Source organism: Parabacteroides leei (assembly GCF_023369805.1).
Taxonomy (GTDB): domain Bacteria; phylum Bacteroidota; class Bacteroidia; order Bacteroidales; family Tannerellaceae; genus Parabacteroides; species Parabacteroides leei.
Genome location: NZ_JAMBQG010000003.1, coordinates 173,015 through 288,357, shown reverse-complemented (window position 1 = coordinate 288,357; position 115,343 = coordinate 173,015). Strand labels below are relative to the sequence as shown.

Below are 115,343 nucleotides of genomic sequence, written 5' to 3'. Positions count from 1 at the left end.
ATCGAAGTTGTTTCCTAAATCGCGTATATTCTCAAGATATAGTTTGGCTTATCTGGACAAGGAGAAACAACATAAGGTAGACGTGCTGGCCGGTGCGTTTATGCTGCTTCGACACGATGCGTTAGACAAGGTCGGATTGTTAGACGAAGCCTTCTTTATGTATGGTGAAGATATCGATCTGTCGTACCGGATGGTATTAGGTGGTTATAAGAATTATTATATTCCGGAACGTATCCTTCATTACAAAGGAGAAAGTACGAAGCATGGCGATATGAAATATGTGAAGGCCTTTTATGGTGCCATGTTGATCTTTTTTCGGAAATATTATCCTCATTCCGGTTGGCTGATGGGTTTTTTTATAAAACTGGCCATTTTATTGCGTGCTTCATTGGCTGCTTGCTCACGTCTGTTGGGAGTCAAGCAAAAGTCCAGGAGTAAGCATAAACGTTTACTGGTACTTTGTCGTGAGGACAATTTTGAGGCTATCAAGGCTGCTTGTGTGAAACGTATGCCCGAACTGGAACATATAAATCTTTGGGATCTGGATGAAGAACGTGTCATGGATGCCATTTGCCGTCGTAATCAGATGAAGGAATTTACTGATTATGCCATTTGCTATCCGGATGCCCGTTTTGAACAGATGCTTTTGTTAATGGATTCGATGGTCAGTAAGAAAGTTACTTATCATATTTATTGTAAGGAAAGCGGACAATTAATATCACCGGGGAAATAATATGGCACAACTGGAAAACGAAATAATCCGTCTCCGTGCTTTGGAGCCAGAAGATCTGGAACCTCTGTATCGTTGGGAAAATAATCCGGACTTATGGAGCCTGGGGAACACTATGTCTCCTTATTCCCGTTATATATTGAAGGAGTATATCCGGGAATCGCACCGGGATATATTCGACTTGAAGCAATTGCGTCTGATGATCGAACTTCGTTCAACAGGTGCGACCGTCGGTACTGTCGACGTGTATGATTTCGAACCGCATCATCGCCGTGCCGGTATCGGTATTTTACTGGATCCTCTTTATCAAGGAAATGGATTGGCAACTGAAGCAATGAATATTCTGATGGAATATGCATTTTCTTTTTTGAAATTGCATCAGTTATATGTGCATATTCCTGTAGGCAACGAAGCCAGCAAAGCACTCTTTACTCGTTGCGGGTTCATTGTTACGGGTGTTATGACAGATTGGATTCAGACAGAAAATGGATATTCTGATGTTCTGATGATGCAAAAAGTGAATGTCTCTACTGTGTAATAAATCAGTTCAAATAAGGATCTTTCGGATATTTGGTCCATGCTTCATAGTTACTGCCCAACTGTTCGAGAGAGTTTTTCCAGAAGCTTTCTCCATCGGCAAGTAAGATATTTTCTTTGGTAGCATGACTGACTACCCATGAGTTTTTATTGATCTCGCTGCCTAACTGTCCTTTCGTCCATCCTGAATAGCCCAGGAAGAATTTAACTTTCCCTTCAATAGAATGGCCTTTCAACATGTAACGTTTCAAGGCTTCAAAGTCACCATCGAAATAAAGATGGTCTTTTATCTTCACCGAATCAGGCACGATTAAATCTCCTAAAGAATGAATAAAGAACAGTCGGTTGGCACTTACAGGGCCACCCAGGTAGATTGGTATTTCCGGATACTCTTCAAGTTCCGGAAAAAAGGTATTTACTATTAAATCGGTTTTCTTATTTAATACAAATCCCATGGAACCTTCTGTGTTGTGTTCTACAAGTAAAACGACAGAGCGTTGAAAGTAGGCATCTTGCAAGAAAGGTTCGGACATGAGGATACTTCCTTGTGCAGGAAGGACATTATTATGTGTTATTTTAAATATATTATTATATGATGCCATAGTGAAGATTGCTTACTGTGTTAGACAGGGACAATATATGGCTTTTGATGTTAAGAAGCAAACGAAAACCCCGGCATTTGAGTTAATAAGTGTAAAATAAATGCCGGGGTTGTGTTAATTATAGGGTATGATTTTCTTTGAATAGCTTTAAACGCTCTTCCAGAAGGTCATATTGGTGTGGTTTGATGAATGAAGTGCAGGCGCGCAGACCTTCCTGGTTGCTGCCGGTCGTGCTTAAAGAGATGGCACTTACTCCGTAATAGATCAGTTCTTCCATCAACTTTCCGCCGGTCATTCCGGGATAAGCGATCGTAAAATAGAAGCCGTCGGCAATTGGTTCGTCCAGGTCATGATCGTAAACGATCGTGAAGCCGTAGTCGGTAAAGATCTTCTTCAGTCTTTCAGCACGGCGTCCGTATTCTTTTACTTCCGAGATAAAATCGAACTGGCCGTCGGAGGCTGCTTTGAACATGGCTGCCAATGCGACCTGTGCCGAATGGCTCGTTCCTGATGACAGGGCGTACAGTACACGGTGGATGTAAACAGTACCGAAAGTGCCGCTGCCATAACGCTTCGTCAGTCCCGGATAAGCACGGTGGTAAAGTTTGTTGGAGATAGCAGTTACACCGATACGTTGTCCGGCATAGCTGAATGCTTTCGAACCGGATATCTGTAAGATGTAATTATCCGTATAATGCGCAACGCTTGCCTGATAAGGAGCTTCGAAAGGTTTGCCAAGTTCTTTGCGGAAATCCATAGCGAAGTAGGCGAGGTCTTCGATCACGATCGTATCATATTTGTTTGCCATCTCTCCGATGATCTTCAGTTCTTCGTCTGTCAGGCAGAACCAGGCAGGGTTGTTCGGGTTCGAATAGATCATGGCTGCGATATTGCCTTTTGAAAGGTGTTCTTCCAAGATGGCACGCAGTTTCTCTCCGCGATATTCATAGACGTCGAATGATTCGTATTTATATCCTATCACGACGATCTGTTGTTTCTGAACCGGAAATCCGGGATCGATGAAGAGGATGGTGTCTTTTCCTTCCGTGCATTGTCCGCTGGTAAGGAAAGAGGCGAATGTCCCTTGCATGGAACCGGTAACCGGAACACAGCATTCGGGTGCTATATCTATATTAATAAATGCCTTGATGAATCTGGATGCTTCTGCTTTTACTTCCGGCGTACCGTTGATATTCGGATAGATGGAGGCGATGCCGCTCTTTAGTGCGTTTATTTCCGCATCGACACCGACTTGCGCCGCTTTCAGTCCGGGAACGCCCATTTCCATATGTATGAACTCGGTTTTTGTTTCCTGTTCCAATTGTGTGGATATGGCAACAACTTCACGGATTGTAGCTTTCCCGAAATCCGGTAATCCGTAGCCATCTATTATTCGTCTGGCAGTCTGATAATCTACTGGAGTATTCTTCATGTCTGTTATAGTTTATATGGGGGACAAAAGTAAAAAAATAATCGATCCAATGTGAAATATTTGTATGAAACTGTTGTGTAATTAAAAATATTATCTACCTTTGCACCGCAATCGAGAGAGATGCAGTATAAAAACATTGGTTCGGTAGTTCAGCTGGTTAGAATACATGCCTGTCACGCATGGGGTCGCGGGTTCGAGTCCCGTCCGTACCGCGGAAAGCCTAAGTCAATAGGCGCCAAAAAAGAGACAAGTCCTTCATATTCAGTGAATATGAGGGACTTTTTTTATTTATGTTGTCTTAGGAAAAAGCCAAAATAAAGCCAAAAAAAGACATTTAGTGTGTCCCATTTCATACCCCAAACCAAAAAGGGACACAGGGGGTACGAGAAATCAAAGAAAAAGGGGTACGAATTGTCCAAAATTGGCAGTGTGTTGTCGGGAATTGGCAGTCTGCATAAAACTCATTAACAGATAGTTTACTTTAATTTTGTAACATTAAAAAATGAGTTTATGAAAAGTACATTTAAAGTTCTTTTCTTTTTGAAAAGAGACAAGCAAAAATCCGATGGCAGTGTTCCTATCATGTGCCGGATTACAATCGACGGACAAATAAGCCGTTTCAGTACCAAATTAAATGTGCATCCTAAATCATGGGATGTAAAGTCGTCAATGGCTCTGGGCAGAACAAAAGAAGCTGTCGAGATAAATACCTTTCTGGAAACAATTAAAACAGGCTTATACAACGTTTACCATGATTTACTCACCAAAGAGAACAATGTTAATCCTGATCGGGTTAAAAATATCTTTCTTGGTCTTGAAATTAAAAACCAAACCGTACTCGAATTATTCCAACGGCATGTTGATGATATCGCTAAATTGGTTGGTATAAGCAGGGCAAAAGGTACACTTCAAAAATATGACGTAGCCCGTAGGCACATGGCTAATTTTATTAAAGAGTATTATAATGTTGCTGATATTTCTTTGAAAGAGGTAAATCACTCCTTTTTGAGAAATTTTGAAGTGTACCTAATGACAAGCTGCAAATGTAAGGAAAATACTACTGCTAAATTCTTACAGCGATTCCGCACTATTATTCTTTTCGCCAAAAATAACGGTTGGATTCACATTGATCCTTTTGCCAACTATAAAATAAAGTTTAAGAAAGTCGATAGAGGCTATTTAATGCAAGAACAAATAGACGAAATCATGAAGAAACAATTCTCTTCTGAACGTTTGGAGCGAGTAAGAGATATCTTTATTTTTAGCTGTTATACCGGACTTTCCTATATAGACGTAAAAGGATTGGATGAAAGTAATATCCGCATTTCATTTGATAATAATTTGTGGATAATGGGGAAACGTGAAAAGACAGGTACAAGCTACAATATTCCATTACTCGACATTCCAAAGCAAATTATTGAGAAGTATAAAGGGACGATGCCCAATAAGAAAGTTCTCCCTGTTCCAAGCAATCAAAAAGTGAATGAATATCTCAAAGAAATCGGAGCTGTTTGCGGTATTGACAAAGATTTAACATTTCATCTTGCAAGACACACTTTCGCCACTCTTACGCTTACAAAAGGAGTTTCCATTGAAAGTGTATCAAAAATGTTAGGTCATACAAACATAAAAACTACCCAAATTTATGCAAGAATTACCGATGTTAAGGTAAGCAACGATATGGCTTCTTTTGCTGAAAAACTTGAAGAAAGGCGAATCAAATCTAAATCTAATTTAGATAAACTTTTTGAATGCCTTTCATTGCATGAAAAAATGGCTTTATTTAATCTTCCCGGCACTCTGTCTGATGATCCCGAAAGATTAAAGCGTATATCTGTCATGTGGCATAGCCTTTCAGAAGAAGAAAAATTATCTCTCTGGTCTAATACTTTTGAAAATGAAGGCAATCTCACTTTTAAATCGGAAAAAGCCAATACTCAATTAGCTGTTTAACCCACTAATTTTTAATAGTAATGAAAAAAAATGAATATTCAACAGTAATAGCTCTGTTCGACGAGTATAATAAGAATGTATATAAGGTTAAAGCCTTATCTACCTACCTGAAATATGAAGCGGTGAGAAACTATATCGCTGATTACATTAAACAACGATATGGGAAAGTTGATTACTTGCTGTCCGAAATCGACGTCAATTTCATAATAGGTTTTGAAAATTACCTGATGAAGTTTCGCAAATATAACGTAAACACAGCCGCCAAGAAAATAGAATTATTCCGTCGTATTGTAAATATAGCCTGTGAAAAACAGGCTATATCCAACAACCCTTTTAGCCATTACCGGATTAAAAGGCAAGAGGTAGTTCGTGCCTTCCTTTCGGAAAAGGAGTTACAGTCTATTTTGAGCAAAAAGTTTTCGACTAAAAGACTTGAACAAGTAAGGGATGTATTTATCTTTTCCTGTTTTACAGGTCTGAATTATTCAGACTTATCAATGCTAACAACCGAAAATTTTGAAACAGATAAAGACGGTAATCCTATTATCAAAATTATGCGGAGCATGACATATACACCTGTTATAATCCCTTTGCTTTCAGTTCCGCAGAAAATTTTGAATAAGTACAGTCAAAATTTACCGATAGCAAGTAATCAAAAGATGAATGATTATTTGAAAGAAATCGGTGATATTTGCGGTATTGGTAAAAATCTCACTTTCAGGGTTGCAAGAAACACATTTGCGACTACTATTACCTATATGAATGGGGTACCCATTGAAACAATATCCCGAATGTTAGGACATACCAATATAAATACAACCCAAACATTGGTACGAATGGATAACGGAAAGATTGGGCGGGATATGTTGAAATTATCAGAACACCTTACAGGTATGGATACTGCATTAAACCTCTAAAAATATTTATCATGGAATTACAAATTATTCAAAGCAAGATTTATGAAATCCGAGGTATGCGAGTTATGTTGGATTACGATTTGGCTGAATTATATCAGGTTGAAACCAAAAATCTGAAACGTTCTGTTCGTCGGAACATAGACCGTTTTCCTCCGGATTTTATGATTGAACTCTCAAAGGAAGAGTACGATTTTTTAAGGTGCAATTTTGGCACCTTAGAAAATCAAGGACAAGGGCAACACGTAAAATACTTACCTTTTGCATTTACTGAACAGGGTATAGCCCAACTGTCAAGCGTTCTTAACAGCACGTTGGCCATTCAGGTTAATATATCTATTATCAGAGCTTTTGTCGCTTTACGACAATATGCACTGGGTTATGCGGAATTAAATCGTAAATTGGAGGAATTTATGGTGGAAACAAATATGCAGTTTAGTGATATTTACCAAGCTCTTACCGAACTTGCATCACAAAAGGAACTGGAAAATAAACCCCGTAAGCGTATTGGTTATAATGTTCAACAGGATGAAGAATAATATATTATGGAACGAGGATATATAAATATTAAAGAAAATAGTGAAAATCAACTGATTGTTGAAGCAAAACTTGTAAATTGCACCCTGTGGGTAACGAAACATCAAATTGCCGACTTATTTAATGTATTTGTCAATACGATTGGTAACAATCTACGGAGTATATTCAAATCCGGCTTGCTCCGTGAAGAAGATGTTACCCGAATACATAAATTTGAGAGCAACGGGCACCCATGCGAAACGGTACTGTATAATCTGGAAGCACTGATATTTGTCAGCTACCGTGTAGCATCTTTTGAAGCAAAAGCATTTCGGGAATGGGTAATGAAAGCATTAACCGAATATACCCGGACTGATAATAAAAAATCAACAGAAGTTCTGATAGTATATAACCTACACTCAAAACTTCCGGCTATTTCGATGAATTAATAAACGTTTAATACATTTAGATATGAAACACGTATTTTATTTACTTATCGCTGTTTTTATGGTTTCCTGCGGTTCAAACTCATCAACGAGTAATTACGAAAAAACCATTACTGATAACCTGTTAAAAGGGAGCGACACAAAAGAAAATCTCAACTTCAAAATTATTGAGATTAGCGAAACCGGCAACGTTACGGTTGCCGACAGTATCGCCTATCTTACTGATGAATTTCAGAAAAATAATCAACCTAACATCAGTAAGATTGAGCTGGCTAAAAAAATGAGTGAAGATCTACTGGCAAGAGAAAAAAATCAAGCTAAAATTGATAAATACAATGCTGATATTGCACGGATGAGCAATACTATTGATTCTCTAAAAAATCTTACTCCGGATAATCTTAACGGATATGACAGTAAGAATCCGAATGATGTTCTTGCCGTAATTGTTAGATGCAAATACTCAATCGCTCCGGGTGGAACAGCCGTTGAAGAAACATTTGATTTCTACTTATCTCCTGACGGCAGCAAATGCTACGGAAAAACCAGAGCAAAATAAAAATACATATCACAATCCAAATGGAGCCTGTATCGTAAAAATCGGTACAGGCTTTTTTTGTATATAGCTTTCCTTTCTGTGAGGAAAGTTCTGCGTTTTATTATGATAAACGCAAAGCAGACAACCAAATTTCCTTTTTTCTGTACTTCCCTCGGTATAATTTCTTCCTCATTTAGTTATGACCATAAAAAAGGAGGGGTTCGGAGTGAACGAGTATCAGGCGCGAATTTATTTCATGTTTATTGGCTGCACAAGATCAGACGTGTTTTTAAAAAAATCTTCCTCGATTCAAAATCTCTTTTGTAATAGATTTTAAGAAATTATCCGGGCAATAATTATAGCCTCTTTTCTTAAAGAAATGTATCTGCACCCCAATCAGGTACAGGAAAGCGAGTGTATTTTTTTGAAAAATCTTGATGCTGCCAAAAAGCACTGCGTGAGTAAGGCACCTGAAACTCGATCACACCTCACCCTCTCCATACTGGCATAAAAAAAAAGTCAGAAATTATGAGAAGTACAGAAAAAAATAGGAAACAACGACCGACAGCCTACCATCCAATTAGCATAAAATTGGTTTTAAAAATCGTTTTGGCGGTTTTGGGCTTCTGTGTGTGGGGAACAGGGTTTATTTGGGCTTTAGTGGGCTTGTATCTCTTTCTTCCTGTTATACGGGGTATCCTCTCCTTTTTCGTGGGTATGGGTGCTATAATCCTCTTTATTCTCGCAATGCTGACCTTTTTATAATCCCTTAAAATTTAGAGTTATGAGCAAAGTATTTTTATTAGGAGCAAACAAGGAAATTGACAAGGCTATACAGGTTGTTCAAGTCAATCAGGTTATCCAAATGGAGGGTTATAGCTATGACAGATATGTAGTCTATGACATCGTTAAAAATAACTGGGGTATCACTTACAAGCTGATTAACCTACGGAAAAAAGTTTTTCAGACAGCAGACATAATCAGACCATTAAGCGAAAAATTCGGTATCGGTTATTATTACGACAGCGAAAATCCTGAATTTATGGATGGTTTTGAAGTGGCGTTACTTCTTCAGGAAGCGAAAGACATAGTTAAAGCGGAAACAGACGAAGCCGAAAAAGAGAAGATAAGAGTAGAAGAAGTTAAGGTAATAGGGCGTAAACGTTTTGCCGAGATATTTCCCGAAGATGCGCAAGCGGTAATCGTGGCACGTCTGAAACAAAACGAAAGCGATAGTCAAACCGACTATTACGGAAGTAGCACACAACGCACCGTCATTTTAGGCTTTTCCAAACATAAAAGGGATATTTTTTCCGAAATGCGTAAATACGCATCAAACTTCGAGGAAACCGCCTATTTAGCCGAGTTTAACGAGGATTACGAAAATAGGGAAAAATACTCTATGGGTGCAGGGTATTATTTAGGAGAATATAGGCATAGCGGTTGGATAATTAAAAAAGTGCCAGTATATAACCGTGAACGCACTATTGAAGATTTTGCATACACAGCAGGAAGCGAAGATAATATACATATCAGTAAGTCCAACACAACGCCACCAACCAACCAGACAGGGGAAAGTAAATGCGGTTGTACAATGGTTGAGTATTCAGCCAAAGCAGTAGCGGTATTCGGGGAAACCAAAGCAATTAAAGACGAACTAAGAGCAATGGGAGGACGCTTCAACAGTCGATTAACCTTTAATGGGAAAAAAATTAAAGGATGGATTTTCCCGAAATCACAAGAGCAAAGGTTAGCCTATTATTTCGGATTGGATTAAACAATGTAGAACACAGGGCAGAGCCTATCTGCCCTACTAAAAACAATCACCATGAGAGTAGATATAGATATGAAATTCATCCACAGGTATAATAAAAACCTATCCTGTATAATTCTCGCAGAAACTGCAAAAGGGTGGAAAGTCAGCCAAACGGAAACCTTTGCCAACCCAAGAAAGAAGCCAAAAGTAACCGTCCAATTCTATCATGCAATTTGGTTTGATGACCAAAAAGGAGAATGGGACGCAGTAAATAATTAACAATCAAAAAACAATATATCATGTATTACGGATTAAAGAACCCCAATAGAAAACAAGAGTTCATTAATAGAATGAACCAACAAATTAAAGTAAATGAGAACCTTATAAAAGGTTTGGAAACGTGTGAGCCGTTTATCAGAGCCTTTAATGGCAAGGTAGCCAATTCAAAGCTAATTAAAGCCATATACACCGCAGAGAACCCGAACAACCTTTCTTACAGCATCACCGAAAAAAGAGGATGTAAAGGCATTGCAATCGGTATATCTGACAATAATCACAGAATGTATGCAAGTGTGGAGGGCAAAACATGGAATTATCTGACATCATACAACTGCGTTTTTCTCCTGCCAACAACCAAGCCTGATGAAAATTCACAAGACAGGATAAATGCGGATGAAGCAATCAAGCAAATTGAAATAGAAAAAGAATACCTCACAATTCTAATACAAGAATGTAAAGCCGATTTACAGATGTATGATGAAGAAATAACCGCATGGGAAGAACTTGAAAGGCAGATTGAAGCCTATGAACAAAAGTTCTCACCCAATCTGCGAGGAACTATAACAATGAGTGCAAGATAAAAGAAGTCAAACACGGGGCAGTAACCCTGCCCCACAAAATAACAGTCATGAAATACAGAGAATTGTCAGCATACGAAAAATTGCAAAAGATACAGGACATCAATTTTTGCAGGGCAGAACGCCACAATGTAGCTATATATCTGAACGCATTAAGACGTAACGACAGGGCGATAATAGAGGAATACGAGAGTTTTGGAAATACCCCTCGCCAGTTATTAATGAATAAACGAGAGTACGAAAGACATTTAGTATTTGGCTTCATTAAAAAGGAATTTAACGAATACGGTTGGTTGGAAAGACCTGATTTTTTGGAACGTGAAGAAATACAATTCCCACATCGGGACGGTTGGGCGGTATCTAACCATATCACACTGGGTAAAGGCTTAAACGGAAAATGGACTTATGGAATGAGTTACTCTCACAGTACAGGCGGATCAGGCTATGGGCTTAATGTATGGGGTAAAATATTCGACAATAGAAAAGACTGCCTGAAAGCAGCATTAAATGAAATGCTTACAGGACTTGAAAAAGACAGCAGTAAGACCGACCGATATGCAATCAATGTATTAAAACAAGCGAAAGCCTTATTTGACGAGATTACAGGGCGTAAACCTGTACAATTAGAATTATCATTCTTTTAATAAATCCAATCAATATGAAACCGAATAAAATAGCAATTATGTATAAGGGAGTTGTACATTTCCTGAACAGGGTAACAGGCGAAAGCAAGCATTATCAAATAGCTTTTGAAACTGACCGTTGGAGCATCCGTTTTTATCTGTTACAGAACGGTCAAATCCGAATAATCATAAATAAGTCTATCAAAAAGAGCGAAACGGAATATCATACGCATTTCTGCTATGACTGTTATTGCACACTTGATAAGAATGGTTTATTTCTCGATGACGTTCACGATCCTGCCACTTGCCGAAAGATAACCAACCCTACTAAATGGTTTACCATTGAACCCATGTTAAGGGATATTCACAACCAGTTAAAAGAAGAACTGGAAGCCTTGCACCCTTTCGACCTGATACACGATATAAGAGATTTAGAACACTTCATATACAGGAAAATGGAAGAATACGGAAAGGTAGAATTTACCGTAAACAACTCCCTACGTTTCGGTATCGGTGAAAATGCCTATACCACAAGCGAAGAAGCATTGAAAGCCAAAGAAAAAGAACCTGTTGTTTTGCTAAATCTATTCAATGGCAATCATATAATATCTAAAGACACTATCATCTTTTTCCTGTACTGGCTTTTGGACAGGGATAAAGAATTAAGTGTATCAGACGGACAAAAATTGAAAACGGTTGTCAGATCATTTGAGGAAAGTCCCAAAAAGCCGAATGAATGGTCTTTGCAAACTCTTAATACGTGGTGGCAATGGCTTAGTTTTGATGAATTTGAAGATATTACAGGTATAGAGCAGGACAGAGACGGCAATAATGAAATAGATGCAAAATTCCTTGATGATGCCAACCAATTTTGGCAAAATAAAACCTTTCAAGAAAAAATCAAAATTTATCAATCCAATTCACACTTACATGAGATTGTAAAAGAAAGGATTGAAGCATATGAATAACCAAAGGGCGGAGTAATCCGCCCATAATCTCAAAAAGCATGAAATTGAAAGTAAATAAAACAAATAAGACCTGCACAATTAGCGGACTAACTTCAACCGAAGTTGATGTAATATTGGGAATCGTAGATACTGCTAACAGGCGATGTTTCCGAGAACAAGAAGATAGCGGAGAATGGTATAGCAACGATGATTTTGTACTATCACTTACCGATGAACAACGACAAGCGTTGTCAAAAATCGGAGAAGAAATACAGCAAATTTATAACAGTTAATTATCAATATCATGGCACAGGAAAAAATAGACGATTGGATGCAAGATGCCAAAGACCTTGCAAAAGCGGAACGGGAACTCAAAATAGAACATTGGGTATATATAACCTTTGAAGTAAGGGACGAGGACAGAAACCGTGAAATACTACATATAATCGACATCCCTCGTGCCATGTTAGACCGTTGGCGGTGGGTTATTGAGTGGCGCAGGGCAAAATTGGTATGTAAATACCCCCGTAAGAAAATTTGGGTATATCACTGTGCATACGACAAGCGGACGGGATTGCAAACAGGTTTTGACTTCCTTTTAGGCAAAGTAGCTTCGGCAAAAGCGCAGATAACTAAGGTAGAAAGGGCAATCGCCAAATATATCGACTATATGACACACAATGACCTGTTTTTCAATCTTGAAACGGATGAAAAGTTACTCAAAGCCAAAGCCAAATTGGAACAGAAAAAGAAAAATTATAATGAAGCGTATGCCATTTTACAGGCAGAAGTCATCAAGCATAAACAGAACAGCACCATGTATAAATTATTTATTGGATTCAAAAAGTTGGGCGAGTTCAGCTCTATAATGGAAGCCAAGAAATACGCAGATAATAGCGGACTATCAGGTACTTTTAACCTGATTGGAGACAAGTATCAAGATAATTGGTATGTTTCCTCAATGCAAGTACAAACCTCTAAATAACAAAGAATATGACAACAATAAAAGACATAGATGGAAACATAATTGAAGTAACAGATTTGAACGCCGCCATTGACGAATGTAAGCGTTGTAAAGACAGTCCGTATAAAATGGAAAGCGGACACACCGTAGGCGAAAATTATGCCTATATGTTGGAACAACTGCTCCCGCTTCAACAACAAAGCCGTCGTTCACGTTGGTTGGAAGGTACAGAAATGCGCTACAATCAGGGCAAGCGTTTTACAAAAATGGATATTGCCTATGAAATCGGTCGGCACGAACCGTATCACCCTGCCTCTCTCTATTGGGATAGCCTGCGTCGAGAGGAACTTGTAGCGTTCTTCAATGAAATGTTCGGTACAGATATTCGTTGAATTTTCCTCTTTATACACGAAAAAATCCCGACGGAACACCGTCGGGATAGCTATTATATCACTAAATATTTTTTAGATTATCCTAATACAGTGAGTATTAAAATCTTTTAGTTAAATTCACGCCGTAATAAAAGTTATACAATATGTCAGAATCAATTAAAACCAACAATATACCAGAACAATGGGTTGCTTATTTCAGCCACATCGAAGATCATCCCGCTAACGTCCTGATGAACCTCGCGCTGGTAGACTTAGCCCCAATAGATAACCTCAAAGAGTTGCTGCTATTTACTATTCAGATGCTCTCCGCAGATGAAAACGGATTATTCACGGCAGAAGAAGAATCCGAGGTACTACACAGCATCCAAGAAGAAATCATCGAGGCTACCGAAAAGAAAAATGTCATCGTCGCAGGAATCGTTAAGTCAAACGGTCTGATGAATATGTACCTTTATGTAAAACACGGAAAAGAATGCGAGGAACTCTTAAAGTCCGTCATGAATGTACATCCCGAATACTCGTACAACATTGAAGTGCAGAAAGACAAGGATTGGAATACCTACTTCGACTTGTTGTACCCATCCAAATACGAACTGCAAACCATAGAAAACCAGTCGGTCTTATTCCAACTGGATCAGGACGGCGACGACTTCAGCAAAGAAAGGGAAGTGGATCACTTTATCTATTTCCCGACCGAAGAAGGGCGAGAGCAGTTTATTCGGGAAGTCGAAACGCTCGGATATAAAGTGGCGCTAAAAGAAACCGTAGATCATGGCGATTCCTATCATTTCGCATTGCAAATCTCCCGGCTAAACAATGTCATGCCCTCAGAGATTAACGAATATACATGGGAGTTAGTAACATTGGGTAATGACTACGGTGCCAAATACGACGGTTGGGGATGCTGCCCACAAAACAGCAGATAAAATATAGCTGATATAAAATAAACAGACGCGCGGTTTCCGCCCGTTACTATTCTTATGAGATCTGCAAATTATTTGAGAGAAAATATACAAATAATTTGCAGATCAAATGACATTATTTAATTTTTAGCAAGTTTCAATATCCTAATTGCCCCTCTTATAACAATAAGGAATACAATACTACCGATAATAAGGTCGGGTATCTGATTATTCAACTGCCATACTAAGAATCCGGCAAGAATTACCCCTGCATTTATTATTACATCGTTGGATGAAAAGATGATACTTGCCTGAATATGGGCATCTTTGCTCTTCGTCCTTTGAAGTAAAAGCAAACATATAACATTAGCAATCAAAGCAAGTACGGATATACCTATCATTGTTTGAAAAACAGGCATTTCCTCTGTACCTGTAAACCGTCTGATTACCTCTATAAAACCAACGGCAGCCAAAAGTATCTGGAAATATCCGCAAATCATAGCAACACGCTTCTTACGGCTTACGGCTGCACCGACTGCAAACAAACTTAATCCATAAACAAAAGCATCAGCAAGCATATCAAGGCTATCAGCAACCAATCCCATAGATTTGGATATAATACCCGTTGACATTTCAATCAGGAAAAAGCCGAAGTTAATAGCCAGTACAATCCAAAGGACTTTACGCTGTTTGCTATTTTCCTCTGCCTGGACTTCTCCTGTTACTTCTTTACTTTCAATAAAGCGTGAACCGAGATTCAAGGTAGCAAGCTGCTTTTCGATTTCCTGATAGTCGCCTGTATGGTAAACAGTAAATATCCTGCCTTTCAGGTCAAATTCCTGCTTTGCAACACCCTCTATATTTTGGAGTTTCATCCGAATGAGGTTTTCCTCACTCGGACAATCCATTTGTTCAATTTTAAAAATTGATTTATTCATTTTACAATTTAATTATAATCCCGGTATTCAGGATGAAACCGTCCAACGGTGCATAAATGTCCCGAAATTCAGGATTAGTCATCGAACCCGTATGAATGGTATCAAACCTTGTCTGCCGTCTGTCGGTAAAGTTCTCAAAGTTAGCATATATTGAGAACTTTTCCCAAATTCGTTGCATCATTAATCCGAAGACAAGGTAATCCTTACCTGTTTTACCGTCATTCAAATTTTGTTTTCCGGTATAATAAGCTTCCAATCCGATTTTCCATTTATCTTCCACCTCATACATTAAAACAGAATTGATTTTATGTTTCGGGGTTAAGGTTTTTTGGTAGCTTCTGCCGTCTTCCTTTACATCAGCATCCGTATAGGTATATCCGAGAAATAAACCGAAATCCTTATACTTAATTTTCATATTGGTTTCAGCCCCTTTACTATCCACGTGACCGTTAATGTTATTAAACTGCCAACGATTATTTTCAGCAGCTTGCAGTTCAAGCGGATTTTTCAGGTAAGTATAAAAGAATAACTGGTTTATACTTAAAAATACTTGGTCGCCGAACAAACCCGTTTTATAAGTAAAATCCACATTTGCCCCATAACTCCTTTCCAGTTTGTTCCTGTTGTCATCTATCGGCAAGACATTCTGAAACTGGATGCGTTCGCTATCTTCCGAAAAAATGGTAGGTGCTTTATATCCGAACCCACCACCTACACGGGATGAAAATTTCTCCGTTATCTTGAAATGAGAAGATATACGGGGTAGAACTGCAAAACCGTAATCGTTAATATAATCGGTACGCAATCCGCTTTCAAGATTCATCCAGTCCGTTATTTTCGTATTGTTCTGTACAAATACGCCTACGGTAGTCATATTGTAATCACGTAAAGGAAAATCGGTCAGTTTTTCTTCGGTAAACTTATCCGTCCACACATTCGCACCCGCTACCCATTCCGTTTTTTCTTTTGTATGTATATAAGATACTTCTGAAAAAGACGATAACTGGTCGCCGTCAAATTTGAAATCGGGAATCTCAATCTTACGGCTGAAATAAGTAATGCTGTTCTTTACATTTAATCTGTTTTGTTTGTCGAAACGATGTTCAAATGTAAGTTGGCTTGAATGCCTTTGTGTCTTGTTTCTTTCAAAATAGGAATGTTCTTCGTTTCCCTTATCTTTTACATACTCCATATCACCACCCAGACGGTTTTCAATCATGGAGTTTATACCGAAATTAAAATCTGTGTTTTCAGACAGGTACAAGAATAGCTTAGGATTAAATACAAACCTGTCGAACTTTGGTATTGCCGTAAAGCCAACATCTGACGGATCATAAGCCCAGTTACGGTTATACGATGCAAAAACGGTAGTACCTACCTTGTTGAATTTCTGACCGAAAAAGCTGTTTACATCAAGCCCTTTACCTGTTGTCCCATTCAGGTGGATTGAGAAATCCCTTTCCTTTTCAGGCGTTTTCGATATAAGGTTTACCAGTCCCGCAATAGCACCGCCACCGTATAAAGTAGAAGAAGAACCTTTTATTATTTCAACCTGCTTTAAATCGAGCGGTGGTGTCTGTAATAAACCTAATCCGCTTGCTGCACCTGAAAATACGGGAAAACCGTCTTTTAGTATCTGTGTATATCTACCGTCCAAACCTTGAATGCGAATAGATGAATTACCCGATATGGCTGATGTTTGTTGTGTCATAATACCCGTGCTTTCATTCAGAAGCATACGTATATCTCCGGGTTTCATCACTCCTTTTTCGCCTAACTCTTCGGCATTTATAAATTCAATACGGGTAGGAATATCTTTAAAAGTACGTGTCCCCCTTGTTGAAGAAACAACTACTTCCTGCAATGTTTCTTCATCAGGCTCAACCCTGATAACGATAGGTTCATCCGAAGCCAACGGGAATGTAAATTCTTTTATGGTCTTTTCATATCCTACATAAGTAATTTCAAACCTCTGTTTACCGTCTGGAATATTGGAGAGTACCGCTAATCCTTCAGCATCAGAAGATGTTCCGTTCGTAGTATTTTGAAGTATAATATTAGCACCGATTAAAGGCTCTTTGTTATCACAGTCTATTAGTTTAACGTTAAGTGTATTTTGAGCGAAAATATTGGAAATGCTGAATACTAAGAATAGCATCAGTATAATTTTTGTTTTCATTTTATTTCTTGTTTTTAAATCTTCAACTATAAATGATATGAGGATTACGATATTACAAAGAATGTATTATCGTAAAAATTGCAGGGCATATTCACAACGACCTGTATAATAAAAATTAGTTTATGCTTTTGGCGGTTGCCAGATTGAAGATTTATAATCAGAGAGAGCGTTTTTTACTATATAATCTGATTTATAATCAGGTATAGAGCCTAAAATTATTATTATTGGATTATAAAAACGGGCTTCCGGAAATCCGGAACAGGTATTACAATGTAGAAAAGGGGAACAACAACTATCATCGGAACAGTCGTCACAACTATTGCCTATGTCATTGCTCGTTTCAACGGTATCTGTATATATAGCTAAACATTTATCCTCAAAACAACATGGCATTACTGATAACAGTAATACATATATGGATAATATGAGGGACAAATATTTCATGCTGCAAAGATAGCGATTATGTTTTGCAACTTAGTTGCAAGTTTCGTACTATTTTTACAGATTATCTACTGTTTAATTTACGATTCTATTTCGGCTATTGCTTTTTCAATTTCAGCAAAGGCTTCGCTCATTACTTCCTCTACCAGTCCGCCGATTTGTGCTGCCATAGCAACCGAATTCATGCGCGAAATACGGGTTATACCATCAGAAGTCTGATATATAGATATGCGACATGGAAGTAATGATGAATAAAGACGTTCCATATCATGCTCCAATATTCTGCCGGAATATTTGGGGTTGCACAATTCTATGACTTTTATCGGTAGCACTTCTTTCCCATTTTTGCGAAGCGTTTCCTGCATATCATGAATATGCTGTATTTTCCAGTTTCCGAGAGACTGGATTTTTTCGGATAGTTTATCGAAGGTTTCGTCATAACTGTAACGGCTTACGTTTTCTAAAAACATTGCGCTCTCAGGTTGTTCTGTTGATTTCATGATTCTTTTTTTATATTACTCTATGTTATTATTTAAACAATTTTCTTGCCAAAAAGGTTGCATAATACGTTTATTATCCGCTTTATTTTTACTATTTACATTGCATGAAGATACAAGCACCTTACATAATTTTATAAAGATTTTGATAGTCAATTTTTAACAGCTAAATATGCTAAAAGTCTGATTTTCTTTAAAAATGGATGTACATCATCATTAATTTAAAATAAAAAAGATTGATGAAAATCGAAGATTTTTAAAAGATCTGCAAATTATTCGTTTATTTTCTTCAGAATAATTTGCAGATCGTTCTAAATTACACTTTTTCCTTCCATTCAATAACGGCAAAGTTCCCGTCTGAAATCTCCTTCACTTTATTAATCCATTGCACTTCACTTAATGCTTTAGCTTTAAGGAATGGACTATTGGTTGAAGTCAGCAAAAGACTGGAATTAACCACCCACCATTTATTCTTAATTCTGGCACGTTGTAAGTCCTGTTGCAGTCTTTGTGCTTCAAACACAGGTGTTGTTTCCGGCAGGGTTACGATAACCACTTCCGTTTCCTTTTCGCTTCGCAAGCGAGGTAATAGGTTTTGAACCGCAGGGGTGATATTTCCCTGTGTCCGTTCTACTTCCTTATGATAACTTTGGGTTGAATCCAGCAGCAGCAACGTGTGTCCGGTTGGTGCAGTATCTATCACAACCACTTCATTATCCGCTTTGGCAACTATTTCGGCAAAGGAATTGAAAACGGCAATTTCCTGTGTGCATGGGGAACGCAGGTCTTCTTCGATATAACTTAAATCAGCATCACCCATTGTTTCCCTTGCTTTGTCAAGCACATTTTTCTGATAGGCAGCAAGCACCGCTTTTTCATCTATATGGCTTACTGTGATGCCGTCTATTTTCGTTTCGATATAAGCCAAATGGTTTGCAGGGTCAGTTGTAGTCAGATGCACTTTCACTCCTTTTTTAGCCAAACCACGAGCAATATTCCCGGCAATGGTAGTTTTGCCTACACCGCCTTTACCCATCGTGAAAATCACCCGTTTACCTGTTTTGTAGAGGTCTTCAATAACGCTGTCAATCGTATTGAAACTACGTTTCTCAATATCCGGACTTTCGTTCTTTATGGCTACATCCGCATTCAACATATTACGGATATTATCAATGCCTGTCATGTTATAAGAACGAAGCGGAACAATATAGGTGTTCAGTTTTAGCAAGGCTGCCGAACGGTTATTCAGCGCATTTTGCTGGTGTTCATAAATCTGTTTGGAAATACTATCGTCTGCATCGTAGTTTTCTAATACGCCATTTATGATTAAATGCTGTGTTTCGATACCTATATCCGACAACTCATTGGATGAACGTTCGACCTCTTTCAACGGGCTGTCTTCCGGTCGGCTGACAAGGAAGAGCGTTGTTTTAGACTTATCGGTTAGATTTTTTACCGCATGTTTATATACATCTTTGCGGTCTTCCAAACCTGATAATTGTCCTAAGCACGAAGCTCCGGTCGTATTTTCGTCAATAAAAGTATCCCACGCAGAAGGAAGTTGCAACATACGGAGTGTATGACCTGTTGGGGCTGTATCAAAAATGATATAATCATAGTTTTTGCTCTTATCTTCGTCAGTGATAAAATCAGAAAATTCATTGAACGCTGCGACCTCTACTGTGCATGAACCGGATAGTTGTTCTTCCATATTAGCAATTACACTTTCAGGTAATTTACCCCGATATGGAGCGATAACCGATTCCCTGTATTCGGCAGCCGCTTGTTCGGGGTCAAGGTTTACAACAGTCAAGCGGGGTACATCTTTAATGGGAGTACCTTTATTGTCTAACGGCATATCAAATACATCCTGTAAATTGGATGCCGGGTCGGTACTCAACAACAATACTTTTTTTCCACTATCTGCAAGACTTACAGCTGTAGCACAGGCGATAGATGTTTTGCCTACACCGCCTTTACCCGTGAAAAATATATACTGGGTAAGTTTTTCGTTTGAAGGATTATACTTTTTCATGTGGGTTATTTTTTTATTGTTAGTTCATCTTCTGAAATATCGAGCCATTCTGCAATCTGCTTATTTGATGGATACGCCTTTTTTATAGCAATTTCACCATCAACTGTGATTAGAGGAAATACGTCTGCTCCTTCTGCCATAAGGCAATCATTGACAACCTTCGTGGTTACATATACCTGAGGATGGTCTCGCAAGTTAAAACGTTCAACTATAATTCCTTTTTGTTTCAATGTTTCAACCACAACTGCTATACGCATCAACTCAGGGTCGATATTCACTCCGCACAATCCGGTAGGACAGCATAATGCAGGGTCATAAATTTTAATTGTTTTCATTTTTAATATTTTATTTGTTATTAATTCTATTTATTCAATGTTCGTAATGTAGCGAACTATTTGGTTAAAAAAATAGACGCTATCTGATTCAAAACAGCATCTATTCAATGCGTACAATTCTATCAATTACAGTAATCCATTGTTGCTGCATCACCAAAGTAACTGATTGCAGCAGTAGGGCAAAGAGGTTCGCAACCATGACAACCAGTTACACATCCATCAGGATATACAACTACTGGTTTCTCATTTTCTATCGCATAAACTCCTTTCTTGCATTTTTCAAAGCAAGCGGAACATCCTGTACATTTTTCCGAATCAATAATCGGATACCATGTGCTGCTCATAATGTGATGTTTTATAGATTCAGGGATTTCTTTATTTCTTCTTCACTCGGAACATACCCTTTCAACTTTACTTCTCCATCAACAACAACCGCAGGTAAAGACATAATGTTATACTTCATAATTTCAAGTATATTTTCTTCCTTCTTCAAATCGGCAGCAATGTTATTATCTGCCAACACTTTCCGGACAGATTCATAGGTTGTTTTACATTTGGCACAACCTGTACCTAATACAATAATCTCCATATTATTTATCTTATATTGTTATTTCTAATTAAATGCTTGTAATTATGTAGTAAATACCCACTATTATAAAAACGGCAGCGACAATCCATTTAAACCATTTCTGGAAGACACTCATCTTATTGTAGAATTTGCCTACGTTGCTAACACTGTATGCCAACAGCCATGCAATGATAATTACAGGCAACCCGGTAGCTATGGCAAATACAGGGGGAAGTAATAACCCTGACGGGCTGGCAATAGTCATCGGGATTAATCCACCAAAGTACAATACACCGCTATAAGGGCAAAAAGCCAATGCAAACAGCAAACCGAGCAGGAAAGCGTCGAGGTAGGTTTTCTTTCCTTTCTTGTTTTCTATTTTTGAGGTTAGCTTATTCATTCCCGGAACCTTTATTTTAATAATGTCCAACATGAATATCCCGATAATGACTAATGCTATCCCAAGCCACATTCCCCCAACATTCTGCAAAAGTTTAGCTACCTGAAACTGACTTGCTCCAAAATAGAAAATCAAACCAAGTGCCGTATAGGTAAACATTCTGCCGAGTGTATAGAATACGCCATTAAACATTACTCTTCGCTTATCGCCTATATCTTTACTAAGATAAGCGGTAGCTGTAATGTTGGTTGCCAATGGGCAAGGACTGATTGCAGTCATTAAGCCCAAAAGAAACGCCGTTAGTAATGGAAAGTTAGAGCCATCCACAAGATTCTGTAAAAACTCCATCATAATCTTTTATTGACTTCGGTTTTGATCAGGTCAGTGAGGTTTTCGGGAGTATTCAAAGCGTTGGCAAATGCCTTGTCGGTAATATCTATGGAATTATCCCCTTTGGCAATAATAAGGGCATTCCATGTTACTTCATATTTTTCTACGAGTGAAGCATTTTGTTTTTCATCGGTTTTTACTTCAATGAATTTCACGTGTGGATTGTCTGCATAAAGTTCTTTTATTGTCTTCTCTGTTACATCGCCTACCGCAATACAGGTTTTACAGCGTTGTTTACCGTGGAAATAGTAAACGTTCACCACAGAAGCATCCGCTACTTGCTCTTTAGCTTGCGTTTCAGTGGCTTGTCCGTTGTTTTTTTGTGCATTACCACCACAGGCTACCAGCAATATGGCAAAAAGCCCGATTAAAATACTTTTTTTCATACAATGTGTTTTTATTAGTTTGTACTATGTTTATTTATAATATTTCTTCCGAAGCCAAAAAGCCAAGTTCACTAACAGGATTAATACCGGGACTTCGACCAATGGCCCGACTACTCCGGCAAAGGCTTGTCCGCTATGTAATCCGAATACGCCGATTGCCACTGCGATAGCCAGTTCAAAGTTGTTTCCGGTTGCAGTGAAAGCAATAGAAGCATTTTTATCATAAGAAGCCCCCATAAACTTACCTGCGAAGAAACTAAGCAGGAACATCACGACAAAGTAGATAAGCAACGGTATGGCTATCCGAACCACATCCATTGGTATTTGTACAATCAATTCACCTTTCAGGCTGAACATAAGAACGATTGTAAATAACAGTGCAATTAAGGTTATCGGGGATATTTTCGGGATAAACTTTTCCTTATACCATTGTTCTCCTTTCAATTTCACTAATATAAGTCGGCTCAATATTCCCATTAAGAAAGGAATACCTAAATATATAGCAACCGTTTCGGCAATCGTACCGATGGAAATATCAACGATAGCCCCTTCAAACCCGAAAAGGGGAGGAAGTTTCGTAATAAACAACCAAGCATAGAAACTGTAAAAGAATACCTGAAAGATACTGTTCAGGGCTACTAAACCTGCACCGTATTCCGTATTTCCTTCCGCAAGGTCATTCCACACAAGCACCATTGCTATACATCTCGCTAATCCGATAAGGATTACACCTACCATGTATTCAGGGTAATCGTGTAAGAAGATGATGGCAAGTACAAACATTAATATCGGCCCGATAATCCAATTCAGGATTAACGAAACTGATAATATTTTTACGTCCTTAAAAACCTTCGGTAATTGTTTATAATCGACTTTTGCCAATGGCGGATACATCATTAAGATTAAACCGATGGCTAAAGGGATGTTTGTAGTTCCACTGGATAATGAATCTATTGTAGTGCTGAAAGATGGGAAAAAGTAACCCAGCCCAACCCCGATAGCCATTGCCAGGAATATCCAAAGAGTGAGATTCTTATCTAAAAAACTCATTTTCTTCTTACTCATTGCCTTTTATTTTTTCTATGTATAATTTATAAAATGCTTCTTTTATTTCATCCCGTACCCGGATATATTCCGAATGGATAAATTCTGGTGACCCTTTTGCTTCTGACGGATCTTCAAATCCTATGTGCAAACGGTTTTTCACTTTACCGAAAAAAGTAGGACAGTTTTCATTTGCCCCACCACAAACCGTAATGACATAATCCCATTCTTCATTCAGATACTTATCTACACTATCGGAAGTATGGCTGGATATATCTACTCCGGCTTCTTTCATTACTTCTATGGCTTTGGGATTAACCTTTCCGCTTGCATTTGTCCCTGCAGAGAATACTTTTAATGCAGGGTCGAAAGATTGCAGGAAGCCATGTGCCATTTGGCTACGGCAACTATTGCCTGTACAAAGAATTAAAACTTTTTGTGCATTCATATCAAAACATTATTAACAGCATCCGGAACTACAATCGCAAGCACTTTCAGGTTTTACACCTGTTACTGTAATAGAGAATATCTTTGAATTATTCTCCTTGTATTCATGGAATGATTTTTCATCAAGATGCTCTTTTAGGATATCATCAGGGACAACGATAGGTTTTTCCCTTTGTATTTTCACCTGTAAAAAACCTGCACTGAAAATCTTAACCATATATTGTTCTTTAGGAATTGCTCCTGCAATGCATCCGGCGTATAATTCTGCTACTTGTTTGATGGATTCAGGTAATTCACCTTCTAAAACCACATCCGAGATGCAGAAATGCCCACCGGGTTTTAAAACCCTGAAAATTTCATGGAAGATTTTATCTTTGGTTGGTAATAGGTTTAATACGCAGTTACTTATTACAACGTCAACGGAATTACCACCAATAGGCATATCTTCTATTTCACCTTTGCGGAAAGTGACATTTGTAAAACCTCTCTTTTGTGCGTTATTTCTTGCCTTTTCTATCATAGCATCTGTAAAATCAATACCGATGATTTTCCCTGTTTCTCCGACTTCAGCGCGGGCTACAAAACAATCATTTCCTGCCCCGGAACCTAAATCCACAACAAAATCGCCTTTTTTTAATCCGGCAAAAGCTGTAGGAAGTCCACATCCCAGACCTAAATCAGCATCTGCTTCATAGCCGTCAAGCTGACTGTAATCCTCATTCATAATGTTATACACATTATCAGAGGAACAGCATCCAGAGCCACAACAAGACGACTGGTTATCATTTTGTAAAGCAAGTGCGCTGTATTTTTGCTTTACCATTTCTTTAATTTCTTTATTTTCCATATATAATAATAAGTTTATCAAAAATTCAATTCGCTTTAAAGCGAATTGTCTGTAGGTTCGCAAACATACGAACTTTAAAGATAAAAAATTATGTATTACAACAATTGTCTGATATTTCTACTTCAGTCAATAAAGCTTCAAATAATCTTTTCGCTAAAGACCAGTTTTTCTGATTAATGCAATACTTAACAGATGGCAATGTAATTTCACCTTGTATCAAACCGGCATCTTTTAATTCATTCAAATGTTGCGATAAAGTGCTTTTCGCTACTGGTAACACTTCAGACATATCTCCATGATAACAACATTCTTGACTTGCTAACAATTGCAGAATAGCAATCCGTACAGGATGCGAAAGGGCTTTGGCGAAACGTGCCATTTGCACCTGCTCAACCGTATATCTTTTCTTCACTTTTTCCATCTTCTTCATTTTATAGTTCGCAAATATACGAATAGTTTTTTAATTCGCAAATATACGAACAGTTTTTTCAGACAACAAACTGATTAGTATAATTTGAGTTGTATAGTTCATTATTCTTTATTACGGCAAACATGCGGGCTACGAGTTTGGCTCTGATAGCATTTAGTACTGACATTTTATTTTTGCCCTCAGCAACTTTTCTATCGTAATATACCCTTAATCCACTATTCTTATTTTGAATAGCAGATAAGGCTGCTAAATGGAGTAAAGATTTTATACTTTTATTTGCTCTATGGGAAACCCGATTTTTAGAATGCTGACTACTTCCTGATGAATAACTGAATGGAGCAACACCCGCATGGCAACAGAATTTACGACTATCTGTAAATCGTGTAAAGCCTTGTGTTTCCAGTATCATTTTTAAAGAAGTTTTTTTACCTATTCCTTCAATGCTCAATAATAATTTCATCTGATGAGATAATAAAGCATCCTTTGCTACAATATCCTCAATCTCCGCTTCAATATTAGCTATTGCTTTATCTAATTCTTTAATAAGCAGAGATAATCTCTTTGACTTCAATTTATAGACTCTATCAGGCATATATTCTTTTTGATCTGATAATTGAGCTTGGTATTTAGCTCTATCAACACATAGCATATTTAATTCTGTTGTTAATAGCTTTATTGATTCAACACTTATAGTTGGGTGGTTATATATTTTAAGTTTATCTATATAACGATAGGCATATAAAGCAATACGCTTTGCATCTACGGGATCATTTTTTCCTCGTTGCAACCCTGAACTGTATTTTATTTGAGTAGGATCTTCTAACCAAAGTTTATAGTTTCCGGCTTGACAAGAGATTGTTAAAGGATAAATATATAATCCTGTAAATTCAGCACATACTACTATTTGTTCTGCATCTATATTTTGTTCTGCACAAATTACAGATAAGTAGTCCTCGATACTCTTTTGATGATTTGAAATAACATCTTGTTTCACCACCACACCATTACTCAGGAGGCAACAATCCAAGTTCTTTTTACTCACATCAATTCCAATAAAATAATAGTTTCCCATAATAAAGTGATTTAATGATTTATAATTTGGAAAGGCATTTGAATATATCCTAAAAACCTTAAATATCTTTCAGATAAAATTCTTATATAGGTCTAATCCAAGACAAATAACAAGTTCGTTATAGTAACATAAGTTATTCCTATTTTCCATGCTGATTTACTTGTTATTTTCCTTTCTTCTTAATTCATAACGTAAATCATTAAATATTCTTGAAATTAAATGAATAAAATGAGTCCCAAATAGTAACATAGACTTTACATTTCTCTTTTTCCATACGGTTCACTCATTATAGTTTATAAAATAATTACAATGCAAACCTAAGGTTTTCCATGAGTAAAAGTAATCTAACGGAAGAAAAAGTAACAAAAAGCCTTTTAAACCTATTTGTTTTCATACATTTGAACAAATAGGTATTTTTGTCTTGAAATCTCAATAATATGCCTGTAAAAATAGAAAAATGGGTAGTTGCCCAAAAAAAACATAAATTGTCAGATAAGCACGTCCAGATGGCTCGTGAGTTGGGACTAAATCCCGATAAATTAGGTAAAATAGATAACCATAAACAGGAAACATGGAAAGTTCCGTTACCCCAGTTTATCGAAGATATATATATCAAACGGTTTAAACGGGAAGAACCTGTTACTGTTCGCTCTCTGAATGACATTATCGCAGATGACAAAGCAAAAAAAGAAAAGAAGAAAAAAGAGAAAGCTAAAAAGCGTGCTTTACGAGAACAAACCGATAGTAGCGAAAATAAATACATAGAATAATCTACAAATTCCACTATGGAAAGTAAATTGTAGATTAACAGATATTTAAAAAGTTAAATGAAATCATCTATGATATATATAAATTCTCTACTTTTGCATAAAAAGCGATAAGCATGAAGGTTGAACATATAACATATAAAGGCTCTACACTTGTTAGAGATACTGATGATATTACAGAGGAAACAATAAATTTACTCAAACCCTTTGAGGACATTAATAAGGAAAAGAGCAAATTGAAATTTCCTTTAACTAATTTGGAAGTCGTTACTACCATAGCCAGCAACGTTGCTATTTTTAACTTTGAAAAAAATAATATCCCTTTGTATATGAACTTTTGCTGTTTTGAAGCAAAAGACGCATCTATGGTATTGGAACTGGTTGATAATTTTATAGAGAAAAGAGGATTTGAGAAATTGACTACTACCCCCAAAGAAAGCTCTTTTATATATACAGTTCCTTGCTATCCTTCCGCTTCGCTTACAAGCGGAGAAGAAGAAATGATAATGGGCGAAGTGGAACTATACATATATTATTCCTTATATCTCAACGATTACCGAAAAAAAACAAATAACACACATTCTGCTGACACTACATCAAAAGAAAAAATAAAATACGAGGTGGGTAAGAGATTCCCTGATGAAAGATATTTGAATCAAATAGAAACAACTGCTGCTATTATTAATACAGCATTTTTTGATGTTTTTTGCAGTTTCCATGAACCAACGACAGAAGAAATAAGACTATTCCGAAAGGGGAAATTAGATGTTTACTTATATGAAAACTCTAACATTCCATTTCTGATTTTTGACATGGGTTTTTCTTTTGAAGTGAGTATTGATGTAACTAAAATTCCAGAGGAAAAACAAGACGATTGGTTAAATTCAGAAGCAAATATAATAACAATGTTTCTTGTGGATGCCGGAACCGGAATCATGCAGGGAATAAGAACAATAAGTATTCCCCCCAATTTTGCAGAAAAAATTAGGGATATATCGGAAAAGCAGTTACAGGAGGACATAAATGTAGAACAAGCAATAGATCAGATAACGGAACAACTTTCAACAGAGCAAATGATGAAGAAATCAACTCTAAAATATACCGTGAAATAAAAAACAAAAGAAGCATTAAAGTTAAATTTAATGCTTCTTTTGTTTTATCGAGGTCTGTCAAAATCATTTTCCATTTCCCACCTGATCCAATCCTCCAGAGAATCAAATTCGTGAGGCATCTTGTCCAATGAATGCCTGTCAATCTTCAGTTCCTTTTGTTTCTCTCTGTAATGTCTGTCTAATTCCTGCACCTTCCTTTGGTATTCCTTTTCCATTTGCCGACTATCAATTATCCACCAAGTTGTAAAGCCTACCACGAACAGGATAAATACAGAAACGAAAAGTATCTCCCCTTTTGAAATGTAGCCCATAGCCCGCAAATCCTCAAACACAAATTTCTTATACTCAATATAGTCTTTTACTTTAGTATAGATTGTCTTTATTTCCATAAACGGGGTTTATTATGGGTAACTGAAAACATATTAAAATAGGTTCTCTCCGGCTTTTCCTTAGATAACAAATGAACAAAGCCCGTGCGGGTTACAATCTCCACATAAACCTCTGTTTCGTCCAGATGTACTATGTCTTCAAATCGAATACAATCCCGTGTACTGACTAATTCTTTTTTCCCTTTCATTGCTTCATAGACATACTCATAGTCAGGAAAAATAAATAGTGATTCTTTAATCGAAATTCTGTGTAATACCAGTATAGGACGGATTTTATCACAAACAGTAAACTTATTTACAGGTGATTGCCTTTTAAGGTAAAGTTTAGAAATGGCTTTTTGTGCAAAATTCATGATCTCTCTGTAATATTATGTTAGTACCAAAAAACAGGCGCAAGAATTACTAAATATCGGCTTTGAGGTACCGCCAAGCACCCACTCACTCAATAGATAATAACCTCACGCCCTTGCCGGTATATGCGAGTAACATATATACAGACTGACGGAAGCTAACATCCATTACCATGTGAGTGAGTTCTAAAATATTTGGCGGTTTTCAAAACCTCACTATAATGCTGCTATTTCCTATGTAAGAACCATCCGATGACTGGCATCGTTATAAATGATCCTGTGTGCAAAAATACACAAAAACAATGGAATATTACTGATTTTGAAAACATAAATCAATAGCACGCCACTGTAAACTATCCTATTTGCTTGTTGATTTCTCGCTTGAATGTAAACGGACGAGCGATAAAAGGATAGCTACTGATAGCACCGCCAGTCGTTACTGTAATAGTTCCAAAATTAAATATACGTCCCAACACGTTCTGGCTTACATGCAATCCTTCGCATTTAGCCAGGACAAGTTCGACCGTTCTGCGGCTTATTACACCCGTTTTCAAAATTACTCGTTTATTAGTAACGGCATAAATCGAACCAACCTTTATCAAAACACGCTGTACAAGGGAAACCAACCCCAAGAACAGCAATGTTACACCTAAATAGCGTGTCATCCGGGCATCATCAAGATAACACATATAGCCAATACCCAACAATATAGCGGGTTGGAGAAAAAGAAATATATGTATTTTTGCCCTGTATTTTATTTCTTCTCCGGGCTGTAAATATGTAGATAAAAAGTTCATATTTTTGTTTTTTAGATTTTCCGCCCTTTCCCTTTTCGGTCTGGCTTTTTATTGATTTGGATAGAGTTTTTTTGTTTTTCTGCGGTAGTTTGTTCCACAGATTTGACATTTAGGTTTTTGCTCTTTGCATCATACCTTAATTCTCCAATTTTCACAAAACCATTAGATGTTTGTATATCCTTAACTCTAATAGATTCTCCATTATATAGCTGCTTATGCTGATCGTATGATAAGGGCTTATTTATTATATTTTCCACTCTTTTGTGGAATGTATAAATGTTATCGCCCTTGCTAATCTCTTCTGGAATATTGATGTTATATCCCTCAATAGCTTTTTTAGTAAATAAAATCATATCAGCAGTCCTCATATTAGAAGGAACCCAACCTAATGAACTGGGATCACTCTTAACGGCTGTTTCAGCAACTTCGGGTGTCCAAGCCTTTTGCGGTATAACGTGAAAACTTCTACCGCTCTTTTGTAAAGCATCTTTTGCTATTTCCGGTGTGATTAAATCATGACTAACAATATGTAACAACAAATCCACTTTTTCGGGATTAGTATGAGCTTTAAATACTTCCAGCAACATTTGAGATGATGTAACAGAATTAACAACAGAGAAATCGTTTTTATCTTTCCCGAAAGTATTGTCCAAAGCAATCCGACACAATTCATCGGTTCGGTCTTCATAAGGAATACCTATTAAGTTTTTCGGATTATCTTTTACCATTTTTCGATATTGTTCTTCCCCTTTCATTTCATCCAAAATATACGGAATGGCATAAGGACTGCTTTTTATAGCTAACTCACATAATTCTTTTGTTTTTTGGCTTTCTGGAATATGTGCCAAGTATGATCCGTCACGTTTTACAGCAGCTTCGCATAATTGTTTATCCTTAAATTGGATGGGGATATTGTAAAACAACTCTGGTTGTTTCTCAAAAATTTTATATGCCAAATCCTGTTTTATATAATCAGGCTTCATATTCTCCAAAAATTCTTTCGTAGTGGAGTAATCTTTGCATTGTTCATTGAAAACCTTTAGATGAATATCCTCAAACGGTATAAATGACAATATACGGGGATGACTGGCTGTATTTACCGCTTCCAGACAAACTTCATGTGTTAGTTTATCCGCAGGGAAATACTGTATTGCAAAAGCGTCTTTCTTTAAAGCCTGATTACATAGTTCCGTAGTTTTCATTTCATCGGGAACATATCTCAGGCTATGAAAGGTCGAATTAATTGCAGCCTCGCATAATTCCATCGTTTTATCTTTGTCAGGAATATTATATAGCCGCATACCATCACCTTTAACAGCCTCCATTCTTAACTCATAAGAATGAAGATGTTCCGGAATAAAGCCTAATACTCCCGGTTCATCCTTAACACCATACATGGCCATCTCCGCAGTCATAATTTGCGGATTGATGAAGCCGTATATATCCATCATATTAACCATAGAATTTTCATATAGCTTTATCCCATGCATACAAACGTCTGGATAAGGGATGAAAGCTAACACTTCGATACCCTCTCCCGTAATATCATAAGCGGAATGAAGGGCTCTTCGGCACATTTGTTCTGTTTTCATTTCTTCAGGAACAAACTGTAATGCCCAGCCGCTATTCTCCACAGCAACATTACATAGATCGGATGTTTTCATATTATCAGGTATGTACTCCAATGTTAAACCATCACCTTGAAGTGCCTTTTTCATAAGTTTTTCATTCAGAATATTTTCAGGCACATACCTTATATTATCGGGATCAACTTCAATGGCAGCCAGAGAAACACTTTCAGTTCGTCTATCTCCGGGTAGTGTCATAAATCTGTCTTTATCCTTACTGACAAATTCAGCATCTTGTTTTTCTTGTGGATTCATTTTTATTTATTTTTCGTTGTTATAATTTCAAAAAGGCAATAACACCATTTTTGGGGATTCAGATAGCGCTTACCTTTTCTTACTTCGTAATGCAGATGGCTACCTGTCGATACTCCTGTATTGCCTACACAGGCAATCTGTTGGGTTATACTTACCGAATCCCCTGCATTTACCATCGTCTTACTCAAATGGGCATAAAATGAATGGAAACCGCCTGCGTGTTCAATCTCAATGTAGTTCCCATATCCCGAACAAAAACCCTTGCGAACTACTATCCCGTTACCAGTGGCATAGACTGGGGTACCTTTGATTTTAGGAATATCAATCCCGGTATGAAATTTTTGTATTTTATAAACAGGATGATAACGCCTACCAAAGCCCGATGAAATATATAGCGGTTTTTTTATTGGAAAAATCACAGGATAGTCGGATAACTCATCAATAGACATTTGCAAAGAATCCGCTATCTGTTGGAACTCATTTATAGAATAGGCAGATTTCGTACAGTCTTCTATTTCCGATTTTCTGTTTAGAGAATCAAACGGCTGCCCCCATAAAGGCAAATGCAGCAAAACGGTGACGAATATTAGTAGGTATTTCATAATCAATCTGTAAAAACAGTAAGTACCCGAAATAATCCGGGTACTTTACTTATTCAACTTCCTCACCCCACAGATCTACGTCTGTCGGTGCATTATTCAACGAATGGGCTATCCATAGCCAGCAGAGGACGTTTAACACGATATAGCTGCATATAATCATGGACTGATACTTTTAGTAAATCATCATCTTCTTCATCATCCCCCTTGTCATTCTGCCAACTAAATGTTTTTTGCACGACCTGACCGAATGAATCTTCGATATATACGTCGATAACCTGCTGATCCGTACTGTGTGATGTATAATAGAGCCGGAATGTCGTTTTATTCAACGGATATAGGTCATTCGGTAGAAATACCGTTCCGTCATCCATCCGCAGTTCTCCTTTTCCATCACTTTGAAAATACCTGATAAAGAACCGGGCGTTATCATAGTCACCTTCCTTTACCAGTTGGCATCGAATCTCCGCACTCTCGCCCTGAACGATTTTTTTCTGGACGGGCATAGTAACAAGATCAAATGAATAAGCCTGCTGAATATCCAAATCGTCACTACAGGCACAGACTATTGCCGATAGCAATAGCGTGTATAAAAAATATGCTAAAAACTTTTTCATGTTTTTTTATTTTAAAATATTTATTGTTTTGTCATTTTATCAAAGACAGCATCAATACCTCTAACCTCTTCCTTGAAATCAGCAATAATATTATACTTGTCTATTTCCAGTTCTATTCTATCTTCTCCAATATTAAGGAGCATACGAGTTTTATCACTGTCATTAAAAACGTAGTTTACTTCCTTCGCTATTTTTTCAAAATCGTCTTTTGAAATAAACCATTTTAATGTGAAACCAACCCCCGCTGACAAAGCAGACATATTATACATATTCACAGGGACAGTATCATCCTGCGATAAATGTTCATTATTCCAGAATCTTAAAAATTCTAAGAGGTTATCTGATGTTGTTGCTATCATTTCTTCTCAAAGTTTAGTTTATTATAAATTTTAATCCTAATCCGTACTGGAAATGAAAATGCCCTGTTGATGTTCCCCACAATATCCGTTCACGGGCAGTCAGGAGCAATACAACACGGTCTGATAAATAGGTTTCCATTTCCAACGTAATAGCACCCCCATAAATGAACCGGTCTTTATTCCGGAGTGTGGAACCGTCAAAAAGTGTTTTTTCTCCCCAGTTGCTTGTTTCATATCCGGCAAGAGCAGATCCGCCCAAAGAAAAAAGGACTACTTTATTATGGTCGGAAAGAAATTTCAGGTAATAACCACCCTCTCCAGTGAACTGGCTGACAGGTATTCTGTCATCTTTATAAGGGTAATATTTATTCAGGAACTCGGCACCGAATACCCACTTATTTGCATGTTTGGTATAGGTGGCCATCGACAACCCGAAATAATAGCCCAGTTCATTCTTTTTGTCTGACAAATGGAATCCATCTACCATTCCACCAGTTACCTGTATGCCTTGCATACCGGGCAAACAACGCTGTGCGTGTGCTTGGTCTGCAAAGACCAGGCACAGCACAAACGTTAGTATAAGTAATAGCCGTTTCATGGTTATTTAACTTTCAATTCGTTGATAACTTTCGCCCTTATCAGGTCGGCATTTTCGACAACAAAACTTTGATGCCGTCCGCCCTCTTTTTCGTTCAGTTCGATGATAAGGTGCTTATCATCCGGTATCGTAAACTTCGGCAAAGTGAAAATCACACGTTCTGTCCGTTTTCCACCTATCAATGTCAGGTTATTATGCGCCCGGAGTGGTACAATTACCTGTTCCTGAATGGCTGTACGTTTCGCCAGTTTTTTATCTACAATCTTGAAAGTGATAAAATCTACATCAAACGGCACATTGGATGAGTTTTTGAGTTGCATGTGGAAATAAAGCAATCCGTTATGCGTGTAAATTCCTTTGAGTGTGTACTGAATACCGAAACGTTTGGAACCGATGTGCTTTATTTCCCTGTCATCATTTTTATAGATAGATTTCATTATCAGTTTAACCAGTAACGGCGATTCGCTACCCAATTCCCTCATGTAAATCTCCATAGCGTTATTTGGTCTGTTCACGGCTTCTCCATCATGGATAAAGTCGGTCATTTCGACACTCAATTTCACCGGTTCATCGGCATATTTAACATTAAAGGTATAGTATGCGCCATCGTCGGTAATGACCGCCAAATTGCTTTCACGAGAGAAGTCCCGGAGAGCAGCTTTTACACGCAATACGTTTTCCGCTCCAGCAGCTTTGGCTGCCAACAGGTCGGCAGAACCCAAATCGACATATCTTATAGCAGACGGGAAAATGATATGCACTGTCTTTGAGAATGTAACCTCCAGTGCGTACGGTGGTATCATCCGGTTAAAGGTTAGCGGTCTGGTCAGACCGTCAAAATAATCTCCGGTAGAGGGAGAAATATTTGCTGTTTGCTGTTTTTCTACGCTCTGTTTTTCAACATCCTGAGCGTTCGCTGTGAATACGCACCCGATAATAGCGAGTGCAAAAAGAATTTGTTTCATACGAAAAATTGTTTTAATTGTTAATTACTAAATACTATTGGATTTTTTTAGTGGTAGGCTTACGCCCTGTTTTATACCTTTGGAAGAAGTAATACCTGATGATTAGCTTTCAATGTTACTTCCACTTTACGCATTTTTTTACTGACGTATTGCGACAATCCCTGAATGGCGCTTCGCCCCAAATCGGCGGCAAGCTGTGAACCTGCGTCGTCTGTTATGGTAATGCTACTGCCCATCGACGTACCCATGTTGGCTGCAATTTCTTTAGCTGCGTTCATTTCATCCGAACCCGGAGCCGAAAATCCCCGCAATCCGTCTAAATCGTAAACATCCATTTCAACAGGTATCACATTATCTGCATACTGTATAGAAATGATTGTTACCTGAAGCCGCTCCCCGCTAATCTTCGCACTTCCTGTCAGAATAGTATTAGCAGGAATCAGAATATTTCCGGCTCTCATAGGCTCCAGTAAACGCAGTTGCATTTCTTTCCCATCGGAAAGTTTTATAGTCTGGCACACACAAGCCTTGATACCGTTTTTCTCCCTTACGCCTTCCTGTCCGGCAGCCGTGATAAATCCCATGTTACGGGGCTTGCTGTATTGCTCCAGAAACTCGTCATTATCCATTGGAGCTGCCAAAAGCGAAACAACACTGTGATGTACCTGTGACACAGGCTTCGGGGTTACTTTCTCACGCAGGTTGATTGTGTTATCCCCATTTTGTTGCTGCTGTCCGTCAGGCGTTACCTGTCCCTGTGCATTGGGCGTGTATTTGGCTGCAATCTGATAAGATTTTTCTATCAGTTCCAGTTGTTTATCCTCCGCACTTTTCGCAGCTTCGGCTTCTTCCAGTTTACGCTCCAATTCCTGCATACGCCGATCCAAAGCAAGCTGCTGTTCATCGGCTCCGCTTGCGGGTTGTTCATACCAACTGTTTAACTGGCGGTTTACATCCTGATAAGCATGGGCTGAAGATTGGATAGGAGAAGCCGCACTACGGGAGTTATCGGGAGAATCGGGAGTAACAGGAGCCGTGCGCACCTGTTTTTCGTAATCTTCCTGCGTTTTGCGGTCTTCATCTTCACCGAGCGAAAATGCAAAGTCTTGTAAACTACGCCTTTTATTTTCTTCTTTGTTACGCATGGCTTCCTGTTCGTAAGCTGTCCGCTTATCCCCTACAATACCTTCGTCTTTAGGGATGGGTAGTTCAGGGTTAAACCCGTCGGGTTGCTTTTCATCCTTTCCGCCGGAGGGCGCAAAGATGAGCCACATAGCCCCGATGAACAGCAAGACAAACAAGGGATAGACAAGCATCTTTTTCCGCTTCTGAATCTCCTGCGGCGTAAGCTCTTTTTTAGGCTTACTCTCTTTCTTTTTTTCAGTAACTTCCGGTTTCGGTTCGTTACCTTCGTTTTCCTTACTCATAATCAAATCTGTTTATTTGGTTGATACTATCTGCTTTCTGCTGATACTCCAGTTCCAGTTGCTTGATATGGTCTATCTGCATTTCCTGACCGCTTTTCTTTCCCATATTATATATGGAAGAAACCGTCATGTAGATGGAACCTGCGCCAAACACGAAAAGCATTACAAGGATTATAATAATCCGTCCGTCGGGCGTTATCTGCCCTAACAATGACCGCAGACCGTCTTCCATCCAGTCCCTTACGGCTGTAAGTTTTTTCTTTATCATGGCTTATCGGTCTATTGTTCTTAAATCCCTGTTTTCTATTATCTCAAAGCGTTCCATAGTGAACCCATGAGGATTATTGTCGCTTCTGACAGAGTTTATCAGGTCGCAGCGTGTAACAAGGCTTCGCTCCGTTACATTACTTGCCCTGATAATCATTTGCCGGGCGTAGGTCATTACCTTATAGGGATAAACATCGAGATTACATGCCACAGAATCAATCTGAATAATCTGATTGATATTACCCGACACAATGCGGTTGTAGTAACCTTTTTCCGACATATCCTGATAATAGCGGAAAGCACTTTTGTCCACCAGAAAGAGTGCCCTGTTGATGTTTGATTCAATGGCGCTTTTATCCGGTGATAAGGTAAAGAACAGTTCGTGAAATCGCTTGATATGCTCCCTTGCTTCAACAGGACGGTTTTGAGATAAGTCCTGTGAAAGAGCCAACATAAGCGATTTTCCTTCATCCAATACATAGATTTTCTGCCGTTGTGCTTCCGCAAAGCTGAATGAGTTCCAGACTGCATATCCGGTAATTCCTGCACACAGCACCACAAACACAATGGCGATAATCCTTATTTGCTTGAAACTTGTTTCAATATTTTTTAAACTTTTGAACTCCATGTTTTTAATTACATTTATTGGTTATTTACCAAGCAAACGACCGCCAACGTTTCCGGCTACTGATCCCGCAACGCCTCCGGCAATTCCACCTGCTTTACTTGCTGTTTTGTTTACTGCGCTTCCGTATGCACCCGCTCCACCTGATTGAATAATCCATCCGGCTACGGTCGGGATAGTGAAGTATCCGATAATTCCGATAATCAAGAATACGATATACACACCATTCGAGCCGTCGGGAATATAGTTCGGATCTTGCAACAAGGCTATATCCTGTTCAAGCATCAAAGTCTGTATGCGTGCCAGTACGGAAGAAAAAATGTCAGAAATAGGAAGCCACAGATATACGCTTATATAGCGTGTAAGCCACTGGGTGAGCGTTGCCTGAAACCCGTCATAAATGGAAAAGGCAAACGCAATAGGCCCCAGTATGGCTAACACGACAAGGAAAAATGTGCGTATCGTATCAATGACCAATGCGGAAGCATTGAACAGCAGTTCAAAGAAATCCCTGATTACCTGCCGGAACCATGCCTTGATATCATACCAAAGGCGTTCTCCCCACATACTGATAATTTCAGGCGTATCGGTAATACCGAGGTCTTTCATTTTTTGATCGTACACTTTATCATCGACAAGCCACGCTTTACCCTCACGGACACGGGCTTCGTACTCCAGATTATCTTTCTGTTGCTGATAGGCTTTCATATCCATTGTCTGCGATTCCAAAATGCTATGAGTACCTGTAACAATGGGACTCATAACCGCATTGATAGTTCCCAAAACCAGTGTAGGGAAAAACATTATACAAAGCCCTATCGCAAAAGGACGGAGAAGCGGAAACACATCAATAGGCTCCGCACGGCTTAACGCCTGCCATACCCTGTATGCTACATAAAAGAGTGCGCCCAATCCTGCCAACCCCTTTGCAACCCCAATCATGTTGCTGCAAAGAGGTATCATGTCTTGGTACAGATTCGCAAGAATCTGATGTAAGTTGTCAAAATTCATAACTGACTACATTTGTTTGATTACCAATATCTTTCGGCAGGACTACCGTAAAGAGATAATACCCTGTCCGTATCGCCTTTTTCTTTGGCACGGATATACGAAACCGATATACTCTTTTGGGTATAATACTTAGTCAGGTTACGATAGTCCAACATCTTAGTATAAATGTCATCTATCGCATCCATCCGTTCTTTATCGGACAGGGAAAGCCCGTTGCTTCCGGTAACTACGTTTTTCAAATCCGTTACCAACGCTCCCCCTTCCTCCAGTAGTTTGGCATAGCCTGTTGAGATTGCCGCCAGTTCATTCGGGGTAAAATTGGGATCACCCACCATTTTATTAAATCCGTTCACGTAGATGTCCGTAATTTCGCTGACCATTGAAATCGTCTTTTGTACCTTACGGGCATCTTTAATCAGATTGTGGACAGACTTCAAAGCGTCGTAGTATTCCTTTCCCTGATTGTAGATTTTGATACTTTCTTGCAGGTTTTTTATCATATTACCTGCCGTGGATGTACCTTGTATCGCACTTGTGATATTTTGCACAAGATTGGTCGGATCGGTTACAACCCACTGCGCTTTCGCCTGAAATGAGAACATAGAAAGTGCCACTATCAGGCACATAAATATTCGTTTCATACTTTTTATTTTTTAATGATTATTGATTTTGTGTACCTTAATCGTACACCCTTTTGTATTCGCCTTCGGTAGTAAGCAGAAGCATATCCCGCTCATCATCGTAGGCAATGCGAATCATACCGTAGAAATAGAAAAAGGTAATCCCCCAGCTCTGGCACAAAGGGACGGTAAACGCCGTGTTTTGTTTGTAAATAAACTTCAACCGGAACCGACTACCGTCATGGAATATTTTAAGTCCGGGGGAACCGCAAAGGCTTTCCCATGTCCCGCATATCTCTCTCATCGGGAAATGGGTATGAAGTTGCGGTGCCGCAAACGGCTTACTGTTTTTTCTTTTCATGGCATCTATCCTCCGTACTCCTGTCGCTTGCTTTCAGCAATCTGCTTAATCGCCAGTTCCATATTTCCATCCAGTTTTTCAGCCAGTTGCATCACTTCCATTTTCTCCGATTCTTCGGTTGTATAGGTGTAATATTCTTCCAGACTTACTTCTGTGGCATATACGGCACTTTGTACACCTCCTAACCCAAACCAGACTTCCTTGTATTTACGACTGGGTACATTGGACATATTGATAGAGAGTACCTGCGATTTTTCCTTTTCGGTCAATCCCAACAACGCCTGAATACTGTCAAATTTGTTCATGTATTTTCTTTGGTCGAGCAAAATTTTACAGTCGCTATTGTTGATAATACTCTCTTTCACAATAGGAGAAGCGATAATATCATCGACCTCCTGTGTAACGACAATCGCCTCTCCGAAGAATTTCCTCACAGTCTTAAAAAGATACTTAATGTACTCTGCCATACCCTCTTTAGCGATTGCCTTCCATGCTTCTTCAATCAATATCATCTTACGGATGCCCTGCAAACGGCGCATTTTGTTGATGAACACTTCCATGATTATGATCGTTACGACGGGAAATAGGATTTTATGGTCTTTTATCGCATCTATCTCAAAGACAATGAAGCGTTTAGATAATAAATCCAGTTGCTTATCCGAGTTCAACAGGAAGTCGTATTCACCCCCGCGATAGTACGGCTCCAGTACATTCAGGAAATTCGCTATATCGAAGTCCTTTTCACGTACTTTCTTTTCTTCCAGTACCTTTTTGTAGTCATCACGGACAAACTCATAGAATGTGTTGAAAGACGGTATCAGTTTTTTATCGGTTTTCAACTTTTCTATATACTGGCTGACTGCATTGGAGAGGGCAACTTCTTCCGCCCGTGAAGGCGGCTCATTATCCCTTTTCCACAGGGTAAGGATCAGCGTTTTTATACTCTCACGCTTTTCAATATCGAAAACATTATCATCCGTGTAAAAAGGATTGAAAGCAATCGGATTTTGTTCCGTGTAAGTAAAATATACTCCATCCTGACCACCTGTGCGCTTGTTGATTAGGTTGCATAATCCCTGATAAGAGTTTCCTGTGTCCACCAAAACGATATGCGTACCCTGTTCGTAGTATTGGCGCACCATGTGATTTGTAAAGAAAGATTTGCCACTTCCCGACGGCCCAAGAATGAATTTATTCCTATTTGTAATAATTCCTTTTTTCATGGGCAAGTCGGAAATATCCACATGGAGTGGCTTACCTGAAACCCTGTCCGCCATTTTGATACCGAACGGACTGGGTGAACTCCGGTAGTTTGTTTCTTCCGTGAAAAAGCACAAGGCAGGTTCGATAAATGTATAGAACGCTTCTTCCGCAGGAAAATCCCCACTATTACCCGGCATTCCTGCCCAGTACAAAGTAGCGGCATCCACAGTATTGTGTCTGGGCTTACATTCCATAAGAGCCAACTGGCTACCTACGTCATTGCGGATATGTTTTAGTTCTTCCACATCATCACTCCACGCTATCACGTTGAAATGCGCCCTGATGGAAGTCAGCCCGAAGCTATGCGCTTCGTTTAGATACTGGTCGATCCACTCCTTATTTATTTGATTTCCACGACTGTACTTTGAAAGCGACTGCATATTCCTTGCACTCTTTTCAAACTTCCGAAGATTCTCCGCACTATCCTCAATAAATAAATACTGGTTGTAGATATGGTCGCATGAGAGAAGTAATCCTACCGGAGAAGCGAACGACAAACGGCAATCACTTCTATCGGTCGATAGTTTTTCATACCGCATATCCGTTCCAATACGTCCGGGCAGATCTTCTGCATCCGAAAGCGTATGCAGGCAAATATGTTTACTACCTACCCGAAGTCCGTCGGCACCCAGTTCCATATCCTGCAAGCAGGTGGTATCATCGAGCGACAAGGCGAAATACTTTTCAATAAGCCCTGCCTTTTCATCCGTTCCTGTAATCTCATCCGAACTGATACGGGTAAGCGTAATAAATCCGCTATCATTCATTATCCGTTCAAATTGCCCGACAGCTTCCAGAAACTTCACACTCGTATCCTTATTGACTTCTTTAGGAATAATGTTCCCACGACAAAGCGATGAGAAGTTGCTTTGCATTCTCATTCGCTCTTTCGTTGTTTTAGTCAGGAACAGGAAACATGAGTGATTCAGGAAAGGACGTTCGTTGAAGTGCTTTTCAAAACTGCGGGATAAGAAACTCATATCATCCTTATCAGTCTGTGGTTTGTAGGTTTCACGCACAAACCAATCTTGTTTATGCACCACACTGTATTCAGGAAGGACTTTTACTGCTTTCGTCCAGGACGAGTGTATCGCTTCATATTCCGTATTGGTTACTGTAAACAATTCCGGCAGCTCCACATAATAAGCGACCGTAATATCCGCATCCTTTGAAATGATGCAGTCATGTTCGACAGCCAGTAACGGGAACTTGTTTTCAATGGTAGATGCCTTCATTATATTACGCATATCCTACCTCCTTTCTTTTCCGTTTGAACAGGCGGTGCGGAGTTTTCCTGTTTATCAAATAGCGGGGATGCTGTTTTACAGCCATGACTTTCATTAAGCCATGTTCCCCGTATTTTGTATTCAGGTTAAAGGTCATCCATACCAATACCGATGCAGCGATTACACCGAAGCCGATACACACCCACTGATCCACGCCTGCCATATACATAATGACAAAGACAATGAATACGGCAAGCAAGCCTGCGGCAAATATGAAAAGGTATTGTGATTTTAAACCTTTGAACTCCACGCTTTTGCCTATCCCTTTGTTAATATTAAACTCCATAACTCTTATCTGTATGAAGCTGATTAAAGGAAGAAGGAGCGCAGGATGGTAGCGGCAACTATAAGAAATATACAGGCACCGAACCACGACGCGGCCGTTTTCGATGTATCGGGATCGCCGGAACTGAATTTTCCGTACACCTTTACACCCCCAATCAAACCGACGACCGCACCTATGGCGTATATCAATTTTGTCCCCGGATCGAAATAGCTCGTTACCATGTTCGTGGCCTCGGTAATGCCGCCAATTCCGTTACCTTGTGCGAATGCACTTGAAACAGCAGCCAGAATAAAAGCTGCCGACATTAGAAATTTTTTCTTTGTCATAATGAGAAATTGTTTAAAAAATGGTATCGGGGTGGATAGTCCCGATACCGGGTTGATAAATCTTGTTACTATTGAATTTTTTAGTGGTTGATAGCGCGAAAGCTATCCGTAATCTCTTTCTTTCATCTTTCTTTGTTTTACATTATTATTAATACTTTTCGCACTATGCGAAATCTCTGATATTAAAATTGTCGGGAGCCTTTTTGCCGTTTCCGGCAGTTCCGGCTTCCTTGTCTTTCCGCTCATAAAAAGCCGAAAGGCTTTCAGCCATAAGGTCGGTAACGATTCGCTTTGCATCGGGCTTACCAGAAACCACCTGTTCAAACATATCAGTCTGCCGTATCTCCAGTAAAGTATCGCCCGCTTTTCGTTTTTGCTCCGGCGTTGCTTCATTCGTCCGGTTTACAGTGCGGACTGCATTACCCAGATCATCGAACTGAATACCTGAAGCGAGTACGGCTTGTGCCGTTCCTTCCACTTCTTCCGTTTCTTCTTCGTCTTCCGGCGCATCTTCGTTTTCGTCCGTCATTTCATATTCGAGCGGATAATCTATATCCATAGGCTCGTTTTCTTCATCCGGTGGAGTGTCGGAAAACGCTTCTTCCAATTCCTCCGGCGGCACTTCCGCTGATGGCTTTACCTCGTTAGGCGAAGCAAATATATCGGGATTTTCAGCCTGATTTTCAGATTTTAGCGAGGTGGCAGTGAGTGGCTCCGATTTGGCAGCGAGTGGCGTCGATGCGCTTAAATCAAATGTGCTTTTCCCGACAATATTTTCCTTCAAACGACCTGCTTCATGAATGGAGCTACCCTGACCGATAATGTTCTTTTTTCGTCTTTTTCCTGCTCTTGCCCACAAGAAATAAATTCCGACAAAAAGGGCATACAGGATAACTACGGTTATAAATATCTTTTCCATCCTTACTTTTTAGGGTTTAGGTAATCATCATTGTTATTCTTCTTATACTGTTCTGAAATCTCATCCTGAAAGGTTTCAAAATGATGCTTCAGGACATTGTCTATGTAACTGAATATGGTTACTTCATTTTTTCCTATAACCCCTACAATCTTTGAAATCCGGTTATGGTATTCCTTACGGATACTTACTAATTTTCCGTTTCTTGTCGGGATACCTGCATTGACAAGAAACTGTTTCTTATAGCCGGAAGATTCGGGTTTCGTTTTATCACCCGGAACGACTATCATTTCTATTTCAGGAGCCGTTTTTTCTTCGTATTCTTTCCGCATACGTTTCTTATAGCGAATAGCTTTCGGCAGAATAATTGCCGCCAGTATCACCAATCCCCAGAGGACAATTCCTATTATTGCCTTATCTCCGCTATCTATTAAAAATGGACTGACTATCATAATTTGATTGTTTTATTGTTAGAAAATTCCTTCGTTGTTTTTATTGTACAATTCCGTTATCTCATCCTGATAAGCAGCAAAATGTTGGGACAGTACATTATCTATATAGCTGAATAAAGACACCTGATTTTTACCGATGACCTGAACGATCTTCATAATCTTTTCATGGTGGTCTTTGCGTATGTAAACAGATTTTCCGGTACGTGCCGTAATGCCGACTTCCTGAATAAACAGGCTTTCGTAATCAGGAGATTTACTGCGTTTCCGTTTGGTTTCCTCACGGGGGGATTCTTCCTGAATAACTTCCGTTTTTTCAGGTTCCACGCTTTCCGCTTCCTGTTCCTGTTTCTTTTCGTGTTCAGGAACTAATGCTCTGGGTATGGAACTCGGATTATTCCGGCGTTCCTTATTCTTGAATGAGGATATGACAAAACTGGCATCAATCTCATTCAGGTTTACTTCTTCTTTCTTTTTCGCCATAATCGGTTATTTTAAAGTTTCCAACATTTCATCTATCAGGGCATCGAGGTTACTGCCTCTTACCAATGCTTTGTCCGCAGGGAACAGTGTAGAGCGGAACAGGGCTTTGTGGTTTACCGACTGCTCCCGGCGGAACCGCTTACTGTCGGGCAGGAATGTTTTGAAAAGCGGGAAACCCAGTTTATCAATCACATCTTCATACACTTCGTAGAGTTCGGTTTTCTCCCGACCATCAACGAGATTCCAAAGCAGGTACAGCCCTTTGATTTTTGCTTTGCCGGGCGTAATCAGGGCATCATTGACCGTAATCACATATTGCAGGGTGCTTTCCAGTACCAACCTGTCAGCACTGATCGGAGCAATAATGTAATCCATGAGTGAAAGCGTGTGTACAACTGCCGGATTGTTGATTGTTCCGGGCAGGTCGAAAAATACGAAGTCAGGCTGCAATACTTCAATAACTTCCTGTGCATCTTCCATAGCATTTTCTGGGCTGCTTTCGATAACTTCATAAGCCTTTTTACCCAATGCAGAAAACTGTTCGTAAGCCATGAGCTTGTAATGGTCATCATCCATCGACATTTTTATATCACGCTCACGCATTTCCGCAATCGAGTGTTGTGGAAAGTCGCAATCAATCACGGCTACGTTATAGCCTTTCACATAGTGCAAGTAAGAAGCAACCAACACCGTAAGAGTTGTTTTTCCGGCTCCCCCCTTTTGGGTACTGAAAGCCACGTTCAAAGTTTTCTTTTCCATTGTCTGAAATTTTTAATTATTATACATCGTTTGTATCTCTGTCCGGTTGAACAACCGTCTGTCTGTTCAGCCATACGTTTGATTAGTTATCCGTTCATCTGTCCGTCCGTTTGACCGTTTAGCCATTTGGCTGTTTGTCTGTCCGTCTGTTTAGCCGTTGGAACGTTTAGCCGTTTAGCCAGTCATTTGTTTGTTCAGCCATTTGTTTAGCTATTAATCCGGCTGTATCTCCATATAGCCGACTGTATGTTTTTATATCCGTACAGCTATTCATTTAGCTATCCGGCTGTCTGTTCATACAGTCATTTTCTCTGCAAATAAAAACCTATTTATTAGCAGAATCATCACTTTTTCACGAGGTGGCAGTGAGTGGCGTCGATTTGGCAGCGAGTGGCTTCGCTGCTTGGAATACAGCACGTTACTTTAGCCTATAACTTTGCTGCATGAAATGTCGGGAGATATCCGACCGCCATTTTCGCTCGTTTACTCGCATTCATATCTGTCCCTGTTCAGGACAGATTTTATTTGCGTCATGGCAAATAGCAAGCTGTGTTTTTTGCTGCACGAAACAAGTTCTGCTGCAAAAAACGCTTGCCCCTCCGGGGGGGCGCAACCTCCGAAGTCGGTTGCTTATAATGAATCATTCGGGCGATGATTGTTAAGGCGGCAAGGGTGCCTAACGACGGATTATACCACTAAAAAATCCGACGTATGAATGAAAAAGCAAAGAATCTCCCCAAAAGGGGAAAAGGGGGTAGAAACCCCAAGAATGATCCGGCGAATTACCGTTATTCGGTAAACTTCACCGCAGTAGAACATGCCCGGTTCCTCACCATGTTTGAGCAATCAGGGCTACAATCGAAGGCTCGTTTTATCGCTGCCCGTGTTTTCGGGGACGAGTTTCGAGTGGTAAAAATCGACCGTTCCGCTATGGAATACGTTACTAAACTCACATCTTTTTACGCACAATTCCGTTCCGTTGGGACGAATTACAATCAGGTTGTAAAGGAATTGCATACCAATTTTTCAGAAAAGAAAGCACTTGCTTTGCTCTATAAATTGGAAAAGGCAACGGTAGAACTGGCAGAAACGGGGAAAAAAATTCTGGAATTATCGGAAGAATTTAAGGAACAATGGTTGCAAAAATAAACATCGGTAGTAACCTGTACGGTGCATTGACGTACAATCAGGAAAAGGTTGATAAAGGTCTGGGAAAGATATTAGGTGCGAATCTTGTGTTTGAACCTGCCGATGGACACTTCAACGTTATTGATTGTATTGAGGACTTCATGCAGTTTATCCCGTCGCACTTCCGTACCGAACAACACGTTTTCCATGTATCCCTGAATCCACATGAGGATGATGTTTTGACAGATGACCAACTGGTAGATATCGGAAGGGAATACATGAAACGATTGGGGTATGGCGATCAACCTTATCTGATATTCAAGCATGAGGACATTGAGCGGGAGCATATGCACATTGTATCGCTTCGGGTAAAAAGCGACGGAAAAAAGGTTTATGATGGAAAAGAACATGAACGAAGTAAGGCTATAACAGAAGATTTGGAACGGGAATATAACTTGCATCCGGCAGAAGGACAAAAGCAGGGTGAACAATGGGAACTAACCCCTGTCGATTTTTCAAAGGGAAACCTTAAAAAGCAGATTGCATCCGTTATCAAACCGCTGGCTTCTATGTATCACTTTCAAAGCATGGGAGAATATAAAGCCGTCCTTTCCTTATATAATATAAATGTTGAGGAACTGAAAGGCGAGGCAAAAGGAAAGCCTTATCGGGGATTGCTTTATTCCGCTTTGGATAGTGAGGGCAACAAGGTCGGCAATCCGCTAAAGTCTTCCATATTCGGGAAGTCAGTCGGTTACGATGGACTGGAAAAGCGTATGGAGAAATCTGCCGAACGCATCAAAACTAAAAACCTGAAGACACATACATTAAAAGCGGTATCGGAAGCCAAGCAGGGCAGCCAAAGTGAGAGCGAGTTCCGAGCGAAGCTAAGGCAGCAGGGTATTGATGTTCTGTTTAGGCGGAATGATGAAGGACGGATATATGGCGCTACATTCATAGACCATACTACCCGCACCATACTGAACGGTTCCCGATTGGGTAAAGAGTATTCCGCTAATGTTTTCAATGACCTGTACGGTGGAAAACAGGAACAAGCACAAGAGCCAGTCAAAGACACACGCCTTTCTGATGTTTACAATAATATTCAGCCAGGCACGCACCATGATAACAGTTACACTTCGGATAGTGTAACCGGTGGGCTTTTCTCAATTCTTAATCCGGAGCCGGAGAACCATCCTAAAGAAGAAATGCCATTACCACGTCGTAAGAAAAAAAAGAAGCGCAGGTATGGCAGGCAGATGTAATAAAATATAGGTTTTGTTTGTCATTTCACCTATACGATAAAAGACGGAATCAGGTTATTGATTTCGTCTTTTATAATTAATAACTTGCCCATTAGGATGTTGAATCAACAAAGTTATTGTCTGTAATTAACTATATTTATTCTGGATCTGCCGTGTGTTGCTTTTTTTTATAGTCAATTAAATCTTTACCCGAACCTTTCATCAGATCAATAGCCCATTTTGTTATTACTACCGAGCTTATTATACCACTCAAACAATCTAACCAATATATCTGCCAAAACATTCCGATAGTTAGGGCAATAATAGCGGTTATACTTGTTAATCCGTCAGCCAATACATGTAGGTATGCCGAGTGGATATTATGGTCACGATGCTCATGATCGTGATGCAGGAATACTGCACTTAGAGCATTTACAATCAATCCAACAATGGCAACGATAATAGCTTCCTTGAAAAATATATCTACTGGATTCATTAACCTTTGTACGGATTCAACTGCCATCAATACAGCTACAATCAGCAATGCTACGGCACTCGTATAGCCGGATAAAGCCAATAGTTTCCCTTTATTGAATGAGTGATTTTCTGTTTGTGAATACTTACGGGCTGCATAGTAAGCAACCCATGTCAGACCTAAAGCAAGTACATGGGAAGCCATGTGCCAGCCGTCAGCTAATAATGCCATTGAGTTAGTCCAGTACCCGAAGCTAATTTCTACTACCATTGTTGCGGCTGTCAGCAAAACAACCCATTTGGTTTTCTGTTCGTTGGTATGTGTATGATTTTTAGTATGCGGATGATTATTCTCCGCATGATTATGTTTATCTCCCATGATGATTAATATTTTATTTGGATAATCGTCTTATTATTTAGCTAAGAAGTTATTTATAAAATATTATTCTTGGGTGGATGCCAGATTGAGTTAATAAGATTTTGAGGAATATAATATGTGTGATCCGGTATTTTAATATCGGATTTTATGGCAAATGGTTTTTCAGGATTGTCGAAAGAATGTTCCGCAAATATAAAAGGATTAATATGTACTGTATTAAGTGAGTTATGAAAAGGCAAAGATGCGTGATTGTGATTTGCCTTTTTTTTCGTTTTATGCTCATTTTCGGAATAATGCAGTTTAAAAAAATCTTTTAAGTCAATGGATGTTTCTTCAGTGTGTTCGCAATAATGTTGGATTAAAAAAGGCAAGCGATATATTTCCTGCAAAACAGTATTAGTGAATCCTATTTGCAGGGACAGTAAAGTAACGACTATGATGGTCAAAAATTTCACGCCTCAAATTTAGCAATATTCCTTAAAATAGTAAATCACTATTTTAAGGTATTTACTTATAAGGTACCTCTTATTCCATTTTAGCGCCACTCGCTGCCAAATCGAAGCCACAAGCGACCACATGACAGAAAATCAATCATTTACAAGAACAACCTCTCTAATTTCGCTTCTCAAACTTTTAATTTTTAAAGATTATGCAACAAGAAGATGATTTAAGAGGACTTGCCAAAGTGATGGAGTTCATGAGGGCAATCAGTATTATTTTTGTAGTGATAAACATTTATTGGTTTTGCTATTACGCTTTGCGTGAATGGGGAATCAATATTTCGGTAGTTGATAAGATACTACTGAACTTTGACCGGACTGCCGGACTATTCGGTAGTATTCTTTATACCAAATTATTTGCCGTTGTTTTCCTTGCCCTTTCGTGTCTGGGAACTAAGGGAGTTAAAGAGGAAAAAATCACTTGGCCGAAAATCTATGTTTTTCTGACAATAGGTTTTATCCTGTTCTTTATGAATTGGTGGATACTTGAATTGCCATTACCTGCATCGGCTACAACAGGTTTTTACATCCTGACAATGGCAGCAGGTTATCTGTTCCTTTTGGTCGGTGGATTATGGATGAGCCGTTTACTCAAAAACAATATGTTCGACGACGTATTCAACACGGAGAACGAGAGTTTTATGCAGGAAACACGGCTATTACAGAGTGAATATTCCGTGAACCTGCCTACGAAATTCTGGTATAAGAAAAAAGAATGGCGGGGTTGGATAAACGTTGTAAATCCTTTTCGTGCAAGTATTGTGTTAGGAACTCCGGGCAGTGGGAAGTCATACGCTGTTGTTAATCAATACATTAAGCAACAAATTGAGAAAGGATTTTCAATGTACGTGTATGATTTTAAGTTTCCTGACCTTTCTACAATCGCTTATAATCATTTACTGAACAATCAATTAGGCTACAAAAAAGTCCCCACGTTTTACGTGATAAACTTCGACGATCCGAGCCGTTCACACCGATGTAATCCAATCAACCCTTCTTTCATGGAAGATATTAGCGATGCTTACGAATCGAGTTATACAATTATGCTTAACCTTAATAAAACATGGGTGCAAAAACAAGGCGACTTCTTTGTGGAATCTCCGATAATTCTGTTTGCTGCTATTATATGGTATCTCCGAATTTATAAAGACGGAAAATATTGCACATTCCCTCATGCGATAGAGTTCCTGAATAAAAGGTATGAAGATATTTTCCCTATTTTGACAAGTTATCCCGAACTGGAAAACTACCTAAGTCCCTTTATGGACGCGTGGCTTGGGGGCGCAATGGAACAGTTGCAGGGACAGATAGCAAGTGCTAAAATACCGCTTTCAAGAATGATTAGCCCGCAATTATACTGGGTAATGAGCGGTGATGAGTTCACGCTTGATATAAACAACCCTGATGATCCGAAGGTATTAGTCGTAGGCAATAACCCCGATAGGCAAAATATATACGGCGCAGCTTTGGGACTTTACAATTCCAGAATAGTTAAATTGATAAACAAAAAAGGGCAATTAAAGAGTTCGGTCGTAATCGACGAATTACCGACAATTTATTTCAAAGGTCTTGACAATTTGATCGCAACAGCCCGTAGTAATAAGGTTGCTGTGCTTTTGGGCTTTCAGGATTTTTCGCAGCTAATAAGGGACTACGGGGATAAGGAAGCAAAAGTTGTGCGCCCATAAGGGCATACAATAATTATCTCTGTGGCAGGAGATTAGACAAGTGTTCTTTGAAAAGGATCTATCGCCGCTGGCTTATCTGTGAGGAGAAATCAAACAGGGAGTGTAGCATGCCAGTAAAGCCGAAAGTCAACGAAGTTACCGAGTTGCGACTGAATGGTGGGCGAGACAGATAGATATGAGGATAAAATCCATACTGATTGAATGATAGTCCGAGTGGTTAGTGCTTTAAACTATGACGTCAAGGTAACTATAATCGTCATACTGCAATACCCATTTCCAAACGACTGGGGGAAATGTGGCAGGAACTTATTGCAGCGCATCACAATAAGTGAGTAAAGGACGGAAGTCGTATCCGACAATCTATCGCGCCATATATTATTGTATGTTTTAATGGGGATTGCCTAAACCGGAACGCCAGTTGTAAGGCTATGAGGTACAGACCTCTGAATATCCGGCATGGCAACGGAGCCGCCGTAGTAGTCTGAGCAAGGGAAAGCCTTGTACACGTAAATCGGAATTTTCCGATTTACAATGGCGAAGGGTGGCAGCCAGCTTATTTTAATACAATTAACGGAAAATGTGAGAGACATTATGAGAAGTCCAGAGAAAGTATTAAACAATCTAACGAAACACAGCAAAATTTCGGACTACCAGTACGAAAGGCTGTACCGGATTCTGTTCAATGAAGAAATGTATTATGTTGCCTATCAAAAGTTGTATAAAAAGACAGGTAACATGACAAAAGGTTCTGACGGCAAGACTATTGACGGCATGAAACTTAAACGCATTGGACGGCTGATTAAGGTTCTGAAAAACGAATCATATCAGCCTAAACCGTCACGAAGAACGTATATTCCTAAGAAGAATGGGAAAAAGCGTCCTTTGGGAATACCTGCTATTGGTGATAAATTGGTGCAAGAAGTAATCAGAATGGTACTTGAGTCCGTTTATGAAAAACAATTTTGCTATTCATCACATGGATTCAGACCGGGAAAGAGTTGCCATACTGCACTTATTCACCTGCAAAACACATTTATTGGGGCTAAATGGTTTATCGAGGGTGATATTAAAGGATTTTTCGATAACATCAATCATGATGTGTTGATTAAAATTCTGCAAAAAAGTATCAAAGACGATAGATTCATACGGCTTATAAGAAAGTTTTTGAATGCAGGGTATGTTGAAGACTGGGTGTTACATCGGAACTTTAGTGGTACTCCGCAAGGCGGTATCATCAGTCCGATTCTTGCCAATATCTATCTGAATGAATTAGATAAATACATGGAAGAATACATTCAAGAATTTGACAAAGGTAAAAGACGGCTGAGAAATCCCGAAGCCCGGGTACTGGAAGGACGGAAAATGACTGTTACTAAAAATTTAAAGAAAGAAACAGATGAAGCTAAGAGAACTGAACTGCAAAAGGAAATTAGAGAAATAGAAAAAAAACGAATCCTTATCCCCTATGGAATAGAAACGGATGACACTTACAAAAGACTAAAATACGTGAGATATGCAGATGACTTCCTGATTGGAGTTATTGGCTCTAAAGATGATTGCATAAAGATAAAGGAAGACATTAAGACTTTCCTTGAAAATAAATTGAAATTGGAATTATCGGAAGAGAAGACCCTAATAACGCATGGGACAAAACCTGCAAAATTTCTCGGATTTGACATCTATGTACGTAATACCAATCTACCTAAAAGAGATTCTTCGGGAAAATTGAAACGTGTCTACGGAAAGAAAGTCGTGTTGAAAATAACAACAGAAACCATGAAGAAAAAGCTGCTGGCTTACGATGCCCTCAAATTAAACATTATAAACGGCAAAGAAGTATGGAAAGCTAAACCTCGTGTGTATCTGACAAATAATGACGACCTTGAAATATTAGACAAGGTCAATTCCGAAATCAGAGGATTCTATAACTATTACTCGATAGCTAATAACAGTACAGTAATCAACTCATTCTATCGTATCATGAAAGAAAGTATGCTGAAAACTTTTGGACATAAATACCGGACATACAGGAAACACCTGATGAAACGGCTTCGTGTAGGAAAAGAAATCGGTATTCGATTCAAAGACAAACATGGCAACGAAAAGGTGAGAATCTTCTATCACGACGGATTTAAACGAAAGGTAACAGACAAAGCTGCTGATTTTGATAACATGCCCCGGTCTAAGTACAACCTTGCACGCACAAGTTTAGTTGACAGGCTAAAAGCAAGGAAGTGCGAATACTGTGGAGCTACTAAAAATCTGGAAATGCACCATGTGCGTAAACTCAAGGACCTGAAAGGTAAACAGGCATGGGAGAAGCACATGATTGCACGACAGAGGAAAACGATAGCAGTATGTTATAATTGCCATAAGAAAATACATAATGGTAAATTTTAGATTGATTAAGTTGGTGGAGAGCCGGATACATGGAGACGTGTACGTCCGGTTCGGGGGCGAGTATCTGAAAACCCGCCATAGCAATATGGAAATGGGCGTTGGGTGCTTAGCCTACGTGATGAACACCGTAGGAAATGTTTTTAGCGGTCAGGTTGTGGGAGAAACTGCAAAAACATTATCCGATAGATTTGGTAAAGTCTTACAGAAACGCCAGTCTATGACTATTAACCGCAATGATAAATCGACCTCTATAAGTACCCAGATGGATAGCTTGATACCACCGTCCAAAATCAGTAACTTGACACAAGGGATGTTTGTCGGAGCGATTGCCGACAACTTTGATGAACGTATCGAGCAGAAAATTTTCCATTGTGAAATAGTTGTAGATAATGCAAAGGTAGCTGCCGAAACTAAGGCTTATCAATCTATTCCTATTATTACCGACTTTAAAGACGAAAACGGAGTAGATAAGATGAAAGAGCAGATACAGCTCAACTATAACCGTATCAAAGAGGAAACCAAACAAATTGTTGCAGAAGAACTACAACGCATTAAGGATGATCCTTCATTGGCTCATTTATTACAGCAACAAGAATAAATATACATATATATATAATGTAGGAGAGCCGGATTTCCGGCTCTTTGTTTTTCCTATAACGCCACTCACTGCCAAATCGAAGCCACAAGCGACCACCTGCCGAAAAATCAACAGCTAACCTCTTGATTACCGCTACTTTTATTCTGCATTAATAGTGATGCAGAACAAAAACAGTTTTTATTATGGATGAAAAATTAAATCCGAAAGACAAAGTTCTCCTGATGCGAGATGAAGGAGAAGGCAACAAACTCAAAGTCGTGAAAGGCATCGACAAAAAAGGTAAAATTGATGCCATTGATCCCATGAAGGCGAAGCAAACCGATTTTATCAAAATTGACAAACACGCCGATCCCCTTGAAAACTTTTTCAAAAACTTCTTTAATCAAGCTAAAAACCCGTCGCATACAGGATTCTATGCGGTTACCGTCGATATGCTTGATAAAGTATTAAAACTAAGTGATGAAGATTTGGAGAAGTATCGTATCAATCCGAAAGATTATATGAATCAGCAGGAACAATCCACCAAAGAGAGTGAAAAGCAAGTTCAAACCGAAAAAAAAGAAGAAAAAATGGAAGCAACACCAGCAACCGAACAGAAGACCGAATTTAAGCAATTCGACACAAGCCGTATCCCTGAAAGTGAATATCAGAAATACGGTATCAAGCCCGAAAATCTGGAGGGCGAACTCAAAGCCATGAGTTACGGGTATAAATCTCCGCACCTTGTAGATATCAACCCCAAAATAGAGGGAGTAGAATATCCCATGAAAGCCCGTCTTTCACTGGAGGAACAGCCGGATGGCAGCCTGAAATTTACCCCGCATCCATACCAACAGCAGGTTGATTTGGAAAAACCGTTTCAGGGCATTATGCTCCCCAATGACGTAAAAGAAAACCTGTTAGCAACGGGTAACAGTGGTAGGGTGGTAGAACTGGAGCCAAGACCGGGCGAAAAAGTACCGTCGCTTATTTCTATCGACAAGCAGACTAACCGTTTGGAAGCCGTACCCCTTGATAAGCTCACAGTATCTCAAAACCTGAAAGGTGTTGAGTTATCTCCTGAACAACAACAGGCATTAAAAGAAGGGAAAAAGGTACTCGTAGAGGGTATGACCTCCAAAAAGACAATAGGTACCGATAATCCTAAAAAATTCGATGCTTATGTTCAGTTTAATGCAGCCAAAGGCGGTTACGATTTCAATTATGACGGATTAGACCGCAATAAGTATCAGCAGAACAATAGACAGGAACAAAGCCAGAACGGAGAACAGCAGAACCAAGTCCGTATTCCTAAAAAACTTTTAGGCGTTGATTTGGACGATAAACAACAAAGTTCTCTCCGGGAAGGAAAAGCCGTCTATGTTCAGGGTATGATGAAAGACGGAAAGGGCGAGCCTTTCAATGCCTATGTAAAGGTCAATCAGGAAAAAGGCAAACTGGATTTCTTTAAGTGGAACCCGGACAGAGCCAAAAAGCAAGGTGCGGATGTGAAAGTTGCCGAAGGCAATAAGACACAGGTAGCAGTCAATTCACAGGGTAAAACCAATGAAGCAACCAAACATTCAAATGAACCCCTGAAACAAGGTCAGCAAAACCCGACCGAAAAGCAGCAAGAGCAGAAGCAGATTAGAAAACCTGTGAAAAAGTCCACAGGACATAAAATGTAATACCAACCACTAAAAAATCCAATAGTAAATGAAAGTAATAATTGCAGAAAAGCCAAGCGTAGCCCGTGATATAGCGGCTATCGTTGGTGCGGATAACCGCAAGGACGGTTATTTAGAAGGGAACGGATATTGTGTAACGTGGGCATTTGGCCACCTCATAGGACTGGCAATGCCGCAGGACTATGGTATTACAGGATTTCAGGCTGAAAACCTACCGATACTTCCTGCCGAATTTAAGTTATTGCCTCGTCAGGTAAAGGACGGTAAAGAATACAAACCTGATCCGGGCACAATGAAACAACTTAAAGTTATCAAAGAGTTATTTAATAAATGTGAGCGTATAGTGGTTGCGACCGATGCAGGACGTGAAGGGGAGTTAATTTTCAGATATATATATAATTATCTGGAGTGTTCCCGCCCTTTCGACCGTCTTTGGATAAGCTCTCTCACGGATCAGGCTATCCGCAAAGGATTGGAGAACCTACGTCCGGGAAAAGAGTACGACAACCTGTATCGTTCGGCAAAAGCCCGGAGCCAAGCCGATTGGGTTGTCGGGATAAACGCTTCACAAGCCCTGTCAATATCAGCCGGGCACGGCGTATGGTCATTGGGACGGGTGCAAACACCTACACTCGCCATGATATGCAGCCGTTATCTGGAAAACAAAGATTTCAAACCGCAAACCTATTTTCAGGTAAAATTGCATACGGCAAAAGATGCAACCCAGTTCGCCGCTATTTCCACAGAACGGTACAACACAAAGCAGGAGGCAGACGACATCTTAAACCGTGTCCGATCCGCCGAATCCGTAAACGTGATAAGCGTAGAAAAGAAAGAAGCCAATCAGGAACCGCCATTGCTCTACGATTTGACTACTTTGCAGAAAGAAGCGAACAGCCGCCATAGTTTTTCAGCAGATAAAACCCTGTCGGTAGCCCAGTCGCTTTACGAAGCGAAACTTATTTCCTATCCAAGAACGGGCAGCCGTTATATTTCCGATGATGTTTTTGCCGAGATACCCGCCCTTATAGGTCAGTTATCCGGTTACGCTCCATTCGGCAACTATGCAAAAATAATGTCAGGGGCAAGCCTGAACAGGCGTTCTGTAAATGATAAGAAAGTAACAGACCACCATGCTCTGATTATCACCGAAAATATGCCGAAAGATATTTCAGCCGACCAACGTATCATATACGATATGATTGCTGCCCGAATGTTGGAAGCCTTTTCCGGCAAATGCACCAAAGAAAACACAAGCGTTTCTTTGGATGCTTCGGGCATTGCTTTTTCAGTCAAAGGTAGCATTATCCTTATTCCCGGTTGGCGTGCCGTATTGAACGCACCTGATGAAGAAAAAGGCGAAGACGATGCTCCGGCACTTCCATCCCTGTCCGATGGGGATGTACTTCCCATTAACGGAACGGACTTACTGGAGAAACAAACCAAGCCCCGCCCATTACATACGGAAAGTAGTTTATTATCTTCTATGGAAACCTGTGGTAAAGACCTTACCGACGAAACGGAACGGGAAGCGCTCAAAGAATCGGGTATCGGAACACCTGCCACCCGTGCCGCTATTATCGAAACGCTTTTCTCCCGTGAATATATTCAGCGTGAAAAAAAATCCCTTGTTCCTACCAATAAAGGATTGGTAGTCTATCTGGCTATCCGTGATAAAAAAATAGCGGACGTAGCTATGACCGGAGCATGGGAAAGCGCATTGAATAAAATAGCAACGGGAGAAATGGATGCCGATACCTTTCATAGAAGTATCGAAGTATATGCCGCACAGATTACCACCGAATTACTGGAGAAGAAAATCGAAGGCGGCAATACAAGAGAGAGCTGTCCATGTCCGAAATGTAAAAACGGTCAGGTAGTAATATTCCAAAAGGTTGCAAAATGTAACAATGAGGCTTGCGGACTGACAGTATTCCGGAATAAATCAGGAAAAGACCTGACGGACGGACAACTGAAAGACCTGCTTACCAAAGGCAAGACAGGTACTATCAAAGGCTTTAAGAGTAAAGAAAATAAGCCTTTTGATGCTGCCGTAGCTTTTGATGCAGAGTATAAAACGATATTCCAATTTGATAATTCCAAAAAGAGGAAAAAGTAATGAAAATAAGTTTGTTATTAAATTTAGGACAGGCATTGACGAGAAATGCAAATCTGGATAAGCCGACTAAAATGCTATATTCTTTTATTGATTATTGTAAAAGTCATGATTTTCCATATCCTACTATTCCAAGAATCGGAGAATTTATTTCATTGGAAGAGTTCTTTATAGAATGGGCGAAATCGCTTGATGACTGCGAATTAAATATGCTTGATAATATTAATTCGCTAACTACGTGTATCGGTAAGGAAATTAAGGTCATCAATGTTATTCACAATGTAAATCGCTCAGTCCTGTACTGTTCTGACTTGTATAAATTGGAATAAAACAGCTATCTTTGCCACTAAGAAGTTCATATGGCACAGGTTTTAATGAGAAATTATTAAATCTATCCTATTGAATTTTTTAGTGGTGGCACTGGGGAGGGATACCCCGGTGCCTTTTGCTTATCCGTATCAATAGTTTTCCACTAAAAAATTCATAGTTATGAAATACAATTCAAATTTAGAGCCTGCGGAAATGTCATACTTCCGGCTCAATCTACTTTCTTATTTACGTGATTCCCACCCCGACAAAGCAAATGACCTTTCATTTATTGCCGGACGTGGGGATATGGCAGCCGAAGCGTACAGCGAAGCCGTAAAAAGCGGTTTAGACCATATTCAAGCTGCCGAAATTGCAAACGAAGCCTTATTCAAAGGCTTACACTTTTCACCTTATAATATAGTAGTTGAAATACTTTGGAACGAGTTTTTCGACGAAGTTTCTCCGGGTGGTGCCCAGGCAAAGGCAAAAGAACTAATGCCCGAATGTCAGGCGGTATTTGCTAAATACAACCTTAGTGATGATTATGCCGAAACGACAGAGTACCAGTCGCTTTATACAGAGCTTGTCGGCACGATCCTGATACTGCTCGAAAATGAGTTACAATAAGCGAACTCATTTGCGTCAGAATATTGACGCAATAAAGTTAGCGTTAAGGCTCGACAAGGAACAAAAAAAGGCAACACCCGAAGAACGGGAAATACTCGCAAAATATTCAGGCTTTGGAGGGATTAAGGCAATCCTTAACCCTGCCGACAAACCCGAAGATATTGAGCGGTGGTCTAAATCCGAAGTCGAGCTTTTCCCGTTGGTGCAAGAACTCCACGAGGTACTCCGTGAAAGTTCTCCCACACCGGAAGTTTACAAACGCTATGTCAGTTCCCTGAAAAGTTCTATCCTTACGGCATTTTATACGCCGAAGCCTGTTATTGATGTGTTAGCGGATGCACTAAAGGATAGCGGTATAACTCCGACACGCTTTTTAGAACCCAGTGCCGGAACAGGTGCGTTTATTTCTTCTTTCAAAGATATTGCACCTGAAGCTAACGTAACCAGTTTTGAAAAAGACCTGCTAACAGGTAAAATTCTATCGCACCTTTATCCTGATGATAAGGTACGGATTGAAGGTTACGAAAAAATGGAAGGACGCTATTCACAGCATTTTGATGTGATTGCATCTAATATCCCTTTTGGAGATGTTTCGGTATTCGATCCGCTACTGTCCAACCATGAAATACCCGCCGTCAAACAATCGACACAGGCGATACACAACTACTTTTTTGTAAAAAGTGTCATGTCGGCCAGAGAAGGCGGGTTAATCGCCTTTATTACCAGTCAGGGCGTACTCAATTCGGAACAAAACAAACCGATACGGGAATACCTGATGAACTCTTGCGATGTTGTTTCAGCTATCCGTTTGCCGAACAACCTCTTTTCCGACCATGCCGGAACTGATGTCGGCAGCGACCTGATTGTATTACAACGGAATAATAAAAATATAGTTCCAAGCCAACGACAGCAGGATTTTATCGAATCCCGCAAATTATCTAACGGCATATCTATTAATAACCTGTTCCGTGATTTCAACAGAGTAGTACAAACCCGTTCCAAAATCGACACCGATCCATACGGCAAACCTGCTATTGTTTTTACCCATGAAGGCGGTATTGAGGGAATAGCCACAGATTTGCGGCAAATGCTGAAAGATGATTTTTCAAAACATTTGGATTTGCAGCGTTACCAAAACTATGCACAGGAAAACCCGGCACAGTCGGTAACACAACAATCTCAATCTGCAAAATTGGATAACAGCAATCAGATAACCGAACAGGATATTCAGGAATTAAGTGATTACGCTTCTGAAATGGACAGAAAACTGTATGCCGAACGTCCGCCACAACCCGAAGATTTTGGAATTAAAGAAAAAAAGCAGAATGAAACAGAAGAAAGACAACCGGCTGCTCCAAATACTTTTAGAGGTACTCTTTTCGATATGGATGATCCTGCCATTAAAAAAGCGCCGACTACGGAGGCGAAACCCCAGTCCGTAACGCAGGAACCATTAATAACGCTCTATGACCTTTTCGGCTTTACCCAAGAGGAACGCAGTCAGGTAAACAAACCCAAAAAGAGAGGTAGAAAATTCAAATTACAGGCAAGCAAGTCAAAGGAACTGCCGTTTATGGACTGGCGGGAAGAAATGGCGCATAATGCAGCGCAGCAACGGGAAAAGCTACAACAGGAAAGCGCCGAGGCCTATCCCGTATTCGATGCCCGTCGGGAAGAACAGTTGGAACGGCTGAAAGAGGAAGCCGAACGGGAACAGCAGGAACGCATGAAACCTGTTCCTTTCCTATTGGAAGATATACCGTCCCATTACCGTGATGGCTCACTTGTTACCGACGAAAATAATCGTATCGGTTATTTGCGTGATTTGAATGGATTTCAGCCGATGTTCCATCCGCTTCAGCTCACCGGAACACAGCAGGCGAAAGCATCCCTTTATATTGAAATACGGGACACTTATCACCACCTGTACAGCAACGAAGCAACAAGGTTGGAAGCCAATCCTGCATTAAGGGAAATGCTTAACCGACTGTATGATGATTTTACCCGCCGTTTCGGAAATATAAACGATGCGAAAAATCTTAGTCTTATAAAAATGGATGCCGGAGGAACGGAAATTCTTTCTCTGGAACGGTATATCGACGGTAAAGCCGTCAAAGCCGATATATTTCAACAACCGGTTGCCTTTAATCCCAATGAGATTACCCATGCCGATAATGCACGGGAAGCCCTGACCGCTTCGCTCAATAAACATGCAACGGTAAACCTTGAATATATGGCAGGGCTTACAGGGGGGACTTCGGATGAAATACTGGAGGAACTCAAAGGGCAGGTATTTTTCAATCCAATGATAGGCTCTTATGAAATTAAAGACAAGTTCATAAGTGGTAATGTTATCTCCAAAGCGGAACACGTAGAGCGGTATATAGAAAACCACCCCGACAATGAAGCGGCAAAAGAATCATTAAAGGCTCTGAAAGAAGCAATACCCCGTCCGATAGCATTCGAAGATTTGGATTTTAATTTCGGAGAACGGTGGATACCGTCGGGCATTTACAGCAAATACGCTTCACATTTGTTTGATACGAATGTATCGGTGCATTATGCTCAAAGCCGTGATGAATACACGCTCAAAGCCGACAGCAAAAATATCAAGATATGGGATCAGTACGCTGTTAAGGCAACAAGCCGGACTTTCGACGGTATCGCCCTGATGAAACACGCCTTGCATAATACCTCTCCTGATATAACAAAGAAAGTCAATAAGTTGATTGACGGGGAAATAAAAGAGGTCAAGGTACGTGATTCCGAATCTATTCAACTCGCCAATTCCAAGATTGACGAGATACGGAACGGTTTCGTTGAATGGCTTAACGAACAATCACCGGAGTTCAAAGACCGACTGGCAGATAAATACAACCGTACATTTAATTGTTTCGTCCGTCCGGAGTATGACGGAAGCCACCAAGAGTTTCCGGGACTGGATCTGAAAGGCTTGGGTATTCCCGACCTATACAATAGCCAAAAGGATGCAATTTGGATGGATAAACTCAATGGCGGGGGTATTATCGACCACGAAGTCGGGGGCGGTAAAACCCTGATAATGTGTGTAAGCGCCTACGAGAAAAAACGTTTGGGATTGGTAAATAAACCGCTCATTATGGCGCTCAAAGCCAATGTTCATGAAATAGCCCAAACTTTCTGTACGGCTTACCCCAATGCAAAAGTGTTGTATCCGGGTAAAGAAGATTTCACCCCTGCTAAACGGGCGAAGATTTTCAACGAAATGAAGAATAACAACTGGGATGCAATCATTTTAACACACGAACAGTTTGGTATGATACCCCAGTCACCCGAAATTCAGCAACGGATATTACAGGCGGAACTCGATAGCGTAGAAGAAAATCTGGAAGTGTTACGGGCACAAGGAAAGGAGATTTCCCGTGCTATGGAAAAAGGTTTAGTTAAAAGACAATTAAACCTTGAAGCCAAATTGGAAAATATAACCTACCAGATTGAGAACCGCAAGGATGACACCGTAGATTTCCGTCTTATGGGTATCGACCACTTGTATGTTGATGAGAGCCACCGATTCAAGAACCTGACCTTTACAACCCGACACGACAGGGTTGCAGGTCTGGGTAATGCCGAAGGCTCACAACGTGCCTTGAATATGCTTTTTGCCCTGCGTACCATTCAGGACAGGACGGGAAAAGATTTGGGAGCCACTTTTCTTTCAGGCACAACCATTTCCAACAGTTTGACAGAGTTATACTTGCTTTTCAAGTATCTCCGGCCGAACGAACTGGAACGACAGGGTATTAATACATTCGATGCGTGGGCGGCAATCTTCGCCAAAAAGTCGATAGACTACGAATTTTCGGTAACGAATGAAATTGTGCAAAAAGAACGCTTTCGGTATTTTATCAAAGTACCCGAATTGGCAGCTTTTTATGCCGAAATAACAGACTATCGTTCTGCGGAGGATATTGGTATCGACCGCCCTGTAAAGAATGAAATTCTGCATAATATTCCACCAACACCCGACCAACAGGAGTTTATACAAAAGTTGGTAGAGTTCGCCAAAACAGGTAAAGGTGAAATATTAGGACGTGCGCCATTATCGGAAAGCGAAGAAAAAGCAAAAATGCTTATCGCTACCGATTACGCGCGAAAGATGTCCCTCGATATGCGACTGATTGATCCAGTTAAATATGGCGACCATGTGGACAACAAGGCTTCCCATGTGGCTAAAATGGTATCAGACTACTACACAAAATTCAAAGACCACAAAGCAACCCAGTTCGTTTTCTCCGATTTAGGCACTTACAAACCCGGAGAATGGAACCCATGCTCCGAGATAAAGCGTAAACTGGTGGATGACTATGGAATCCCGGCTCACGAAATACGCTTTATTCAGGAAGCCAAAACGGATAAGGCTCGTAAAACCATGATTAAGGATATGAACGAGGGTAAAATCCGTGTATTGTTCGGCTCTACCGAAATGTTGGGAACCGGAGTAAACGCCCAGAAACGATGCGTTGCAATCCACCATTTAGATGCGCCTTGGCGACCGTCAGACTTGGAACAGCGGGACGGTCGGGGCATTCGCAAGGGCAATGAAATTGCGAAGCTATATGCGGATAATAAAGTAGATGTACTTATCTATGCTGTGGAAAAATCGTTAGATGCGTACAAGTTCGGTTTACTTCACAACAAGCAGCTTTTCATTCGCCAGTTGAAAAATAATTCACTGGGTAGCCGTACTATCGACGAGGGAAGTATGGACGAAAAAGGCGGTATGAACTTCTCTGAATATGTGGCAATTCTTTCCGGCAATACCGAATTACTGGAGAAAGCACGATTGGAAAAGAAAATCGCTTCTTTGGAATCCGAACGACAGGCATTCATGCGTGGCAAGTCATCATCACGTTACAAATTGGAGGATATTATATCCAATGTAGAGCAAAACAACGGGTTTATTAGCCGTATATCCAAAGATATTGAAGCGTTTAACACCCGTGTTCAGCATCAGCCGGACGGTATTACCCGCCTGAATCCTGTTCAGTTAGACGGATTACAGGGCAGTAACCCAAAAGAAGTCGGGCTGAAGCTAAATGAAATAGCCGACAAAGCCCGCACACATGGAGCGCATGAGAAAATTGGTACACTTTACGGTTTTGATTTAATGGTAAAATCTGAAACCACTAATAAAGATGGCTTCGATGTTATACAAAATCGTTTCTTTATTAAGGGAGAGGGCAATATTCTCTACAATTATAATCACGGGGTAATGGCTACTGATCCGAAGACCGCAGCACAAAATTTCCTGAATGCACTCGATACCATGCCTAAACTTTTGGAGAAGTATCAAGCGGATAATGAGAAGTTGCAAAAGGATATACCTGTACTGAAAGAAGTAGTCGAAGGTACTTGGCGTAAGGAACCGGAACTGAAAACCCTGAAAGACGAGTTAATAAAGTTGGATAGGGAAATTCAGCTCTCACTTACTCCAATCAGTGAAACTGAAGGACAAGCGGAAACTGTACCTGATAAGACTGTTTCTACTACCAATCAGAACCAGTCGCAAGGCAAGACCGAAACATCGACTGTTCGGGATGCACCATTGCCAAATACTTTGCAGGGAGTTAAAGAAATAATGGGCGATAGGCTTGTTATTGCATCGGTGGGTGGTAGTCCGCCGAAAGTGGATAAAAAGGATTCTTCTAAAAATTTCAAACTGTAAAAATAAAGCCCGTGCCTGTCATCACGACGGTACGGGCTTTTGAATATAAATTCATAAAAACTATAAATATGGAAATAGTAATGCCCTCACGGGTTTTTCTTATTGTTGCCCCTTTTCTTGTTAAAGTTTTCCCTGATGAAAATATGAACATCACTTTCTTTGTAGTATGTCTTATGATAAACTGTCTGAAAAGGCAGTTCTCCGGTACTACGATAGCGTTGCAGGGTGCGTTTACTTACATTAAGCAACATGCACAAATCCTGATTATCAAGCAAAATTTCTCCATCTAACATATTCCTACGTTTACTCATTTTATCAAGTATTTTATCTATTTTGTCGAAGCGATCCATGATACGCTCCATCCATGCTTCAAAATTTTCTCTATCTATATACATAGTATTTCGTTTTTAGATGATATGCCCTATCATAAAGTAGTTTTGATTGGACGGATCTTTTATAATTATATCTTTCTCTCGCATATATTTAATGTAGCTTTTGGCTGTGCGTTCTTTTACATCCATTATCTGCTGTATGCGGTCGCATAGGTCTATATAGGTCAGATGCCTTTGTGAATCGAATATCTCACGGGCAACTGTCGCCAGTTCTTTCTCTTTCCTTTTTTCTTTTTCCTCTCGTGGTTTTTCTCCGATATATATGTGCATACCTAATTCTTTATCCCACGAAAACTGCATTAAAGGAACGTCGAGAGGACTGCCGTCCCTTACTTTGAGCGCTTTTACTACCGATATGGACGGATCGCTGTCAAGTTCTATACTAAGGATTGCAGCAGCTTTGCGTTGTAGCTCCGAACCAAGATGCCCCCGCAATTTCAAGCCATTGGGTACATAATGAAGTACGCATACGATACAAGTGCGGTATATTCCCGCCAACCGGTATAATTCGTCCATAATCCTGATGCTTTCCACTTCATCATTTGCCGATGACACTAAATCTGCTATCCCGTCAATAACAACCAAGCGAATGCCCTCATATTCGTAATGGTATTTATCCATACTTTGAACAATGGCTTGCAACCGCTCTTTCCGGGACATTCCGGTAAGGGAGAAAGCCCGTAATTCTTCCGGTTTTTTTTCCAGTTTAGCACGTTTCAGAAGATTTGATACATTTTTGAAAAGCTGTACTTCCGATTGTTCCGTATCATAGAGCAAAACCGCTTTATGGTCGGAATTATCCCGCACATCAACGCCTAACGTATCTATTGGACGATTGTCGTTTCTTATCGAACCTGCAATCAGGGCGGCAACATAGTTACTTTTTCCTGTACCCTCGCCACCGGTAATACAAAGTATATTACCCTGTGTGCCCAGTGGTACGTCGCCGGCAGATATAACTTCCTCTGCTTTTGCCGGAGGATTGTTAAAATCAATTTCGCACGATTTCAGCATGGTCATTGTTTCGTTATATAGGTTATCAAGAAAATCGAGAAATAGTTGCCGGAACTCTTTCCGGCTATTGCCCTTACTGAAATAGTCGGTTATATCTTTGTCTTTTTTCTCTCCTGATAGTGGTAGTACAAGCCGTTTAACGCCATATTCGGATAATGCTTTTTCATGCTTTACCGCACTATCCGTTCCTGTTTTGTCCGCATCGTAGAGTAGTACAATATGTTTAAAGCGGAACGTCAGTTTATAAATAATCCCTGCCGGGATTGTAGAAGTTTCACTATTAAAGCAGATAGCGTGGAATCCGTGAGCGGCAAGTGTCATCACGTCTTTTTCTCCGCCAGAGATGAACAATGTATCTCCTTTGGCGGGTAATTGCTCCAGTCCGAAACAGTAATTCTCTCCGATATTACCACCATACAAGAAACGGACTTCCGAAAACGGACGGTAAATCTTCACATGCCTTTTACCCATATATCCGAAAATCGGTTCATTTTCTGATGAAGTATAATAAAATGGCTTATTGTCTTTATTTTCACTCCTGAACTCTTTTAGTGATACTGTTTTGTATAGTTTAAGTATTTCAGGGGTAATGCCTGACTGCATCCAAAAATCCAATTCTTTTTGGGTGAATTTTTGTTGAAGAATATTATACGGTTTGTTTTTTTGCGGTTCCGGTGGAGCCTGTTGCTTGTTTGATGCGATTGGCGGAGTATGTGAGTAATCTGAATCACTCAATCCTAACGCCATATCCCTGTTTATGGTCTTTAATATTTCTACAAAGTCGGCACCATTTCCACAATTCAAGCCTTTTAGTTTTCCAACAAAAAAGAAGCAATCACCACTATAATCGTCATTGCCGAAATCCTTAATTTTATAAACGCCATTACGACGGTCAAAATATACATTGCACGATGCTTTACGGTCTTCATACAAAGGATTAAGGAAATTACGTCCTGTTTTCCATTGGACTGGGATATAGTGTTTGAATACGTCCAAACCGTTATTCGTCCGTCTTAATAATTCGTCTTTGTTGAGCATGGAGTTTATGATTATTTATAAGGTCATTCATACATTCATCGGTGCTGCGGATTCTTTTCTCAGTAAGCATCCGTTTTATTTCAGCAATGGTATAATATGATTTGCCGGAGATAATGGAATAAGAAATCATCCGGTTACTTCGCAAACGTTGAAGTGTTCGTTCGCTGATTTTGAGAAAGGTGCAAACTTCGTAACTGTCCACCCACATTTCGTCCGGGTTGGTAGTATCATCATCCTGATGATCTATCACGAATTTCGCTATGGCATTAATTTTGGAAACTAATTCTTTGTATGCCTGTGATTCTATTGTAATGACATCCATAATTGCTACTTATTGAATTGATGCAAAGTTCGGAAGTTGCAAAAACGTAGAATGACAAGTTGCTATAACTATTTTTGAAATTTCATTCTAAATATCTAATAATCAGAATGTTTTAGTTTTGTTTTTTTAGGAATGTAAAGTGAGAATCTTTACATTGGGTATTTTTGGAAGAAAAAGACGTAAAAAAGCCCTGAAAATGATAGTTTTTCAGGGCTAAAAGAGGGAAAATCCGTTAAGATAAACTTTATATCATCTTTATATTGATTTTCTCATAACTTATTGATAATGAATTGATTTTTATAATTACTTCTGCTGTTTTTTTATTGACCACCTGACATTTTACCTGTTATCGTCATCATCCATTTTTTTGTTAAGGCTATCTCGCAATGAATCAAGATATAAAGTCCGGCTTTCTTTCCGGTTTCTGATATTCAAATAGATGCGGTAAAACTCTCCGGCATCGGTATTGAAAACATTACAGAAATAATCTATCAACTCTTTAATATCAATGTTTCCATAATTTATGCTTCCTTTTGCATATATAGCATAAATCAGTTCGACAAGTTCTGTTTTAGTTCCTGTCCAAGTATGTTTTATACGGGGAAATTTAGAGTTATCCATTTCGTTTTCAGGATGTTTTTCCAGTTTATTTAATTCAGCATTGAGATAAATACGGAGCATCTCATTGGCTAATATTTTAGAAACTTTGTAATCAAAACTGGTAGAAAAATTATTATCCCTTTCAAAGTAGAAGCAATCTACATTAAGTTCAATATTCGGCTCTACCCGAAGAAAATAATAACGGTCAAGATGAGTCTTCTCTGTCCTGTAATACTGGTAGAAATCTAAGTTTTTATCAAAATAATCTTTTATCCTGTCTAATTCCCTTATTATATAATTTTTCTGTGCCGTATCACTTCCAGTCGGTCGATTAGTTTCTATCTTATAAATCTCCGAGTAATAGATTAATTTGCTGAAAAGTTGGGGTTTGTACTCTTTAAAAAAACATATTTCTTCATCATCACTTTTGAACTTATAATCGTTCAGTTTCATCTTTAGCTGTTGCATAATTCCTTTTAGCAACAAAACTGCTTTTTTAGCTTTTCTTAAAGAGGCTTCTTCTTCCAGTTCAATAGCTTCAAGCTGATCATTCACTTTTTCGATTATAGTATTGACGTGTTTATTCATAAGGCTATATTTTAGGTACAAACCCCAACAGGGCATAATTAAAATTTCATTTTCAAAATCCTAATAGCGTTCAATATCGCCAATAACGATACCCCAACATCAGCAAATACCGCTTCCCATAAGGTTGCAACACCTCCTGCACCCAAAATCAACACAATGAGCTTTACACCAAAAGCCAGACTTATATTCTGTATAACAATTCGGCGTGTAGCTTTGCCTATTGTTATAGCCGTTGCTATCCGGCTCGGTTGGTCTGTCTGAATAATAACGTCTGCCGTTTCTATGGCAACGTCGCTACCCAGTCCACCCATTGCAATGCCTACGTCGCTCATGGCAAGAACAGGCGCATCGTTTATCCCATCGCCTACAAAAGCAATGTTATTACCCGGATCGGACTTCAACTGCTCTACATACTCAACCTTTCCTTCGGGCAGCAGATCGCCATGCGCTTGCGTAACGTTCAACTCTGTGGCAAGCTGCGAAACGATGGCCTGTTTATCTCCTGACAGCATTACAATATTCTTAATTCCTAACTCACGCAAAGCGTTCACGGCTGTAGCTGCATCCTCTTTCGGAGCATCGGCTACCAGAATATATCCGGAATAGATGCCATTGATAGCGCAAACAACAATCGTTTCGGGTATAGTCGCTATTTCCGGCGGGAACTCTACATTGTTTTTTATCAATAATTTAGGATTACCCACAAGAACTATTTTACCATTGATAGAAGCCTGTAAGCCGTGCCCTGCGATTTCATTCACAATCTCCGGCTTAATTACTTCGATATTCTGCTCTTTTGCATATTCCACAATAGCTTTCGCTATGGGATGCGTACTTTGCGTTTCAACCGAAGCCACTAAATTCACAAGGTCTGTTTCGAGCAGAAAATCTGCCGGAACAATCTTTTGTACCTTGAAAACTCCCTGTGTCAGTGTTCCGGTTTTATCCATCACCACCGTATTTACTTTGGTAATGGCTTCCAAATAGTTGCTTCCTTTAAATAGTATTCCTTTACGGCTTGCCGCCCCGATACCACCAAAGTAGCCCAACGGTATGCTGATAACCAAAGCACACGGGCAGGAAATAACGAGGAATACCAATCCACGATAAACCCAGTCGTACAACACAAAATTGAATGCCGGATTAATAGCAGAGTATGCCAGTGGTAATAACACTATAAGCGCAGCCAGTGCCACCACTATCGGAGTATAGATGCGGGCAAATTTGCGTATGAACTGTTCTGCGGGTGCCTTTTTTTCTGTGGCGTTCTGAACAAGGTCAAGAATACGAGCCAAAGCACTCATACCAAATGGTTTCGTTACTTCAATTCTTGAAACATTGTCGGTAAGTATCATACCTGCAAATACGTCCTCATTTTTCCGTATCGTTCTGGGAACACTCTCTCCAGTTAATGCCGAAGTATTAAAAGATGCCGATTCATTCAGTAAAATTCCGTCAAGAGGCACTCTTTCGCCTACCTTGACTTCCACAATATCACCTACATTTACATTCTCCGGCGACATTATTTCAGTTTTATCCATCTTAATAACTGTCGCTGTTTCTGGTCGGACATCAAGTAATGCACTAATGCTCCTTTTTGCACGGTTTACCGCTGCATCCTGAAAGAGTTCGCCTACGGCATAGAACAGCATTACTGCAACGCCTTCGGGGTATTCTCCGATAAAGAACGCCCCGATGGTAGCTATACTCATCAATGTAAACTCGCTGAATACGTCTTTCTGGCGAATGGCTTCCCATGCTTCTTTTATCACCGGTAAGCCTACCGGAATATAAGCGATGATATACCATGCGAGTTGTACCCACTTATCGGCAAAGAACGAAAGCCCGACAGCGGAAAAGATGATGCCTGCAATCAGCATCACAAAGGAGATAGCCGCCCGGATGTAACCTCTTTTCTGTGAGGTATCCATTTCCTGTTTGGTCTTGTCTATAACACAAGCCCCATCATTGCAATTTCCCATAATTATTTTAATTTATCGTTTATACTTCTTTTTATACAATTCCTCATTCAAAAACACAAATGGTAATAGTGTAAACAAAGTCCCAAAGAATAAGACTTCCTTTAACGGCCATCTATGAAAGAAACAATGATGATGGGGACATCTGGTTACATAATACCATAACAAAAAACCTAATGTAATCCCAATGGTTATACTTAACGCTACAATCCATTTTTTTGCTCTTGAACTAATCATTTTTTTCTTTGCAATGACCTTACTCTTTTTTTTCTTTTGCTGTCTTTTCATGACATCATTTTTTAGAGTTCTACGGCTGCAAGTTCGGCAAATGCCAGTTGATAATCCCTTTCGGCTGCAAGCGTCTGGTTTACGTTGTCGTAGTACAATCCCATTTCAACCATGTAATCAAGCAAGGATATTTCACCCGCATCAAGTGCTTTTTTCAACAGGATGGTATTATTTACGTTTGCCAGCGATTTACGATATTTGTCGGCAGTAGTTTTCAGTCCCATTGCTTTGGAATACTGTATTTGCAGTTGGCTGAAAAACTGTTGCTTGGTATCGGCTTCGCGGCTTTGGGCAGCAGCAACAGATGCCTTTGCCTGTTTCACCTGATTTTTATTCGACCATAGCGGTATGGATATACCAAGCGACACACCCTGATACCGTTGTCCGACTACTTTTTCACTCATGTATCCGGCGGTAAACTTAGGCAGGTTCATCGCTTTGCTTAGTGATACCTGTTTCTGGCTTACTTCGATTTCGTTACGCACGTATGCCAACACCGGGTTTTTATCTTCGGCTTGTACATACCAGTCGTTAAAGTTCAACGGAAGCTCACGGCTGCCGTAGTCTGCATCATTAAAGACTACGTCGATACCGCCGTTCAGCCTTTTCAACTGGGCAAGGAGTGCATCACGTTCTACTTCCATGCGCGATATTTCTCCTTGTATGGTAGAAAGGTTCAGGTTTACTTTGTTGTACTCCAAGATACTTACGTCGCCCCTGTCCATACGGTCTTTATAACCTTTGGCAATGGTTTCTGCATGTTCCAGACGCAAATAAAGTTCTTTAAGCAGGGAATTGTAATATATCAGTTCAATGCAGTATTGTTTTGCTTCGAGCAATATATTCATACGGTCGGCTTTGTACTGCCATTCCACAAGGTTGTTTCTACCGTTTGCTAACCGACTTTTCATTCCCGTAATGGTGGGAATGTCGAATGTCTGCGATACGCTAAAATCGGTACGATTACCTATATTTGAAGGGTTACCCCAGAGATAATTGAAGCCCACTTCCGGATCATCAAGGAAGATGCCCGTTTTGTTTTGCAGCTTATCCGCTTCAACTTGTTCGCGGAGGGCTTTCAGGGTTGTATTGTTCTCTTCTATCGAAGACAATACAGGGTTGATATTATTCTGCGCATTGAGCGTTATGCCTGCGAAGAGTACCAACATGGTTATTATGATTGTTCTCATTCTAATTCTAATTTAGTGTTGTTTACTTCAGGTTCCTCGTTGTCCAGAATTTCGGTTTCAACTACTTTCCTGTTTGTAATTAAGTACATGATAGGAATAATAAAGCCGTTGAGCAAAGTCGATGTGAGCAATCCGCCCAGGATAACCTTTGCCATCGGACTTTGTATTTCGTTACCCGGCAAATCACCACCCAATGCAAGCGGTATCAGTGCAAGACCGGAGGTTAATGCGGTCATCAAGATGGGGTTTAGACGGTCTAACGAGCCGGTCATTACCGCATCAAGTTTGCTATACCCCTCTGCCACAAGGTCGTTGTATCGTGAGATAAGCAACATACCGTTACGTGTAGCGATACCGAACAGGGAGATAAACCCGATAATAGCCGGTATGCTCAGAACGCCGTTAGTAAAGAAAATGGCAAACACTCCGCCGATAAGGGCAAGCGGCAGGTTAAGCAGGATAACAACGGACTGGTTTATGCTCTTAAACTGCGCAAACAGAAGCATGAAAATAGCAAGAATGGAGAAGATTGAGGTAATAAGCAGGGTGCGTGATGCTGCCTGTTCGCTCTCAAACTGTCCGCCGTACTCAATATGATAACCTTCGGGCAGTTCTATCTTTTCGTTTACGATGTCCTGAATGTCATTTACTACTCCGCGCAGGTCACGTCCGGCAACGTTAGCCGATATTACAATCTTACGGGCAACGTTTTCCCTATTGATGGTGTTGGGGCCTGTGGACGATGTTATTTCGGCTATATTACTCAATGGAATTTTACGTCCGTTGGCATCAACAATAAGGTTCTTTATCCTTTCGGCTGTTTCACGGCTATCGTCGTTTACTTTTAGGGTAAGGTCGAACGAGCGGTTTTCTTCGTACACCTGTGAAACGACTTCACCTGCGAGCATGACGTTTACAATCTTCGCAAAGTCGGGTAAGGTTATGCCGTATTTCGCCATTACTTCCCTTTTGGGTTCTATCTTCAACTGCGGACGTTCCACTTGTTGTTCTACGTTCAGATCGGCAATACCTTCAATGTCCTGAATGTTTGCTTTTATTTGGTTACCGATGGAGAACATTTTATTGAGGTCTGTTCCGAACAACTTGATAGCGATGTTGGCACGTGTACCGGATAACATAGCGTCGATACGGTGCGAAATGGGTGCGCCTATTTCTATATTCACTCCCGGCAACACTTTTATCTTTTCGCGTATTTCGGCAAGCACTTCATCTTTGGAACGTTTATCGAGGATGAACGGTGCTTCGATTTCCGATACGTTTACACCGAGTGCGTGTTCATCGAGTTCGGCACGTCCTGTTTTCCGTCCTACGGTTTGAACTTCGGGTATGGAAAGCAAGATATCTTCTGCTATACGCCCCATCTTGTCGGATTCTTCAAGCGATATACCGGGCATACTACTGATGCTTACGGTAAATGAACCCTCATTGAATGGCGGCAGGAAGCTACGACCTAATGAGAAGAAAATGATAACGGCAATCACTAAAACAACACCTGTTCCGCCAAGTACCCATTTCTTGTATTTGAGTGTCCATTTAAGGGCTACCTCGTAAACGATTTTCAGTTTCCTTACTATATACGGTTCACGTTCCGGTTTATCATCTTTTCGTGGTTTACCCAACAGGTAGCTACACAATACTGGAGTAAGGGTTAAGGCTACTACGGTAGAAGCTATCAATGCCATAATAAAGGCTACTCCTAACGGTGCAAGCATACGACCTTCCATTCCAGAAAGGAAGAACAAGGGAACGAAGCTGGCGATGATGATAAATGTGGAGTATAGAATTGGCATACGCACTTCTTTGGAAGCATCGAACACGACGTTGAGTACGGTTTTTTGCAGTTCCTTTGGTTTCTGCCTGTTCTCCCGCAATCGCTTGAACACATTTTCTACATCGACAATGGCATCATCCACAAGCGAGCCAATAGCAATAGCCATACCTCCGAGGCTCATGGTATTAATAGTAAGCCCCATGAATTTTAAGGAGAGTATTGCAAAGACTAATGACAACGGTATCGTTACAAGTGATATAATGGTTGTACGTGCGTTCATCAGGAAGATAACGAAAACGATAACCACGAAGATACCCCCTTCGTACAATGATTTCTGTACGTTATTGATGGAGTTGTCTATAAAACGTGCCTGACGAAAGATGTCGGTTGTTATCTTCACATCTGCCGGAAGCTGTTTCTGTAAATCGGCAAGCGAAGCGTCAAGTTTGTCTGTCAATTCGAGCGTACTTGTAGCCGGTTGCTTGGTAACAGTTATCAATACGGCAGCTTTGCCGTCGTTGGATGCCATACCCAGTTTAGGTGCTTTATCTCCTATTTTTACTTCAGCAATGTTTTCTATCAGGATAGGAACATTGTTTACTGTTTTGATAACAGCTTTTCCCAATGATGGTATTTTATTTGTTGAAAGCACGCCACGGATGATAAATTCGTTTCCGTATTCATACAATACACCACCTGCGGCGTTCTGGTTCATTTCGGTAACGACGTCGATTACTTCATTGAGTCCGATGTTGTAATGTTTCATCTTTCCGGGATCGAGCAATATCTGGTATTCCTTGATTTCACCACCGAGAACGGTTACCTGTGCCACTCCACCTGTTGATAATAAACGGGGGCGGATAGTCCAGTCAGATAATGTCCGCAAATCCTGTAATGAGGTTGAATCGGCGGTTACTCCGATAATCATAAGCTCACCCAGTATGGACGATTGCGGCCCCAACGTCGGATTACCAACGTTAGACGGCAACTGGTCATTGACAACGGCTAACTTTTCGGATACAATCTGACGGGCACGGTAGATGTCCGTTCCCCAGTTAAATTCTACCCATACGATAGAAAAGCCTGTGGTAGAGGATGAACGCACACGGCGTACATCAGTAGCACCGTTCAGGGCGGTTTCGACAGGGAAAGTAACGAGCCGTTCGACTTCTTCGGGAGCCATACCTCGTGCCTCTGTCATCACCACAACGGTGGGTGCATTGAGGTCGGGAAATACATCGACTTCCATATTGACGGCTGTATAGGTTCCTGCCAGCATAAGCAGCAGGGATGCCACTAAAACAACGACACGGTTGTTCAGCGAGAATTTTATTATCTTGTTCAACATACTGATTCGTGTTTTAATGGTTAGTGACTATGTCCTTCGGGCATTACTGAAGAAGTTGCTGCCAGTTTCACCTGATATACTCCTTTGGTAACTACTTTGGCTCCGCGTTGAAGACCTGAAAGGATCTGCACTCTTTCGCCGTTATTCTGTCCGAGGGTTACTTCCTGTTTCTTATATTCTTCGTCGCCTATTTGCAGATACACGAAGTTAAGTCCCTGTTCTTCGGTAATAGCAGAAACGGGAACGGATATTACATTATCCTGTAAGGTCGAAAGCAGATATACTTCGGTATATGCTCCGGGAATAATATCGCCCACGTTATCAAACTCGAATGTAACAGGAATATAGAAAGATTGGTCAGTGGATGCTTTACCGAAAGATAAAAGCCGGCCGTTAAGTTCCGAAAGTTTATATACCTGATTGTCATAGGCAGGCTTAAAGTTAGCACTACTGATGCTTTTAAGTATCTTGAAATTGTTCTCTGATACTTCGGCTCGTAGCTGCAAACGCCTATTCTGCGATACAGTTCCAATGGGCTGACCTACTGAAACGTATTCCCCCTGTGCAACAAGCCTGTTCTTAATATATCCGGCAATGGGAGCTGTAACGCTTACCCCGGTGGCTGTCATATTGCCTGCCTGTGCCTGATATACTGTTTTCGCTGTTTCATAACGCAAACGAGCCTGTTCAAAGTCCTTAGCGGAAATAATCTGGTCTTTTACCAATGATTCGGCACGTTGGAACTCTTTCTGTGCAGTTTCGTATTCAATCCGCGCTTTTACGGACGGATCGCCTTCCAACAGTTTCTTTGCTGAAATAGTTACAATGGATTGTCCGGCTTGTACGGCTGTACCGTCTGTTATGGACGGATTGGTGAAAGATACAATACCGTTGGAAGTAGCTGCAATAACAGCTTCATCACCCTGCGAGGCTTGTATCTGTCCACTGGTTTTAATGGAATTGTAGAAACTACCAAGAGCAACGGTTTCTGTCTTCAATCCAACAAGTTGCGCTTGCTGTTTGGTGAAAAGTATTTCATCCGAATGGCTGTCTTCCATTGCTTCTGCTCCGTGGTCATGTCCGTCGCCCTCGGAGTGCTTATGATCTTTCTCGTTAGCGTGGTCATGCCCATCGCCGTCAGTATGTTTATGTTCTTTATCGTTTGAATGGTCATGTCCATCACCTTCGGAGTGTTCATGCTCTTTCTCATTAGAATGGTCATGTCCATCACCATCAACATGCTCATGTTTATCACTTGATTTTTGATTGTTTTTTCCCTGACCGGAATTGCATCCGGTTAATAATATTGCGATAACAACGAATAATCCTATTATGTACGTTTTCATTTTATTTTTTAATTATTGGGGGAAGTAAAGCATATCCTGATATTTGCTTTGCTTCTCGTGAGAAATATTGATTTTTATGGGTTGATATGTATATACCAATACCCTATGCCTTGAACATATCCAAATGCACAAAGCAGCATGACTTACAGCCTGTAAGTCAAAACATCAGGAAATTATGGAAGGAGGGGCGCGTAAACCGTGAAATTGGTTTGCTTCTGCGGATTTATAGAATGAAATAAATTCTCCGTACTCAAAGTCGGAGGTTGATTCTCCCGAATCGTAGATTAAGAAATCCGCAGCTAAAAAGAATATCGGGAATAAATGTGTAAGATCATGGTTTTGACAAGAAGAAACCTTGCACTTAGTTTCATTTGTCGTTTTGGGTGAAGTATATTTAGATTCAGCAATACAAGATTGTTCATGGTCACTGTCATTAGGTAACTCACGATGGTCTGTATGTTCATCGTTTACCTGATTATCCTGTTCGCATATCTCCATAACAATACACACCAATCCCTCATGATGATGATGTGGTACTATTGCAAGTATCAGTAATACTAAACTTGACAATGCAACAAACGATATGGAAATAATTCGTTTCACTAAATCTTTTTTTACCTGTGCAAAGATAAAATAAAAAGTCATGCAACTAAGTTGCAATCTTATCACATTTTCCGCAATAGCCTTTAATTACGAAATTAACGCTCTCCAATTCCATATTTCCCGGTAGTTCTATTTGAGGAACAGGCACGTTTTCCAAACAAAATGCCTTTTTACAGTAGTTACAGTAAAAGTGTAAATGATAATCACCTTCACTACAACCGCAATCCTCCTGACAAACCGAATATTTAACCGAACCTGATCCGTCGTCAAATTTATGAATCAGCCCATTATCATTAAAGAGGTGAATTATACGAGAAATAGTCGATTTATCAATGCTCAATAATTTTTTCTCTAAGTCCCCTAAACTGAATGCTTCGGTGAACTTTAGCATTGTATCCCATACTAAAATCCGTGTAGATGTGGGCTTTATGCCTTTTCCTTCTAATAATTTTATGATAAAATCGTCCACGTATTTCAAAGATTATTTATGTTATTTATTCTATAACAAAAAGGATGTGTCAAATGATGCTGATTTTAAAATCACTGCACATCCTTTTTGCATATAATATCTTAATTATGATGGTTGCCCTTATTATGAGAGCCATCGGCACTTCCATTGTGATTGTGGCTCTTATCAGTACAGGTATTCACATCATGATTTTGTTCCCCATTGTGATTATGACTTGCATCAGTGCAAGTGTTCACATCATGGTTTTGTTCTCCATTGTGATTATGGCTTGTATCTGTACAAGTATTCACATCATGGTTTTGTCCGTTATTGTGATTATGGTTTGCATCAGTACAAGTATTCACATCGTGGTTTTGTGTGTTGTTATGATTGTGGCTTACATCCATGCAGGTATTGGAATCATGGTTATTTCCTCCATGTCCTGTGCCTGTGCCATTGTGATGGGTACCGTCATGTTTAATTCCTGAATGTTGGGAATTTGTACAAACCTGATGTGTTCCGTCTGCAAGTATATCGCAGTTTTCGTGATTTCCGGCAGCACACTGATTCAGCACGCTGCTTTTGTAGATATCGCCATTTGAAAAACCGAGTGTAGATGCACGAAGCTCCAAACTTTGATCTATATCTCCAAAGTTGCTATCATCATCCTGGCTACAAGAAACGAATGTGATAACCGATGCGAGAACCGCTAATGAATAAAATACTCTTTTCATATTCCTTTATTGTTAAAATGTTATATGTTAATATACCGCATAAGAGTAATTATACCCTACCAAAAAATAAAATAATTTTTAACTTGAACGGAGAAAGACACTTCTCATAATTTTACCACAAGATTATCTCCTATTTTTGTAGAGGGCTTTTTCTCAATATACTCCCGTAATGAAAAATCTTTTCTCAATGCTCTATCAGAAATAAAAAGTATTGAACCGCCATAAATATCGGACATAATATCATCCTTTTCAGCTATGATAACACTCTCTCCTAAATATACTTTCATATTCTCTGGACGGCGGATTCCATAAACAATGTATTGTTTTGAATTTTCTGATAACTCAATCCCACTCTTACACATATTTTCATAACCGACATAGCTGTTCAGAAAAGGCATTTCAAAGGATACAATAAATATCACGGTTAAAATCCCTATTGATATGCTGTTAATCGAACGAATTATATTCTTTCGGAAAATCAGAAAATATAAAGAAAGGAATCCAAATAGAGCAAGTGAAATTAATCCCCATATTATGGAAGTGTGAATTTCATTCAACCAAGAAAATGTAATATCATTTTTACTCAATAAAAACAACGGCAAAGCCATTATTGCTATGAGAGATAACGCTATCATAAAATATACAATCCATTTCTTATTCTTTAATCTCATCAATATAATAACTGACAGATAAGCCACAAAAGGAAATACAGGCAACATATAAATTTCAATCTTTGCACTTACAATAGATAAGACAAGAAATGACGTTAAAACAACAGTCAAAAACAATTTATCTATATCTGTTTTTATCAGCTTATTTTTAATCCCTAACAGGATAAGGGCAAAGAATAAAATTGACCAAGGAGCGAAGGAATACCAAAATACCTGAAAATAATAATAGAACGGCTCCTTATGATGGAATGAGCTAACAGCACGGTTGAATGTCTGATTAAAGAGTAAATCGTTCAAATAACTATTTCCCGCTTCAACCCACACTAAGCTGAACCAAACAGAACAAAGCAATAAGAGTATTCCCCAAGTTCTAAACCCTAAATATTTTCCACTATCCTTAATTTTCCCTTTTATAGTTAGAAATGTCAGTATAGAGACTACCGGAATAATTATTCCGATTGGCCCTTTACTGAATATTGCGAGGAAAATACAAAGAGGAAGCAAATACTTATCATATTTTCTCTCTCTGCCTGAATACATTCTATAAAAAACATATAATGCCAATGTTATAAACATAGACATTAACATATCCATTCTTAGAATAATGGCTCCACCCATAAATAGAGCGCTTGTGAACAATAATAGTTTTGCACTGGATTGATATTCGTTTGGAAGTTCAGCTCGTGTCCACCTGTCCATCGTAAACTGAATGACAAAAGCGGGTAGTAATGAGAATAGCGACAAGAACCATATTTGATGACTTCCGAATATCTTTTTTCCGAGCATTATAATCCAGAAATATAAAGGCGGTTTATCGGCATATATTTCACCATGATTATAAAATGAGAAAAAATTCCCTGTTTTTAAGGCATCATCAACTATATTCAAATATCTAAGTTCGTTTGCAGGCGTATAATCCCGGAGTAGGATTAATGGGAACATTAATGCAAAAACAAGAATATAGTAGATGTGGTCAATCGTAAATAATCGTTTTAATGTCATAGTTAATAATTAAGGATTAACACCTATTGATTTTCCATTGAGTTAAACCACTCAATAAATGATTTTATTCCTTCCGGTAATACTGTTTTGGGCTTATAATGAATGTATCTGGTCAATTTGCTTATATCAGCATAGGTTTCCTTTACATCACCGGATTGAAAAGGGTACATTTCCAAATGAGCGTCTTTTTGCATTTCATATTCAATCGCTTCTATAAACTGGAGTAAATTAACTGGCTTTGAATTGCCGATATTAAAAATCTGATAGAAAGCGGAATCTGAATTTTTATCCGGAGTTTTATCCAAGAGTAAGACGATGCTTTTTATAACATCATCTATATAGGTGAAATCTCTAAGCATATCCCCATTATTAAAAACCTTGATTGTTCTGCCCTCCCGAATAGATCTTGCGAAAATCATCGGAGCCATATCAGGTCTTCCCCATGCTCCATATACAGTAAAAAGTCTTATTCCTGTGGAGGGCAAATTGAACAAATGACTATAAGAATGAGCCATCAGTTCATTACTTTTTTTTGTTGCAGCATAAAAACTGGCAGGATTATCAACTGTGGCAGATTCCTTAAAAGGAATTTTATTGTTCAATCCATAAACCGAAGAACTGGAAGCATATATAAGATGCTTGATATTATTATGCCTGCAACACTCTAAGATATTTACAAAGCCAAGAATGTTAGAGTTGATATAAGCATGGGGATTTTCTAAAGAATACCGAACCCCCGCTTGTGCTGCCAGATTGATAACATAATCAAATTGATACTTCTTAAAAAGAACACCTAATTGTATAAAGTCCGTAAGATCAATCTTTCCAAAATCATAATTGCAATAAAATGAACTATGGACTACTTCATTTTCTGTTATATCCTCTTTTCCTATTCCACATTCAGACAACCTGCCATATTTTAGGTTTACATCGTAATAGTCATTTATATTATCTATTCCCACAACGAAATTCTCTTTATTTTCAACCAATGCTTTTACCAAGTGAAATCCGATAAATCCTGCACTGCCTGTAACTAATATTTTCATTTAATCTCTTTTTTAGATTCATCCTCATTACAGTTTTTTATAATCAACCACACATTTCTGGAATATGTGATAAAACCAAAACTTTGACCAATAAGCAATACCGGATCTTCTCTGAATATTGCGTATGCAATAGTTATCAGAGAACCTATTATACTCAACAGCCAAAAGTTTAAGGGAAGGACAGATTCACCTCTCAATCTTGAATGCCACCATTGATAAACAAAGCGGAAAGTGAAAATTATCTGACCTGCGGAACCAAATAGAAGTAACCATAACGATATATTTGAAAATAACCTGTCAATGCTTACTTCATTGTTATATAGCACATAGCAAAGTGCGGCAGCAGGTATTAAGAGAATTACTGTTCTTATAGCTAAATGGATTTTTTTCCAGTTGTTTTTACTATTCAAATTCCATATATAGATATAATAGGAGAATAGTTGTCCGAGAATTATTACAAAATCTCCCCTTAGCCACCCATATATAGAAAATAATATAGAAGCTAATAAACTTAACTGCCAATAGATAGTCGGAGATACAACTTTTTTAGCCTTTTCCGATAAAATCCACTGAATAAGCATTCTGGCAGAAAATAACCCCTGTGCTAAAAAACCTAAAACAAAATACCAAATGTCGTTATTCACTTTTTGCTATGGCTTAATTAATACCTTCTTTTTCAATAGTATAGTTTATGTACCGTTTCTTCATCCATCGGAAAGCAAAGCAATCCATAAAAGGACTAACCAACCTGTTCCATAAATGAAATTTTGATTGACCTGCGGTACGTTCAAAATGCCTAACAGGAACCTGCTTTACCCTGCCATGTTGTAACTGAAGGAGAGCAGGTAGGAAACGGTGCATCCCCGTAAACATCGGAATGCGTTTAGCGTATTCGGTATGAATAATTTTTAGTGGACACCCCGTATCTTCTATGCCGTCATTAGTCATCATGCGGCGAAAACTATTGGCTATTTTCGACGATAGTTTTTTTCCTAAACTATCTTTGCGTCCTGTACGGATACCCATTACCATTTCATATTCATTTCTATATGGCAATAAAAGTTCAAAATCTTTAGGCGCTGTTTGTAAATCAGCATCTATATATCCGACAAATGACGACTGGGCTATATCTATCCCTGCTTTTATAGCTGCGCTTAATCCGCAATTTCGAGCAAAACTTATATAAAAAAGATGACGGTTTCGCTGACACACTTCCTGTATCAATGTTTTGCTTTGGTCTTTCGATCCATCATCAACGAATAGTATGCAGGTTTTTACTGATGAAGAACATACATATTCAGATAGTTCCTTTTCAAGTTTGTTTATATTTTCTTCTTCATTATAAACAGGAACTATTATGGTTAAATCATAATCTTTTGTAGAGTTCATATCATTTATATTTTAAAATTGCATTGAAAGCGATAAACCACCCTGCTGACCTGTGTAATAGGGGTAAAAAGCAAGATTTCGTTTGTTCTTTTTCTCCTGACCACCTTTAAATATTTTCTTTTCAACAGTAGGATAGAGCCAATAGGCAAGTTTTGTACTTAATATGCCAAGCCCGGCACCGAATGCGACGTCGCCTACCCAGTGCTTATTATTGTATATGCGGAATGCTCCGGTTCCCGCAGCGATAGTATATCCCGCTATTCCATACCAGATTGAAACATCTTTATATTCTTGCCAAAGAAATTCAGCACCCATAAAAGCGATTGCCGTATGCCCTGACGGAAAAGAATTTTTTGCGGATTTATCTGGTCTTTCAACTCGTGCCGTATATTTTAAACCATTCACTGAAGCCGCCGTGAACAGGCTTGCCATTCCTAAAATAATCGTCCTGTCTTTGAAATTGTGTTTGCCTTTTATCCCGACTAAGTTTAAAGCATATACACTCGCCGCAGGTACATATTGCGTTATATCATCAATCTGAAACTTTTCAGGTTTGTGTGTTATTACTTCATGCCCTATGGCATAGTTTAATAGGCGATTTTTGGGCGCTAATGTTGCTTCTATTGTTCCGTACAACATCAGGGATGCAGGTATTATTAATTGTTTATATGAGAATTTATAGTCATTTACCTGAATACTATCGCTTTCAGAAAGCGTGTTATTATTTGTTTGGGTATAAGCATTTGGGAGTGAAACCGAAAGTAATAACACAATGGTACACAATGCTTTTGTCAATTTTAAAAACATCTTATTTATATTATTTTTTTGGGATTGTTCGGAAAATTAGATATAGCGGTGGCTTAGTATCTACCGGAAGATAGATTACAAGCACAAAGGATAAAGACTATAATTTAGTCTTTCTGTTATGAAAAGGTGAAAGGAGGTGCCCGCAAACCATGAAATTGATTTGCTGCTGCGGATTTATAGCTTAGTATATACTCACCGTAATCAGATTCGATAAATGAACTATCTAAACTATAATTAAATAAATTTCCAACAAGGAAAAAGATAGGAAATAAAACAGTATCATTTTGATTATCTGATACTTTTAGTTTTGTTTCATCAACAGATGTAGGAATGATGAATTTTGATTTAGCAATACAGGTTTCATCGTGATTTTGCTCACTATCCGTATCGCTGTGATGTGTATGTTCATCGTTTATTGCATTATCCAACTCACACAACTCGATAACAATGCAGGCTTTCCCACCATGATGATGATGTGGAATAACTGCAAAAACCAAAAATAGTATGGTTGAGAGTACAATAGCGGATATGGAACATTTATTTTTCAAACTTAATATCTTAACTGTGGTTAGATAATTTTATTATAGGCAATGTGTTTTAAAAAAGGGATTCAATAAAGAAATTGTTTCCCCTTTATTGAATCCCATCGTACATAAAGGTTATTAATGGTGTTTACCATCATGCGAACCGTGTGAATGACCATCTTTGTCATGTGTTCCATGATCGGTTCCATTGTGATGGGTGCCGTCATGGTTTTTCCCTGAATGGTCGGAATATGCGCAGGCTTCGTGAGTGCCATCGTTATAAATATCACAATTTTCATGATTTCCCGCTGAACATTGCTCTGCTACACTTGCTTGGTAAGCTGCAACATCATCAAATCCTAAAGCCGCAGCTCTGGCTTCAATATCTTGTTTTGCTGATGTCCCAAAATCTTCATGGTCGTCATTACTGCAAGCAACGAATGTTACTGCAAATAAAACTACTGCCAACGAATAAAATAACTTTTTCATTTGATCTACTAATTTACGAATTTGTACTTTGTTTTTTTCTGAAGCGCTTTCGTAATAGTAACCGCATAAAGCAGGGTTTACCCTACCATAAATCAAAAAATAATTTCAAGAAATACCGTTGGAGTAAATGGAGTTGCTTTTGTGAAGATATTTGTTGCAGTATTTTGACCGGAAATCTGATAGTTGTATTTTATATTCTTAGTACCAAACACATTCAATAGCGATACGCCTGCTTGCAGCCTTACTTTCTTTATTTGTGCCCTGTATGTAGCACCTATATCAAAGCGGCTGTATGGCTCATCGGAATAATCCGTATGTTCGTGTTCGGAGCCATGCTGTCCTTCCTCATTGCCTTGTCCATGTCCGTGCCCTCCAGTGGAAATATAAGAAAAGCCTGTACCATAAACATAACTCAACGAAAAATAGAAAGGATCGAATGCCCCGATACCTCCGACTTTTATTTCATGCGAAAGTTCGTTTTGCGGTTTACTAAGGCGGTTGATGGAATACGAGCCATATAAAGTATGATTTCTGATTAGCTTTTTGGCAAACAAGTCTGCTCCTAAAATCGTATTATCTATTTTATAGACTGTATTATCCAAAAAATACTGACTGTTTTTTGTAGTCTTATAATATCCTTCCATACTGACCAAGAAGCCGTTTTTACTGTATGCAATACCTGCGGTAGTGTGCATTGCCTTTGTAAAGGTACTGTCTGCCATAGTCCATACGGTTTGAAATCCCGATTCATCATATTGGTATGCGGTACGGGTAAGAAACTGATTGTATAGTCCCCACGAAGCAGTTGCAGTTAGTTCTTCCGATATTTTATATGTGCCGGATAAACGGGGCTGTACATAGACTTTTTTATTCAATGGCATATCCACCCGTACACCTGCACTTAAAGTCAAATTATCCAATAATATATTATCTGTAATATAGACTGTCGGCTTATCCAGTTCTCCGCATAGCTCGTTCAGACTTACCCTGTATTGTTGCCACTCCCCGCCAACTTGTACTTTGTTACGGCTTCCGATATTAAAGTCATGGTTAAGTCTTACCGAAAACTCCTGTACCTCATTATCCAGATGACTAACATCGTCTGTTGTCGGCTTTTTATCTCCCAGTATTGTGAGATTATCCAACAAAGAGGTAAGCCGTGAGAATGTAGCCACAACTTTTGTAGTTGAGCCGTTTTCCCATACCCGTTTATAAGAAGCCGCCCCACCATATTGCCTGTTCTTTTCAGAAGCATTGACATCATACTCGTTTGGTTGATTTACCGAGTATTTAAAGCGGTCATTAGCTCCATACAGGCTGATGTAATAGGAATCATCCTTAAATGCTTTTCCTGATAGCTTTAAATTGGCATCATTGAAATGGTAATCAGGCTTTATATATATGCTTGAATAAATCGTTTGTGGATTATTTTCACTATTGGATAAATCCACATTCTCATTGTTATACAGGTTATAGAAAGTCTGCCTGTAAGCAGCAGAGATATTCAATTTCTTTGTCAAGGGTACCGAAGCAAAAAGGTTCATTGTATAATTGCTGACAGTTGCTTTTACAGACGGAGCATTAAAATTACCGTCTATACCTGTTATCTCCGTAATGGCACCGATACGTCCGCCCTGATTGGAGCCGTACCCGCCTTTCAAGATGCGTATGTCTTTTACCATATAGGGATTGACCGAACCTATATGGTCGTTATAGTTCTTTATACCGAATAGCGTATATCCGTCGTATGTTATCTTGCTTTCACCCATATTACTGCCCCACACAATCAGGTCTTCCGATGGCTCGCCCGATGCTCTTACTCCGGGCATCATCCGCATAAGGTTAAATACGGAATTATCATTGCTTCCGGGAATATATTTTGAAATTTGATGATTGATGCGGATTTCGCCGGGACTATTGCCGGATTGGATAAGCATTGTGGCGGGAGCAGGACTGACGATTACTTCATCCATAGTAAAAACAGCAGATTGTAGCCGGATTTCGTTTAGTCCGGGAGAAAGAATAGTATCTTGTGCCTGATAGCCCAAATACTGCACTTGTACACGCTGATTTCCTTTTTTCTCGGTTTTGAAAGAAAAATAACCTGCTTCATCAGTTGAAACGGTCTTTTCGGGAGTAGTGATATAAGCGTAAGGTAAACCTTCTTCGCTATCTGCATCCCTTATTGTCCCTGAAAACGTATAGTACCGCTTAACTTCAACAACAGGCGGTTGCTCTATCTTTTCAGTATAGGAAGCGATAACATAAACTCCGTTTATATTTTCGTGGCGAAACGGTTTATCTTTCAGCAAAAAATCAAGTGCGCTTTGAGGATTATTAAATTTTCGATTGACCGTTACCTTATATTGGGAAAGGGCATTATCATCAAAAGAAATTTCTACGGGTAATCCCCGCAGAACATCGTTAAGGGGCTTGTCATTAACGACCAAATGCAGCTCTTGTGAAAAAGCTGCAATTGTGCCTGTAAGGGTTATTATAAGTATAACTATAAATTTCTTCAATTACTTTATCTTAAATTCTATTCCGAACGGTTTACCTACTATTTTAAGCACATCATTCGGATCTTTAGCTTTCGTAAAATTACCTGAATATGAATAATTCAGATTTGAATTAGGCAATACTTCAATATCATACTGTCTTTCAATCTCCTGAATTACATCTTGCAAAGGTACGCTAACAAAAACAAATTTACCATGTTTCCAATTAATAGATTCTTTCGCATCTTCGACATCATTAGTGGTAAGTTTGCCATTACTTAATAATGCCTGCATATTCGGGGTAAGTATTACTGATTCCGATTTATCCGAAACATTCACCTTTCCGGTAAGACAGGTTACCTTAAAATTTTCGGCACGGGAAAACACATTAAAACTTGTTCCCAGTACACTTACAGTGTATTGCCCGGAACGTACATCAAATGTGCTTCCTTTTTCAACTTCAAAATATGCTTCGCCTTTCAGTTCTACATCACGGGAAATAAACCACCAGAGAGGTTTATAGCCGATTTTACTTTCGGCATTCAAATCTACTTTAGAGCCGTCGGGTAAAACCACCGCCAGATGTGTACCTCTTTCAGCAACTTCATTTTTTGTATAGAAAAATGCTATGGAGGGTAGAATTATAGCTATTGCAGCAATAGATGCAGCCGCATAAAACCACAATGATCTTTTTCGGGGAGCCATTTCAATAACTTTGGGAGTTTCTTCCAATCCTTCAAAGACACTATCCCAAATATCTTCTTTGCTTTTACTCCATTTAGGGGTTATTTTAATATCATCCGTTTTCATATCTTCTTTAATTATAATAGTTCTGTCCTAAGAAATTGCAAAGCAGCGCTCATCCGTTTTTCGACAGCTTTTACGCTTATATCCAAACATTGGGCTATTTCACTATACTTTAGTTCATCATTCCGGCTCATCAGGAAAACAACCCTTTGTAATTCCGGCATCTTTTCTAATGCTTTAGCATAAGTAGATGCCAATTCTTCAAAGTTTAATTCATCTTCGGGCGACAAGGGACTATCAATCTGAATACTCATACTCACCTCATAATCTAAACGGGTAGAACTTTTTCGATAATTGCTTATAACCATATCGTTTGCTATCTTATAAAGCAATGGTTTTAAATTAAGGTTATCCAGTTGTTCCCGTTTCTCCCAAATCTTCATAAAGACATCCTGTGCCATATCCGATGCTGCATCCCTATCGCCACAGCGATAGAAGATAAAACTTCGAATCGTATCAAAATACTTATCGAATAATTGTTTGAACTCTGCTTTGCTTATCATCCAGTTGGACATTTTACTATTATACCGCATGAAGATATAAATACCCTACATGAAATTATAAAGATTTTTGGTAATCAACTTTCAACACACCCGAATCATATACTTTTGTCTTTATTATTTCCCACTTAGATTCCTTGTTTTGTTCAGGAAATAAAGATATGCCTTTGCCCAAAATTATGGGGAAGTAGCAAATTTGCATTTCGTCAATCAAATCTGCGGCGAGCAACATTGAAATTAATTCTCCGCCTCCAACTAACCAAATATCTTTACCTTCCTGATTGCGAAGTTCAGAAATCGTTTCAATAATATTCTCCGTGATAAAACGTACATTCTCCTTTGTATCCCATTCATGGTGGGATACAACATAAGCCATCTGTTCCGAATATGGCCAAATTACATCCATGTTCATAATTTCACGGTAAGTACGACCGCCCATAATAACCGTATCAACCGAAGCTGATAGATTTTTGCAACCGTAATCTGTCTTTTCACGATTTGGGCATCCGGTAAGCCATTCCAATCCGCCGCCTGGCTCTGCAATCCGTTGGTCAAGTGATGCAGCGATGTAAAGGATAATTTTTTTCATGCTACTGAATTTAATTGTTTATACCATTGCTCGCTGTATCTCAAAAAAGAAGCGTGGAACTCACACTGCTCCGATACGAGGTACTGGTATACCTTTGAAAGAAACAGGCAAGCCCACGCCATACTCTCGTATAGCATGAACATTGCGCTATCTGTCCCTTTCAGTTGAAAATTACCAGTTTTCGTATCGAGACGTTCAGCGAACGTTATGTTATATATAAACGGAATTAATCCGCTAAAATTCTATTTATCTGGTGCAAAGATACCAAATTAGTTTAAGGTATTAAAGTCTTTCCAGTTGAGATTGTTGGTGCAAGGTGCAAGTATCTATATATAGATAAACTTGCACCTTGCACTACGTCTAAAAGATTATTTTTCAAAACCTTTGGTGATTTCAAAAATTGTAGTAACTTTGAACCCAAGTTTTATGCAGACAAATTGGCGTCAATAGCAGCCAGAACTGCCAAGAAAATAAGGCAGAAAAGGATATTGCTCCAATTCGTACCACATAAACAAAAAAAGATTTTTAATCACTGAATATATGCGTTTTGCGGTCGCGGGTTCGAGTCCCGTCCGGACCGCTTTCGAAGAAAGCAAAATATAGTAAAGCTCTGCAATTTATATTACAGGGCTTTTTCTTTTTCATCGATTTGGTATACCTTGAACCACTCACAAAGTAGTTTTGTTTCTCCTGTAAGCTTTTTCCCTATTTTTTCTAATAATAAAGAATAATATTCCGTATGTATTCTTAACCAGTTTTCTAAATTACCATCACCCTCGGCAATTGCAAATTCTTCTGTTATGTTTTGAAATTCAATAATTTCAATCTTGTTGATCTGTATGAAACATACCTCTCTACCATGTGAATCCAATATAGAGGCATATTCATTCTCTTTTATTGTTTCTTTTAGGTTCATACAGTAATAGTCATATAAGGAAGATGTTGCTATCTTTTCTTTTGTTTGAACTTTCTTTGCTAATTTATCGGTAGTAGTTCCAAACTGTATTTTATGTTTTATTTCCATTTTTATTGTATTTGGCTTTTTGCCAATAAAGTAACTCTAATAAAACTTATCCTCGTTTAGCACTTTGATTATGGTTTTAGCGATACGGTCAGCTTTAGTTTGTTCTGTTTTGGCAGAATTGATCCAGTCGATAAATGCCTTTTTCTGACCATTGCTATAAGTTTCAAACTTTTCCAGTGCTCCTTCTTCATATTCCATACATAAAAGCAATTCTTCCGGAATTATCAATGGAGTTTTATCCTCGTGTAAAGTAATATGAACTGTGTCAGGAGCTTCCTTTTTGATTTTCTTCCTTATTGCCGACTTGATGGGCAAGCCGATGTTTCCGTTTCCAATAGGCATCATATTCAAATTAGAAAACTCATAATCATCAATCTTTCCTTTTACTTTCAACATCCCAAATGATGTTTTGGGCATAGGGATTTCAGGAATTTCGACAAAGGTCCAACCTCCTTTACCTCCAATTTTGAACAATATATAATCTTTGTCTACTAATGGTTTTTCTGTATTCATAATATGATATTTCTATTTTAGTTTTGAAACAAAGATACTAAGTACGGATGACAGCAGTATGTCAGCAGTACAAATTATTTTTAATTCTCTGTTTACCAGACGTAGAAGAAAGTTCCTTCTTTCGTACGACCCTCGAAAGATGTAAAGTAAAGCCCTGTAATTATCACATTGCAGGGCTTTTTCTTTACTTTGATAAAAGACTCATTATCATAAAGATACTATATGATCTCTGTATTGTCTTAATTCTGTTTCACTAAGTTGTTTGATTGCCGCATCCAAATCTTTTAATATCCGGACTTTATCGTTAGGAATCATACCTACGAATGGAATTGCAGTTGAAACCGTATTTCCCAGTAAAGTTGTCTTTATAGTAAGTGTTGAAATAAATGTTCGTAATTCTAACAAATCAATCACACAGGTTGCTTATTCACTGGGATTCCAGTATACTCAACATTTCGTTCGCTTCTTTAAGAAATATGGAAGTATGACACCCAGTGAATATAGATGCGTAAGTTCGTCTTTATAACCCGGTTGTCCGTTCCAGTTCTTCGGGGTAACGGTTGCCTGTCAGTTTTATTTTTGAACTGGCTTCATTGATGTTTTTCAATTCATCATCCGTCAAGTGAATTTCGGTTGCACCCAGGTTCTCTTTCAGGCGGTGCAGTTTGGTCGTTCCCGGTATGGGAACAATCCACGGCTTTTGTGCCAGCAGCCATGCCAATGCTATTTGTGCAGGTGTTGCTTCTTTCTCTGCGGCAATCTTTTTCAGCAAATCGACTATCACCTGGTTAGCATCGAGTGCATCCTGTGTAAAACGTGGGAGCTTATTGCGGAAATCATCTTTGCCGAATGTAGTCTGTTTGTTAAAACTTCCGGTCAGATATCCTTTACCAAGCGGACTGAACGGAACGAGGCTTATCCCCAATTCTTCCAACGTAGGTATGATCTCTTCTTCGGGACGACGCCACCAGAGAGAATATTCACTTTGCAGTGCAGTAACCGGTTGAACGGCATGTGCCCGGCGAATGGTTTTAGCTCCGGCTTCCGACATACCGAAATATTTTACTTTCCCTTCCTGGATGAGGTCTTTTACGGTTCCGGCAACCTCTTCGATAGGAACATTCGGGTCTACACGATGTTGATAAAGCAAATCGATATAGTCCGTCTTTAATCTTTTCAGGGATTTTTCTACTACCTGACGGATATGTTCAGGGCGACTGTTAGTTCCGGCTTGTTTGCCATCGACTATATTGAAGCCGAACTTAGTGGCTATAACTACTTTATCCCGGAAAGAGGCAACTGCTTCACCTACCAGTTCTTCGTTGGTATAAGGACCGTATACTTCGGCTGTGTCGAAAAATGTTTCCCCAAGTTCGTAAGCAGAACGAATTACCTGTATCATTTCGTTACGGTCGGGAAGGGGATCGTAAGCAAAACTCATACCCATGCAACCCAGTCCGATGGCCGACACTTCCAGCCCGTTGTTTCCTAATTTTCTTGTTTTCATATAATCTTTTTTTATTAATAGTTCTTGTTGCGTTTCCCTGTTACATCTAACAATGTATTACTACCGAAAGCGGGTGGCCACACATTTATGTTGCAAAGTACGGAAGAACAAATGATAGATTTTGTAGATAGATTACGGATATAGTAACCATTATTACTGGTTGTTTGGGAAACTGGTCTAGGAAAACGAGAGGCTTTTGCTTCCTATATCTATAAGTGTGCATCACGGTCTTATGGATGGATGAAATGTTGCCGAATTTATACAGAAAATAAATGAATGCCAGTCCGCATTGTGATTATAAACATGGACTGGCATTGATTGTAACATTTATCAATTCATTAATCTGTAATCACTTGGCGAACTTCCTACAACTTTTTTAAACATTCTGCTAAAATGGTGCGGATATTTAAAACCTAATTCATACGCAATCTCATTAATCGATTTATCAGGACTATACAGTTTATCCTTAGCTATCTCGATAATCTTTATTTGAATATATTCTTGTGCAGACTTTCCCGTTTCCCTTTTTATCAAATCCCCGAAGTAGTTGGCTGACAAATGGAACTCATCCGCAAAATACTGAACAGAAGGCAAGCCGATAGTCTCCGGTTTATCCGACTCAAAATAGTTACCCAATAACAGTTCAAACTGGCTTAATGTATCTTTATTTACATTCTCACGGGTAACAAACTGACGGTCATAAAACCGTAAACAGTGATTCAAAAACACCCCGATATTTGCCGTAAGAATTGATTTACTGTGCTTGTCAATCGAATGTGTGAGTTCTTCCCTTATTTCCTGAAAAGAATTGATGATAATCTGCCGTTCACGTTCCGACATATGCAAAGATTCATTCGATTCATAGGAGAAGAAAGTATATTCTTTCATTTTTTGAGCCAATAAAGTTCCCCGAATCAAATCAGGATGGAAACAAAGTCCCCAGCCTTTCATTTCGAAAACTTCGCCTGTATCGTCTTTTCCTGCAACCTGTCCCGGTGCAATAAAAACGAGTGTACCCTCCTGATAATCATAGGTGTGACGTCCGTAAATTAAATCACCGCACTTTACATCCTTCAGGAAAACAAAATAGAATCCATATCTTTTACGTACATGGTGAAATTGCTTCTTTACTTCCGAAAAGTCAATGCAACTGATTAAAGGATGCAATGTTTCAATTCCAAGAAAAGTATTATAATCATGTATTGTATCAAAATTCATTATAGTGCTCATACGTTCTTATTTTAATGTTACTACAAAAATATATTATATTATCCGAATCTGTATCATGCTGTATACCAAATCTGTAATTATGGTATAAGAACCTGTAATCAGTCTATGGACATGAGGTTGTTTTCACTCTAATTTTGTATCGTGATAGTTTAAGAACATCAATTTGAATATATATGAAAATAAAAGGAATTACATTGATGCTGGCAATAAGCGCCTTTATAGTATCAGGATGCAAGTCGCAAGATGATCGTAAAGACGATGGACTGCTTGTCATAAAAGAGCAGGGGAGTTTCGCAGTGGGTGGAAGTATCATTACCAATCCTGGAACGTTCAATCCCATAACACGTACACCGGAAGGACAGACTTTCCATGGAGATCATGCGTATATCACCTATCAAATTCCCGACAAAGCCCGTAAATTACCTCTAGTATTCTGGCATGGTATCGGACAATTTTCAAAAACATGGGAAACTACTCCTGATGGGCGGGAAGGGTTTAATAACATATTTCTCCGGAGAGGTTTCGGAGTATATCTTATAACTCAGCCACGGAGAGGTAATGCCGGACGGAGTACCGTACCTGTAACCATAAATCCGGTTCCTGATGAACAGGAATGGTTTAGTACATTTCGTCTCGGAGTATATCCCGATTTCTTCGAAGGCGTACAATTTGATAAGAGCGAAGAGACGCTCAATCAGTATTTCCGTCAGATAACCCCCAATATAGGCGAATTCGATACAGACGTAATTACTTATGCCACTTCCGAACTATTCAATAAAATAGGCGAAGGTGTTTTGGTAACGCATTCCCATTCGGGAGGTTTCGGTTGGTTGACGGCAATAAGGAATGACAAGGTAAAAGCCATTGCATCCTACGAACCCGGTAGCGGTTTTGTATTCCCAGAAGCAGAAGTACCCGAACCGATTCAAAGCTCTGCGGGAGCATTGGTTGCCAACAGTGTATCTATGCAGGAATTTATGAAACTCACCAAAATACCTATTGTGATTTATTACGGTGATTTTATCCCTGAACAACAAATCGAAAACCCCGGTATAGACGGTTGGCGTGTCCGTCTGCAAATGGCAAGATTGTGGAGAGACGTAGTTAATAAATACGGTGGAGATGTAACGGTGGTACACTTACCGGAAATAGGAATAAAAGGGAATACACATTTCCCATTTTCTGATCTCAACAATATAGAGATAGCCGATTTACTGTCGGCATGGTTGAAAGAGAAAGGACTGGATTAAGAAAAACTTTAAAACAAAGAATATGAAGAATCTATTTTTGGCAGTAATAATGATATTGGTTGTAAGCCCGTTATCGGCATGTTACGGTAATGATGATTTAGAACAGGCACAGGAAACACCCGAAGTGACAGACCGTAAAATACTGATTGCTTATTTCAGTTGGGGTGGTACGACGCAACAGGTTGCGGAGAATATTGCAAAAGAAACAGGAGGAACACTTTTCAGAATCGAAACAGTAAATCCATATCCTACCGAATATACTCCATGTACCGAAGTGGCAAAAGTGGAACGTGACAACGGGGTACGTCCTGAACTGAAAGTTATCGTAGAAAACATGGAACAGTATGATACAATCTTTATCGGTTGCCCTGTCTGGTGGCATACAGCACCTATGGCCGTGTGGTCTTTCCTTGAAAGTGACAACTATAATTTCAGAGGTAAAACAATCATTCCGTTTTGTACTTACGCAGCTACTTACAGGGATGAAACATTGGCTAAAATAGTGGAATTAACACCTGACTCGGAGCATTTGGAGGGTTTTGGTACGACAAATAAGAATGCTGATGTAACAAGTTGGTTAAAGAAAATAGGAATAATCAATTAATAATAAAATGAAAAGGATCGGTTTATATATAGTAATAGGTATAACGTTATTGGGAATATCCGGTAACATCAATGCACAGAATAATATGTTAGATAAGAAACAAGAAAAAACAGTAACGATTTCCGCTTTTACAGCTCGTGGAGATTTAGATAAGCTCAGACCGGAATTGGCTGCCGGACTGGAAGCAGGGTTGACCGTAAACGAAATAAAAGAAGTATTGGTACATCTATACGCATACAGCGGATTCCCCCGAAGCCTTCGAGGTCTGCAAACTTTTATGTCCGTACTCGATGAACGTAAATCCGCGGGAATTACCGATAATTGGGGACGTGAAGCGTCTCCAATCACCGATACCCGTGACAAATACGAACGGGGTAAGGAGATACTAGCCGAACTATCAGGCACAACACCGCCTGCCGGACGTGCTACAGCCGGCTATGCAGGGTTCAGCCCCGAAATAGAAACTTTCCTGAAAGAACATCTTTTCTCCGATATATTTGAGCGTGATGTACTTACTTATGCACAGCGTGAAATGGTAACCGTTTCCGTACTTATGGGAATTGGCGGAGTAGAACCTATGCTAAACTCCCACATGAACCTTTCACTGAATGTCGGTATAACTCCCGACCAGCTCCGGCAGATGATTCACATCATTGAGGTAAACGTAAGTAAGGAGAATGCCGATGCAGCCAAGCCGGTTCTTGCAGAATTACTGCGAAGCAAGGGATTAAGTGCAGACGCTAATACACCCGCCCCAATAAATGGAGTGCAGATTGAAAAGGTATCTTTCACGAACCGTTTCTCCAACAATGTGGTGGGTAACCTGCATTTTCCTCCTAATTATGATATTAACAAAAAATATCCGGCAATCGTTGTAGGACATCCTTTCGGTGGTGTAAAAGAGCAAACATCCGGTTTGCATGCACGGAAGATGGCGGAACTGGGATATATTACGCTTGCTTTTGATGCTTCGCATTATGGCGAAAGTGGCGGTTATCCGCGTTATATCGAATCACCGGAGGCACGTGTGGAGGATTTCAGCGCAGCGGTAGACTTCTTGAGCAACCACGATAATGTGAATCCAGATGCTATCGGAGTTATCGGTATCTGTGGCGGTGGCGGTTATTCTGTTAGTGCGGCACAAATAGACCACCGCATCAAAGCCGTTGCCACCATCAGCATGTACGATATGGGACGTGCCCGCCGTCAGGGATTGGGCGATGTTATCACTTTCGACCAGCGTATGAAAACACTGGATGATATTGGTGAACAACGAACTAAAGAATTTCATGGAGAAGCAAGAAAAGATATCGCAGCCATTCCTACCGTACTTAGTCCTGATGATACAGAGAATACGCGTGAGTTTTTCGACTATTACCGTACTCCACGCGGTGGGCATGCAAATTCTACGACAAGTTATTCCTATACCAGCCTTGCACCGATGATGAACTTCTTCCCGTTCGCGCAGATCGAAACGATTTCGCCGCGCCCTCTTTTGTTTATCGTAGGTGAACGTGCCGTATCTGCCTATTTCAGTGAAGACGCTTACAGCAAAGCTTCTGAACCGAAAGAACTATTTGTTGTTCCGGGTGCATCCCACGTAGACTTGTATGACAGACCGGAATATATGGGAGTTTCACTACCTAAATTAGATTCATTTTTCAAACAATATCTGAAATAATACCCCAATTATGAAAAGAATAAATATAATTTTCATTGCCGTTACAGCAATTCTGATCACCGCCTGTAATACAAGGAGCGAACAAGCATTAAATGATTCGCAGAGTAAAAACGAACTTATCTTTGAAAAGGGAGACAAAATCGACAGTCCCAATTTCACCGGAAAGGCGTGGCTGAACAACCTGATTTTAGCCGACAGTCTTAATCAAAATGCAGTAGGCTCCGTGACCTTCGAACCCGGAGCCCGTACAAGCTGGCATTCGCATCCGGCAGGACAAATCATACTTGCTTTAGGCGGTATCGGTTACTATCAGGAAAAAGGCAAACCGATTGAAATCATCCGCAAAGGTGAAGTTGTTAAATGTCCGCACAATATACCTCACTGGCACGGAGCAAGTCCCGACAGCGAATTTATTCAGGTAGCAATAACCGGACGGGAGAATGGACCGACTGTATGGTTGAGACCGGTAAGTGATGAGGAATATAATAGTTACAATAAGTAAACGATAGTATCTATTTTATCTATTTTTGACTGGGGCAGTCTGTTTACACCAAAAGAATGCTTACATTTACACGATTGGTTTGATTAATCTTATATTGGAAACTAACACAATAAACACTTATCACTAGTATGGAAGAAAAACATCTTTTCCCGGAAATTCCCTTCAACTATGCTTTATGCCTTAAACGGGAGTGCCCCAAAGCCTCTACTTGTTTGCGACAGTTGGCAGAACAGGATATTTCGGACAGTGTCGAGCGTTGGATGATTATTAGTCCCAAATACCAGGTTACACTGGAGGGGGAGTGTCCGTATTATCGTCCTGACGTGAAAGTAATTTATGCCAAAGGCTTTAAACGTTTGTTGGATAACTTGCCTTATGCACAGATGAGAAGCGTCATCTCTCGTTTGAGAAATCTTTTCAGTGAAAGAACTTACTATCGGGTTCGTAAAGGAGAACGTCTACTTTCTCCTGCCGAACAAAAAGAGATTCAGCGCATTCTGGTACGATGTGGAATTGACGAACCACCGAAGTTTGATGCTTATGTAGAAGATTATGCATGGTAGTAACGGGGAAAGGCTTTTGCCATAGGCTTGGCAGGCCACTGCCATCGTAGTGGCAGAGCTCTGCCATGCCTTTGGCAGACTCTTGCCATCACTATGGCAAAACATTTCCATCAGCATGGCAAGATATTGTCATTTGCTGGACTGATTCGTTAGCGACCTACCTGACGTTGCTGCTCGGCATTGTATCGGTCCCCGACAACGGGAATAGCGGCTACTGCATCCTCCAGTTCTTTCCATTCTTCGGGTGAAGGAATAAATTCTTGCGTGCGCAGGTTCTCTTCCAGGTGCGCAAGTTTCGTTGTTCCGGGGATGGGGACGATCCACGGTGCTTTCTGGAGCAACCAGCCGAGTGCCACTTGTGCCGAAGTCATGCCTCGTGTGCGGCCGAAGGCTTGGAGCACATTCACGATACGGGTATTCGCGCGCATCGCTTCCGGTTGAAAGCGTGGCAAGGTTTGGCGGTTGTCGTTGTTCACATCGAAAACCGTGTATTCGTTGATGCAGCCGCCCAAAAATCCTCGGTTCAGCGGGCTGTACGGAACAAAACCGATCCCCAACTCCCGACAGGTATCGAGCACTCCGTTTTCCTCTACCAGCCGGTGCATCAGATGATACTCGCTTTGGATAGCCGTCAGCGGGCAAACAGCGTGAGCTTTGCGGATAGTCTCGGCGCTGACCTCGCACATGCCCCAGTGTTGTACCTTGCCCTCTTTCATCAGGTCGGCAATAGTCGATGCCACTTCTTCCGCCGGAGTATCCGGATCAGAGCGATGCTGGTAAAACATGGGAAGCGAATCGAGCCGGAGGCGACGGAGCGACTCTTCGCAATAGCGACGAATAGTCTCCGGTCGGCTGTTCTGACGCCCCGTGGCTTTCCCGTCGATAACTTCATGTCCGAATTTAGTCGTTACGTTGATCTGGTTTTTAAATTCGGACAGTGCTTCTCCGGCTAGATTTTCGTTAGTCAGCGGTCCATAGATGATAGCCGTGTCGAAGAGTGTTACACCCCGATCCACCGCTTCATGCAACAATCGGATGCACTGTTTTTTGTCTGGATGCTGGCTGCGGTTGTAGGTCATACCCATCACGCCAAAACCGAGTGCCGATACCTCGAAAGCTGCCTTCCCTGTACCCAATATGCGATGTCCCTTAATATGTGCGGCATCACTGTCGTTATTGGAAACTGCCGTCTGTTTTGTTTCCGCTGCAAAGACTTTATCCAGTCCGGTGGGCATGGTCAATGCTGCTCCTGTCAAGGTTGCCGTCTTGAGAAATCCGCGACGGCTGATATTTGTTTTATTGTTCTTTTCCATGATTTTATATATTTATGATTTAATGAATAGAAAATGCACCATCTACCAAAAGGGCATGTCCGTCTATGAAACTTGCCTGTGGTGAGCAAAGCCAAAGCACAGCATTAGCTATTTCTTCCGGTTTGCCGAGTCGTCCGGCTGGAATATCACGCACCAATTCCTTTTCCAAATCAGGATTGCGTCGTATCAGCTCTTCAGCCATAGGCGTTCGGATTACTCCCGGACAGATGGCATTGATACGAATCCCTTTTGCCGCGTAGTCGATGGCCGCCGTGCGGGTCAGACCGATTACTGCATGTTTGCAGGCGATATAGGCCGCTTGTCCGGGGAAACCCGTGACACCGCCTTGCGATGAGGTGTTGACAATCGCTCCACCGCCTTGTTTCAGCATTTGGATAATCTCGTAACGCATACAATTCCATACACCTTTCAGATCGACAGCTACCGTACGGTCGAACTCTTCGTCAGTAATCTCAGCCATCGGTCGTTGCGGAGTCTGTATGCCTGCATTGTTCAAAGCTGCATCCAATCGCCCGTAAGTCGCCACAATCCAGTCGATCATCTCTTTTACAGCTTGCGTGTCGGATACGTCGCAACGATATGCTACGGCTTTATAACCCTCTGAAATTAACTTTCCAACTTGTTCTTTCGGCTCATTGATGTCTACCAATACTACGGTTGCACCTGCTTTTGCGAATGCTTCGGCCGAGGCTAACCCGATACCTGCTGCTGCACCCGTTACCATTGCTACTTTTCCATTCATCGTTTTCATGATTTTTTGTTTTAATGTTCTGTTGGCAAAGGTAAAAAGAGAGCCTCGTAACGACTTTGCTGCGAGGCTCAAAAGGCTTTGTTATAAAGTTCACTTTGTTAAAGTGGTGTTTTACGAAATATATATATTATTTTACCATGATGGGGCAACCCCATACGTTTCCTTATATATTTTGGAGAAATGAGACAGGTTTTTGAAACCCACATCTAAACAGGCTTCCGTCACTTTTTTTCTGCCTGATTTTATCAAATCATGTGCAGCCTCCAGACGACGTCTGATAATCCATTTCTGTGGTGTCAGGTCACTGACTTTGGCGAAGTCACGTTTGAAAGTCGCCAGGCTGCGTCCTGTATAACTTGCAATTTCATCCATCGAAAGGTCGCACATATAATTCTCATTCAGATAGTCGAGAATGTCTATTTTCCACGGTTCCACAAAATCGAACAATGAGGCGTAAAGATTCCTGTCGGTGTTGAGTAGTACATATACCCCCTCGATCATTTTTAGTTTCAGTACATCTTCAGACGGTTTTTCGCCTGCATCGAAATAGGGAATGACTGATTCGAACAGTGAGCGAATGTCTGGTCTGTTGCTTGGCAATACATGCAGACTTACTTTTTCACGTTTAGAATCAGTCGGAATTTGTTGCCGGTTAAGAGTCTGATAAAATTCTCTCAGAAAAGGTCTTGAGAATTTCAACACGACAGAACGGTACGGTTTCCCATCCTCGACCTTTTTCTGCAACCACATCCGGTTATCGCGCCGCATAAAAGCACACTCCCCCGGATGCAAAACGGTTTTCTTTCCGCGCTCCTCTATTTCCAGTTCACCGGAACATAGATAAATAAGCGTATGTTCCCTGTTTTCGTGGGCACATCCCCGGTCGTCAGTGAAATAGCTTGCTATAAGCACATTCGAGCAATCGAATACATCTAATTGTTCCATATATTTATTGTTTGTTCTGTTCGAGTTTGTTATACTCTTCATCCGTCACCGGTTCGAGCCATTCATTGGAAGTATTATCTCCGGGGACTTCGAATGCTAAATGGGCGAACCAACTGTCGGCTGCAGCTCCGTGCCAATGCTTGACGTTAGCAGGGATATGAATCACCGTACCAGGCAGAATTTCCACTGCGGGCTTGCCTTCTTCCTGATACCACCCGCGTCCGGCTACGCCGATGAGCATCTGTCCACCGCCGCTCTTTGCGCGGTGTACGTGCCAGTTGTTGCGGCAACGAGGTTCAAAAGTAACATTGGCTATCGAAACTTGCTCGCGTGAAATGGGAGCAAGGTAGCTGTTACCGATGAAGTACTGTGCATATGCGGTATTGGGTTCGCCGATGGGGAAAATCATTTCGTGCTGGAAAGCTGCCTTGGCGTCTTCGCCGGCAGAGTCTTCCGCCCATACGCCTTTGGCCAGATTGAACGCCGCCCACGCTTTGGGCCAACCGGCATAGAAACCGATGTGGGTGATGATTTCGGCAATCTCGGTGCGGGTAATACCGTTTTTCTTTGCTGACTGAAGATGGTAAACGAGCGAATTGTCGGTGATACCCTGGCTAATGAGGGAGGTGATGGTTACTAAACTGCGGTCGCGCAGACCTAGCTTGTCGGTGCGGCTCCATACTTCTCCGAAAAGGACATCGTCGTTGAGTTCTGCAAATTTGGGGGCGAACTCACCTAATTGGGTGCGTCCTGCTGTCTGTACTATTTTTTCTTGTGCCATGACATTGAGTGTTAAAATGGTGAATACTGAAATTAAAAGAATCTTGTTCATTGCTATTTCATTTATTGGATGAAGTTATTTGTTTTTATTGATGCAAAGTTACCAAGACTTGTAGAAGTTGTTGTAACGATAAGTGGGAAGTTTGTACCAATTTTACTGATTTTGATGTGCTCAATGTATTAATTTATTGGGGATTTGAAATAAAGCACTAATTTTATGCCGAGTTATTTGACGGTATAGCACCACAAAATTACAATCGCTTAAGTCAAATCGATAAAACATAAAATAATAAATCAGGAGGACATAAATGAATAGTGATTATAAAGTAGGTGATTTAATTTATGATGCAAATATTTATGATGGCATGAATACCGGCCTGACTGATTTGCAATTTTATAAACGATGGCTGCCGAAAGGTAAGGAGGCCCGAATACTCGAACTTTGTTGTGGTACAGGCAGACTTACTGTTCCAATAGCACAGGACGGGTATGATATTACCGGGATTGATTATACTTCTTCAATGCTTGACCAGGCAAAGATTAAAGCATCCGAAGCAGGATTGGAAATTCCTTTTATTGAAGCAGATATCAGGACTTTGAATTTACAGGAAAAATACGACTCAGATAAATCGAATCGAATGGCATTACTTTATCAATGGCAAGTTTAATTCGATTCAAAATCTGGATATGAGAATGTTTTTCCCGCAAGAATTGGATTCATATTTGGAATGGAACGGTTTTAATATTATTCATAAGTACGGAGGATTTGACGGGGAAGCATTTAATGATGATTCGGAAAAACAGATATTCGTTTGCCGGTGTTAGTTCAGATATGTATCGATGTGTCACGTTATAGTCTGAAAATTTCAGAAACCTGCTTTACCTTTAAATAATAAAGCAGGTTGTTATGGTTATATATGTTACGCAAGGAACGGAGTTATTCTTTTTTTCTGAATGGTTGTATTTTCAGATAGGTAGCCGAACGCCAAAACCATTCTAAAGGACCGTATAGGAAGTATTTTAACCAATGTTTACTGAATATCGCTTGAATAATATATACAGCCAAACCTAATACAAAGACCTCTGTTGTTCCCCAACTGCCAAATACGGCTCCTAAGCCCCACATAGAGAACATAGTTCCTCCCACAATACTTTGTGCTACGTAGTTTGTCAATCCCATACGACCATAAGGAATAATCGTATTCAGGTATTTTCCTATCCCGTTTGTTTGACATAGGATAATGAATCCTAATGCCAAGGCCCCGGAAAACAAGACAGACTGTATATCTTTGAGTGCCATAGATACCAACATGAAAGGAGACAGTTCAACTCCAGACATGAGCATCCTGAATGTAACTTCTTGTAATGGGATCAGGCTGACAAGAAAGCAAGCAAGGGTAAATACGGCAAAAAGCAGTACGTTTCTTCTTTTATGAGTTTCCACTTCCTCAAAAAAGCGTAAACGTCCTACGATCAGTCCCAAAATGAAAAGAGCCATCGTAACATATCCGCGTCCGTTCAATCCGAATTGATAATTTAGTTTACCTACAAATCCGGTGGTTAAGTTTCTTTTTGCCGATTTAAGGAACGACGGCCTTTTCGTTATCAGGTTGGGAGCGGTCTGCCTGTTTCTGTTCGATTCGTTAGATATTGATTGTTGCGGAATATTTTCCGTTTGTTCGGTTTTTACTGTGCGCTCATAATTTGTTGCTATGATACGGGGCGTACCTATCAACAGAAGTATGGCTATGACAATCAATATCCAGTTTTTAAGAGGGAACAGCAGTACCATGATAACTCCAAAAGCAGCATATATAGGTAAAATATCGGCTGTGAAAAAACTGTTTCCAACGATACCTATCGCAAAAAGGATAACCATGCGCCAGATAAAACGTTTTCTGAAATCGATACCTTTTTTTGCTCCTCGGTCCATTTGTATGAAAAAACTTAATCCGAAAAGGAAGGCGAAAATGTTAATAAATTTGCCCATTATTACATGTTGCGAGAGCCATTGGATGGCAGTGTCCAGTATTGGGAATTGCGGCTCCGAGGCCGGTGCACCGGAAAAGACTCCAAAATGTTGCAGCATATGCATGAGTATAACACCTAGTAATGCAAATCCTCTCAATGCATCCAAAACATGGATTCGACTTTGTGGGGCTGAAATTGTTTTACTTTGTTCCATTTTCTATTTATTGTTTGATAACGATTCACCTATGTCTGTAAATCGTTTTTGCAAAGATAGAGTGTGTACAGGCTTCCCATCCTATACGAATTACGGTTTTAAGTACCAATATTACAGATTGTCTGTCCGGTTACCGTGGATCTCAATATTGGCGAGTTGCGCCTCGATCCGGTTTTACGTGAACCGGGTGGTTGGCAACCATATTTTCTACACAAAAGAAGGGCAGAGGAAATATGATGTAATCATCGCTGATTCTTAAATAATTGTTAGCTTTGTAGACAGTTAGAGAGTAATATAAATTTATTCGATATCTGATAATAATTATAAACCTAATTAGTAGAACATTGTGAACAAACTATTTTGCCAGAGTTGTGGTATGCCACTTGAAAATGACAAGGTAATTGGAACAAACGCGGATAACAGTAAAAATAACGACTATTGTATTTACTGCTATAAGGATGGAACTTTTACACAAGATGTGACTATGAATGAAATGATAGAGATCAGCTTACGACATATGAAAGAATTGTTTAAAGGCGACCCTGCTTTTGATGAAAAAGCTGCGCTCGATAACATGAACTTCTTTTTCCCACAATTAAAAAGATGGAGTAAATAATACGTATGTCACGGGAGAAAATCTTAATAAGAACTTCATGGGTAAGTACGATAGGCAACGCGATACTGTCCGTTTCTAAAATTGTTGTCGGCTTGTTGTCGGGGAGCTTGGCTGTAATAGGGGATGGTATTGATTCGGCAACCGATGTGGTTATATCTGTTGTCATGATCTTTACGGCACGTTTGATGAACAAGCCGCCTTCCAAGAAGTATGTGTTTGGTTATGAGAAAGCTGAGAGCATTGCTACAAAGGTGCTTTCGTTAGTGATCTTTTATGCAGGCGCACAGATGTTGGTGTCGTCGGTTGAAAGTATCTTTTCGGACGAGACGAAAGAAATTCCATCGGCTATTGCCATCTATGTTACTATCTTTTCTATTGTCGGTAAACTTTTGTTGTCTGCTTATCAATATAAACAAGGAAAGAAAATCAACAGCTCTATGCTGACTGCGAATGCTGTCAATATGCGTAATGATGTGGTTATTTCATGCGGTGTCCTGTTGGGGTTGATATTTACATTTATATTTAAGTTGCCTATACTCGATTCGATTACAGGGTTGGTGATCAGTCTTTTTATTATCAAATCGTCTATCGGTATCTTTATGGATTCCAATGTCGAACTGATGGATGGGGTGAAAGATGTCAATGTATATAATAAGATATTTGAAGCTGTAGAGAAAGTTCCCGGTGCAGGTAATCCGCATCGTGTCCGGTCGAGAATGGTTGGTAATCTGTATCTGATCACGCTCGATATAGAAGTAGACCCGCAAATGACCTTAATGCGTGCTCATGAGATTGCCGATGAAGTGGAGAAGAGTATAGAAGACTCGATAGATAATATATATGATATTCTAGTTCATGTGGAACCTGCCGGAAAATGCCAGACGGATGAGAAATTTGGTATCGACAGAGACATGGTGAATTAGATGTGGTAGAAACATGAATAAGCACCTATTATGAGATATTGTCCGAATATCCTCAGATTCCTATTTTTATCCTGAATGAAGTCAATCAGAGTCCCGATACCTGGATGAAGCAGATCTGATCGTCCCGGCAAACAGTGAGTATTTTCCGGCATGGGGAACATCCCGACTCCTTCTTTATGGATGAAACCGGGGAAATATTGAAGCGACCGATAAAAATCATACGATCTTGCGTATCGATGAAATAGCCGGTCCGAGTTCTGTCAGGTTGCGTATGCGTTCTCTGATCGAGTCTTTGGAGGTGATAATACCTGATCCGTTAACAGGAATGAAGACATTCCAGGGCTATGCCATTGCCTATAAGAAAGAGGACAGGCAAAAGACGATACTCGCTCCCTGGTTTGCTGATTTTATCTCGCCTTTCATTCCGGTTCTCGGAGAACTGGCAGGTTATAAGATTGTCAATTTACCTAAGTCCAATGCGGTCTTTGCGGAGGCCGGACTTGTCTACGGGCATAATGAAGTCTGTTATCCTTCCACATTGGTTTTGGGGGATATTATAACGGCGTTGCAATCGGGTAAATATGACCTGTACGATGTTGTGGTTGCCATTACACAAACAGGTGGTCAGTGCTGGGCTACGAATTATCTGGCACAGATCAAGTCCGGTTTGATGAACGCAGGATTTTCCAATATTCCGGTGTTGGTGTTTGCTGCCGGAGAGGTTTTCCAGAACGATCAGAAGGCTTTAAACTGCCGGTTCTTAAATTGATGGATATTGTCGTTTATATGCTTCTCTATGCGGATGCATTGCAGCAGATGTATAGTAGTACGATCGTCCGGGAAAAGAAGAAAGGGGAGATGTAGCATTTGTTTGATTTCTATATCGACAGGGGAGTGGAGGCGATCCGCAGGAACGATCATAAAGCGTTGCTTTCCTTGTTGGAACAGGCTGTGGCCGACTTTAACGGAGTTGACATCTACGACCGTGAGTTTACGAAGATTGGCCTAGTAGGAGAGATCTATGTGAAATACAATAGCTATGGACAGACTCATATCACCGAATGGCTTCGTTCTTGGAATATGGAAGTGGTTACGCCTCCGCTCATTGATTTCGTGATGCAGTATTTCGTAAATTCCCAGGCTAACATAAAGAATGGTTTGCAGAAGTATAACCTCTTTAAGCATTGCCAATCATATTGTAGCGAAAGGTATCGAGAAACGGTTGAGGAAGTTCTGTCTGGAGATGAACCTACTGTATCTGTATGTTGATGGCGGCATGGCGGAGGTGAATTTGCAGAACAGGTTACATTTCCTGATTAATGATTAAGGGCGATATAATTATTATTCACAAATAAAGTGCAAGTATAATCTAAATGCCAATGTTGATGGATATCACACTTGGAAACTTATAAATGATATTCAGGAGGTAGCTATGAAAGTGGCTTCGAGCATGAAATGAAAATTTCTGCAAAAAAACTGTTGTAATATTTGCATAATAAAAAACAACCCCCTATCTTTGCACCCGCATTACAGAAGTAACGCACCGGATGATTCGCTAGCTCAGCAGGTAGAGCACATCCCTTTTAAGGATGGGGTCCTGGGTTCGAACCCCAGGCGGATCACTGAAAATAAAAGAAAAATCAAGCAAATCCCTGATAATCAAGTATTATCGGGGATTTCTTTTTTCTAGCAGGTAGCAGAAAATAGCCGTTTCAAGCATATTATCGGTGGATAAATCGTGGGACTAAAATTTAGTCGAAAAAAGTCCCACGAATTTGCATCTTTCTCGCTGATTCATAGCATTTTGCGTAGCACTACTTTGGAAGAGAATACATAGTTTTGTAACTCTAAAAACGATGTAAAAATGGCTAGAAAATCATTTTCTGTTTTGTTCTTCATCAAGAAAGGCAAATTATTAAAGAACGGAGAAGCACCCGTGTGCATGAGAATTACCGTAAACGGCTGTATGGTAGACATTTCTATCAAAAGAAGCTGCCCTGTAAACTTATGGAATCAGGCAAAAGAAAACTCAAAAGGCAAAGACCGCATGTCGGTGGAGCTGAACCACTACTTAGAAATCACACGTTCACGCATACACCAAATTTATAGGGAACTGGAAACTTCCGACAAGGTTATCAATGTTGATCTGGTAAGAAAGTTGTTTTATGGTGTGGATGAAGATAACAAAACACTATTGCAGGTATTCAGGGAGCATAACGAACAAAGTCGTAAGTTGATCGGCAAAGACTTCGTTAGTAAGACCGTGCAGCGGTATGAAACCACTACCCGGTATTTAGAGGAATTTATCAAGAAGGAATATCAATTATCGGATATTCCGCTGAATAACTTAGAAGCTAACTTTATTTCTAAGTTTGATGCTTTCTTGAAGATTGAAAAGGGTTGTGCGCAGAATTCGGCTATCACCCGATTGAAGAACTTGAAGAAGATTATTCGTATTGCTTTGGAAAACGACTGGATTAAGAAAGATCCATTCGCCTACTACCGCTTCAAGTTGGAGGAAACCGATCCTGAATTCCTGACAATGGACGAGATTAAAATCATTCTCGCCAAAGAGTTTACTATTATGCGAGTAGAACAGGTACGGGACATTTTTGTCTTTTGCATTTTTACAGGTTTGGCGTTCAGTGACGTGAAAGATTTATCTCCTGAACACTTAGTAAGGGACAATAAAGGGGAACTTTGGATAAGGAAGAACCGTCAAAAGACAAAAATCATGTGTAATATACCTGTGCTACCTGTGGCAACTTCTATAATTGAAAAGTATAAAAATGTGGCAGAATGTACCGGAAAACTATTGCCAGTATTGAGCAATCAGCGCATGAACAGCTATTTGAAAGAGATTGCCGATGTATGCGGGTTGCAGAAAAATCTGTGCACACATTCAGCCCGACATTCCTTTGCCACCTCTATATGCCTAGCGAATGGCGTGAGTATGGAAAATGTTGCTAAGATGTTAGGACACGCAGATACAAGCGTAACCAAACACTATGCACGAGTACTGGATCAGAATATTTTCAAGGATATGCAAAAAGTAAATAGCTGTCTGTCGGAATTGGCTATATAATAAAGGCAGTAGCCCATATAGAAAAAGGATTGGGAAGAATGAATTTCATTTTCTCAATCCTTTTTCTTTTAAAGTAAGTTTTCCAGAACTCAATATGAAACATTGACAAAGGTAAGTTCCGTATTTAGCCTGTTCAAGTCCAAGCCTTCGGTTTAGATAAAAATCTTCCTCTCATTGCATTTCGAGCGTATTTTTATCTAAAGACTTGCACAGACTAAATACTTCACTGGAAAAGTCAATGATTCAAATTAAATTCCGAAAAACAATGTTTTCGAGGGTGGTAGGTTATTCCTTCCAGCTTTCAAAGTAGTGCTTTTGCAATAGCTTATCAATATCACTTTGCCGATAGATGATTTTACCTTTTATCTGGATAAAGGGGATTAGCCCTGTATCTCGCCATTCTTGCAGGGTTCGCAGACTGACATTCAGTTTCTTGGAAACTTCATTATTAGAAAGAAAGCGTTCCCCGTTCAAGTGGGGCGTGTAATGCTTGACTATAGATTCAATGCCATTCAGCATCGAATCGAGCGAAGAAATAAATTCTTTGACTTGTGGGGTATCTTTATTTATTAGTTCCATGATTGAAAGATTGTTTTATTGAAATATTGATTTCAAGATTGCTAGATGGCTAATCAGGTAGATGATTAGCTGGTTGATAGATTAGTTACGCAGATAGTCACCCAGCGATGAAATGCTAAGTACGTCTTTTGGCGAATCATAATCTATATAAAGCCGTTTGGATGCAATGGCAATAAAATACTGGCTACCATCTTGCTGTATCTCATAAATAGCGGGTGAAGCCTGTTTAGTAATTTCCGATACATATATAATAGAAAGAAGATACTCTTTATCGTTCCGATAGATGATAACTGTAGGATTCAGATTAACACTTTCCCATGTGCCGACAATAGAAAACAGGTTGAAGGACGGATAATCTTCTTTAGTTCTTTTCATAAGGCATGATTTGTTTGGATGATTGATTTTGTGTTTCACTGTCTGCAATAATTCTTTCAATATCGGAAGACTTATAATAAATCTTGCTCCCAATTTGAGAATAAGTTAGTCGCCCACTACTTCGGTAATATTGCAGCGTTCGCTTGCTAAAGCCTAACAACAGGCACACTTCCTGACTATCCAGCCAGTTTTCTACTTTCTGAGTATGAGTGCTGCACAAACTTTCTATCCGTTTGGCAAACTCTGTGAGCCTCTCGCAGATATACGAGAATGTTCTTTTTTCGATGGTTACTACTTCCATACATTTAATTTTTAATGGTTTATAAAACGTGTTGATTCTATTTTCATCGGCAAATGAAAGAAGAATCAAGAGCCGTTTTCAAAACTGTCCGAGAGTGGTATCAACAGGTTGTTGGTGGCATAGAACGCAACAATAGAAAAATTCCGAATCTAATGTGTTACAGCTTTCTATGTTTACACAATTAATTTAGTCGTCATACTTCCAACCATAGCAACATGATAAAAAAGAATAATAAGCTTCTCTCCTACTTAAAATTTCTCAAAGAACATCATTGAGAAATAAATAATTGCTTCTTTTGCTATGCTGAACAGAAACTCGACAAGATGAACCGAAGTATTGATATAAAAACAATTGAAGCCTTGAGGTCAGGTAACCACAAGGCGTTTGAGATTATATTCATTATCTACTACAATAAAATAAAGACGTTCATTTTCAATTATATAAAATCCGAACTAGATGCAGAGGAACTGGCAGAAGATATATTTGCAAATATTTGGTTTAATCGTCAATCTATTGATACTGGCAAATCCTTTGAATCTTTCCTGCATACAATTGCCAGAAATGCTGCTCTCAACTTTTTAAAGCATAAGTATGTACACGATGCTTATGTACATAGCTTAATAAATTGGGAATGTACAACACCTACCTCTGAAGAAAATCTAATAGCGAAAGAGTTAGGTTTACTGATAGATGATGTTGTTGAGAAAATGCCTAGTCAGCGAAGAAGAATTTACCAGTTGAGCCGTAAAGACGGATTGAGCAATGAAGAAATATCAACGAAATTAAATACTACCAAAAGAAATGTCGAAAGCCAACTAAGCCTTGCTTTAAAGGATATTAGAAAAGTTATTTCTCTCTTTTTCATCTCTATCATCTAATTTTTCAAAAAAACAGCTATCTTTTCACTGAGATTCTTACCACTTGCTTGTATATATAGTAAAATGCAACAAAATGGAGAAAAAGAATACAAGCAGAATAATTAGAGAATACCTATCCAATCGATTCTCGCCTGAGATGGAGGAGCGAATCCAAAAATGGATAATACAGGAAAATGGTAGTGCTGAAAAAGAAAAAGCTTCTTTTGAATATTGGAATGAACTAAATATAGAAGCTAATTCAGATACATACTCAGCCTTAAAACGCACTAACAAAAAGATTGGATATTTGAAAACATCATTCTTTTCTAAAACTGCTCGAATTGCAGCAGTACTTATTCCATTATTCTTCATCATTGGTGGATATTTATACTATACATCTAATCAAAATCGTTTGATTGAAATATCTACTGCATATGGTGAAACAAAGCAAATATTACTACCCGATAGCTCTGAGATATGGATTAACGCAGGAACAACAGTGAAATATCTCAAAACTTTCTCCTCTAAAGAAAGAGTTGTACAACTAGATGGGGAGGCTTACTTTGCTGTCAAAAAAGATTCCTCAAAACCGTTTATTGTACAAACGAATCAACTATCCGTAAAAGTGCTAGGTACAAAATTCAATGTAAAATCATACTCAACTGACAAAAATATTACGACCACTTTGACAACAGGAAAGGTGGAAGTAAGTACTCTTTCAAAAGATTCTAGGGTACTAAAGCCCAATGAGCAGCTAACTTATAATAAAAGCATCTCTAAAATAGAAATTGTAGAAATTCCAGCAGCAGAGACTGCTAATTGGATTACAGGTAATCTGATATTCATAAATGTTTCATTTGCAGAAATAGTACGGACACTAGAAAGGAAGTTTGATATAGCAATCGAATATAGAGATAGCACCTATGCTTCCAAATTATACACTGTAAAATTCTTAAAAGGAGAAAATCAAAATGAGGTGCTTAAAATACTAGGAGATATAGTTGGATTTACTTATGAAGTAAAAAACGACAAAGTAATAATACATTAAGAACGTTTTGCCTATGAATAAAAAAAGAACTGGGAAGCAGCTTGAGACCCTCAACCCAGTTCTGAAAAGTCAAATATCATCAAACCGTGAAGTTAAATGAATAATCAACATACAAATATACAAAAATGAATCAATTTATCAGTAACAATCAATCATATAAGATTGCTATAATTCTATTCTTTGCATTTCTTCCATATATGGTTATTGCTCAAAGTAAAGAAAATAAGATAACGATACAAGATAAAAATATCTCATTAAGAGCTCTTTTTGAACAAATAGAGAAGCAAACGACATACAGTATAGCCTATGAACAATCGGCTTTGGATCTAAGTAAAAGAATCTCTCTTTCTTTAAAGAATACAGATATAAATACTGTATTGAAAATAGCTTTGAAAGAAACTAAGCATACCTATAAGATAAACGGGTATCACATCATCATTTATCCTATATCGATAGAGAAGCAAACTATAAAGACAAAAAAAGTCACACAAATAATAAAAGGAAGCATTATAGATGCCATATCTGGACAACCTGTGTACTCTGCCTTAATTAGTGTTGTCGATAATCCTGAATTAACTGCCGTCAGCGATAGTCTTGGGCGTTTCACAATAAAGAACGTTTCAATAGGCAGATACAATATTAAAACAAGCTGCTTAGGTTATGAACCTCATGCCATTAATGAATTGGTAGTCACTTCAGCTAAAGAAGTCATTTTGAATATTTCCCTTAAAGAGGATATACATTTATTATCCGAAGTAGTAATACGCCCCAATACAAATAAGGAAGTGGCATTAAATCCAATGGCATTAACCGGAGGACGAGTTTTAACAACTGAAGAAGCAAGTCGTTTTGCTGGTGGCTTTGATGATCCGGCACGTTTGGTCTCCTCTTTTGCCGGAGTAGCAGGAGGAATAAACACAAATGCTCTTGTAGTAAGAGGAAACTCTCCACAATATTCTCAATGGCGTATGGAAGGTGTAGAAATATCTAATCCTACACATTATGCAGATATGACAGGATTAGGAGGAGGTTTATTGAGTGGTTTGAGTTCTAATGTATTGGGAAATTCGGATTTCTTCAATGGTGCTTTCTCCGCAGAGTACAATAATGCGCTAGCAGGTATATTTGATATGTCCATGCGAACGGGAAATAGCCAAAATTACGAACATGCTTTTCAACTAGGTGTTTGGGGGCTTGATTTAGCCTCAGAAGGTCCTATTAATAAAAAGAATAATAGTTCCTATTTATTTAACTATAGATACTCTTTCTCTGGGCTATCAGATGCTATTAGTGGAACTGATGAGGGGCTTAATTATCAAGACTTAGCTTTTAAATTCAATTTCCCTACAAAGAAAGCTGGAATTTTTACAGTATGGGGGCTGGGATTATTGGACAAAGTTTTGCAGAAAAATGAAGAAAATCCAGAGAATTGGGAATATACATCTGATAAGCAAAAATCAGATAATACGTTTACTAAAGGAATGTTTGGAATTGGGCATAAAATATATTGTAGAGAAAATTCGTACATTAAAACATCTTTAGCTACAACTTATACAAAAGTTCATGCTATAATTGATCAAGCAGACGATAAAATGTTTTTTCATCGGATGGCAGATATGAAAAACAGCAATACAGATATAATTCTAAACTCTTATCTACACAGCAAAATAAGCAAAAAACATTTTAATCGTACTGGGTTTACAATCACTCGAATGAGCTATGATCTTGATTTTAACATAAGTGATGATTTTGGTTTGTATAAGCCTATGCACCAAATAGCAGATGGAAGTCATACCGATTTTACATTCTCGGCATTCACTAGTTCTGTTTTTAGCCTTCATAAAAACATAGATGCCAGTATTGGTTTAACTGGACAGTATTTTGGTTTAAACAATCATTGGACTTTAGAACCACGTTTTAGCATAAAGTGGAAACTACAAAAAAATCAAACACTATCTTTTGCGTATGGTCTCAATAGTACACGCAGTCGATTAGATTATTACTATGTTCAAACCCCTAAAACAGGAAATAAGCTAGTTAATAAAGATCTGGATTTTAGTAAAGCACATCATTTTTCGCTATCCTATGGAAATAGGATAACAGATAATCTTTATCTGAAAATAGAACCGTACTTTCAATATTTGTACTCAATACCAGTAGAACCAAACTCTTCATTCTCCATTTTAAATTACAATGGCTACGGACTAGACAAAATGCTCATTAATAATGGAAAAGGGCGTAACTATGGACTTGATATTACATTAGAGCGTTATTTGAGAAATGGCTGGTATGCTTTACTTACAGGATCACTATTTAAATCCGAGTATATGGGAGGAGACAATGTTTGGAGAAATACGAGAATGGATCAACGCTTTATCACAAATGGCTTAGTTGGAAAAGAGTGGATATTTGGCAAAAAGAAGAATAAAGTATTCAGTGCCAATATACGCTTAACATATCAAGGTGGCTATCGTTATACTCCAATCGACAACGAAAAGTCACAAATAGAACACGGAATTAAAGAAGATGAAGCACATGCGTACAGTTTAAAACTACCCAATTCATTTACTACAGATTTAACTCTCCGTCTTCGGGTTAATAAGAAAAAAATAGCTCATGAGTTTTCATTTATGATTCTAAATGCCAATGGTTTCAAACAGACAGGATACGCATACAATATTGCAACAAACGCTATTGAGGAAAAACGCTATGCGCCAATTATTCCAAGCATAAGTTGGAAAATATATTTTTAAACTCTTATCAGAAAGAGTACGATAGCACTAAAATCATTCGCAACTACAAATCAGCGTCAATATATAATGTATAAACGACTAATTTAATGCTTATGAATGATTTATTACAAATGAGGATATTTGGACTATTGTCTAAAGCCTCACAGGAAGTTACTAATGAAGAAATGCGAGATGCCTATGGTGAATTTGTTGAACAAATTAGAACCGTGAGTAATAAAAATGACTATTCAACTACTTATCGGATTCTTGTAGCTACCCGTATTGAGATAGCTTCACTTGAAACAGCACCTCTTTACGGACAGGGGGAAAAATGCGCTTAAAAAGCTGTTCTTACAAAAGACACTGGCTATTGTCAATTCAGAACTAGAACTGTTCAATCTGAAAATCCAATATCCAAGTTCGTTTCAGAACCGAAATAACAACTTGCCATCCTCGCCATTGTATCTAACAGATGAAACCTATCTCGTTAAAATCATGGAACTGGTTAGTGGATTATTTCTTACGAAAAGAGTAGTTACTTATACTGGAAAAGAATCACCACTAACGGAAATTGGTAGAACCTTTGAATGGCTTTTCAACATCAAGTTGGGGGACATTCATAAAAAACACGAGAATGTAATTTGCCGGAAAGCCAATAAACGCACGGAGTTTTTGGATTTACTTCGCAAAGCCATTATCGAAGAAAGTGAAAAGAAAGGCTATTTATAAATCAGACACTTATCAATAATTGTTAGGGGTGTAGTATATCTACTCCCCTAACTTATTTGCATTGTTCTTCCGAAATTTGCTTCATCAATCGATTGAAAATAATAATGTTGAACTTAAAATTGAAGTAAAATGTATATAGACAACGAAAACTTCGAGAAGTGGATGGAGAAGCTATCCAAGAAACTCACCGAAATCGGGCAAGACTTGAAATCTCTTGTCAATACCGATACTGTATTCGATGAAAACGAAAGGCTGTTGGATAATCAAGACTTAGCCTTTCTGTTGAAAGCATCTTTCAGAACCCTACAACGCTATCGGGCAAAAGGTGCACTTCCCTACTTTACCATTGGACGGAAAACATACTACAGAGCAAGTGATATTCGGGCTTTTGTCCGTGAATATGCCGATTCTCAGACCTACAAACAGTTTGAAAAAGCCAATCAGTTAGCAAATCAGCCCTGATAGCAAAAAGTAGCAGAGGAAAGAAGCCTATGTTCAGGCTATTCCTTTGTGCCACCACCCCGATTTAGCACAAACTGCCTCACCTATCGGTTCAGCCCGTTTCGCTAAATCGAGCAAGAGGGAACTGGACTTTGTCCTGTTCTCCCTCTTGCCCTGCGGGGCAAAGCCTTCGGCTTTAGCGTGTTACCAGAACACGCTGTAATGACACCTGTAATAAGCATTTTCTTTGCAACGCTTATTATCAGGTATTTATCTATTCATATTTCTATAAAAAAGTAATTATCATGCCCAATAGCAGTCGAAAAACGATATTCACTACCATTTCCATAGACAAGGAAACGGCAACTTTGGTAGAAAAGATATGCAAACGCTATTCACTGAAAAAGAGCGAAGTTGTAAAGTTGGCTTTCGGATATATAGATAAGGCGCATATCAACCCATCCGAAGCACCTGAATCCGTAAAATCGGAACTGGCGAAAATAAATAAGAGGCAGGATGATATTATCCGTTTCATTCGTCACTATGAGGAAGAGCAACTGAATCCGATGATACGGGCAACAAATTCTATCGCTTTGCGTTTTGATGTTATCGGCAAAACTTTAGAAACTCTTATTCTCTCTCAACTGGAAGCCAGTCAGGAGAGACAAACAGCCATACTAAAAAAGTTAAGTGAGCAGTTCTGTAATCATGCAGATGTGATAAACAACCAGTCCAAACAGATTAACGCACTTTACCAAATACATCAACGGGATTATAAAAAGCTACTTCAACTGATACAACTCCATTCGGAACTGTCCGCTTGTGGTGTGATGGATAGCAAAAGGAAAGAAAACCTGAAAGCTGAAATCAGCAATCTGATAAATTTATAGGATTATGCACATAGACTTTGCTCCACCATCAAACGGAACGTATAATAATGCTGGAAGTAGCCGACAGCTAGCTAATTATCTTGAACATGAAGATTTAGAACGAATGGAAAAGGGCTTCTATACCGAAGGCTTTTTCAATCTGGCAGATGATAATATCTATAAATCAACCGTTATAAAAGATTTAGATAGTAATATAGGGCAACTCCTAAAAACGGATGCTAAGTTTTATGCCATCCATGTCAGCCCATCGGAAAGTGAGCTTCGGACGATGGGCAATACAGAACAAGAACAAGCCGAAGCCATGAAACGCTATATCCGTGAGGTATTTATCCCCGAATATGCTAATAATTTCAATAGGGAGTTATCCGCAAGTGATATAAAGTTTTACGGTAAGATCCATTTTGACCGTAACCGTTCCGATAACGAACTG

The 115,343-nt window shown here is 39.5% G+C and carries 118 protein-coding genes, 2 tRNA genes and 5 pseudogenes (2 of these 125 running past the window's edge); 51 read left to right on the top strand and 74 right to left on the bottom strand.

Features of this window, described 5'->3' with window-relative positions; genetic code table 11:
• A protein-coding gene (locus tag M1P97_RS07110) for a glycosyltransferase family 2 protein (RefSeq protein ID WP_249388702.1) crosses the window boundary here: on the top strand, positions 1-733 show its 3' portion. Its footprint begins 443 nt before the window's first position; the window shows 733 of its 1,176 coding nt (coding positions 444-1,176); its start codon lies off the left edge, out of view; its stop codon occupies positions 731-733.
• Position 734: 1 nt separating this feature from the next.
• Positions 735-1,268, top strand: a complete 534-nt coding sequence (locus M1P97_RS07105) for a GNAT family N-acetyltransferase (protein ID WP_249388701.1) — start codon at positions 735-737, stop codon at positions 1,266-1,268.
• Between the two features lie 4 nt (positions 1,269-1,272).
• Here M1P97_RS07105 and M1P97_RS07100 read toward each other — a convergent pair whose 3' ends face one another.
• The gene (locus tag M1P97_RS07100) at positions 1,273-1,869 is read right to left on the bottom strand and encodes a YqgE/AlgH family protein (RefSeq protein WP_195372134.1); all 597 of its coding nucleotides are present in this window, start codon (positions 1,867-1,869) and stop codon (positions 1,273-1,275) included.
• A gap of 118 nt (positions 1,870-1,987) precedes the next feature.
• On the bottom strand, positions 1,988-3,301 hold the full coding sequence (locus tag M1P97_RS07095) for an aminotransferase class I/II-fold pyridoxal phosphate-dependent enzyme (RefSeq protein WP_249388700.1): 1,314 nt from the start codon (positions 3,299-3,301) through the stop codon (positions 1,988-1,990).
• A 138-nt stretch (positions 3,302-3,439) separates the two neighbouring features.
• Between M1P97_RS07095 and M1P97_RS07090 the strand changes: the two genes are divergently transcribed.
• From M1P97_RS07090 to M1P97_RS07015, 16 genes and pseudogenes are all read left to right on the top strand, one after another.
• Positions 3,440-3,513 (top strand) — tRNA-Asp (locus M1P97_RS07090).
• Positions 3,514-3,811: 298 nt separating this feature from the next.
• Positions 3,812-5,002: pseudogene (locus M1P97_RS07085) on the top strand (site-specific integrase); the annotation flags it as partial.
• 272 nt (positions 5,003-5,274) lie between these two features.
• Complete coding sequence (locus tag M1P97_RS07080) at positions 5,275-6,171, top strand: site-specific integrase (RefSeq protein WP_129733282.1); 897 nt, start codon at positions 5,275-5,277, stop codon at positions 6,169-6,171.
• 11 nt (positions 6,172-6,182) lie between these two features.
• On the top strand, positions 6,183-6,707 hold the full coding sequence (locus M1P97_RS07075; protein WP_129733283.1) for an ORF6N domain-containing protein: 525 nt from the start codon (positions 6,183-6,185) through the stop codon (positions 6,705-6,707).
• A gap of 6 nt (positions 6,708-6,713) precedes the next feature.
• A complete protein-coding gene (locus M1P97_RS07070) occupies positions 6,714-7,133 on the top strand; it encodes a virulence RhuM family protein (protein WP_129733284.1) in 420 nt (139 codons plus the stop codon).
• 22 nt (positions 7,134-7,155) lie between these two features.
• Positions 7,156-7,686: a hypothetical protein gene (locus M1P97_RS07065; protein WP_129733285.1), complete on the top strand. Its 531-nt coding sequence runs from the start codon at positions 7,156-7,158 to the stop codon at positions 7,684-7,686.
• A 507-nt stretch (positions 7,687-8,193) separates the two neighbouring features.
• Entirely contained in the window at positions 8,194-8,430 is a 237-nt protein-coding gene (locus tag M1P97_RS07060) for a hypothetical protein (protein WP_203558333.1), read from the top strand.
• Positions 8,431-8,449: 19 nt separating this feature from the next.
• Positions 8,450-9,442, top strand: a complete 993-nt coding sequence (locus M1P97_RS07055; RefSeq protein ID WP_129733287.1) for a fusion protein — start codon at positions 8,450-8,452, stop codon at positions 9,440-9,442.
• Positions 9,443-9,493: 51 nt separating this feature from the next.
• Positions 9,494-9,700, top strand: coding sequence for a hypothetical protein (locus M1P97_RS07050; protein WP_129733288.1), 207 nt, complete (start codon positions 9,494-9,496; stop codon positions 9,698-9,700).
• A gap of 20 nt (positions 9,701-9,720) precedes the next feature.
• The gene (locus M1P97_RS07045) at positions 9,721-10,281 is read left to right on the top strand and encodes a hypothetical protein (RefSeq protein WP_129733289.1); all 561 of its coding nucleotides are present in this window, start codon (positions 9,721-9,723) and stop codon (positions 10,279-10,281) included.
• A gap of 47 nt (positions 10,282-10,328) precedes the next feature.
• Positions 10,329-10,922 (top strand): hypothetical protein, encoded by a 594-nt coding sequence (locus M1P97_RS07040; RefSeq protein ID WP_129733290.1) that lies wholly within the window; start codon positions 10,329-10,331, stop codon positions 10,920-10,922.
• Positions 10,923-10,936: 14 nt separating this feature from the next.
• The gene (locus M1P97_RS07035) at positions 10,937-11,869 is read left to right on the top strand and encodes a hypothetical protein (RefSeq protein WP_129733291.1); all 933 of its coding nucleotides are present in this window, start codon (positions 10,937-10,939) and stop codon (positions 11,867-11,869) included.
• Between the two features lie 38 nt (positions 11,870-11,907).
• Complete coding sequence (locus tag M1P97_RS07030; protein WP_129733292.1) at positions 11,908-12,141, top strand: hypothetical protein; 234 nt, start codon at positions 11,908-11,910, stop codon at positions 12,139-12,141.
• 11 nt (positions 12,142-12,152) lie between these two features.
• Positions 12,153-12,833: a hypothetical protein gene (locus M1P97_RS07025; RefSeq protein ID WP_129733293.1), complete on the top strand. Its 681-nt coding sequence runs from the start codon at positions 12,153-12,155 to the stop codon at positions 12,831-12,833.
• A gap of 8 nt (positions 12,834-12,841) precedes the next feature.
• Positions 12,842-13,204, top strand: a complete 363-nt coding sequence (locus M1P97_RS07020; protein WP_229058435.1) for a hypothetical protein — start codon at positions 12,842-12,844, stop codon at positions 13,202-13,204.
• 143 nt (positions 13,205-13,347) lie between these two features.
• Positions 13,348-14,130 carry a DUF695 domain-containing protein gene (locus tag M1P97_RS07015; RefSeq protein ID WP_129733294.1) on the top strand — a complete coding sequence of 261 codons (783 nt, stop codon included), beginning with the start codon at positions 13,348-13,350 and terminating at the stop codon, positions 14,128-14,130.
• Positions 14,131-14,246: 116 nt separating this feature from the next.
• Here the strand turns inward: M1P97_RS07015 and M1P97_RS07010 are convergent, their stop codons facing one another.
• The 14 genes from M1P97_RS07010 to M1P97_RS06945 form a co-directional block, all read right to left on the bottom strand.
• Positions 14,247-15,044 carry a cation diffusion facilitator family transporter gene (locus M1P97_RS07010; protein ID WP_129733295.1) on the bottom strand — a complete coding sequence of 266 codons (798 nt, stop codon included), beginning with the start codon at positions 15,042-15,044 and terminating at the stop codon, positions 14,247-14,249.
• 1 nt (position 15,045) lies between these two features.
• Positions 15,046-17,223 (bottom strand): TonB-dependent receptor, encoded by a 2,178-nt coding sequence (locus tag M1P97_RS07005; RefSeq protein ID WP_129733296.1) that lies wholly within the window; start codon positions 17,221-17,223, stop codon positions 15,046-15,048.
• A 521-nt stretch (positions 17,224-17,744) separates the two neighbouring features.
• A complete protein-coding gene (locus M1P97_RS07000) occupies positions 17,745-18,164 on the bottom strand; it encodes a DUF302 domain-containing protein (protein ID WP_229058434.1) in 420 nt (139 codons plus the stop codon).
• Positions 18,165-18,477: 313 nt separating this feature from the next.
• A complete protein-coding gene (arsA, locus tag M1P97_RS06995; protein ID WP_129733297.1) occupies positions 18,478-20,196 on the bottom strand; it encodes an arsenical pump-driving ATPase in 1,719 nt (572 codons plus the stop codon).
• Positions 20,197-20,201: 5 nt separating this feature from the next.
• Positions 20,202-20,531 carry an arsenite efflux transporter metallochaperone ArsD gene (gene arsD / locus M1P97_RS06990; RefSeq protein ID WP_129733298.1) on the bottom strand — a complete coding sequence of 110 codons (330 nt, stop codon included), beginning with the start codon at positions 20,529-20,531 and terminating at the stop codon, positions 20,202-20,204.
• Between the two features lie 122 nt (positions 20,532-20,653).
• Complete coding sequence (locus tag M1P97_RS06985; RefSeq protein ID WP_129733299.1) at positions 20,654-20,875, bottom strand: ATP-binding protein; 222 nt, start codon at positions 20,873-20,875, stop codon at positions 20,654-20,656.
• Between the two features lie 11 nt (positions 20,876-20,886).
• The gene (locus M1P97_RS06980; RefSeq protein ID WP_129733300.1) at positions 20,887-21,120 is read right to left on the bottom strand and encodes a thioredoxin family protein; all 234 of its coding nucleotides are present in this window, start codon (positions 21,118-21,120) and stop codon (positions 20,887-20,889) included.
• 28 nt (positions 21,121-21,148) lie between these two features.
• Positions 21,149-21,847 (bottom strand): aromatic aminobenezylarsenical efflux permease ArsG family transporter, encoded by a 699-nt coding sequence (locus M1P97_RS06975; RefSeq protein ID WP_129733956.1) that lies wholly within the window; start codon positions 21,845-21,847, stop codon positions 21,149-21,151.
• On the bottom strand, positions 21,847-22,275 hold the full coding sequence (locus tag M1P97_RS06970) for a nitrophenyl compound nitroreductase subunit ArsF family protein (RefSeq protein WP_129733301.1): 429 nt from the start codon (positions 22,273-22,275) through the stop codon (positions 21,847-21,849). Before M1P97_RS06970 ends, M1P97_RS06975 begins: the two co-directional genes overlap by 1 nt.
• A 30-nt stretch (positions 22,276-22,305) precedes the next feature.
• Positions 22,306-23,340, bottom strand: a complete 1,035-nt coding sequence (arsB, locus tag M1P97_RS06965) for an ACR3 family arsenite efflux transporter (protein ID WP_129733302.1) — start codon at positions 23,338-23,340, stop codon at positions 22,306-22,308.
• Entirely contained in the window at positions 23,333-23,767 is a 435-nt protein-coding gene (locus M1P97_RS06960) for an arsenate reductase ArsC (RefSeq protein ID WP_129733303.1), read from the bottom strand. The genes arsB and M1P97_RS06960 overlap by 8 nt, the downstream gene beginning before the upstream one ends.
• A 12-nt stretch (positions 23,768-23,779) precedes the next feature.
• Positions 23,780-24,613 (bottom strand): arsenite methyltransferase, encoded by an 834-nt coding sequence (gene arsM / locus M1P97_RS06955; protein WP_129733304.1) that lies wholly within the window; start codon positions 24,611-24,613, stop codon positions 23,780-23,782.
• Between the two features lie 88 nt (positions 24,614-24,701).
• Positions 24,702-25,034, bottom strand: a complete 333-nt coding sequence (locus tag M1P97_RS06950) for an ArsR/SmtB family transcription factor (RefSeq protein WP_129733305.1) — start codon at positions 25,032-25,034, stop codon at positions 24,702-24,704.
• A gap of 67 nt (positions 25,035-25,101) precedes the next feature.
• Positions 25,102-26,115, bottom strand: a complete 1,014-nt coding sequence (locus tag M1P97_RS06945) for an IS110 family RNA-guided transposase (protein ID WP_129733306.1) — start codon at positions 26,113-26,115, stop codon at positions 25,102-25,104.
• 437 nt (positions 26,116-26,552) lie between these two features.
• On the opposite strand from M1P97_RS06945, the gene M1P97_RS06940 reads away from it, so the two are divergent.
• Both M1P97_RS06940 and M1P97_RS06935 read left to right on the top strand, forming a co-directional pair.
• Positions 26,553-26,885: a hypothetical protein gene (locus M1P97_RS06940; RefSeq protein WP_129733307.1), complete on the top strand. Its 333-nt coding sequence runs from the start codon at positions 26,553-26,555 to the stop codon at positions 26,883-26,885.
• A gap of 113 nt (positions 26,886-26,998) precedes the next feature.
• Positions 26,999-27,994: a hypothetical protein gene (locus M1P97_RS06935; RefSeq protein ID WP_129733308.1), complete on the top strand. Its 996-nt coding sequence runs from the start codon at positions 26,999-27,001 to the stop codon at positions 27,992-27,994.
• 44 nt (positions 27,995-28,038) lie between these two features.
• Here the strand turns inward: M1P97_RS06935 and M1P97_RS06930 are convergent, their stop codons facing one another.
• From M1P97_RS06930 to M1P97_RS06825, 22 genes and pseudogenes are all read right to left on the bottom strand, one after another.
• A complete protein-coding gene (locus tag M1P97_RS06930; RefSeq protein WP_129733309.1) occupies positions 28,039-28,383 on the bottom strand; it encodes a hypothetical protein in 345 nt (114 codons plus the stop codon).
• On the bottom strand, positions 28,374-28,736 hold the full coding sequence (locus M1P97_RS06925; protein ID WP_129733310.1) for a hypothetical protein: 363 nt from the start codon (positions 28,734-28,736) through the stop codon (positions 28,374-28,376). Before M1P97_RS06925 ends, M1P97_RS06930 begins: the two co-directional genes overlap by 10 nt.
• Before the next feature lie 350 nt (positions 28,737-29,086).
• Positions 29,087-29,530 (bottom strand): PH domain-containing protein, encoded by a 444-nt coding sequence (locus M1P97_RS06920; RefSeq protein ID WP_129733311.1) that lies wholly within the window; start codon positions 29,528-29,530, stop codon positions 29,087-29,089.
• Between the two features lie 11 nt (positions 29,531-29,541).
• Positions 29,542-31,413, bottom strand: a complete 1,872-nt coding sequence (locus tag M1P97_RS06915; RefSeq protein WP_129733312.1) for a DUF4116 domain-containing protein — start codon at positions 31,411-31,413, stop codon at positions 29,542-29,544.
• Between the two features lie 2 nt (positions 31,414-31,415).
• On the bottom strand, positions 31,416-32,015 hold the full coding sequence (locus tag M1P97_RS06910; RefSeq protein WP_165359883.1) for a M23 family metallopeptidase: 600 nt from the start codon (positions 32,013-32,015) through the stop codon (positions 31,416-31,418).
• A 185-nt stretch (positions 32,016-32,200) separates the two neighbouring features.
• Positions 32,201-32,629, bottom strand: a pseudogene (locus M1P97_RS06905) (DUF3872 domain-containing protein); the annotation flags it as partial.
• Positions 32,630-32,649: 20 nt separating this feature from the next.
• Positions 32,650-32,988: a hypothetical protein gene (locus M1P97_RS06900; protein WP_129733314.1), complete on the bottom strand. Its 339-nt coding sequence runs from the start codon at positions 32,986-32,988 to the stop codon at positions 32,650-32,652.
• A gap of 13 nt (positions 32,989-33,001) precedes the next feature.
• Entirely contained in the window at positions 33,002-33,586 is a 585-nt protein-coding gene (locus tag M1P97_RS06895) for a conjugal transfer protein TraO (protein ID WP_129733315.1), read from the bottom strand.
• A 2-nt stretch (positions 33,587-33,588) separates the two neighbouring features.
• Positions 33,589-34,551, bottom strand: a complete 963-nt coding sequence (gene traN, locus M1P97_RS06890) for a conjugative transposon protein TraN (RefSeq protein ID WP_129733316.1) — start codon at positions 34,549-34,551, stop codon at positions 33,589-33,591.
• A 71-nt stretch (positions 34,552-34,622) separates the two neighbouring features.
• Entirely contained in the window at positions 34,623-35,978 is a 1,356-nt protein-coding gene (gene traM, locus M1P97_RS06885; protein ID WP_129733317.1) for a conjugative transposon protein TraM, read from the bottom strand.
• Positions 35,971-36,246 carry a TraL conjugative transposon family protein gene (locus M1P97_RS06880; RefSeq protein WP_129733318.1) on the bottom strand — a complete coding sequence of 92 codons (276 nt, stop codon included), beginning with the start codon at positions 36,244-36,246 and terminating at the stop codon, positions 35,971-35,973. The genes traM and M1P97_RS06880 overlap by 8 nt, the downstream gene beginning before the upstream one ends.
• A gap of 3 nt (positions 36,247-36,249) precedes the next feature.
• Positions 36,250-36,873 (bottom strand): conjugative transposon protein TraK, encoded by a 624-nt coding sequence (gene traK, locus M1P97_RS06875; protein ID WP_129733319.1) that lies wholly within the window; start codon positions 36,871-36,873, stop codon positions 36,250-36,252.
• 21 nt (positions 36,874-36,894) lie between these two features.
• Positions 36,895-37,881 (bottom strand): conjugative transposon protein TraJ, encoded by a 987-nt coding sequence (traJ, locus tag M1P97_RS06870; protein WP_129733320.1) that lies wholly within the window; start codon positions 37,879-37,881, stop codon positions 36,895-36,897.
• 20 nt (positions 37,882-37,901) lie between these two features.
• A complete protein-coding gene (locus M1P97_RS06865; RefSeq protein WP_129733321.1) occupies positions 37,902-38,522 on the bottom strand; it encodes a DUF4141 domain-containing protein in 621 nt (206 codons plus the stop codon).
• 37 nt (positions 38,523-38,559) lie between these two features.
• A complete protein-coding gene (locus M1P97_RS06860) occupies positions 38,560-38,862 on the bottom strand; it encodes a DUF3876 domain-containing protein (RefSeq protein ID WP_129733322.1) in 303 nt (100 codons plus the stop codon).
• 5 nt (positions 38,863-38,867) lie between these two features.
• Complete coding sequence (locus M1P97_RS06855) at positions 38,868-41,372, bottom strand: TraG family conjugative transposon ATPase (protein ID WP_163218418.1); 2,505 nt, start codon at positions 41,370-41,372, stop codon at positions 38,868-38,870.
• Positions 41,365-41,697: a DUF4133 domain-containing protein gene (locus M1P97_RS06850; protein ID WP_129733324.1), complete on the bottom strand. Its 333-nt coding sequence runs from the start codon at positions 41,695-41,697 to the stop codon at positions 41,365-41,367. Before M1P97_RS06850 ends, M1P97_RS06855 begins: the two co-directional genes overlap by 8 nt.
• A gap of 23 nt (positions 41,698-41,720) precedes the next feature.
• Positions 41,721-42,023 carry a DUF4134 domain-containing protein gene (locus tag M1P97_RS06845; protein WP_018075063.1) on the bottom strand — a complete coding sequence of 101 codons (303 nt, stop codon included), beginning with the start codon at positions 42,021-42,023 and terminating at the stop codon, positions 41,721-41,723.
• Positions 42,024-42,186: 163 nt separating this feature from the next.
• Complete coding sequence (locus tag M1P97_RS06840; RefSeq protein WP_129733325.1) at positions 42,187-42,942, bottom strand: hypothetical protein; 756 nt, start codon at positions 42,940-42,942, stop codon at positions 42,187-42,189.
• A 2-nt stretch (positions 42,943-42,944) separates the two neighbouring features.
• Positions 42,945-43,391, bottom strand: a complete 447-nt coding sequence (locus M1P97_RS06835) for a DUF3408 domain-containing protein (protein WP_129733326.1) — start codon at positions 43,389-43,391, stop codon at positions 42,945-42,947.
• Between the two features lie 18 nt (positions 43,392-43,409).
• Positions 43,410-43,871 carry a DUF3408 domain-containing protein gene (locus M1P97_RS06830; RefSeq protein WP_129733327.1) on the bottom strand — a complete coding sequence of 154 codons (462 nt, stop codon included), beginning with the start codon at positions 43,869-43,871 and terminating at the stop codon, positions 43,410-43,412.
• 6 nt (positions 43,872-43,877) lie between these two features.
• Entirely contained in the window at positions 43,878-44,630 is a 753-nt protein-coding gene (locus tag M1P97_RS06825) for a ParA family protein (RefSeq protein WP_129733328.1), read from the bottom strand.
• A 711-nt stretch (positions 44,631-45,341) separates the two neighbouring features.
• Between M1P97_RS06825 and mobA the strand changes: the two genes are divergently transcribed.
• Both mobA and mobB read left to right on the top strand, forming a co-directional pair.
• The gene (gene mobA, locus M1P97_RS06820) at positions 45,342-45,779 is read left to right on the top strand and encodes a conjugal transfer protein MobA (RefSeq protein WP_129733329.1); all 438 of its coding nucleotides are present in this window, start codon (positions 45,342-45,344) and stop codon (positions 45,777-45,779) included.
• Positions 45,764-47,023: a conjugal transfer protein MobB gene (gene mobB, locus M1P97_RS06815; RefSeq protein WP_129733330.1), complete on the top strand. Its 1,260-nt coding sequence runs from the start codon at positions 45,764-45,766 to the stop codon at positions 47,021-47,023. Before mobA ends, mobB begins: the two co-directional genes overlap by 16 nt.
• Positions 47,024-47,159: 136 nt before the next feature.
• Here mobB and M1P97_RS06810 read toward each other — a convergent pair whose 3' ends face one another.
• Positions 47,160-47,855, bottom strand: a complete 696-nt coding sequence (locus M1P97_RS06810) for a cation diffusion facilitator family transporter (RefSeq protein WP_129733331.1) — start codon at positions 47,853-47,855, stop codon at positions 47,160-47,162.
• Positions 47,856-48,501: 646 nt separating this feature from the next.
• Here M1P97_RS06810 and M1P97_RS06805 point away from each other — a divergent pair.
• From M1P97_RS06805 to M1P97_RS06770, 8 genes and pseudogenes are all read left to right on the top strand, one after another.
• A pseudogene (locus M1P97_RS06805) lies at positions 48,502-50,034 on the top strand (YWFCY domain-containing protein); the annotation flags it as partial.
• A 600-nt stretch (positions 50,035-50,634) separates the two neighbouring features.
• Complete coding sequence (locus tag M1P97_RS06800) at positions 50,635-52,443, top strand: reverse transcriptase domain-containing protein (RefSeq protein ID WP_249388751.1); 1,809 nt, start codon at positions 50,635-50,637, stop codon at positions 52,441-52,443.
• A 115-nt stretch (positions 52,444-52,558) separates the two neighbouring features.
• Positions 52,559-53,041 (top strand): annotated as a pseudogene (locus M1P97_RS06795) (conjugal transfer protein TraG); the annotation flags it as partial.
• A 182-nt stretch (positions 53,042-53,223) separates the two neighbouring features.
• A complete protein-coding gene (locus M1P97_RS06790) occupies positions 53,224-54,708 on the top strand; it encodes a DUF3945 domain-containing protein (protein WP_129733333.1) in 1,485 nt (494 codons plus the stop codon).
• 28 nt (positions 54,709-54,736) lie between these two features.
• Positions 54,737-56,827 carry a type IA DNA topoisomerase gene (locus tag M1P97_RS06785; RefSeq protein WP_129733334.1) on the top strand — a complete coding sequence of 697 codons (2,091 nt, stop codon included), beginning with the start codon at positions 54,737-54,739 and terminating at the stop codon, positions 56,825-56,827.
• Positions 56,827-57,153: a hypothetical protein gene (locus tag M1P97_RS06780; protein ID WP_129733335.1), complete on the top strand. Its 327-nt coding sequence runs from the start codon at positions 56,827-56,829 to the stop codon at positions 57,151-57,153. Before M1P97_RS06785 ends, M1P97_RS06780 begins: the two co-directional genes overlap by 1 nt.
• A 160-nt stretch (positions 57,154-57,313) precedes the next feature.
• On the top strand, positions 57,314-57,760 hold the full coding sequence (locus M1P97_RS06775) for a DUF1896 family protein (RefSeq protein ID WP_129733336.1): 447 nt from the start codon (positions 57,314-57,316) through the stop codon (positions 57,758-57,760).
• Positions 57,747-63,464, top strand: a complete 5,718-nt coding sequence (locus tag M1P97_RS06770; RefSeq protein WP_129733337.1) for an N-6 DNA methylase — start codon at positions 57,747-57,749, stop codon at positions 63,462-63,464. The genes M1P97_RS06775 and M1P97_RS06770 overlap by 14 nt, the downstream gene beginning before the upstream one ends.
• An 86-nt stretch (positions 63,465-63,550) precedes the next feature.
• Here the strand turns inward: M1P97_RS06770 and M1P97_RS06765 are convergent, their stop codons facing one another.
• The 25 genes from M1P97_RS06765 to M1P97_RS06645 form a co-directional block, all read right to left on the bottom strand.
• The gene (locus M1P97_RS06765; RefSeq protein WP_129733338.1) at positions 63,551-63,859 is read right to left on the bottom strand and encodes a helix-turn-helix domain-containing protein; all 309 of its coding nucleotides are present in this window, start codon (positions 63,857-63,859) and stop codon (positions 63,551-63,553) included.
• Between the two features lie 12 nt (positions 63,860-63,871).
• Entirely contained in the window at positions 63,872-65,908 is a 2,037-nt protein-coding gene (locus M1P97_RS06760) for an AAA family ATPase (RefSeq protein ID WP_129733339.1), read from the bottom strand.
• Complete coding sequence (locus M1P97_RS06755; RefSeq protein WP_129733340.1) at positions 65,871-66,230, bottom strand: helix-turn-helix domain-containing protein; 360 nt, start codon at positions 66,228-66,230, stop codon at positions 65,871-65,873. Before M1P97_RS06755 ends, M1P97_RS06760 begins: the two co-directional genes overlap by 38 nt.
• Positions 66,231-66,569: 339 nt before the next feature.
• On the bottom strand, positions 66,570-67,418 hold the full coding sequence (locus M1P97_RS06750; protein ID WP_163176180.1) for an RteC domain-containing protein: 849 nt from the start codon (positions 67,416-67,418) through the stop codon (positions 66,570-66,572).
• A 38-nt stretch (positions 67,419-67,456) separates the two neighbouring features.
• Positions 67,457-69,400: a heavy metal translocating P-type ATPase gene (locus M1P97_RS06745; RefSeq protein WP_129733342.1), complete on the bottom strand. Its 1,944-nt coding sequence runs from the start codon at positions 69,398-69,400 to the stop codon at positions 67,457-67,459.
• Positions 69,401-69,412: 12 nt separating this feature from the next.
• Complete coding sequence (locus M1P97_RS06740) at positions 69,413-69,685, bottom strand: hypothetical protein (RefSeq protein ID WP_129733343.1); 273 nt, start codon at positions 69,683-69,685, stop codon at positions 69,413-69,415.
• An 11-nt stretch (positions 69,686-69,696) separates the two neighbouring features.
• A complete protein-coding gene (locus tag M1P97_RS06735) occupies positions 69,697-70,875 on the bottom strand; it encodes a TolC family protein (protein WP_129733344.1) in 1,179 nt (392 codons plus the stop codon).
• The gene (locus M1P97_RS06730) at positions 70,872-74,015 is read right to left on the bottom strand and encodes an efflux RND transporter permease subunit (RefSeq protein WP_129733345.1); all 3,144 of its coding nucleotides are present in this window, start codon (positions 74,013-74,015) and stop codon (positions 70,872-70,874) included. The genes M1P97_RS06735 and M1P97_RS06730 overlap by 4 nt, the downstream gene beginning before the upstream one ends.
• A gap of 20 nt (positions 74,016-74,035) precedes the next feature.
• Positions 74,036-75,361 carry an efflux RND transporter periplasmic adaptor subunit gene (locus M1P97_RS06725; RefSeq protein ID WP_249388698.1) on the bottom strand — a complete coding sequence of 442 codons (1,326 nt, stop codon included), beginning with the start codon at positions 75,359-75,361 and terminating at the stop codon, positions 74,036-74,038.
• A gap of 165 nt (positions 75,362-75,526) precedes the next feature.
• Entirely contained in the window at positions 75,527-76,006 is a 480-nt protein-coding gene (locus M1P97_RS06720) for a DUF6769 family protein (protein ID WP_163176182.1), read from the bottom strand.
• A gap of 4 nt (positions 76,007-76,010) precedes the next feature.
• Positions 76,011-76,433, bottom strand: coding sequence for a Fur family transcriptional regulator (locus M1P97_RS06715; protein WP_129733348.1), 423 nt, complete (start codon positions 76,431-76,433; stop codon positions 76,011-76,013).
• Positions 76,434-76,534: 101 nt separating this feature from the next.
• Complete coding sequence (locus tag M1P97_RS06710; protein WP_129733349.1) at positions 76,535-77,146, bottom strand: hypothetical protein; 612 nt, start codon at positions 77,144-77,146, stop codon at positions 76,535-76,537.
• A gap of 104 nt (positions 77,147-77,250) precedes the next feature.
• Positions 77,251-78,819: a glycosyltransferase family 39 protein gene (locus tag M1P97_RS06705; protein ID WP_129733350.1), complete on the bottom strand. Its 1,569-nt coding sequence runs from the start codon at positions 78,817-78,819 to the stop codon at positions 77,251-77,253.
• A gap of 23 nt (positions 78,820-78,842) precedes the next feature.
• Entirely contained in the window at positions 78,843-79,865 is a 1,023-nt protein-coding gene (locus tag M1P97_RS06700) for an NAD-dependent epimerase/dehydratase family protein (protein WP_129733351.1), read from the bottom strand.
• Complete coding sequence (locus M1P97_RS06695) at positions 79,862-80,446, bottom strand: lipid-A-disaccharide synthase N-terminal domain-containing protein (RefSeq protein ID WP_203558323.1); 585 nt, start codon at positions 80,444-80,446, stop codon at positions 79,862-79,864. The genes M1P97_RS06700 and M1P97_RS06695 overlap by 4 nt, the downstream gene beginning before the upstream one ends.
• Positions 80,447-80,522: 76 nt before the next feature.
• Positions 80,523-81,254, bottom strand: a complete 732-nt coding sequence (locus M1P97_RS06690; RefSeq protein WP_129733353.1) for a glycosyltransferase family 2 protein — start codon at positions 81,252-81,254, stop codon at positions 80,523-80,525.
• A gap of 12 nt (positions 81,255-81,266) precedes the next feature.
• Complete coding sequence (locus M1P97_RS06685; RefSeq protein WP_129733354.1) at positions 81,267-82,061, bottom strand: phosphatase PAP2 family protein; 795 nt, start codon at positions 82,059-82,061, stop codon at positions 81,267-81,269.
• A 116-nt stretch (positions 82,062-82,177) separates the two neighbouring features.
• A complete protein-coding gene (locus M1P97_RS06680) occupies positions 82,178-82,609 on the bottom strand; it encodes a DUF6769 family protein (RefSeq protein ID WP_129733355.1) in 432 nt (143 codons plus the stop codon).
• A gap of 114 nt (positions 82,610-82,723) precedes the next feature.
• Complete coding sequence (locus tag M1P97_RS06675; RefSeq protein ID WP_129733356.1) at positions 82,724-83,074, bottom strand: hypothetical protein; 351 nt, start codon at positions 83,072-83,074, stop codon at positions 82,724-82,726.
• 92 nt (positions 83,075-83,166) lie between these two features.
• Positions 83,167-85,596, bottom strand: a complete 2,430-nt coding sequence (locus M1P97_RS06670) for a carboxypeptidase-like regulatory domain-containing protein (protein ID WP_129733357.1) — start codon at positions 85,594-85,596, stop codon at positions 83,167-83,169.
• Complete coding sequence (locus M1P97_RS06665) at positions 85,597-86,382, bottom strand: FecR family protein (RefSeq protein ID WP_129733358.1); 786 nt, start codon at positions 86,380-86,382, stop codon at positions 85,597-85,599.
• A gap of 11 nt (positions 86,383-86,393) precedes the next feature.
• Entirely contained in the window at positions 86,394-86,882 is a 489-nt protein-coding gene (locus M1P97_RS06660; protein ID WP_129733359.1) for an RNA polymerase sigma factor, read from the bottom strand.
• A 55-nt stretch (positions 86,883-86,937) separates the two neighbouring features.
• Positions 86,938-87,468, bottom strand: coding sequence for a dihydrofolate reductase family protein (locus tag M1P97_RS06655; RefSeq protein WP_129733360.1), 531 nt, complete (start codon positions 87,466-87,468; stop codon positions 86,938-86,940).
• 622 nt (positions 87,469-88,090) lie between these two features.
• Positions 88,091-88,492 carry an ASCH domain-containing protein gene (locus tag M1P97_RS06650; protein WP_195373613.1) on the bottom strand — a complete coding sequence of 134 codons (402 nt, stop codon included), beginning with the start codon at positions 88,490-88,492 and terminating at the stop codon, positions 88,091-88,093.
• Between the two features lie 36 nt (positions 88,493-88,528).
• Positions 88,529-89,005 (bottom strand): YdeI/OmpD-associated family protein, encoded by a 477-nt coding sequence (locus M1P97_RS06645; RefSeq protein WP_195373615.1) that lies wholly within the window; start codon positions 89,003-89,005, stop codon positions 88,529-88,531.
• A gap of 262 nt (positions 89,006-89,267) precedes the next feature.
• Between M1P97_RS06645 and M1P97_RS06640 the strand changes: the two genes are divergently transcribed.
• Complete coding sequence (locus M1P97_RS06640) at positions 89,268-89,531, top strand: helix-turn-helix domain-containing protein (RefSeq protein ID WP_229058566.1); 264 nt, start codon at positions 89,268-89,270, stop codon at positions 89,529-89,531.
• Here M1P97_RS06640 and M1P97_RS06635 read toward each other — a convergent pair.
• Both M1P97_RS06635 and M1P97_RS06630 read right to left on the bottom strand, forming a co-directional pair.
• Positions 89,526-90,512, bottom strand: a complete 987-nt coding sequence (locus tag M1P97_RS06635; RefSeq protein ID WP_249388697.1) for an aldo/keto reductase — start codon at positions 90,510-90,512, stop codon at positions 89,526-89,528. The two genes, M1P97_RS06640 and M1P97_RS06635, sit on opposite strands and share 6 nt — an antisense overlap.
• 330 nt (positions 90,513-90,842) lie before the next feature.
• A complete protein-coding gene (locus tag M1P97_RS06630) occupies positions 90,843-91,742 on the bottom strand; it encodes a helix-turn-helix domain-containing protein (protein ID WP_249388696.1) in 900 nt (299 codons plus the stop codon).
• A gap of 173 nt (positions 91,743-91,915) precedes the next feature.
• Between M1P97_RS06630 and M1P97_RS06625 the strand changes: the two genes are divergently transcribed.
• From M1P97_RS06625 to M1P97_RS06605, 5 genes are all read left to right on the top strand, one after another.
• Entirely contained in the window at positions 91,916-92,992 is a 1,077-nt protein-coding gene (locus tag M1P97_RS06625) for an alpha/beta hydrolase (protein ID WP_249388695.1), read from the top strand.
• 22 nt (positions 92,993-93,014) lie between these two features.
• On the top strand, positions 93,015-93,596 hold the full coding sequence (locus tag M1P97_RS06620; protein ID WP_249388694.1) for a flavodoxin: 582 nt from the start codon (positions 93,015-93,017) through the stop codon (positions 93,594-93,596).
• A gap of 7 nt (positions 93,597-93,603) precedes the next feature.
• Positions 93,604-95,277: a carboxymuconolactone decarboxylase family protein gene (locus tag M1P97_RS06615; RefSeq protein ID WP_249388693.1), complete on the top strand. Its 1,674-nt coding sequence runs from the start codon at positions 93,604-93,606 to the stop codon at positions 95,275-95,277.
• 10 nt (positions 95,278-95,287) lie between these two features.
• A complete protein-coding gene (locus tag M1P97_RS06610) occupies positions 95,288-95,779 on the top strand; it encodes a cupin domain-containing protein (protein WP_195373634.1) in 492 nt (163 codons plus the stop codon).
• Positions 95,780-95,907: 128 nt separating this feature from the next.
• Entirely contained in the window at positions 95,908-96,342 is a 435-nt protein-coding gene (locus M1P97_RS06605; RefSeq protein WP_249388692.1) for a DUF6078 family protein, read from the top strand.
• A gap of 149 nt (positions 96,343-96,491) precedes the next feature.
• On the opposite strand, the gene M1P97_RS06600 is transcribed toward M1P97_RS06605, so the two are convergent.
• From M1P97_RS06600 to M1P97_RS06585, 4 genes are all read right to left on the bottom strand, one after another.
• Positions 96,492-97,655 carry an aldo/keto reductase gene (locus M1P97_RS06600; RefSeq protein WP_195373647.1) on the bottom strand — a complete coding sequence of 388 codons (1,164 nt, stop codon included), beginning with the start codon at positions 97,653-97,655 and terminating at the stop codon, positions 96,492-96,494.
• Between the two features lie 19 nt (positions 97,656-97,674).
• Positions 97,675-98,427: an SDR family NAD(P)-dependent oxidoreductase gene (locus tag M1P97_RS06595; RefSeq protein ID WP_195373649.1), complete on the bottom strand. Its 753-nt coding sequence runs from the start codon at positions 98,425-98,427 to the stop codon at positions 97,675-97,677.
• A gap of 132 nt (positions 98,428-98,559) precedes the next feature.
• On the bottom strand, positions 98,560-99,372 hold the full coding sequence (locus tag M1P97_RS06590) for a helix-turn-helix transcriptional regulator (RefSeq protein ID WP_195373651.1): 813 nt from the start codon (positions 99,370-99,372) through the stop codon (positions 98,560-98,562).
• A gap of 4 nt (positions 99,373-99,376) precedes the next feature.
• The gene (locus M1P97_RS06585; RefSeq protein ID WP_195373661.1) at positions 99,377-100,204 is read right to left on the bottom strand and encodes a carboxymuconolactone decarboxylase family protein; all 828 of its coding nucleotides are present in this window, start codon (positions 100,202-100,204) and stop codon (positions 99,377-99,379) included.
• Between the two features lie 256 nt (positions 100,205-100,460).
• Here M1P97_RS06585 and M1P97_RS06580 point away from each other — a divergent pair.
• Positions 100,461-100,977 (top strand): annotated as a pseudogene (locus M1P97_RS06580) (class I SAM-dependent methyltransferase).
• A gap of 112 nt (positions 100,978-101,089) precedes the next feature.
• On the opposite strand, the gene M1P97_RS06575 reads toward M1P97_RS06580, so the two are convergent.
• On the bottom strand, positions 101,090-102,337 hold the full coding sequence (locus M1P97_RS06575; RefSeq protein WP_249388691.1) for a DUF418 domain-containing protein: 1,248 nt from the start codon (positions 102,335-102,337) through the stop codon (positions 101,090-101,092).
• Positions 102,338-102,683: 346 nt separating this feature from the next.
• Here M1P97_RS06575 and M1P97_RS06570 point away from each other — a divergent pair, with 346 nt between their 5' ends.
• From M1P97_RS06570 to M1P97_RS06545, 6 genes are all read left to right on the top strand, one after another.
• Positions 102,684-102,953, top strand: coding sequence for a zinc ribbon domain-containing protein (locus M1P97_RS06570; protein WP_249388690.1), 270 nt, complete (start codon positions 102,684-102,686; stop codon positions 102,951-102,953).
• Positions 102,954-102,958: 5 nt separating this feature from the next.
• A complete protein-coding gene (locus tag M1P97_RS06565) occupies positions 102,959-103,876 on the top strand; it encodes a cation diffusion facilitator family transporter (RefSeq protein WP_195373669.1) in 918 nt (305 codons plus the stop codon).
• A gap of 226 nt (positions 103,877-104,102) precedes the next feature.
• Entirely contained in the window at positions 104,103-104,645 is a 543-nt protein-coding gene (locus tag M1P97_RS06560; RefSeq protein WP_249388689.1) for a 2-hydroxyacyl-CoA dehydratase, read from the top strand.
• Between the two features lie 98 nt (positions 104,646-104,743).
• Positions 104,744-105,145, top strand: coding sequence for a hypothetical protein (locus tag M1P97_RS06555; protein ID WP_249388688.1), 402 nt, complete (start codon positions 104,744-104,746; stop codon positions 105,143-105,145).
• 280 nt (positions 105,146-105,425) lie between these two features.
• Positions 105,426-105,498: transfer RNA gene (locus M1P97_RS06550), tRNA-Lys, on the top strand.
• A gap of 242 nt (positions 105,499-105,740) precedes the next feature.
• Complete coding sequence (locus M1P97_RS06545) at positions 105,741-106,961, top strand: site-specific integrase (protein ID WP_249388687.1); 1,221 nt, start codon at positions 105,741-105,743, stop codon at positions 106,959-106,961.
• Positions 106,962-107,246: 285 nt separating this feature from the next.
• Here M1P97_RS06545 and M1P97_RS06540 read toward each other — a convergent pair whose 3' ends face one another.
• The 3 genes from M1P97_RS06540 to M1P97_RS06530 all read right to left on the bottom strand — a co-directional run bounded on the left by M1P97_RS06540 (position 107,247) and on the right by M1P97_RS06530 (position 108,216).
• Positions 107,247-107,540 (bottom strand): helix-turn-helix domain-containing protein, encoded by a 294-nt coding sequence (locus M1P97_RS06540; protein ID WP_249388686.1) that lies wholly within the window; start codon positions 107,538-107,540, stop codon positions 107,247-107,249.
• An 81-nt stretch (positions 107,541-107,621) separates the two neighbouring features.
• Complete coding sequence (locus tag M1P97_RS06535) at positions 107,622-107,915, bottom strand: DUF3876 domain-containing protein (RefSeq protein ID WP_195373224.1); 294 nt, start codon at positions 107,913-107,915, stop codon at positions 107,622-107,624.
• The gene (locus tag M1P97_RS06530; protein WP_195373223.1) at positions 107,902-108,216 is read right to left on the bottom strand and encodes a helix-turn-helix domain-containing protein; all 315 of its coding nucleotides are present in this window, start codon (positions 108,214-108,216) and stop codon (positions 107,902-107,904) included. The genes M1P97_RS06535 and M1P97_RS06530 overlap by 14 nt, the downstream gene beginning before the upstream one ends.
• A gap of 323 nt (positions 108,217-108,539) precedes the next feature.
• Here M1P97_RS06530 and M1P97_RS06525 point away from each other — a divergent pair, with 323 nt between their 5' ends.
• The 8 genes from M1P97_RS06525 to M1P97_RS06490 all read left to right on the top strand — a co-directional run.
• On the top strand, positions 108,540-109,094 hold the full coding sequence (locus M1P97_RS06525; protein ID WP_249388685.1) for an RNA polymerase sigma-70 factor: 555 nt from the start codon (positions 108,540-108,542) through the stop codon (positions 109,092-109,094).
• A gap of 73 nt (positions 109,095-109,167) precedes the next feature.
• Positions 109,168-110,121: a FecR family protein gene (locus M1P97_RS06520; RefSeq protein WP_249388684.1), complete on the top strand. Its 954-nt coding sequence runs from the start codon at positions 109,168-109,170 to the stop codon at positions 110,119-110,121.
• A gap of 125 nt (positions 110,122-110,246) precedes the next feature.
• On the top strand, positions 110,247-112,874 hold the full coding sequence (locus M1P97_RS06515) for a carboxypeptidase regulatory-like domain-containing protein (protein WP_249388683.1): 2,628 nt from the start codon (positions 110,247-110,249) through the stop codon (positions 112,872-112,874).
• Between the two features lie 92 nt (positions 112,875-112,966).
• On the top strand, positions 112,967-113,194 hold the full coding sequence (locus M1P97_RS06510) for a hypothetical protein (RefSeq protein ID WP_195373219.1): 228 nt from the start codon (positions 112,967-112,969) through the stop codon (positions 113,192-113,194).
• Positions 113,195-113,198: 4 nt separating this feature from the next.
• Positions 113,199-113,582 (top strand): RteC domain-containing protein, encoded by a 384-nt coding sequence (locus tag M1P97_RS06505; RefSeq protein WP_249388750.1) that lies wholly within the window; start codon positions 113,199-113,201, stop codon positions 113,580-113,582.
• A 129-nt stretch (positions 113,583-113,711) separates the two neighbouring features.
• Complete coding sequence (locus M1P97_RS06500; RefSeq protein WP_249388682.1) at positions 113,712-114,044, top strand: helix-turn-helix domain-containing protein; 333 nt, start codon at positions 113,712-113,714, stop codon at positions 114,042-114,044.
• Between the two features lie 284 nt (positions 114,045-114,328).
• Positions 114,329-114,913 carry a BfmA/BtgA family mobilization protein gene (locus tag M1P97_RS06495; protein ID WP_249388681.1) on the top strand — a complete coding sequence of 195 codons (585 nt, stop codon included), beginning with the start codon at positions 114,329-114,331 and terminating at the stop codon, positions 114,911-114,913.
• A 4-nt stretch (positions 114,914-114,917) separates the two neighbouring features.
• On the top strand, positions 114,918-115,343 hold the 5' portion of the coding sequence (locus M1P97_RS06490; RefSeq protein ID WP_249388680.1) for a DUF5712 family protein. It continues 546 nt past the right edge of the window; the window shows 426 of its 972 coding nt (coding positions 1-426); its start codon is at positions 114,918-114,920; its stop codon lies off the right edge, out of view.

Coding starts and splice junctions, on each gene's coding strand:
- M1P97_RS06845 (WP_018075063.1), bottom strand. CDS start 42,023: ATGACAAAGAAAAAATTTCTAATGTCGGCAGCTTTTATTCTGGCTGCT.
- M1P97_RS06565 (WP_195373669.1), top strand. CDS start 102,959: ATGTCACGGGAGAAAATCTTAATAAGAACTTCATGGGTAAGTACGATA.
- M1P97_RS06975 (WP_129733956.1), bottom strand. CDS start 21,847: ATGGAGTTTTTACAGAATCTTGTGGATGGCTCTAACTTTCCATTACTA.
- M1P97_RS06545 (WP_249388687.1), top strand. CDS start 105,741: ATGGCTAGAAAATCATTTTCTGTTTTGTTCTTCATCAAGAAAGGCAAA.
- M1P97_RS06745 (WP_129733342.1), bottom strand. CDS start 69,400: ATGGGAAATTGCAATGATGGGGCTTGTGTTATAGACAAGACCAAACAG.
- arsD (WP_129733298.1), bottom strand. CDS start 20,531: ATGAAAACAATTAAAATTTATGACCCTGCATTATGCTGTCCTACCGGA.
- M1P97_RS07095 (WP_249388700.1), bottom strand. CDS start 3,301: ATGAAGAATACTCCAGTAGATTATCAGACTGCCAGACGAATAATAGAT.
- M1P97_RS06690 (WP_129733353.1), bottom strand. CDS start 81,254: ATGAACTCTACAAAAGATTATGATTTAACCATAATAGTTCCTGTTTAT.
- M1P97_RS07050 (WP_129733288.1), top strand. CDS start 9,494: ATGAGAGTAGATATAGATATGAAATTCATCCACAGGTATAATAAAAAC.
- M1P97_RS06810 (WP_129733331.1), bottom strand. CDS start 47,855: ATGGGAGATAAACATAATCATGCGGAGAATAATCATCCGCATACTAAA.
- M1P97_RS06635 (WP_249388697.1), bottom strand. CDS start 90,512: ATGAAAACAAGAAAATTAGGAAACAACGGGCTGGAAGTGTCGGCCATC.
- M1P97_RS07080 (WP_129733282.1), top strand. CDS start 5,275: ATGAAAAAAAATGAATATTCAACAGTAATAGCTCTGTTCGACGAGTAT.
- M1P97_RS06760 (WP_129733339.1), bottom strand. CDS start 65,908: ATGCTCAACAAAGACGAATTATTAAGACGGACGAATAACGGTTTGGAC.
- M1P97_RS06945 (WP_129733306.1), bottom strand. CDS start 26,115: ATGGGAAACTATTATTTTATTGGAATTGATGTGAGTAAAAAGAACTTG.
- M1P97_RS06800 (WP_249388751.1), top strand. CDS start 50,635: ATGAGAAGTCCAGAGAAAGTATTAAACAATCTAACGAAACACAGCAAA.
- traJ (WP_129733320.1), bottom strand. CDS start 37,881: ATGAATTTTGACAACTTACATCAGATTCTTGCGAATCTGTACCAAGAC.
- M1P97_RS06600 (WP_195373647.1), bottom strand. CDS start 97,655: ATGGAAAAGAACAATAAAACAAATATCAGCCGTCGCGGATTTCTCAAG.
- M1P97_RS06665 (WP_129733358.1), bottom strand. CDS start 86,382: ATGAAAACGGATGATATTAAAATAACCCCTAAATGGAGTAAAAGCAAA.
- M1P97_RS06645 (WP_195373615.1), bottom strand. CDS start 89,005: ATGAATACAGAAAAACCATTAGTAGACAAAGATTATATATTGTTCAAA.
- M1P97_RS07015 (WP_129733294.1), top strand. CDS start 13,348: ATGTCAGAATCAATTAAAACCAACAATATACCAGAACAATGGGTTGCT.
- M1P97_RS07000 (WP_229058434.1), bottom strand. CDS start 18,164: ATGAAATCAACAGAACAACCTGAGAGCGCAATGTTTTTAGAAAACGTA.
- arsM (WP_129733304.1), bottom strand. CDS start 24,613: ATGGAAAATAAAGAAATTAAAGAAATGGTAAAGCAAAAATACAGCGCA.
- M1P97_RS06695 (WP_203558323.1), bottom strand. CDS start 80,446: ATGCTTATTCAGTGGATTTTATCGGAAAAGGCTAAAAAAGTTGTATCT.
- M1P97_RS06775 (WP_129733336.1), top strand. CDS start 57,314: ATGAAATACAATTCAAATTTAGAGCCTGCGGAAATGTCATACTTCCGG.
- traK (WP_129733319.1), bottom strand. CDS start 36,873: ATGGAGTTCAAAAGTTTAAAAAATATTGAAACAAGTTTCAAGCAAATA.
- M1P97_RS06750 (WP_163176180.1), bottom strand. CDS start 67,418: ATGAATAAACACGTCAATACTATAATCGAAAAAGTGAATGATCAGCTT.
- M1P97_RS07040 (WP_129733290.1), top strand. CDS start 10,329: ATGAAATACAGAGAATTGTCAGCATACGAAAAATTGCAAAAGATACAG.
- mobA (WP_129733329.1), top strand. CDS start 45,342: ATGAATGAAAAAGCAAAGAATCTCCCCAAAAGGGGAAAAGGGGGTAGA.
- M1P97_RS06575 (WP_249388691.1), bottom strand. CDS start 102,337: ATGGAACAAAGTAAAACAATTTCAGCCCCACAAAGTCGAATCCATGTT.
- M1P97_RS06615 (WP_249388693.1), top strand. CDS start 93,604: ATGAAAAGGATCGGTTTATATATAGTAATAGGTATAACGTTATTGGGA.
- M1P97_RS07100 (WP_195372134.1), bottom strand. CDS start 1,869: ATGGCATCATATAATAATATATTTAAAATAACACATAATAATGTCCTT.
- M1P97_RS06920 (WP_129733311.1), bottom strand. CDS start 29,530: ATGAACTTTTTATCTACATATTTACAGCCCGGAGAAGAAATAAAATAC.
- M1P97_RS06585 (WP_195373661.1), bottom strand. CDS start 100,204: ATGAACAAGATTCTTTTAATTTCAGTATTCACCATTTTAACACTCAAT.
- M1P97_RS06625 (WP_249388695.1), top strand. CDS start 91,916: ATGAAAATAAAAGGAATTACATTGATGCTGGCAATAAGCGCCTTTATA.
- M1P97_RS06495 (WP_249388681.1), top strand. CDS start 114,329: ATGCCCAATAGCAGTCGAAAAACGATATTCACTACCATTTCCATAGAC.
- M1P97_RS06515 (WP_249388683.1), top strand. CDS start 110,247: ATGAATCAATTTATCAGTAACAATCAATCATATAAGATTGCTATAATT.
- M1P97_RS06535 (WP_195373224.1), bottom strand. CDS start 107,915: ATGAAAAGAACTAAAGAAGATTATCCGTCCTTCAACCTGTTTTCTATT.
- M1P97_RS07025 (WP_129733293.1), top strand. CDS start 12,153: ATGGCACAGGAAAAAATAGACGATTGGATGCAAGATGCCAAAGACCTT.
- traM (WP_129733317.1), bottom strand. CDS start 35,978: ATGAGTAAGGAAAACGAAGGTAACGAACCGAAACCGGAAGTTACTGAA.
- M1P97_RS06880 (WP_129733318.1), bottom strand. CDS start 36,246: ATGATAAAGAAAAAACTTACAGCCGTAAGGGACTGGATGGAAGACGGT.
- M1P97_RS06950 (WP_129733305.1), bottom strand. CDS start 25,034: ATGGAAAAAGTGAAGAAAAGATATACGGTTGAGCAGGTGCAAATGGCA.
- traN (WP_129733316.1), bottom strand. CDS start 34,551: ATGAAACAAATTCTTTTTGCACTCGCTATTATCGGGTGCGTATTCACA.
- M1P97_RS06705 (WP_129733350.1), bottom strand. CDS start 78,819: ATGACATTAAAACGATTATTTACGATTGACCACATCTACTATATTCTT.
- M1P97_RS06710 (WP_129733349.1), bottom strand. CDS start 77,146: ATGAAAAGAGTATTTTATTCATTAGCGGTTCTCGCATCGGTTATCACA.
- arsA (WP_129733297.1), bottom strand. CDS start 20,196: ATGAAAAAGTATAATCCTTCAAACGAAAAACTTACCCAGTATATATTT.
- M1P97_RS06930 (WP_129733309.1), bottom strand. CDS start 28,383: ATGGAAATAAAGACAATCTATACTAAAGTAAAAGACTATATTGAGTAT.
- M1P97_RS06590 (WP_195373651.1), bottom strand. CDS start 99,372: ATGGAACAATTAGATGTATTCGATTGCTCGAATGTGCTTATAGCAAGC.
- M1P97_RS06780 (WP_129733335.1), top strand. CDS start 56,827: ATGAAAATAAGTTTGTTATTAAATTTAGGACAGGCATTGACGAGAAAT.
- M1P97_RS06685 (WP_129733354.1), bottom strand. CDS start 82,061: ATGTTTTTAAAATTGACAAAAGCATTGTGTACCATTGTGTTATTACTT.
- M1P97_RS07005 (WP_129733296.1), bottom strand. CDS start 17,223: ATGAAAACAAAAATTATACTGATGCTATTCTTAGTATTCAGCATTTCC.
- M1P97_RS06755 (WP_129733340.1), bottom strand. CDS start 66,230: ATGGATGTCATTACAATAGAATCACAGGCATACAAAGAATTAGTTTCC.
- M1P97_RS06525 (WP_249388685.1), top strand. CDS start 108,540: ATGAACCGAAGTATTGATATAAAAACAATTGAAGCCTTGAGGTCAGGT.
- M1P97_RS06655 (WP_129733360.1), bottom strand. CDS start 87,468: ATGAAAAAAATTATCCTTTACATCGCTGCATCACTTGACCAACGGATT.
- M1P97_RS06850 (WP_129733324.1), bottom strand. CDS start 41,697: ATGGAGTTTAATATTAACAAAGGGATAGGCAAAAGCGTGGAGTTCAAA.
- M1P97_RS07075 (WP_129733283.1), top strand. CDS start 6,183: ATGGAATTACAAATTATTCAAAGCAAGATTTATGAAATCCGAGGTATG.
- M1P97_RS06985 (WP_129733299.1), bottom strand. CDS start 20,875: ATGAGCAGCACATGGTATCCGATTATTGATTCGGAAAAATGTACAGGA.
- M1P97_RS06910 (WP_165359883.1), bottom strand. CDS start 32,015: ATGAAATACCTACTAATATTCGTCACCGTTTTGCTGCATTTGCCTTTA.
- M1P97_RS06725 (WP_249388698.1), bottom strand. CDS start 75,361: ATGAAAACGTACATAATAGGATTATTCGTTGTTATCGCAATATTATTA.
- M1P97_RS06830 (WP_129733327.1), bottom strand. CDS start 43,871: ATGGCGAAAAAGAAAGAAGAAGTAAACCTGAATGAGATTGATGCCAGT.
- M1P97_RS06500 (WP_249388682.1), top strand. CDS start 113,712: ATGTATATAGACAACGAAAACTTCGAGAAGTGGATGGAGAAGCTATCC.
- M1P97_RS06860 (WP_129733322.1), bottom strand. CDS start 38,862: ATGAAAAGAAAAAACAGTAAGCCGTTTGCGGCACCGCAACTTCATACC.
- M1P97_RS06855 (WP_163218418.1), bottom strand. CDS start 41,372: ATGCGTAATATAATGAAGGCATCTACCATTGAAAACAAGTTCCCGTTA.
- M1P97_RS07060 (WP_203558333.1), top strand. CDS start 8,194: ATGAGAAGTACAGAAAAAAATAGGAAACAACGACCGACAGCCTACCAT.
- M1P97_RS06740 (WP_129733343.1), bottom strand. CDS start 69,685: ATGAAAAGACAGCAAAAGAAAAAAAAGAGTAAGGTCATTGCAAAGAAA.
- M1P97_RS06865 (WP_129733321.1), bottom strand. CDS start 38,522: ATGAAACGAATATTTATGTGCCTGATAGTGGCACTTTCTATGTTCTCA.
- M1P97_RS06735 (WP_129733344.1), bottom strand. CDS start 70,875: ATGAGAACAATCATAATAACCATGTTGGTACTCTTCGCAGGCATAACG.
- M1P97_RS06620 (WP_249388694.1), top strand. CDS start 93,015: ATGAAGAATCTATTTTTGGCAGTAATAATGATATTGGTTGTAAGCCCG.
- M1P97_RS06895 (WP_129733315.1), bottom strand. CDS start 33,586: ATGAAACGGCTATTACTTATACTAACGTTTGTGCTGTGCCTGGTCTTT.
- M1P97_RS06605 (WP_249388692.1), top strand. CDS start 95,908: ATGGAAGAAAAACATCTTTTCCCGGAAATTCCCTTCAACTATGCTTTA.
- M1P97_RS06980 (WP_129733300.1), bottom strand. CDS start 21,120: ATGGAGATTATTGTATTAGGTACAGGTTGTGCCAAATGTAAAACAACC.
- M1P97_RS06915 (WP_129733312.1), bottom strand. CDS start 31,413: ATGAATCCACAAGAAAAACAAGATGCTGAATTTGTCAGTAAGGATAAA.
- M1P97_RS06825 (WP_129733328.1), bottom strand. CDS start 44,630: ATGGAAAAGAAAACTTTGAACGTGGCTTTCAGTACCCAAAAGGGGGGA.
- M1P97_RS06730 (WP_129733345.1), bottom strand. CDS start 74,015: ATGTTGAACAAGATAATAAAATTCTCGCTGAACAACCGTGTCGTTGTT.
- M1P97_RS06650 (WP_195373613.1), bottom strand. CDS start 88,492: ATGGAAATAAAACATAAAATACAGTTTGGAACTACTACCGATAAATTA.
- M1P97_RS07030 (WP_129733292.1), top strand. CDS start 11,908: ATGAAATTGAAAGTAAATAAAACAAATAAGACCTGCACAATTAGCGGA.
- M1P97_RS06840 (WP_129733325.1), bottom strand. CDS start 42,942: ATGGAAAAGATATTTATAACCGTAGTTATCCTGTATGCCCTTTTTGTC.
- M1P97_RS07020 (WP_229058435.1), top strand. CDS start 12,842: ATGACAACAATAAAAGACATAGATGGAAACATAATTGAAGTAACAGAT.
- M1P97_RS06790 (WP_129733333.1), top strand. CDS start 53,224: ATGGATGAAAAATTAAATCCGAAAGACAAAGTTCTCCTGATGCGAGAT.
- M1P97_RS06610 (WP_195373634.1), top strand. CDS start 95,288: ATGAAAAGAATAAATATAATTTTCATTGCCGTTACAGCAATTCTGATC.
- M1P97_RS06700 (WP_129733351.1), bottom strand. CDS start 79,865: ATGAAAATATTAGTTACAGGCAGTGCAGGATTTATCGGATTTCACTTG.
- M1P97_RS06970 (WP_129733301.1), bottom strand. CDS start 22,275: ATGAAAAAAAGTATTTTAATCGGGCTTTTTGCCATATTGCTGGTAGCC.
- M1P97_RS06540 (WP_249388686.1), bottom strand. CDS start 107,540: ATGGAACTAATAAATAAAGATACCCCACAAGTCAAAGAATTTATTTCT.
- M1P97_RS06520 (WP_249388684.1), top strand. CDS start 109,168: ATGGAGAAAAAGAATACAAGCAGAATAATTAGAGAATACCTATCCAAT.
- M1P97_RS06935 (WP_129733308.1), top strand. CDS start 26,999: ATGAAGGTTGAACATATAACATATAAAGGCTCTACACTTGTTAGAGAT.
- M1P97_RS06510 (WP_195373219.1), top strand. CDS start 112,967: ATGAATGATTTATTACAAATGAGGATATTTGGACTATTGTCTAAAGCC.
- M1P97_RS06940 (WP_129733307.1), top strand. CDS start 26,553: ATGCCTGTAAAAATAGAAAAATGGGTAGTTGCCCAAAAAAAACATAAA.
- M1P97_RS07070 (WP_129733284.1), top strand. CDS start 6,714: ATGGAACGAGGATATATAAATATTAAAGAAAATAGTGAAAATCAACTG.
- M1P97_RS06770 (WP_129733337.1), top strand. CDS start 57,747: ATGAGTTACAATAAGCGAACTCATTTGCGTCAGAATATTGACGCAATA.
- M1P97_RS06530 (WP_195373223.1), bottom strand. CDS start 108,216: ATGGAAGTAGTAACCATCGAAAAAAGAACATTCTCGTATATCTGCGAG.
- M1P97_RS06595 (WP_195373649.1), bottom strand. CDS start 98,427: ATGAAAACGATGAATGGAAAAGTAGCAATGGTAACGGGTGCAGCAGCA.
- M1P97_RS06675 (WP_129733356.1), bottom strand. CDS start 83,074: ATGAAAAAGTTATTTTATTCGTTGGCAGTAGTTTTATTTGCAGTAACA.
- M1P97_RS07065 (WP_129733285.1), top strand. CDS start 7,156: ATGAAACACGTATTTTATTTACTTATCGCTGTTTTTATGGTTTCCTGC.
- M1P97_RS06835 (WP_129733326.1), bottom strand. CDS start 43,391: ATGATAGTCAGTCCATTTTTAATAGATAGCGGAGATAAGGCAATAATA.
- M1P97_RS07105 (WP_249388701.1), top strand. CDS start 735: ATGGCACAACTGGAAAACGAAATAATCCGTCTCCGTGCTTTGGAGCCA.
- M1P97_RS06765 (WP_129733338.1), bottom strand. CDS start 63,859: ATGTATATAGATAGAGAAAATTTTGAAGCATGGATGGAGCGTATCATG.
- M1P97_RS06785 (WP_129733334.1), top strand. CDS start 54,737: ATGAAAGTAATAATTGCAGAAAAGCCAAGCGTAGCCCGTGATATAGCG.
- M1P97_RS06720 (WP_163176182.1), bottom strand. CDS start 76,006: ATGACTTTTTATTTTATCTTTGCACAGGTAAAAAAAGATTTAGTGAAA.
- M1P97_RS06630 (WP_249388696.1), bottom strand. CDS start 91,742: ATGAGCACTATAATGAATTTTGATACAATACATGATTATAATACTTTT.
- M1P97_RS06900 (WP_129733314.1), bottom strand. CDS start 32,988: ATGATAGCAACAACATCAGATAACCTCTTAGAATTTTTAAGATTCTGG.
- M1P97_RS07010 (WP_129733295.1), bottom strand. CDS start 15,044: ATGAATAAATCAATTTTTAAAATTGAACAAATGGATTGTCCGAGTGAG.
- M1P97_RS07045 (WP_129733289.1), top strand. CDS start 9,721: ATGTATTACGGATTAAAGAACCCCAATAGAAAACAAGAGTTCATTAAT.
- mobB (WP_129733330.1), top strand. CDS start 45,764: ATGGTTGCAAAAATAAACATCGGTAGTAACCTGTACGGTGCATTGACG.
- M1P97_RS07055 (WP_129733287.1), top strand. CDS start 8,450: ATGAGCAAAGTATTTTTATTAGGAGCAAACAAGGAAATTGACAAGGCT.
- M1P97_RS06925 (WP_129733310.1), bottom strand. CDS start 28,736: ATGAATTTTGCACAAAAAGCCATTTCTAAACTTTACCTTAAAAGGCAA.
- M1P97_RS06660 (WP_129733359.1), bottom strand. CDS start 86,882: ATGATAAGCAAAGCAGAGTTCAAACAATTATTCGATAAGTATTTTGAT.
- arsB (WP_129733302.1), bottom strand. CDS start 23,340: ATGAGTAAGAAGAAAATGAGTTTTTTAGATAAGAATCTCACTCTTTGG.
- M1P97_RS07035 (WP_129733291.1), top strand. CDS start 10,937: ATGAAACCGAATAAAATAGCAATTATGTATAAGGGAGTTGTACATTTC.
- M1P97_RS06960 (WP_129733303.1), bottom strand. CDS start 23,767: ATGAATGCACAAAAAGTTTTAATTCTTTGTACAGGCAATAGTTGCCGT.